A 109,621-nucleotide genomic window follows, 5' to 3' on the forward strand; every position below is an offset into this window, starting at 1 on the left:
GGCCGAGTCCTCCACCCCGTCGGCCTCCTGCACGCCGGGGATCGTCTTGAGCGCCTCGAAGTAGGCCTCACGCTGCGCCTGGGGCATGTAGGTCTCGTTGAGCAGTTCGGTGGCGCTCCCCCAGGCCAGATCGTCGGCCGAGACGCCCTTGTTCTTCGCGTCGACGTGCTGGTAGAAGCGGGCGCGCAGCTGCGCGGGGTCGGTGGGCAGGGTGCTGAGGTAGGCGTAGTCGCGCCGCTGGTCGCCCAAGCGCTGCGGGCAGGCCGCGAGGGTGCTCCACCAGGGCTTGTCGTCCTTGCCCTCCGCCAGCGCGTCCTTGGGCAGCTGCTCCCCCGGCCACGGCTTGGCGGGCAGCCCCTGGATCATGAGCAGGCCGTTCTTGCTGCCGTCCACCGACTGCCAGATCTTGCGGTGCGTCCGGTAGAGCCAGTGGCTGGAAGCCCCGTTCTTCCCCATCGACTCCGAGGTGTACATGGTGTCCGACTCGACCAGGATGTACTGGCCGGGCTGCGGATTCAGGTCACCGGGGAGGCCGGACGGCACCACCGAGGCCACGGCCGCCGGTGAGGCCACCCCGCCTTCCTGCCGGCCCGACAGTGCCACGGCCACGCCCCCGACCAGGGTGACGGTCACCCCGAAGGCGGCCGCCGCCTGCCAGCCCAGACGCGGAAAGCGGAAGGTTCGGCCGCGCCCCCCGCGCGCCTCCTCGAGCAGCCGGTCGCGCGCCCTGTCACGAGCCTGGCTCGGGTACGGCGGGGCCGCGGGACGGCCATGGGCGAAGATCTGGATCTCGTCATCCATGCTGGGGCTCCTCTGCTGCGAAGGGGTCGATGCCGCCGAGGGCCCTGCGCGCTTTGACGCGGAGCCGGTGCAGCCGGGACCGGACGGTGCCGACGGGGACGCCGAGGGCCACCGCCGCGTCCTCGTAGGTGAGGTCGGCCCAGGCGACCAGGAGCAGCAGGTCGCGCTCGGCCGCGCTGAGCCGGCCGAGTGCCTTGGCCAGCCGCGGCTGCAACTGCTCGGCCGTGACGCGGTCGGCGCTGCGGTCGTCGAACCCGCCCGGCCGCTCGGGGCTCACCTTCGCCATGGCCTGGGTGCGCCGGCGCTCGGCTCTGCGGTGCTGCGCGATGACCTTCGTGGCTATGCCGTACAGCCAGGGCCTGGCGTCGGGCCAGGCGCGGTCGTAGCGCGAGCGCGCGCGGAAGGCGACGAGGAACACCTCGCCCGTCACGTCGTCGGCGAGCTCGGGGCCGAGTCGCCTGGCGGCGTAACGGAAGATCTCATCGGCGTGCCGGTCGAACAGCGCGGCGAAGCTCTCGGGCTCGTCCAGCGACTGCCCGATGAGCACCGAGTCGTCCAGCGTCTCTGATAGCACCTGCCGGTCCTCTCTCATGCGGTCACCCTGTTCTTGACCGCACGCCGGAACCCGGTTCCCACCAATTAGAGCCGCGCGGACCCGAGCGGCCGCAGCCGGTCGCCGGTGGAGCTGTGCCAGGTCACCTCGTCGGGGAGCGTGAGCGTGGCCAGCGCGTTCTGGAACCAGGGCCCGTCGGTGAGCCGCCACCGGATGGGCGGCCTGGGCAGGCCGGCGGCCCTGGCCAGCAGGCCGCCGATGGCGGCGGCCAGAGCGACCTGACTGACCACGTTGACCAGGCGCAGCACGAGGCTGAGCGGGTTGCGGATCGGCGAGCAGACGGCCTGCCGGATGTTGCGCGATCTGGCCAGGTAGGAGAAGTGCACGTCGCCGGACAGGATCACCACCGGCCTGCCGGTCTTGATCAGCAGCCTGGCCAGGTCGTCGAACGAGCGGCGGAAGGCCGCCCAGTGCTCCAGGTCGATGGCCTGGCGGAACCTCTCCGACCAGCGCGCCACGAGCCTGCCCCAGGCCCCGTCGCACAGCGCCTCGTTCCAGTTCTGGAGGTGGTGCACGCCCTCCGGCAGCAGGAACGGGATCGACGAGCCGATCACCAGCCGCTCGGCGGGGGCGGTGACCTGCTCGCGCAGCCAGTCCCACTCCCCCGGGTCGAGCATGCGCCGGTCGCCGGGGGTGAGCTGCCTGGAGCACCGGGTGTCGATCATGATCAGCCGGGTGCCGCCGAGGTCGCGGGCGTAGCTCCACCGGGTGCTCGCGGGCTCGGCGTCGGCCCGGTCGGCGAACTCGTCGAGCGCGGCAGAGTCGCCCTCGCGGAGCCTGGCCAGCAGCGGGTCGGCCGCCCGCTCGGCCGGGGACAGGTTGCCCACGTGCTGGTAGATCCAGTACGCCCCGAGCCCCGACACCACCCGGCGGTGCCACCACGGGGTCGCGGCCATCTGCTCGCGCCAGGTCTTGGAGGTGTTCCAGTCGTCGCGCACGTCGTGGTCGTCGAAGATCATCGCGGTCGACACCGTGGACAGCAGCCACCGGATGTCGGGCTCGCTCCAGGCGCGCCGGTAGAGCTCGGCGTACTCCTCGAAGTCCGCGATCTCGCCGGTGGGCTCGGTGGAGCGGCGTGCCCGGATGAACTCCAGCATGTCGGCTGAGGGGTTGTCGGCGTAGACCTGGTCGCCGAGCATGATCAGCAGGTCGGGCCGCTCGTCCAGTTCCTTCAGCCGCCGGGCGAAGCTGCGCAGCACGTCCTCGCCGTGGGTGCGGACGTGGGAGGGGTCGTTCGGGACGCTGGTGCGGCAGGAGCCGAACATGATCCGCTCGGGCCCGCCGGGCGGCAGGAGCCGGATCCGGCTGGGCGGCGCGCCGTCCAGCGGCCAGACCTGCTCGCCGTCCAGCAGCACCCGGTAGGAGTCGACGTCACCGTCCAGCTCGGTGAGGTCGACGAGCGCGTAGTGGTGCCCGTGCACCGTGAAGGTCCGGTCGTCGTAGGCCCGGCCGCCCGCCTCCACGGTCACGGTGCCGGGCATGGCCGTCTCCACCCAGATGGACGCGCTGGTGGAGTCCACGTAGCGGAGCATCGGCCCGACCAAAAGCGCCTGCATCGCACCCCCGATGTGACAGATCGGCACACTACAGATCTCCAGCCTGCCAGAGTGGTGCGTTCCCAGCACGCCGATGAGCGGCTTGGATTTATGGACAACAGGATCTCCTCGGCAACGCTTTAGGATGATCCAGAAAAGAACGCCCAATTGGGTTAGGCAATGGCGCCTCTCCCGCCTTTTGGGCGTCCATAACAGGAGGAATCTCTCCCATGACCATCATGGTGCCGTCAACGGCGACGGCTCCTGGGCGGCAAGCCCTCGATTCCGCACTCCACCAACTCGGCCAGGCGGCGGAACACCTCGGCCTCGACGACGGCCTGCGCACGATGCTCGCCACGCCCCGCCGGTCGCTGACCGTGTCGGTGCCCGTCCGCCGCGAGGACGGGCGGATGGACGTCGTCCAGGGCTTCCGCGTCCAGCACAACGTCTCGCGCGGCCCTGCCAAGGGCGGCATCCGCTTTCATCCCAGCACCGACATCCACGAGGTCACCGCGCTGGCGATGTGGATGACCTGGAAGTGCGCGCTGGTCGGCATCCCCTACGGCGGCGCCAAGGGCGGCGTGTCCGTGGACCCGACCGAGCTCACCACCCGCGAGCTCGAGCGGCTCACCCGCCGCTATGTCAACGAGATCCTGCCGCTGATCGGCCCCGAGAAGGACATCCCCGCCCCCGACGTCGGCACCGACGAGCAGACCATGGCCTGGATCATGGACACCTACAGCGTCAACACCGGCTACTCGGTGCCCGGCGTGGTGACCGGCAAGCCGATGACGCTCGGTGGCTCGCTGGGCAGGGCGGGCTCCACCTCGCGCGGCGTGCAGATCGCGGCGCTGGCCGCGCTCGGCCGCTCGCCCGAGGGGGCGCGCGTGGCGGTCCAGGGCTTCGGCAAGGTGGGCGCGCTGGCCGCACAGTACCTGGCCGACGCCGGCTGCCGCGTGGTCGCCGTGTCCGACATCTCCGGCGCGATCTACTCCGCGTCGGGCCTGGACGTCTCCGACGTGCGCGCCTGGGTGGCCGAGTCCGGCGGCGTGTACGGCTACCGCCACGCCGACGCCCTCTCCCACGACGAGCTGTTCGAGCTGGACGTGGACGTGCTGGTCCCGGCGGCGCTCGAGGGCGTGATCACCGCGGAGAACGCGCCGCGGATCAAGGCCCGCCTCATCGTCGAGGGCGCCAACGGCCCCACCACCCCCGAGGCCGACGAGATCCTGGCCGCCAACGGCACCGTGATCGTGCCCGACATCCTGGCCAACGCCGGCGGGGTGATCGTGTCGTATCTGGAGTGGGTGCAGAACATGCAGGCCTACTCCTGGAGCGCCGCCGAGGTCGAGATGAAGCTGCGCGACCTGATGGAGGGCGCCTACGGCGAGGTCAGGTCGCTGGCGACCGACCGCGCCCTGACCCTGCGCCAGGCCGCCCACGTGATCGGCGTCGGCCGCGTCGCCGAGGCGCACCAGATGCGCGGCCTCTACCCCTGATCGCTACTTAAGTAGCCCCCCTGGCCCGTCCATGGTCCGATGCCGGACCGTGGGCGGGCCTGCGATCGTTGGGCGCATGAGACAGATCATCGGTGTGTTCGTCGCCATCCAGGGCCTGCTCGGCTTCGTCGGAGGCACGTTCTCCGACGGCCCGTGGGGGCTGCTCCACCGCTGGGTCGACATCCCCTCCTGGGCGTACCTCGGACTCGTCCTGGCGGGGGCCGTCCTGGTGATCTGGGGCGAGCACGCCAAGGACAACGCCTAGCGCCGGCGCGGCTTGAGCACGAAGTACAGCAGGCCGGCCAGCACCAGCGCCACGACGACGCCGATGTTGGCCTTGCCGAACGTCCCGTGCTTCATCGCGTCGCTCATCAGGAAACCGACCACCTTGGCGATGTTCGGGTCGGTCGAGGTGATCAGCCCGAGGCCCACGAACGAGGCCACGACCAGCGAGATCAGTCCCGCCCAGTTGACGGCGGGAGCCCCGGCCCGCAGCAGGCGCTCGTCGTAGAAGCGGCCGCCGTCGCGCTGGCGCCACATGTCGACCAGGAAGATCGCCACCCAGGCGGCCATCGCCACCCCGATGATCGCCAGGAAGGCCTGGAAGGTGCCGAAGAAGCTGTCGGAGACGAACAGCAGGTAGTACCCGCCGAGCACCATGAGCACCCCGTCGACCAGCACCGCGTAGTGCCGGCGGATCGGCACGCCGAGCGCCAGCATGGACAGCCCCGACGAGTAGATGTCCATGATCGCCCCGGCCAGGAACCCGCCGATCGCCGTCAGCAGGTACGGCAGCAGGAACCAGGTCGGCAACGCACCGGCCAGCGCGCCCACCGGGTCGATCGACGCCTCCCCCGCCAGCTTCGGATCGCCCCCGGCCAGCAACACGCCGAACACCAGCAGCACCATCGGCGGCAGCGCCCCGCCCAGCGTCGTCCACAGCGCCACGGAGCCCGGCTTGGAGTCGGCGGGCAGGTAGCGGGAGTAGTCCGCACCGCAGTTCACCCAGCCGAGCCCGAGCAGCGTCATCGCGAAGATGATCCCGCCCACCCAGGCCCCGGCGCCGCCCGTGCTCGACAGGCTGGTGCCCAGCTTCGGCGCCATCAGCACCATGTAGACGACGGTCAGCACCACGAACGCGTACGTCAGGTACCGCTGCACCACCATGATCATCGCGTGCCCGAACACCCCGACCGCGATCACGACCAGCGCCGCCACCGCGAAGCACGCCGCGGTCGCCACCGTCGGGTTCAGCCCCGGCGCCAGCCGCCCCAGGATCGCCGCCCCGCCCTGCGCCGACAGCGTGACCAGCACGGTCTCCCACCCGACGTTCGAGACATAGGACAGTACGGCCGGCAGCTTGTTGCCCTGGTAGCCGAACGCCGCCCTGCCCAGCGTCATCGTGGGCACGCCCGACCGGGTGCCTGCCACGGCCACCAGCCCGACCAGCCCGAACGACAGCAGGTAGCCCACCGCCCCGGTGATGATGGCGGGGAACACGCCCAGCCCGAGACCCACGATGTACACGCCGAAGGCGACCCCGAACAGCGACAGGTTGGAGCCCGCCCACGGCCAGAACAGGTCTCTCGGCCTGCCGTGCCGCTCCTCGAGGGTGACCGCGTTGATGCCGTTCTGCTCCACGGCCATGGTGTCCATGATCGGACGGTACACCCAGGGGGTTACCCGAATCATCACCGGATGGGCGATGTGTTCCCTTCGTCGCGAGCGGAAGGTGAGGGCATGAAACTCAGCCTGAACCTCACCGATTTCTCCTACCCTCCGGGCACCCTCGCCCAGCGGCTGACCAAGGTCGTCGAGGCGGCCGACGAGGCGGGGATCGACACCGTCTGGGTCGGCGACCACCTGATCATGGTGGCGCCCGGCGGCTCGATCGACGACCCGATGCTGGAGGCCTACACCACGCTCGGCTACCTGGCGGCCCGCACGCGGCAGGTCCGGCTGGGCTGGAGGTCCTCACCCGGCACTGCGAAGCCGTCGGCCGCCCCTACGACGCCGTCGAGAAGACGGTCAGCGCCCGCCTCGAGGATTCCGCCGACGCCCTCGCGCACAAGCTGGACGACTTCCACGACCTGGGCATCGACCACACGATCCTCATCACCGAGGGCCCCTGGACCCCCGACCGCATCGCCTCCCTCGCCCTGCTCACCAAGTCCTGACCTGCCGACGCTCGTCCTCGGCTCGCTGGGGTCGGTAACCCGCATGCCACGGCTGGATGGCGTCGTTACGGCGGGCCAGCGTCATCGACTCGCCGCGAGCGCCGCGCGCGGGCCCTCGGCCGGAGTACGGCGGGCGGACGGTGGGGCGGCTTGCCGTACGGAACAGATCACGCGTACGGGGCGGTGATGACCTCCATGTTGTGGCCGTTCGGGTCGTCGAAGTAGACGCCGCGGCCGCCGAAGAGGTGGTTGATCTCGCCGGGCTTGGTGTGGCCCGGGTCGGCCCAGTAGCGCAGGTCGCGCTCGCGGATGCGCTCGAAGATCTCGTCGAACTCCTGCTCGGTGACGATGAAGCAGTAGTGGATCGGCTGGAAGCCGTCCGACTCCATGTAGTCGAGCGTCACCCCGTTGCTGGTCTCGAGCGGGGTGAACGGCCCCCAGTCCTTGCCCACTTCGAGCCCGAGGATCTCGCCGAGGAACTCGGCCGAGGCGCGCTTGTCGCGGGACGGCACGATCGTGTGGTTCAGGTCGACAGCCATGTCTCCACGGTATGTCCGGCGGTGTAGACACGGTAGGTGGCCAGGACGTTGAGCCGGTGCAGGTCACGGCAGAGCGCGAGCATGCCCTGCTGGGCCCGCTCTCCGTAGCCGGACAGCGCGGCGGCCAGGCGGGGGTCGAGGCCCTGCTCCCACGGGTCGGTGGTGACGACCTCCTCGAGCGGCTTGCCCGCCTCGACGGCCGCCGCGACCTCCTCGTGCAGGCGCTCCAGGTAGCCGACGAGGGCGTCGATGGCGGCGTGGCCGTCGCCCATCGAGCCGTGGCCGGGAACGATCGTGTCCAGGTCGGGCAGCGTCCGCCGCATCGCGCGCAGCGAGTCCAGGTACGGCAGCGGGCCGCCCTGCAGCAGCATGTGCGCGGTGCCGGCGTGGCACACGAAGTTGCCCGTCCAGGCGGTACGCGTGTCGGGGACGTAGACGACCGTGTCGCCCGGGCCGTTGCCGGGACCGAAGTGCCACAGCTGGACCTGCCTGCCGCCCAGGTCAAGCTCGGCGTAGGAGTCGAAGACCAGGTCGGGCGTGCGCCAGGTGGTGATCCGGTCGAACATGGCCTCGTCGCCGTACATGTTGCCCGCCCTGACCTGCTTCTCGTAGGCGAGGTCGGCCATGTTCTCCTTGTTGGCGCGCGAGGTGACGATCACCACGTCGTCGGGGAACTGGGCGTTTCCGAAGGTGTGGTCGCCGTGGTAGGTCGTGTTGGCCAGGTAGCGCACGGGGCTGGTGGTCAGCTCGCCGGCCAGCTTCTGGAGCTCGCGGGAGACCTCCGGCGTGATGCCCGCGTCGACCACCAGCGCGGCGCGGCTGCCGGCGATGAGCCCGTTGTTGTCCTTGGGCGGGATGTTGGCCATCAGCGCGTAGACGCCGTCGGCGAAGGCGTGCGGCAGGTGGCGCAGGCCGGTGGGTGACAGGTTCGGACCGCCGTATCCGTCGGGACGCTCGGCGATCTCGCGGTCGGGAATGTGTGACATCGGCATGCCTGTAAAAATAATCGAACGATCGCTTATTTATCAGGCCCATGATTGAATGGCCTCGTGAGCACGACGATCGGGCGCCGGCCAGGCCGCCCGCCCAAGGCGGAGGCCGGGGACACCAAGACGGCCCTGGTGGACGCCGCACTGAGGCTGTTCGCCCAGCGCGGCTACGCGGGGACCTCCATCAGGGCCATCGCCCGCGAGGTCGGCCTGAGCGAGAGCGTCCTGTACGCCCACTTCGACGGCAAGCAGGCGATCTACGAGGCCGCCATGGAACTGGCCGGACCCCAGGTGGCGACGGTCGCGATCTCCTCGACGCCCGCGGATCCGGCGGAGTTCGTCGAGTCGTTCGCCGCCCAGGTGCTGGAAGCGTGGGACACGCCCCGGGCCCGCCAGGTCATGAGCCTGGTGGCCCGTGACGGCCTCATCCACGACCCCATGCTCGCCGCCGGCATCGAGCAGGCCCTCCGCCACCTCGCCGAGGTCTTCGCCTCCTGGGACCTCGACCCGTCGCTCGGCTCATCCGACGACCTGGCCTACGCCCTCCTGGCGCCGATCGCCCATGCCCGCCTCCTGTGGCTCCACGACAGCGCCACCCCCGAACAACGCGAAACCGCCCGCCACCGCATCACCCACCACGCCGCCCACTTCGCCCAAACCCTCATCCGCTGAGCGGTGTGGCGGGGGCTATCAGTAGCTCCAGGACGCCTCCGTGAACGACTTCAGCGCGGTCTCGTCCACGGTGATGCCCAGGCCGGGCCGGTCGGGCACGGTAATGCGGTCGACCGCGTACCATGACCCGGCATCGCCGATGTCGGCGGCGGTCAGCAGGGGGCCGCCCATCTCGGCGTTGCGGATGTTGGCGAGCGCGATGGCCAGGTGGAGCCCGGCGGCGGAGGCGATCGACGACTCGACCATCGTGCCGACCATGGCGCCGATCCCGGCCGCCTCGGCGATCGCGTTGAGCTTCACCCCGGGCAGCAGCCCGCCGCACTTCATGAGCTTGATGTTGACCATGTCCGCGGCTCGCAGCCCGGCGATCCGAAGCAGGTCCCTGGCGGTGTGGCAGCCCTCGTCCACCATGATCGTCGCCCCGGTGGCGTGCCGTACGTCTGCCAGACCCTCCAGGTCCCACGCGGCCACCGGCTGCTCGAAGTAGAGCGCGCGGTACGGCTCGCAGGCGCGGATCGCGGCGATGGCCCGACCCGCGCTCTGCCAGCCCTGGTTGACGTCGACCTTGATGCCCGTCTCCGGACCGACCGCTTCGCGCACGGCCGCGACCCGGCGGGCGTCGAGCAGCGGATCAGAGCCGACTTTGATCTTGACGGTGCGGAACCCTGCAGCCACGTGGGCGGCGGCGTCCTCGGCCATCTGCCCGGGCTCCCGCATGGACACCACCCGCGAGATGGCCAGATGGTCCTTGGTGCGGCCGCCGAGCAGCGCCCACACCGGCAGCCCGGCGATCCGGGCGGTGAGGTCGTGCAGCGCGATGTCGAAGGCGGCCTTGGCGGTGGGCACGCCGGTGACCCTGGCGTCCATCTCCCGGTGCGCGGACTCCAGATCCCTCGCGTCGTGGCCGATGAAGACCGGCGCAAGATCACGCACCGTGGCGGTCGTCGAGGCGTAGCTCTCGCCCGTGACGAAGGCATCCGGGGTCGCCTCCCCCCAGCCTTGCGCCCCTTCGGCCGTGCGCACCCGGACAAGCACCGTCGGGACGTCGGGAAACGTCCCGTAGGAGATGACAAACGGCTCCCGGAGCGGCAGGCGGACGGCGAAGACGTCGACGGCCGAAATGCGGTATGTCACGGCCTATGCCTCCAAATATCTCGTTATTGTTACATACAGTAATGTTTCATTCATTACATCTTGGCATGATCGGGCGAAAAATGTAACGTCTGCTCAACCTCTTCTGAAAGGTTCGTCCATGCTCGCCAAGAAGGCCCAGATAGTCACCTTCGCCGCCGTGGCGCTGCTGGCCGCGGCCTGCAGCACCGCCACCCCCGCGCCCGCGGCGGCCCCCAAGACGACGCAGATCGCCGGAACCGAGGTCAAGGCCGACCCCGCGCTCACCGCGTTACTGCCCGAGAAGATCAAGACCGCGGGCAAGGTCCGGGTGGCCGTCGACCCGCCGTACCCGCCGTTCATGATGTTCGTGACCGAGGGCGGTAGCGAGATGACCGGCCTCGACTACGACCTCGGCCAGGCCATCGCGGCGCGGCTCGGCACCACCTTCGAGTGGGGCAAGCAGGCATGGGACGGCATCATCCCCGCGGTCCAGGCCGGCAAGTTCGACATCATCTTGTCGACGATGACCGACAACAGGGAGCGCCAGAAGGTGCTCAGCTTCGTGGACTACTCCAAGTCGGGCACTGGCGTCCTGATCGCCAAGGGCAACCCGGAGGGCATCAAGACCTTCACCGACTTGTGCGGGAAGAAGATCTCGGTGGAGGCGGCCACCAACCAGGTCAAGGCCGTGGAGAAGCGGCAGCACCTGTGCACCGAGGCGGGCAAGCAGCCGGTCGTCCTGGAGAAGTACAAGAAGGACGCCGACGGGCAGCTCGCGCTCAAGTCCGGCAAGGTCAGCGGCCACCTGATGACCAAGCCCGCCGCGATCTACCTGGCCTCGACCGCCGACGGGGGCAACGCCTTCGAGGTCGTCGACGACGCGGCCGAGCTGGGCGGCTACGACGCCTCGCCGAACGGCATCGCCGTACTGAAGGACGACCAGACGCTCGTCACGGCCATCCAGAAGGCCCTGCAGTCCCTGATGGACGACGGCACCTACGCCAAGATCCTCGCAAAGTACGGCGCGGCCTCCATCGCCATCGACAAGGCCACGGTCAATGCCGCCATCGACTGACGTCAGGATCCGGCCGGTACGTCACCACGGCAGGCTGGTCGCGGCGGCGCTCGCCGCGTTCTTCCTGGCCGGCCTGCTGTGGTCGCTGGCCCGCAACCCCAACATCCACTGGGCCGTCGTCGGCAAGTACCTGCTCAAGGACCTCACCCTGCAGGGCGTCGGCGTCACCGTCTACCTGGCGGCCATCTCGATGGTCATCGGCCTGGCAGGGGGCGTCGTGGTGGCCGTCATGCGGCTGTCGCGCAACCCGGTGCTGTCCAGTCTGGCCTGGCTGTTCATCTGGATCTTCCGTGGCACCCCGGTGCTCGTGCAGATCATCTTCTGGGGGTTCCTCGGCGCCTTCTACAAGCAGATCTCGATCGGCATCCCGTTCACCGACCTCACCTTCTGGTCGGCCGACACCAACTCCCTGGTCACCCCCATGGTCGCGGCGCTGCTCGCGCTGGGGCTGAATGAGATGGCCTACTCGGCGGAGATCATCCGGGCCGGGATCCTCTCGGTCGACGAGGGCCAGTACGAGGCCGCGCACTCGCTCGGCATGACGCCGGGGCAGACGCTGCGCCGGATCATCCTGCCGCAGGCGATGCGGATGATCATCCCGCCGATGGGCAGCGAGACGATCATGATGCTGAAGACCACCGCGCTGGTCTCGGTCATCGCCGGCTCCGACCTGCTGACGAACCTCCAGCAGGTCTACGCCCAGAACTTCGAGGTCATCCCGCTGCTGATCGTCGCGAGCATCTGGTATCTCGCCATGACCTCGCTGTTGTCGATCCCGCAGTACTACCTGGAACGCCGTTACGGAAAGGGCAGGTCGCGGACGTGAACCACCCGCTCGTCATGGCCGAGGGCGTGCGCAAGAGCTTCGGCAAGCTGGAGGTGCTCAAGGGCATCAGCCTGACGGTCGAGCGCGGCCAGGTCATGTGCCTGCTCGGGCCCAGCGGTTCCGGCAAGAGCACGTTCCTGCGCTGCATCAACCACCTGGAGAAGATCGACGCCGGCCGGCTGGCCGTGGACGGCGAGTTCGTCGGCTACGCCACGCACCGCGACGGCCTGCGCGAGCTGCGGGAGCGCGAGATCGCCAGGAAACGCGCCGACATCGGCATGGTCTTCCAGCGTTTCAACCTGTTCCCGCACCTCACCGTCCTGGAGAACGTGATCGAGGCCCCTGTGCGCGTACGGCGTGAACCGAAGGACCAGGCCATCGCGGTCGCCCGCGAGCTCCTGGACCGCGTCGGCGTCGGCGACAAGGCGGCCGGCTATCCGGCCATGCTGTCCGGCGGACAGCAGCAGCGGGTGGCCATCGCCCGCGCCCTGGCCATGCGGCCCAAGCTGATGCTGTTCGACGAGCCGACCTCGGCGCTCGACCCCGAACTCGTCGGCGAGGTCCTCGACGTCATGCGCGACCTGGCGGCCGACGGCATGACGATGATCGTCGTCACGCACGAGATCGGGTTCGCGCGCGAGGTCGCCGACGTGGCCGTCTTCATGGACGGCGGCGTCGTGGTCGAGTCCGGCGACCCGCGCCAGGTCCTCACCGATCCGGCCCAGGAGCGCACCCGGGCGTTCCTGTCCAAGGTCCTGTGATGCTCGAACGCTTTCTGAGCGACCTGGAACACCTGGTCAACATCGACTCGGGCTCGTGGAACGCCGCCGGGGTCAACCGGGTCGGCGACTTCGCCGCCGCGCGGCTCGTCGAGCTCGGTTTCGCCGTGGAACGCGTTGCCGTGCCGCCTGTGGACGGGGTGCCGCTCGGCGACGTCGTGGTCGGCCGGCGGCCGGGGCAGGGGCCCCGGATTCTGCTGCTGGCTCACCTGGACACCGTTTTCGACGACGGTACGGCAGCGGCCAGGCCGTTCACCGTACGCGATGGCATCGCCCACGGGCCCGGGGTATGCGACGACAAGGCGGGGCTGGCCGCCGGGCTCGCCGCGGTCGACGCGCTGGACGCGGACGCCGACCTCGTCTTCTGCTGCACTCCGGACGAGGAACTCGGCGCGCCAGGCAGCCACCCCGTCCTCGCGGAACTGGCCGCCGAGGCCGACTACGCGCTCTGCCTGGAATGCGCACGTGAGGACGGGTCGCTGGTCAAGGCACGCAAGGGCGGCGCCGACGTCCGGGTGACCATCACCGGACGGGCCGCGCACGCGGGCATCGAACCCGAGCGCGGTGCCAACGCGGCACTCGCGGCCGCCCACCTCGTCATCGCCCTCCAGTCACTCAACGACCCGGCCGCGGGGACCACGGTCAACGTCGGCGTCGTACGGGCCGGGTCGCGGCCCAACGTCGTCTGCCCCGAGGCCGTCCTCGAGGTCGACGTGCGCGCGGTCACGACCGACCGGCTCACCCGCGTCCTGGACGACATCGACGCCCTCGTCGCGACCACCCACGTCGAGGGCACCAGCGCGACCGGACACCGGCACGGCGTTTGCCCGCCCATGGAACCCAGCGAGGACCTGGCCGCGGTGGCCGTCGGCCTGGCCGCCGCGCGGGGGCTCGACGTCGCCGCCGTCGCGACCGCGGGGATCGCCGACGCCAACCTCGTCTCCGCTCTCGGCGTGCCCACGCTCGACGGGCTCGGGCCGGTCGGGGGCGCCGACCACAGCCCCGCCGAATGGCTCGACCTGGCCAGCGTCACCCCCCGCGTCACCCTGCTCGCGGAACTCATCACCCATCTGGCGACAAAGGAACTCCCATGAAAAGAGCACTGGCGTTACTGGTCGGGGCCTTCGTGCTGCTGGCCGCCCCCGCTCCGGTGACCGCCGCTGTGGCGGCCCCCAAGCGGATCACCGCGACGCCCGGCACTCTCGTCCTCATCGGCGGGGCCAACAGCGACCCGGACATCTTCGCCGAGGTCGTACGGCTCGCCGGCGGCGCGAACGCGAAGATCGGCGTGCTGAGCACGTCGTCGGCCATACCGAACTCCTCGGCCAAGGACGCCATCAAGGACCTCAAGGCCGCGGGCGCGGCCGATGCCGTGTGGATCCCGGTCACCGAGAAGAAGACGGGCAGCGGCGACGACCCGGCCAACGTGGCACTGGCGCAGGGCATGACCGGGTTCTACTTCACCGGCGGCGACCAGATCCGCTACGTCAACGTCATGATCCACTCCGACGGCACAGACGGCGCGGTCCTGGCGGCCATCCGGGCCAAGTTCCAGGCCGGAGCCCCGCTCGCGGGCACCAGCGCCGGCATGCAGATCATGTCGGGCCCCGACATGATCACAGGTGGTGACAGCTACCGCGGCATCCGCGACGGCGCGGTGGTCGGCTGGTACCCGACCGACGAGCAGCTCGGCTACCTGCCCGCCGGCGGCTTCGGCTTCGTCACCTCCGGGCTGGTGGACACGCACTTCGGCGCGCGCTCCCGGCACGGACGCTCGATCAGGCTCGCCGCCGACACCGGCCACGACCGCGTCTACGGCGTCGACGAGAACACCGCGCTGGAGATCTCCGGCACCGGCCAGATGACGGTCATCGGCCAGAACGGCGTCAGCGTCCTGGACCTGGCGCCCGCGACCGTCGGCACCGTCGGCGGGCGCTGGTCGATCAGCGGTGTGCGCTGGGATTACCTGAAGGCCGGCGATGCCTACAACCCGGCGACCCGCACGGTCATCCCCGGTCACGCCCCGGTCGCGCCGGCCGACAAGGCCGCCGCCGCGCCCTCGGCCGACATCTTCGGCGCGGGCGCGCTCGTCGCCTCCGCCGTCGACCTGGCCGGATCCGGACGCAGCACGAGCACCACCGGCGACTCGGCGGAGACCGGCCCGCAGTTCACCGTCGAGTTGTCGAAGCTTTCCGGCTTCGTCAACTACGGCGGCTCGTTCACCGGACTGGCGTTCGCCGTCCACGTCAAGTAGGGATGATCTGGGTATCGCCCAGCCCGGGCGGTACCCACCTTGCGCAGGGGGAGCAAACAACCATGGCAGTCGCCGACCAGATCAGGGAACGGATGGGCGAATGCGGCCCCGCCGAGCGCCGGGTAGCCAGGGCCCTGCTCGCCCGCTACCCGGCGGCAGGGCTCGAAACCGTCGCCCAACTGGCCAAGGCCGCCGAGGTGTCGGCGCCCACGGTCATCAGGTTCGTCCAGCGGCTCGGCTTCCGCGGCCACCCCGAGTTCCAGAAGGTGCTGCTGGAGGAGATCGAAACCCCGGCCTCCTCGCCCCTTCCCCTCTACGACACCACGGGCCTGGCGGGAACCCAGCCCACCACCCACGCCCTGATCGACCGCAGCGCGGAGATCTTCGGCGCCGGGATCAGGGACAGCCTGGCCGCGCTGCCGCCGGACGACCTCCAGCGCGCCATCGACCTGGTCGCTGACCCGCGCCGCCGCGTCCTGCTGACCGGTGGCCGGATGTCGGGCATGCTCGCCCGCTACCTCGCCACCCATCTGGCGCAGTTCCGCGACGAGATCCTGCCCATCCCCGAACCGCTGCTGGAGCGCTCGGCCACGCTCGCCTCGCTGTCCAGACGCGACACCGTGGTCGTCTTCGACTTCCAGCGCTACGACCCGCCGCTGCTCGACCTGGGCCGCTACGCGCGCGGGCGCGGGGCCAAGCTCGTGCTGTTCACTGACGCCCGGCTCTCCCCCGTGGCGACCATGGCCGACAGCGTGCTGCCGAGCTCGCAGTACGAATCGCTCGTCCCCGCCCTGGCAATCGTCGAGACCATGATCGCCGGAGTCCTCGCGGCCCTCGGCGAGGCCGCGCGCCAGCATGTCCTCGACTGCGACACCGCTGCCCACGAGACGGGGCTGTACTGATCAGCCCTTGGGATCGATCCTCTAGTCGAGGGACTGGACGAGGGATTCCAGGGCGCGCATGAGTTGTTCGGTGCGCTCGGTGCCGAAGGCCTGTTCGATGTGGCGGTGGTGGTCGGCGATGGCGCCTTCGACGCGGGCCAGCAGGTCGTGCCCGCGGTCGGAGACGAAGACCGCCACCCGCCGACGGTCGCCGCCCGAGGGCCCGCGGTAGACCAGGGCCCGGTCGATCAACCGGTCGACCGCCTTGGTCAGCGTCGGGTGCGGCATCAGCACGGCCGCCGCCAGCTCACCCATCGAGTGCCCACGCCCGTCGGCCAGCGCGCGCAGGATCCGCCACTGCTCCACGGTCACGTCCTCGCCCGCCAGCGCCGCCGCCAGCCCCCTGTTGACGCTCCGCTCGGCCCGGCTGAGCAGGTACGCCAGCGAGGATCCGAGCCCGGTCACGGTCATGAGCCCTCCTTCGCCGGTCCCATGTCGATGACCTCGACAAGCTCGGTCATGTGAGGTCCTTTCGAGCGGGTCTGTCTCGGAGGATACTCGTCGCGTGGCGCCGATCGTCGATCCCCTCGAGGCGCGCCTCCTTCCGTCGGACGCGCTCAGGATCGGTCTCGTCGTGCCCGTCTCGGGGGTGCTCGGGCTGGTCGGGCCGTGCGCGATCAACTGCGCGGTGCTCGCGGCCGAGGAGATCAACGCGGCGGGCGGGATCCTCGGCAGGCCGGTCGAGCTGGTGCTCATCGACGGCGGTCGCGACAAGGCGGAGGTCGCCGCCGAAATATCGGGACTTATCGCGATCAAGGCGGTCGATGCCTTGGCCGGGACCCACGCCAGCGACACGCGCGTGGCCATCGTCGACGCGATGGGGGGCCGGGTGCCGTTCGTCTACGCCCCGCCGTACGAGGGTGGCGGCCGCGCGCCCGGCGTCTACTTCCTCGGCGAGACGCCCGCCAGGCAGCTGGAGCCCGGCATCGAGTGGCTGGTCACGCATCACCGCGCGCGCCGCTGGTTCCTGCTGGGCAACGACTACGTCTGGCCGCGCCTGGTCAACGCCGCCGCCCGCCGCCTGCTGCACGAGCGCGGCGCCGTCGTGGTGGGCGAGCGTTTCGTCAGGTACGGCCAGGCCGCCCGGTGGGTGGACCGCGTGGCCGAGGCGAGACCCGACGCGATCCTGCTCACGCTGATCGGCAGCGACCTGGTGGCCTTCAACCGCGCCTACGCCGCCGCCGGTCTGGGCGCGGCCAGGCTGTGCGGCGCGCTGGAGGAGCACGGGCTGCTCGGCATCGGCGGCGACGGTACCGGCGAGCTGTACGCGTCGATGGGGTACTTCCGCGACCTGGCCACCGATGCCAGCCTGGCCTTCGCCGAGCGGTACACCGCCCGCTTCGGCCCGCAGGCGCCCCTGCTCAACGCGCACGGCCACGGCTGCTACGAGGCGGTGACCATGCTGGCCGCGCTCGCGGGCAGGGCGGGGACGCTCGCCGTACCGGCCGTGGACGCAGTCGCGGACGGGACGACGATCACCAGCGCGCGCGGGCCGCTGACGCTGGTGGATCGGCAGGTCAGGCAGCGGGTGCACCTGGGCAGGGCGGACGGCATCGAATTCTTTCTAGAGAAACCTTTTCAGTAGAAAGCTTTAGCCTTAAGGTGCAGGCCATGACCTCCATCGAGCAGTTCGGCTACCGCCAGGAGCTCCAGCGATCGCTGAGCTTCGCCGATCTGATGATCTACGGCCTCATCTTCATGGTGCCGATCGCCCCCTTCGGCATCTTCGGCACCGTCTTCGCCGGCTCCGGCGGGATGGTGGCGCTCGCGTACATCATCGGCCTTGTCGCGATGGCGTTCTCCGGGCTGTCCTACGCGCAGATGGCTCGGGCGTTCCCGATGGCCGGATCCGTCTACACCTATGCCGGGCGCGGGATCGCGGCGCCCGTCGGGTTCCTGGCGGGGTGGATGATCCTGCTCGACTACGTGCTGGTGCCCTCGCTGCTGTACCTGGTGGCGGGCACCGCGATGCACTCCTTCATCGGGGCAGTCCCGGTGTGGGCGTGGATCGCGGCCTTCGTCGTGCTGAACACGGTGGTCAACTACCTGGGCATCGAGATGACGGCCAGGGTCAACCGCGTCATGCTGGTCGCCGAGTTAGTGGTGCTGGCCATCTTCCTGGTGATCGGGGCCATCGCGCTGGCGCAGGGCAAGGCTACGGCGGGCGGGCTCAGCCCGCTCTACGACTCCTCGACGTTCTCCTGGGGGCTGGTGCTGACGGCCGCCTCGGTCGCCGTGCTGTCGTTCCTGGGCTTCGACGGCATCTCGACGCTGGCCGAGGAGAACCGCGAGGACGCCAGGCGCCTGGGCAGGTCCATGGTCGCCGCGCTCTCGCTGGCCGCGGTGCTGTTCGTGGTGCAGACCTGGGTCGCGGCGCTGCTGGTGCCCAACAGGGCCGACCTGCTGGCGCCCAAACCCAAGTCCGGCGTGCTGGACAACGCGTTCTACGACCTGTCGTCCTACGCGGGCGGTCCCTGGCTTGCCATCCTGACCGCCGTTGCCACGGCCATCGCCTGGGGATTCGCCAACTCGCTCGTCGCCCAGGCCGCCACCTCCCGCTTGCTGTTCGCGATGGCCCGCGACCGGCAGCTGCCCTCGTTCCTGGCTCGCGTCCACCCCACTCGCAAGGTGCCGATCAACGCGACGTTCGCGGTGGCCGTCCTGTCACTGGCCATCGGCGTCGGGATGAGCCTCTACGATCAAGGCATCCCGTTCCTCAGCTCGATGGTCAACTTCGGTGCCATGACCGCCTTCCTGCTACTGCACGTCTCGGTGGTGGTCCACTACGTCGTACGGCAGCGCAGCCGCGATTGGGTGAACCACCTGCTCGTCCCCTTGATCGGATTCGCGGTGCTGATCCTCGTCGTGATCAACGCCCAGGTGAACGCGCAGACCCTCGGCTTCGTCTGGATGGGCCTGGGTATCGTCGCGATCGCCGTCCTGTACGCCATGGGCCGCCGGCCCGCCCTGCCTTCGGAGGTTTCGTGAACGTCGTGTCCTACCGCCCCTCGCCCGACGAGCTCAGCTACACCTTCGGCGGGCGCGCCCCGGTGGGCAAGGTACGGCCGGGCACGATCATCGAGCTGTACACCGAGGACTGCTTCGGCGGGCGCGTCCAGTCGGTCGACGACCTGCCCTCACAGGTCTGCGAGTTCCCCTACCTGAACCCGGTCACCGGCCCCTTCCACGTGGAGGGCGCCGAGCCGGGCGACACGCTGGCCCTGCACTTCGTCTCGATCACCCCGGCCCGCGACTGGGCGATGTCCAGCACGTTCCCGCTGTTCGGGGCGCTGACCGGCACCCACACCACCGCGACGCTGCAGCCGGCCCTGGAGGAGCGGGTCTGGCGCTACGACCTCGACCTGGCCCGCAACGTGGCGATCTACCAGGCGCGCAACAGCGACTTCAGCGTGGAGCTCCCCCTCGACCCGATGCACGGCACGGTCGGCGTGGCGCCCGCCGCCAACGAGGCGCGCATGACGATCACCCCGGACGCGCACGGCGGCAACATGGACACCCCAGAACTGCGCGCGGGCGTCACCCTCTACCTCGGCGTGAACGTCGAGGGCGGCCTGTTCGCCATCGGCGACGGGCACGGCCGCCAGGGCGAGGGCGAGGTCTGCGGCACCGCGATCGAGGCCGCGATGAACACGGTCGTCGCGGTCGAGCTGATCAAGGGCGTGGCGACGCCGTGGCCGCGCCTGGAGGACGACCGGCACCTCATGTCCACCGGATCGGCCAGGCCGCTCGAGGACGCCTACCGCATCAGCCAGCACGACCTGGTCACCTGGTCGGCCTCGCTGACCGGGCTGGACGAGCTGGACGCCTACCAGCTCATCAGCCAGGCGGGCCAGGCCCCGGTCGGCAATGTGTGCGACACGAACTACACCATGGTCGCGAAAGTAGCCAAGTCCTACCTGAACTCCGCGGAGGTGTACGAAGGCGCGCACGCCAGGCTGCGCGAGCTCGCCACCCAGTACCGCTCGACCCGCTGAGAGGGCCGGCCGCAGGGGCGCCGATCGTCCAGACTCGGGAAAATCTCTGGTGTCGCAGGTCAGGGCATTGATCATTTTCGTTCTAGGGTTGAGGCGTGCTCAGGCTGATGCTGTCCCTGGCCCTGACCTCCTCACCCGACCTTGCCGTGCCGCCGGTGCAATCGGTGCAATCGGTGCCGCACACGATGGTGCTGACGCCCGGCGGCGACCGGCTCGGCTACGTTCGCGTCCCGCATCCCTACACCGGCACCCGGCGGCTCACCGGCGTCCTGGTCGGCCGCGTGGCCGGCACCAGCCGGATCGACCAGTGCGTCGGCACCGTGCTGCACGGCGGCCTGGTCCTGACCGCGGCCCACTGCCTGTTCCAGGACGGGCGGATGCTCCGTGACCTGGAGTTCGTGCCCGGGTTCGAGAACGGCAGGGCCGCGCTGGGACGCTGGCCCGCCGTGCACGCGTGGGTCCCGCGGCAGTGGCAGCGCAGGACGTACACGCCGCGGCTGCTGCCGTACGACGTGGGCCTGGTCGCGGTCGGAAAGCCGGGGCGCACGCTGGAGTCGGTCACGGGGCCGGGACTGCGGCCGCTGCTCACCGGGCCGCGGGCCACGCCGCGCCGCCTCGAGCTGCTCGGCTACCCGGCCGGGCGCCGCTACCCGGGCACGGAGCAGTTCCGCTGCGTCGCCGACGCGAGCCAGGTGCGCCCGGGCGTGCTCGTCACCCGCAACTGCCAGGCGCCCGCAGGCAGCAGCGGCAGCCCCGCCCTGTACGGCGACGCGGTGGTCGGCGTGGTCTCCGCCTCGAGCCCGCTGAGCGACCCGGCCGGCTTCACGGTCCTGACCCGCCTCGGCCGGCCGTTCCGCCGCCTGCTCGCCCGCGCCAACCACCCGGCGGCCTGAACCCTCGCATCCCAGCCGCCCGATGGCCTGGCAAATCAGCTCAGCTGGTGGCGTCGGCGACCACGGCCTCGCAGATGGCGTGGGATTCCAGGGCGTCGGCGGCGGACAGGATGCGGCCCTGGCGTACCGCCGCCAGGAAGGCCAGGCTGATCTGCTCGATCCCGCGCTGGCGGGCCACCGGCACCCAGTCGGGCCGCCGGGTGAGGATCTCGCCGCCCGCATAGTCGACCACGTCGCCCAGGTTGACCACCCGGCGCTTGACGCCCGAGCCCATCACCTCGCACGACTCCTCGCTGGCCCCGCTCGCCCGGTTCATCACGCCGATCGCGGTGAACCCGTCGCCCGACAGCTCGAGCACCAGGTGCTCGACGAGGCCTGCCCGGGTGCGCGTGCGGATCGTGGTGTCGGTGACCGTGCCGGGGACGAGGAAGCGCAGCGTGTCGACCACGTGGATGAAGTCGTCGAAGATCGCCCGCCGCGGATCGTCGGGGAAGTTCTCACGGTTCTTCTCCATCAGCACGAGGCTGCGCGGCAGCTCGGCCAGCCCGGCGTAGCCGGGCGCGTGGCGCCGGTTGAAGCCCACCATCAGCGACAACCGGGCCGACTCCGCCTGCCGTACCAGCCGCTCGGCGTCGGCCAGGTTGTCGGCCAGCGGCTTGTCGACGTAGACGTGGACCCCCGCCTCGAGCAGCCGCCCGACGATCTCCGGATGCGCGCCCGTGGCCGCGTGCACGAACGCGGCCTCCACCCCGGCCTTGATCACGTCGTCCACAGCCGTGAACCGCCCGGAGACGCGGTAGGCGTCTCCCAGGCGGTCCAGGGTGTCGGGGTTACGGGTGCACAGGTGGAGGTCCAGGCCGGGCTGCGCGGACAGCACGGGAAGGTAGGCCTTCTCCGCGATGTCCCCCAGCCCGATCAGCGCAATCTTCATCCGGCAAGCGTAGCCTTCAGCGCCACGTCGATCGGGGTGGGCGACATGCCGAAGGTCTGCTGGAAGGCGGAGGAGTCGAGCTCGTAGGGCGCGACGAACTGGTAGCGCGTGTGCTTCAGCTCGCGGATCATCGGGCTGAACAGGCCCGCGACCTGAGCGAGCGGCCAGGGCAGCTGCACCATCTTCGGGGCGGGCCTGCCGAGGATGGCCGCCATCCGCTCTCCCACCTCGCGGAAGGTGAGCATCTCCGCCGTCGGCACGTGCCAGGGCCTGCCCCAGGCCCGCTCGTCCGTGGCGGCGATGATCAGGGCGTCGGCCACGTCGGGCAGGTACGTCCAGCTGTGCGGGATGTCGGCGGGCCAGATGAGCTGGATCGTCTTGCCGGCCTTCAGCGCCGGCACGAACCGCTCGCCCAGGTAGGACTGGTCGCTGGCGCCCGGGCCGAAGTAGTCCGAGCCGCGCACCTCGACCGTCCGCACCCGGCCCGCCTGGTGCGCCGCGAGCGCGTCCTGCCAGATCTTGGCCCGCACCTGGGCCTTGGGGCTGGTGGAGGCGAGCGGCAGGTCCTCGGTCATGGGTCCGGTGACCGGGCCGTACGGGTAGAGGTTGCCCAGGATGACCAGCACGGCCCCGGTGTCCTCCGCGGCCCCGAGGAAGGAGGCGGCCATCGGCGGCCAGTCGGTGAGCCAGCGGTGGTAGCGCGGGTTGACGCAGTTGTAGAGGGCGTCCGCGCCCTTGGCGATCTCGGTCAGCCGGGCCTGGTCGGCGACGTCGGCGGCGACCTTGGTGGCGCCGGCCGGGCCGCTGCCCGAGCGGGTGACGACGGTGACCTCGTGCCCCTGCTGGAGGAGCTTGGTGGCCAGGTGGGAGCCGACCTGGCCGGATCCGACGACGATGTGCTTTCCCATGATCAGACCTGCTTCCAGACGAGGCGAAGGACAGCGTTGACGGCGAAGACGGCCGCGAAGATCAGAGCCGGGGTGAGCGAGATGGAGGCGTAGAGCGCCAGCGCGCCGCTGCCGAACCAGGCGATCTCGAACAGCGCCCTGACGATCCCGGTGAGCGGGTAGGTGGCGTTCTCGCCGCCGCCGGCGGCGAACAGACCCCACAGCACCGCGAGCAGCGCGGGAGCGCCGATCCCGGCGACGATCTTGATCACCCAGTTGGAGCTGACGGTGAAGCCCCAGTAGCCCGCCGAGATGAGCACGCCCAGCTCGAGAAAGAACATCAGGATCGCGTTGGCGCCCTTGATCGTGGCAAGCATCCCGACCTCCGCGGTTTTGTGTCTGCCGTTCCCTTACGAGAGCAATGCTCTCTCAAGAGAGCGGCACTCGTCAAGAGCAGTGCTCTCGTTTTCTCGCAGTGCTCTGGTAGCGTGGTGTGTATGACTGCTAGCCGTACAGCACGTGAACGTGTCAGGGCGGAGCTGACGAAGGAGATCGCCGACATCGCGAGAAGGCAGCTGGCGACGGATGGTGCCGGAGGGCTGTCACTGCGGGCGGTGGCCAGGGAGATGGGCATGGTCTCCTCGGCAATCTACCGATACTTCCCGTCACGGGATGACCTGCTCACCGCGTTGATCATCGACGGGTACAACGCGCTCGGGGAGGCGGTCGAGCAGGCGGACGCGGCCTGCGCACGCGAGGACTACCTGGGCAGGTGGCTGGCGATCTGCCACGGGGCCCGCGACTGGGCGGTGGCGCACCCGCACGAGTACGCCCTGCTGTACGGCTCGCCGGTGCCCGGATACCAGGCGCCGCAGGACACGGTCCCCGCGGCCCTGCGCGACACGGTCGTCATGGGCGCCCTGGTGTCGCAGGCCTACGACGCGGGGGTGCTCCTGCCCGTGCCCGACTCGCCCTCCACGCCCGCGGCGCTGTCGGAGGATGCCGCCGCGGTCCGCGCGATCATCCCCGGCGTGCCGGACGAGGTGATCTTCCGCTCCATCGCGGCCTGGACGGGCATGTTCGGCTGGCTCAGCTTCGAGCTGTTCGGCCAGTTCAACAACACGATCAACGACCTGAGAGGGTCCTTCGACCACACCATGCGCCTCAACGCACGCCAGCTCGGCCTGCCCGCCTAGGGCGGAAAGCCTCCCCAGGCGGCCCACAGAGCGCGCGTAACGGCGGGTCGCCTCATCATCGGAGGAGCGTCTCCCTGGACGGGGCCCAGCCACCTGCGGCGGCTGGGCTCTCCCTGGCTTGCCGTAAAAGATCAGCTGTCAGATCGGGCGCGAGGCGCGGTTGACCGCGGAGATGATGGCCTTGAGCGAGGCGGTCGTGGTGTTGGCGTCCACGCCGACACCCCACAGGACCTGGCCGTTGACGTCGCACTCCACGTAGGAGGCGGCCTTGGCGTCGCTGCCCTGGCTGAGCGCGTGCTCCACGTAGTCGAGCACCCGCACCTGGACGCCCAGCACCGAGATCGCGTCGATGAACGCGGAGATCGGGCCGCTACCGGTGCCCGAGATCTCGCGGATCTCCCCGTCGAAGCGGATGTCGGCGTTGATCCGGTCCTTGTCGTCGACGGTCGAGTCGCTGCGGTGCGCCATGAGGCTCAGGCGGCCCCAGCGGTGGCCGGGCGTGGGCAGGTACTCGTCCTGGAAGATCTCCCACATCCGCGCGGGCGTGATCTCGCCGCCCTCGGCGTCGGTGTGCGCCTGCACCACCCTGGAGAACTCGATCTGCAGCCTGCGCGGCAGGTCGAGCTGGTGGTCGGCCTTCATGATGTAGGCCACGCCGCCCTTGCCGGACTGGCTGTTGACCCGGATGACGGCCTCGTAGCTGCGCCCGATGTCCTTGGGGTCGATCGGCAGGTACGGCACGGCCCAGCGGAACTCGTCGACCGGCACCCCCGCGGCGGCCGCGTCGGCCTCCAGGTGCTCGAAGCCCTTCTTGATGGCGTCCTGGTGGGAGCCGGAGAAGGCGGTGTAGACCAGCTCGCCGCCCCACGGGTGGCGCGGGTGCACGGGCAGCTGGTTGCAGTACTCGACGACGCGGCGGACCTCGTCGATGTCACTGAAGTCGATCTCGGGGTCGATGCCCTGCGAGAACAGGTTCATGCCCAGGGTCACCAGGCATACGTTGCCGGTGCGCTCGCCGTTGCCGAACAGGCAGCCCTCGATGCGGTCGGCGCCGGCCATGTAGCCCAGCTCGGCGGCGGCCACCGCGGTGCCGCGGTCGTTGTGCGGGTGCAGCGACAGCACGATCGAGTCGCGGTGCTTGAGGTGGCGGTGCATCCACTCGATCTGGTCGGCGTAGATGTTCGGGGTGGCCATCTCGACGGTGGCGGGCAGGTTGATGATGACCTTGCGGTCAGGGGTGGGCTGCCACACGTCGTTGACGGCGTCGCACACCTCGACGGCGTACTCCAGCTCGGTGCCGGTGAACGACTCGGGCGAGTACTGGAAGTAGACGTCCACGTCGGTGGCGTCGGCCAGCTTCTTGACCAGCTTGGCGCCCTCCACGGCGATCGCGGTGATGCCGTCCTTGTCCTGGCCGAACACGACGCGGCGCTGCAGCGTGGAGGTGGAGTTGTACAGGTGGACGATGGCCGTGGAGGCGCCCTCGATGGCCTCGAAGGTCCGCTCGATCAGCTCGGGCCTGGCCTGGGTCAGCACCTGGATGACGACGTCGCCGGGGATCCGGTCCTCTTCGATGATCTGCCGGACGAAGTCGAAGTCGGTCTGCGAGGCGGCGGGGAAGCCTACCTCGATCTCCTTGTAGCCCATCCGCACCAGCAGCTCGAACATCTTGAGCTTGCGGTGGGAGTCCATCGGGTCGATGAGCGCCTGGTTGCCGTCACGCAGGTCGACCGCGCACCACCGGGGCGCCTTGGTGATGACCTGGTCGGGCCAGGTGCGGTCGGCCAGCCGTACGGGCTCGAAGGGTTGATAGCGCTGGAAGGGCATATCGCTGGGCTGCTGGGCGGTCATGTCGGTGCTCCTGGGGTCGGCCTGAAGGGTGAATGGCCGACGCGCATGGCTCGCACCGCGGCGAGGGAGCCGGCCTCAGTGGCCCCCGCCGCGGCGGCTAAGAAGCAGCAGCCCGCGCAGCATGCCTTGCAGGTTACCAGACGTCTCGCGGCGGCCTGTCAAGCTCTCACATGCTGAGAAGCACCGACAGGCAGGTGACGCAGCCCTCCAGCTTCTCGAACTCCGAGATGTCCACGCTCGTCACGTGGTATCCGCGCTCTCCCAGCAGGGCGGCGGTGCGCGGCGCGGAGGCGGCCATCAGGAGCCGGTCGCCGCCCAGCAGCACCACGTGCGCGCCCGGCTCCTCCGGCGGCACCAGCATGCCGGGCAGGCTCACGTGCGCGTCCAGCCCGATGAGCGTGCCGTCGGGCAGCGCGGTCACGGCGGACTTCAGGTGCAGCACGCCGTCCAGGTCGACGGGCACGACCCGCCGCTCGGGCAGCAGCGCGGCCAGTTGGGCGATGCCCTTGTCGTTGGTCCTGGCCGAGCGCCCCACGTACACGGTCTGGCCGACCTGCAGCACGTCGCCGCCGTCGAGCGTGCCCGGCTGGGCGATCCTGACCGTCTTCAGCCCCAGCTCCCGGATGGCCGCCGCGACGGACTCCACCTCCGGCTGCCGCTCGGCCGCCCCAGGTCTGGCCAGTACGGCCAGCCGCCCCGAGACCACCACGGTGTCCTCCACGAACACGCCGTCGGGAAGGTCGTCGGCGGGATCGGCGTACACGACGTGCCAGCCGGTCTCCCGCAGGGCCTCCACGTAGGCGGCGTGCTGGTGTGCGGCGAGCTCGGCGTCGACCGGCTCGCGCGCGATATTGGTGACGATTCCCTCGGCGATCCGGGGGCCTGGCTTTCTTACCAGCGCGATACCAGACATAGGGCGCTTTCTATCACGTCGTCGGTAGAGTCTCGGGCATGCAGGACAACGAGATTCTCACCAGGATCAACGACCTGGTCTCCGAAGAGCACGAGCTGCGCGGAAAGCTGGCGTCGGGCGAGGTCACCACGGACGAGGAGAACGCCCGCGTCAAGGAGCTCGAGGTCGCCCTCGACCAGTGCTGGGATCTGCTCAGGCAGCGCCGCGCCCGCCGCAGCGTGGGCGAGGACCCTGACAGCGCCGCCGCCCGGCCGGTCAGCGAGGTCGAGAACTACCAGCAATAATTCGGTGGCACGGGGAACGGCCATGCGCTTGCCTGAAGGCATGCGGATCCACCCCATCGACTTCGACAGCCCGGCCGACCTCATGGCCGGGCTGTTCGACGCCTTCACCGAGGCACACGCCGAGATCCCCGGCCCGCCGGAGACCGAGCAGCACCTGACCTACGCGCTCAGGAACCCCGAGCCCGGCGCCCGCCTGGAGGGATACGCGTGGGTCGACGGAGGTCGCGTGGTGGCCGCCTACGCGCAGTCCTTCGTCCAGCGCGACAACCCACATTTGACCTGGCTTTACCCGTTCTTCGTGCGGCCCGACCGGCGGCGCGAGGGGCTGGGCACGCTGATGCTCGACCACGTCAAGGAACGGGCTCGCGCCGACGGGCGGACCATGGTGCTCACCGAGGCGCCCGTCACCGGCACCGGTTCGGCCTTCGGGCACGCCCGCGACTTCAAGGTCGCCGTCGTGGAGGCGCGCCGCGTGCTCGACCTGGGCAGGGCCGACTGGGAAGAGCTGCAGCGGCTGATGCCCGAGGCCGACAGCTACCGGATCGAGCTGTCGGAGGGGCCCGCCGGTCCCGAGCTGCTCGAGGACCTGGCCGCGCTGATGTACGGCATGAACGACGCCCCGCACGCCGAGGGTATCGAGGCCTCCACGTTCGACGCCGACCTGCTGCGCGAGCGGGAGGAGTCCATCGTGCCCCGCGGGAGCCACTGCTACACGGCCGTCGCCCGGCGGATCTCCGACGGCGCCCCGGCCGGCTACACGCGCATCCACGTCGACACCGACCGGAGCATCGGCTGGGGCAAGCAGGCCGACACCACCGTGCTGCGCGACCACCGCGGCCACCGGCTGGGCCTGATGCTCAAGCTGGCCAACCTGTTCCACTTCCGCGACCGGGAGCCCGCGGCCGAGCGCATCATCACCTGGAACGCCACCTCCAACGCACACATGCTGGCGATCAACGAGGCGATGGGCTTCGAGCTGCTGGACGAATGGAACGAATGGCAGCTGACGATCTAACCTGATCACCTATGACCCCCGAAGCGTTACGGGACACGGATCCGCGGCAGGTCGGCCCGTACACGCTGCTCGGGCGGCTCGGCCAGGGCGGCATGGGCATCGTCTACCTGGGCAGGGCGGCCGACGGCACCAAGGTGGCCGTGAAGCTGATCCACGCCCGGATGGACGCCGACCCGGGCTTCCGGCGCCGTTTCGCCAGGGAGGTGGCGGCCGCCCGGCGGGTGGCCCGCTTCTGCACCGCGCCCGTGCTCGACGCCGACGTGCGGGGCGACCCGCCCTACCTGGTGACCGAGTTCGTCGAGGGTCCAAGCCTGGACCAGGCCGTCTCGGCGTCGGGCCCGCTGCGCGGCTCGGCGCTCGACGGCCTGGCGGCGGCCACGGCCACCGCGCTGCGGGCCATCCACGGCGCGGGCGTGGTCCACCGCGACCTCAAGCCGTCCAACGTGCTGCTGTCGCAGGTGGGCCCGAAGGTCATCGACTTCGGCATCGCCCACGTGGAGGGCGGCGAGCTCAGCAGCGCGATCGTGGGCACGCCCGCCTACATGTCGCCCGAGCAGGTCAGCGGCGGCCCGATCGGCCCCGCCTCGGACATCTTCTCCTGGGGCTGCGTGCTGGCCTTCGCTGCCGGCGGCCACTCCCCCTTCGAGGGCGGCTCGGTGCCCGACATCCTCATGCGGATCGTCACCGCGGAGCCGGACCTGTCCGGCCTCGCCCCGCCGCTGCGCGACCTGGCCGCCGCCGCGCTGGCCAAGGACGCGGCCGCCCGGCCCACGGCCGACGACCTGCTCACCTCGCTGAGCGCCGCGGGCACACCGCTCCCCTACTCCGGAACGGCAAGCCCTCCCGAACCCCCGACCGCGACCAGCCCTCAGCAGGCCGCCGACGGGCCGCTCGAGCCCCCCGGCGGCCGCACCGTCCCACCACCCGCGAACAGGCGGCTCCTGATCGGAGCGGCGGCAGCCGTACTGGCTGTCGCGGCCGCCGCGACCGCCGTGGCCCTCACCAGGGACGGCGTCACGGCGGCGAAGGTGAAGAGCACAGCCACGACCACGACCGAGCCCGCCACGGCGCGGGCGGGCGGCAACCCGCTGCGGGCCGAGCAGGTGACGCTGTTCGCGCCGCCCGAGCCGGGCGCCAGCTGGCAGGCGGGCAGGTGGGACAAGGACCGCCCGCAGGACGCCGCGCTCATGCGGAAGGTGGCGGCCGTGCCGTACGGGATCTGGCTCACCGACCCGGACGTGCGGGCGAAGGTGGCCGCGACGATCGAGCAGGCCGCGGGCCGGGTCCCGGTGTTCGTGGCCGACCACCTGCCGGGCGCCGACTGCCTGCCGCGCGGCGCGAAGGACCGGGCCGGGTACGAGCAGTGGATCGAGGCCCTGGGCCGCCAGATCGGCGACGCCAAGGCCGTGGTGATCCTCGAGCCGGACAGCCTGGCCAAGGTTCCCGGCACCAAGGACTGCACGATGCCGGGCACCGAGCAGGAACGCCTCCAGACGCTCGCCAAGGCCGTCGACATGCTCAAGCGCCACCCCAACACGGCCGTCTACCTCGACGCCGCCGTCAAGGACTGGCCCGACGTGCCGACCATGACCAGGCGCCTGCTCGGCGCGGGCATCGCCAGGGCGGACGGCTTCTCCCTCAACGTCAACGGTTTCAACAGGACCGACGCGCTGGTCGCGCACGGCAGGCAGCTGGCCACCTGCCTCGCCCTGGCCAACCAGACCTGCACGGGTACCGTCGACCCCGGCAGGCTCCCGCACTTCGTCGTCGACACCTCCCGCAACGGCCAGGGCGGCTGGAAACCGCCGTCGACGTACACCGACCCGCAGACCTGGTGCAACCCGCCGGGCCGCGGCATCGGCGCGCCCCCCACCACGAAGACCGGCGACGAACTGGTCGACGCCTACCTGTGGATCAACCGGGCGGGCACCTCCAACGGCCACTGCAGGCGCGGCACCACCGGCGACAAGGACCCCGAACGCGGGGTCGTCGCGCCGCCCGCGGGCACCTGGTGGGGCGATCTCGCGCTGGAGCGGGCGAAGCTGGCGGACCCGCCGTTGCGCTGATGTTAAGCGCACGTTAGATCTGGGCTAACAACCCTTGTCGGAACAACCTTCTGCGGAGAGGCTCTGGCCACGTAATCCCCCCGCAGGAGGTATCCCGTGAGCAAACCCCGTACGCCGTGGAAGGCGGTGATCGGCGGCTCCATCGGCAACCTGGTCGAGTGGTACGACTGGTTCGTCTACACCAGCTTCGCCGTTTACTTCGCCGCCGCGTTCTTCCCGCAGGGCGACGCGACGGCGCAGCTGCTCAACACCGCGGCCATCTTCGCTGTGGGCTTCTTCATGCGCCCGGTGGGCGGCTGGCTGCTCGGCCGCTTCGCCGACAGGAAGGGCCGCAAGGCGGCGCTGACGCTGACGGTGACGCTGATGTCGGGCAGCGCGCTGCTCATCGCGATCGCGCCGACGTACAAGACGGCGGGCGCCTTCGGCGCGCTCGTCCTGGTGGTGGCCCGCCTGCTGCAGGGCCTGTCGGTCGGCGGCGAGTACGCGGCCAGCGCCACCTACCTCACCGAGGCCACGCCGCAGGGCAAGCGCGGCTTCGCCTCGAGCTTCCAGTACGTGTCGATGACCGCGGGCCAGCTCGTCGGCCTCGGCCTGCAGATCATCCTGCAGAACACGATGTCGAAGGAGGCGCTCAACTCCTACGGCTGGCGCATCCCGTTCATCGTCGGCGCGCTCGCCGCTGCGGTCGTGTTCTACCTGCGGCGCAGCCTGCTGGAGACCGAGGCGCACGACGAGGAGGCCAAGCACCACCAGGAGCGCGGCACGATCAAGCAGCTGTGGGCGCACAGGAAGGAGGCCCTGCTGGTCATCGCGCTGACGATGGGCGGCACGGTCGCCTACTACACCTACACCACCTACCTGACCAAGTACCTGGTGATCACGGCGCACCTGGAGAAGGAGACGGCAGCGCTGGTCAGCTTCTGCGCGCTGTTCATCTTCGCGCTGCTGCAGCCGGTGGCGGGCGCGCTGTCGGACCGGATCGGGCGCAGGCCACTGCTGATCACCTTCGGCATCGGGTCGATGCTCGGCACGGTGCCACTGATGACCGCGCTGGGCAGTGCCAGCTCATTCAGGGGCGCGCTGGTCCTGTCGCTGATCGCGCTGGTCATCGTCACCGGCTACACCTCGATCAACGCGGTGGTCAAGGCCGAGCTGTTCCCCACCCACGTGCGGGCGCTCGGGGTGGCGCTGCCGTACGCGATCGCCAACGCCCTGTTCGGCGGTACGGCCGAGTACGTGGCCCTGTGGTTCAAGAGCATGAAGATGGAGTCCGGCTTCTTCTGGTACGTCTCGGCGCTCGCCGCGATCTCGCTGGTGGTCTACCTGACCATGCGCGAGACCCGCGACGCCGCGCTGACCAGGTCCGAGCGGGAGGAATCGGTCCCGGTCTCCGCCTAACCTGAGCGACATGCGAGTACTCCTGGTCGAGGACGACGATCGGCTCGCCGCAGCGCTCACCACGGCCCTCGCGCGCCACGGCCACCAGGTCACGCGCGCGGGGCTGGCCGTCGACGCCCTCCGCCTGGCGGGGGGCGTCGACTTCGTCCTGCTGGACCTGGGGCTGCCCGACATGGACGGGCTGGACGTGCTGCGCAGGCTGCGCCGCAGCTCCGCCGTACCGCTGATCGTGGTGACGGCGCGCATCGACGAGCGCGACGTGCTGCGCGGGCTGCGCTCGGGGGCCGACGACTACCTGGTCAAGCCGTTCCGCACGGCCGAACTGATGGCCAGGATGGAGGCGGTGCTGCGGCGCGGCACGCGGCCGATGCCGGTGCGCGACCACGTGGTCAGCGTCGGCGACGTCCGCATCGACCTGGAGGGCAGGCAGGTCTCGGTCGCCGGCGAGGCGGTGACGCTGACCCGGCGCGAGTTCGACGTGCTGGCGATGCTGGCGCGCGAGCCCGGCGTGGTCCGCAGCCGCGAGGAGATCCTGGACGAGGTCTGGGGCGACCCGCTGCTGTCGGCCTCCCGCTCGCTGGACGTGCACGTGGCGGGCCTGCGCTCCAAGACAGGCCGGCCCGGGCTGGTGGAGACGCTGCGCGGCACCGGCTACCGGCTGGGGTCGACGGCGTGAACTCGCGCCTGGTGGTCACGTTCACCACGCTGATCGTCTTCCTGATCGCGGCGCTGGCGGTGCCGCTCGGCCTGGCCTACGCCTCCCACCGCACCAACCGGCTGCTGCTCGACCGCCGCGCCGACGCCACCCGCTTCGCCGAGCTGGCCGACCAGGCCGCCCGCGACGACGACCACACGGCCCTGATCGCCGAGCTCGACCGCTACGCCGACCTGTACGGCGCGGCGGTACGCATCCGTGACCGCGACGGGAAGCTCATCGCGACCGCCGGCCGCTTCGACGCCGACGAGCGGGAGTCCACCCGGCTGGCGCTGTCGGGCCAGACCACCGAGGACCTGCCCACGGTCAGCCCGTTCGGCCCGGCGACCGTGCTGCTCGCCGAGCCGGCGGGCCGCGACGCCCAACTGTCGGGCGTGGTGCTGATCCAGGCGCCCACCACGCAGGCCAGGCGCGACGTGTCGCTGATGTGGGGCGCGCTGGCGGTTGGCGCGCTGGTGGCGCTGGCCTACTCGGTGCTGGCCGCCCGCCGGCTGGCCCGCTGGATCATGCGGCCGGTCACCGAGCTCGACCGCACCACCCGCGCCATCGCCGAGGGCCATCTGGACGCCCGCGCCAGCCCGGGAGTCGGCCCGTCGGAGCTGCAGCGCCTGGAGGAGCGCTTCAACGCGATGGCCGACGCGGTCTCGGCCGCGATGGAACGCCAGCGGGCCTTCGTCGCCGACGCCTCCCACGAGCTGCGCACCCCGCTGACCGTGCTGTCACTGCGGCTGGAGAACCTGGAGCCGCATCTGAAGGCCGAGGGGACGGCCGAGTTCGAGGAGGCGATGGCCGAGCTGGACCGGCTCGCGCTGCTGGTGGAGGACCTGCTGGCGCTGGCCAGGGTGGAGGCGGGCACCGAGGACAAGCAGGTCGAGCTGGCCGCCAGGGTGGCGGTCTGGCGCGAGGTCTACGCCGCCAAGGGCATCACCCTGCGCACCGACATCCCCGAGGCGTCCCAGGCGCCCGACGCGGTGGCCAGGATCGCCGACATCGCCCTGGACAACGCCCAGAAGTTCGTCCCCGAGGGCGGCACCGTGACCGCCTCCTACGACGGCGCGGTGCTGCGGGTGGCCGACGACGGGCCCGGGCTGAGCGAGGAGGAGCGGGGCGAGGCGCTGAGCCGCTTCTGGCGTTCCGGCTCGCACGCCAACGTGCCGGGCAGCGGGCTGGGACTGGCCATCGCGGCCGAGCTGGCCCGCTCGTGCGGTGCCACGCTCTCGCTGCTGCCCGCCGTACCCCGGGGGCTGGTGGTGGAGGTACGGCCGGCCGCTCAGCCGTAGACCGAGCGGTAGTAGCGGGCGGCGCCCGGGTGGAGCGGCACGACGCCGGTGCCGATGGCGTAGCGCCTGTCCAGGCGGCCGCCGGGCGCGGTGGGGGCCTGGAGGCGGTCGCGGGCGCGGAAGAGGGTCTCGGTCACCGTGTAGGCCACGTCGTCGGGCAGCGAGCCGCGGCACATCAGGTAGCTGGGGGTGCCCACGGTGGGCACGGGCTTGGCCCCGCCGTACACGCCGGCGGGGAAGGTGGCGTGCTCGTAGACGGGGCCGTAGGCGCGGCGCAGCACGGGCACGAACTGCTCGAGCGGGACCAGGCGGATGTCGTCGAGCTTGGCGAGCGCGGGCGTGGGCACGCCGCCCGACCAGAAGAACGCGGCCAGGTCGCCCTCGCGCAGCGCCTTGATCGACTCGTCCAGCCCGAGCTTGGTGGTCGAGGCCGGCACCTTGAGCCCGGCGGCGGCCAGGATCCGCGCGGCGGTCACCGCGGTGCCCGAGCCGTCGGCGCCGATCGAGACCTGCCTGGCCGCCAGGTCCTGCGGGGTCTTGACCAGGGAGTCCTCGGCCACGACCAGGTGGACGTAGTTCATGTACATCCTGGCCAGCGCCATGACCGGCTGGTGGCGCACGCGCACGGCGTCGTCGGCGCTGTCGGCCAGCGCGAACCCCAGGTCGGCCCGCCCGTCGGTGAGCATCGTCAGGTTCTGCACGCTGGCGGCGGTCTTGATCACGGTGACCTTGAACCCGTCACGCCGCAGCTCGGGCGCGAACCGGTCGCCCAGCATCTCGTACGGGCCGCCCGACGAGCCCGTGGCCAGCCGCAGCGGCGGCAGCTCCCCCGCCGACGCCGAGCAGCCGGCGACCGCCAGCGCGGCCCCGGCCAGGAACCCACGGCGCGTCAGGGACATGTCTTCACCGTATCCGCAGCAGCCGAAGTGGCATGCTGGACAACGTGGCCGAAACGGATGTGCTCCTGCGTATCGCTCCCGAGCTCATGATGTTCCTGCCCGGCGCCCGGCGTACCGAGTGGCAGCAGGTCGCCCCCGACGGCACCTCGACGCTCGGCCATCTGGTGGAGTCGCTCGGCATCCCGCTGACCGAGGTCGGCCCGATGACCGTCGACGGGGTCGGCGTGGGCCCTGGCCTCCACCCGCGGCCCGGCCAGGTCGTGGAGGTGCACGCGGTGCCGCGGCCGCAGCCGATGGGGCACCGCTTCCTGCTCGACGTGCACCTGGGGACGCTGGCGCGGCGGCTGCGGCTGCTCGGCATCGACGCCGCCTACCACAACGACATGGACGACCCTTCGCTGGTGGTGCAGGCCAACGCCGAGCGGCGGGTGCTGCTGACGCAGGACCGCGGGCTGCTGCGGCGCCGCGCGCTGTGGCTGGGCGCCTACGTGCGCGGCAGCCGGGCGCCCGACCAGCTGCGCGACCTGCTCGAGCGCTTCGCGCCGTCGCTGCGCCCGTGGACGCGGTGCACGTCATGCAACGGCGAGCTCGACACGGTGGCCAAGCGCGAGATCGAGCCGATGCTGGAGGCGGGCACGCGGCGCAGCTACGACGTCTACGGCCAGTGCCGCGACTGCGGCAAGGTGTACTGGCACGGCGCGCACAGCGGCCACCTGGAGGAGATCGTCACCCAGGCGAAGAACTGGGTGAGCACAGGTTGAATCATCGGCAGGTGATTCTGACATTCTGCACTCAGCGATCTTTTCCCCCTTTGTGAGGTTGTCTTCGTGGAGTTCCGCATCATGGGCCCGCTCCAGGTGCGCGACGGCGAGCAGGACCGCACGCCGACCGCGCCCAAGCACCGGGACCTGCTGGCCGTGTTCGTGCTGAACGCGCGGCGGCCACTCACCCCGGGCAGGCTGCGGCAGCTGCTGTGGCCCAGGGAAGGCGGCGACCGCTCCGACTCGCTGGTCCGCGGCTACGTGGGCCAGCTGCGCCAGCTGCTCGGCAAGGACGTCATCACGACCGTCTCCGGCAGCTACACGTTGGCCATCGAGGACGACCAGCTCGACGTCAACCGCTTCCGCTCCCTGGTCGAGCGTGGCGCCCACGACGAGGCGCTGGCCCTGTGGCGCGGGCCGGCGCTGGAGGACCTGGACCCCGAGGGCGAGCGGTGGACCGAGACCCCGCGGCTGCGCGCCGAACTGGAGGAGCTGCGCGTGCTGGCGCTCGAGCGCCGGGTGCAGCGCGACCTGGACGCCGGTCGCCACCGCGAGCTGCTGGCCGAGCTGCGGCGCCTGATCGAGCAGCACCCGTTCTGGCAGCGCTTCCGCGGCCAGTACATGCTCGCCCTCTACCGGAGCGGCAGGCGGGTGGAGGCGCTGGACGCCTACCAGGCGCTGCGCGACCAGCTCGACGACGGGCACGCCATCGAACCCGACCCCGAGCTGCAGCTGCTCTACCACCGGATGCTGCACGACGACGTCTCGCTGCACGTCTCGGCGGGCCCGCCGATCCTGCTGCCCCGCGACGTGGCCGACTTCTCCGGCCGGGACGACCTGCTCGAGCGGGTGATCGGCGACGAGGTCGTGGTGCACGGCGCGGCCGGGGTCGGCAAGTCGGCGCTGGCCGTGCACGCCGCCTGGCTGCACCGCGAGCGCTTCCCCGACGGCATCCTCTACGCCGACCTGCGCGAGACCAGCGGGCCCGCGGCCGTGCTCGAGGACTTCCTGCGCTGGCTCGGCTGCCCCGCCCAGGCCATCCCCGTGGGGCTGGAGCAGCGCGAGCGCCTCTTCCGTACCTACGCGGCCAACCGGCGGCTGCTGGTGCTGCTGGACAACGCCTCCAACGAGGCGCAGGTGCGGCCGCTGCTGACCGCGTGCCCGACGGTCGTCACCAGCCGTTCTCCGCTCGGCGGGCTGGCCGGGGCGAGCCGGGTGCCGGTCGGGGTCCTCGACTCCTCGGCGGCCGCCGAACTCCTCGGCAAGATCATCGGCCCCAATCAAGGCGACTTTTCCCCACTTATCAGGATCTGCGGGAGTTTACCGATCGCGCTGCGGATCGCCGGGTCGCGGCTGGCGGCCCGTCCAGGATGGACCGTCGACTACCTGGTCGACCTGCTGGAGGACGAGCACGGGCGGCTCGCGGCGCTGCACGCCGGCGACCAGACCGTGCACAGCGTGTTCGCCGTGGGCTACGAGGGCCTGTCGGAGCAGGCCCGGCAGACGCTGCGCCGCCTGGGCGCCGTCTCCGCGCCCGACCTCGGCAAGTGGGTGGCCACCGCCTTCGGCGGCGGCGCCGAGGAGCTGGTCGAGGCGGGCCTGCTGGAGACCCACATGATCGACGTGGCCGGGCAGGTGCGCTACCGCCTGCACGTGCTCACCCGCCTCTACGCCCGCGAGCTGCTCGGCGAGCAGGCCGTGCCCGCGACCCTGACCATGCTGGCCACGGTGGCCAGGTCGGGGGTGGCGGCGGCGCGGCTCATGCCCAAGCCCGGCCCCGGCGGCACCGTGGTGGAGACCAGGGAGATCCGGCAGTCGGTCGAGTGGCTGCTGGCCGAGCGGGCGTTCCTGGTCGGGCTCGTCTGCGACCTGGGCAGGGCAGGGCTGGACGAGGAGTGCGCCCTGCTGTCCCACATGCTGGTGCCCTTCCTCGAGCGCTACCGCTTCCTCGACGACTGGCGGCAGATCTGCGGCCCCGCGCTCGAGGCCGCCGCCCGGGTGGGCGACAACCAGGTCCGGGCGCTCGCGCTGCGCGACGAGGGCGACCTCTACCGGGCTCAGCGCCGCTGGGAATTGGCCCACGACCGGCTCAGGCAGTCGCTGGCCATGTCACTGGCCGACGGGCGTCCCCGTGCCGCCGCCCAGACCCGGCGCCGCCTCGGCCAGGTGCAACTGGAGCAGGGACGGCTGGAGGAGGCCGAGCGCACGCTGGCCACCTGCCTGGCCGACGACGCCGCGGAGGGCCACGAGGACGCAGGGACGCTGCACGCGCTCGGCCTGCTGCTGCACCGCGCCGGCCGCCTCGGCGAGGCCGTCGAGCGGCTCACCACCGCCGCCAAGCACCTCGCCGACGCCGGCGACCGCCACCGCCACGCCGACGTCCTGCTCGACCTGGCCGCGGTACGGCTGGCCCAGGGTGAGCCCGCCGACTCACGCCAGGCCGCCCAGACGGCCCGCGGCATCGCGATCCGCCTCGGCGACCGCCTCATCGGCGCCCGCGCCCTCATGGCCCTCGCAGCGGTGAACCTCGCGGAAGGCGACCCCCGCACCGCCCGCGACCTGGCGGCCGAAGCGGTCAAATCCTTCGCCGACCTCGGCGACGAGGACGGCGTAGCCCGCGCCAGAACCCTGATGTCCCGAACCTGAAGCTCCGAAACGCGGGCGACATCGGGGGGCAACACCAGGGAAACCGAGGATGCTTATCGTCCGGCCATGCGGCTAACCCCACACGAGCAGGAGCGGCTGCTCATCCACGTCGCCGCCGGGGTGGCGCGCGACCGGCGGGCCAGGGGGCTGCGGCTCAACCATCCCGAGGCCACGGCCATCATCGCCTCGTTCCTGATGGAGGGGGCCAGGGACGGGCACACCGTGGCCGAGCTGATGGAGGCCGGGCGGTCCGTGCTCGGCCGGGACGACGTCATGGAAGGCGTGCCGGAGATGCTGGACACCGTCCAGGTCGAGGCCACGTTCCCGGACGGCACGAAGCTGGTGACCGTACACAGGCCCATCCCGTGATCCCCGGGGAGTACGTGTTCGCCCCTGATCCCGTCGAGCTGAACCCGGGCAGGCCCAGGGTCGTGCTGCGGGTCGTGAACACGGCCGACCGGCCCGTGCAGGTCGGGTCGCACTACCACTTCGCCGCCGTGAACCCCGGGCTGAGGTTCGACAGGGAGGCCGCCTGGGGGATGCGGCTCGACGTGCCCGCGGGCACCGCGGTCAGGTTCGAGCCCGGCGTCGAGCGCGAGGTGAGTCTGGTGCCGCTGGCGGGCGACCGCGTCGTGCCCGGCCTGCGCCCCGAATGGGCGGGGCCGCTGGATGGCTGAGCTCTCCCGCGCCCGCTACGCCGCCCTCTACGGGCCCACCACCGGCGACCGGATCAGGCTCGCCGACACCGACCTGTTCATCGAGATCACCGAGGACAGGGCGATGGGACCGGCCGGCGCGGGCGACGAGGCCGTCTTCGGCGGCGGCAAGGTCATCCGCGAGTCCATGGGCCAGAGCCTGGCCACCCGCGCCCAGGGTGCGCCCGACCTGGTCATCACCGGGGTGGTGATCCTCGACCACTGGGGCGTGATCAAGGCCGACGTGGCCGTCACCGGCGGCCGGATCACCGGCATCGGCAAGGCCGGCAACCCGGACACGATGTCCCACGTCGACATCGTCATCGGCCCGTCGACCGAGATCCTCGCGGGCAACGGCAAGATCCTCACCGCCGGCGCGGTGGACTCCCACGTGCACCTCATCTGCCCGCAACTGCTCGATGAGGCCATCGGCGCGGGCGTCACCACGATCGTCGGCGGCGGCACGGGCCCCGTGGAGGGCACCAAGGCCACCACGGTGACCGGCACCTGGTATCTCGGCCGGATGCTGGAGTCGCTGGACTCCTACCCGCTCAACTTCGCGCTGCTCGGCAAGGGCAACACGGTCAGCGCGGAAGCCCTGCTCGAACAGCTCGGCGCCGGCGCGTCCGGATTCAAGCTGCACGAGGACTGGGGATCCACCCCGTCGGCCATCGACGCCTGCCTGAGCGTCGCCGACGCCACCGGGGTGCAGGTCACGCTCCACACCGACACGCTCAACGAGGCCGGTTTCGTCGAGTCGACCCTGGAGGCGATCGGCGGCCGGGCCGTCCACGCCTACCACACCGAGGGCGCGGGCGGCGGGCACGCGCCCGACATCATCAAAGTCGCCGGGTTCGGCAACGTGCTGCCCTCCTCCACCAACCCGACCAGGCCGCACACCGTCAACACGCTCGACGAGCACCTCGACATGCTGATGGTCTGCCACCACCTCAACCCCGCGGTCCCCGAGGACCTGGCCTTCGCCGAGTCCCGCATCCGGCCTGCCACGATGGCGGCGGAGGACGTCCTGCACGACCTGGGGGCGATCTCCATCATCGGATCGGACTCCCAGGCGATGGGGCGCATCGGCGAGACCGTCATCAGGACCTGGCAGACGGCCCACGTCATGAAACGCACCCGCGGCGCCCTTCCCGGCGAGCAAGGCACGTCCGGTACGGCGGGCACCGCGCATCCCGCGGACAACCTCCGCGCCCGCCGCTACGTCGCGAAATACACAATATGTCCGGCTATCGCCCATGGGCTGGAGGCCGAGGTGGGCTCGGTCGAGGTGGGCAAGCTGGCCGACCTCGTCCTGTGGGACCCGGCCTTCTTCGGCGTGAAGCCGACCCTGGTGCTCAAGGGCGGCGTGGTGGCCTGGGCGCAGATGGGCGACGCCAACGCCTCGATCCCCACACCGCAGCCGGTCCTGCCGCGCCCGATGTTCGGCGCCGCCCCCGCCACGGCCGCCGCCACCTCGCTGCACTTCGTCTCGCCACTGGCCATGGAATCCGGCCTCCGGGACCGCCTGGCCGTACACCGGCGCCTCGTGCCCGTCGCGGACGTGCGGCGGCGCGGCAAGCGGTCCATGCCGCTCAACGACGCCCTCCCCAGGATCGACGTCGCCCCCGACACCTTCGAGGTCCGCGTGGACGGCACCCTCATCGAGCCCGCGCCCGCCCAGACGCTGCCCATGACGCAGCGCTACTTCCTCTTCTGACGTGCACCCGGCCCTGCTGCTCCTGGCGGACTCCCGCCTCCCCGCGGGCTCCCACGCCCACTCGGGCGGCGCCGAGGAGGCGATCCGCTCCGGCGCCTTCCACGACCTGCCGTCCCTGCGCTCCTTCCTGGTGGGGCGGCTCCACACGGCGGGCCTCGTCTCCGCGACGTTCACCGCCGCCGCCCACACCCTGGCCGCCTGCACCGGCGAGTGGGTCATGCTCGACGCCGAGGTGGATGCCAGGACCGCGGCACCGGCCCAGCGTGCGGCATCCCGGCTCCAGGGCAGGCTGTTGCTCCGGGTCGCCCGGCGGCTGTGGACAGGGCGGGCGCTCGACGAGCTGGCGGAAGCCGTACCGAGCCCGCACCATCCCCTCGCGCTCGGCGCAGCCGCGCACGCGGCCGGGACCACCCGCGGGGAGGCCGCCCTGGCGGCCGCCTACCACTCGATCACCGGCGCCGCCACCGCCGCCGTACGCCTGCTCGGCCTGGACCCGGTCGAGGTCCACGCCCTGCTCGCCGCCTTGGCCCCCGACCTGACCACCGTCTCCGCCCAGGCCGACGCCGGATCCGCCCAGGGGGGATGGGCCGAGCTCGTGGCGGTTTCCGCGCCGGGGCTGGATCTGCTGGCCGAGGGGCACGAGGCCGCCGAAGGCACGCTGTTCGTCTCCTGAGGAAAGGACCCCGACATGGGCGCCACGCACGACGACCACCACCACGCTCCCGACCAGAACGGGCGGGCGCTGCGGCTGGGCGTGGGAGGACCGGTGGGCAGCGGCAAGACGGCCCTGGTGGCGGCGCTGTGCCGTACCTTGGGGCCGTCGACCAGGCTGGGCGTGGTGACCAACGACATCTACACCACCGAGGACGCCGACTTCCTGCGCCGGTCCGGGGTGCTCGACCCGGAGCGCATCGTGGCCGTGCGGACCGGCTGCTGCCCGCACACCGCGATCCGCGACGACATCGCCGCCAACCTGGACGCCGTGGAGACCCTGGAGGACACCTTCGGGCCGCTCGACCTGGTGATCGTCGAGAGCGGGGGCGACAACCTGACGGCCACGTTCAGCCGCGGGCTGGCGGATCGGCAGATCTTCGTCCTGGACGTGTCGGGCGGCGACAAGGTGCCCCGCAAGGGCGGGCCGGGGGTCACCTCCGCCGACCTCCTGGTCGTCAACAAGACGGACCTGGCCGACCACGTGGGCGCCGACCTCGGCGTGATGGCCCGCGACGCCGCCCGCGTCCGCGGCGACCGCCCGGTCCTGTTCACCTCCCTGCGCCGCGAACCCACCGCCACGCAGGTGGCCGGCTGGGTCACCGCACAACTGGCCGCATGCGGGCGGTAGCCGGGGTGGGGACCACGCTGGCCGGCGGGCGGACCGTGCTCTCGACCCTGCGCTCGGCGCCTCCGCTGACGTTGCGCCAGACCGGCGACACCGCCGTCCGGCTGGTCTCCACCGCCGCGGGGCCCCTCGGCGGCGACCGGCTCGAGCTGCGCATCGACGTCGCCCCCGGGACCACGCTGGACTTCGGCTCCGTGGCGGCCACGCTCGTCCTGCCGGGCGACGGCACCTCGGAGCTGCTGATCATCGCGACCGTCGGCCAGGGCGCGTGCCTGCGCTTCGCCCCCGAGCCCGCCATCCTGGCCGCGGGGTGCGCGCACCGCCAGGCCGTACACCTGGACCTGCGCGGCGACGCGCGGGTCCTGTGGCGCGAGGAGCTCGTCCTCGGCAGGTACGGCGAGCGCCCAGGACGTTGCCGCACCCGCTTCGACGCGCTCCACGACGGCCGCCCGCTGCTGCGCCAGGAGCTGGCCATCGGCACGGACGTGGACTCCTCCCCTGCCGTCTACGGCACGGCCCGCTGCCTCGGCACCACCCTCGTCACCGGCCCGCGCGCTGAAGCTCCCGTGGTCGGCGAAGGCGTCGCCGTGCTCCCCCTGGCGGGGCCGGGGACCCTGGTCTCCGCGCTCGCCGACGACGCCGTGGAGCTGCGCCGCCGCCTGCTGTGGGGCGAAGCGGCCGTCACCTTTCAACCGCTGGTGGCGGGGCGCCTGCCGTCCTAGTGTGATCGTGTGACCGACTCACTGGCGCCGAAGTCCCGCACACGCACCGGCTACGTGCTCGCCGTCGCGGCCACCGGTGTGCTGCTCGTGATCAGCACGCTCCTGCCCTGGGCCGGGGTCGAGGCGCGCAGCGACCTCATCGGCGGCGGCCTCACCGACGACATGCGCGGCATCGACGGCTCGTACGGCATCTACACGCTGGTCGCCGGGCTGGCCGTGGTGGCGTTCGGCGTGGCGGGGCTCATGGGGCGCCGCTGGCTCGCCGCCCTCGCCGTCCTGCCCGCCGGCCTGGCGGTGCTCGTCCTGGTCATGTTCCTGTCGGACTCGACGGGCGGGGCGTCGCTCGACCTCGGCCGCCTGCTGTCGGTCGAGCCGGTCATCCGCTTCGGCTGGTACGCCGCCCTGACCAGCGCCCTCGCCGCCACCCTCACCTCCCTCCTCACCCTCCTCCGCCGCACCCCCGCATAACTCCCACCCCTCCCCGCCGACCCGGCGCTCGTGTGCGGCGCGGAACGTGGGGCCCGGGTGCCTGGTTCAGGGCGGAGTCGTTGCGGTGGGCTACCGTCGCCGACTCGCCGGAAGCGCCGGGCGCGGGTCCTCAGCCGGAGTGCGGCAGGCGGCCGGTGGGGCGGCTTGCCGTACAGCGGAAAAGAGCCCGCAGGGAAGTAAACGAGATCGGGTCAGTCGAAGAAGCCGAGGCGGCGGAGTTGTTTGGGGTCGCGTTGCCAGTCCTTGGCGACGCTGATGCGGAGGTCGAGGTAGACGCGGGTGCCGAGGAGTGCCTCGATCTGCTTGCGGGCGCGGGTGCCCACGTCGCGCAGGCGCTCGCCCTTGTGGCCGATGACGATGGCCTTCTGCGAGGGGCGTTCGACGAACAGGTGGGCGTAGATGTCCAGCAGGTCGTCGCGGCCCTCGCGGGGCAGCATCTCGTCGACGACGACCGCGATCGAGTGGGGCAGCTCGTCGCGGACCCCTTCCAGGGACGCCTCCCTGATGAGCTCCCCGACCAGGACCTGCTCGGGCTCGTCGGTGAGCTGACCGTCCTCGTAGAGCGGCGGCGACTCCGGCAGGTGCTCGATCAGAACGCCCGCGAGCACGTCGAGCTGGTCGCCCGTCTCGGCGGAGACCGGGACGACCGCGGCGAACTCCGCCACCTGCGACACCGCGAGCAGCTGCTCGGCGATGCGTTCCTTGGTGGCCAGGTCGCACTTGGTGACCACCGCGACGACGGGCGTCTTCTTGACCGCGGCGAGCTTCTCGGCGATGAAGCGGTCGCCCTTGCCGATCGGCTCGTTGGCCGGGACGCAGAAGCCGATCACGTCCACCTCCGTGAGCGTCGACAGGACGAGGCTGTCGAGGCGTTCACCCAGCAGCGTGCGCGGGCGGTGCAGGCCGGGCGTGTCGACGATGATCAGCTGGGCGTCGGGGCGGTGGACGATGCCCCTGATGACGCGCCGGGTGGTCTGCGGCTTGGAGGAGGTGATGGCGACCTTCTGGCCGACCAGGGCGTTCATCAGCGTGGACTTGCCGACGTTCGGCCTCCCCACGAAGCAGGCGAAACCGGCGCGGAAACTGTCTGGCGAAGTCACGTACTCGATTGTCGCCCATCAAAGGCGCTGACCACGCCACCAGGTGAACGCTTCGGGCACCACGAGTGGCGACCACGCCGTCATATTAAGTCCGGAAATTTCGTCTTCTGTGACCCAGCGCCACGAGGTGATCTCCTCCCCGTCGGGCGTCGGGGTGCCACCGGCCACCACGCATCCGTAGGCCGCGATCACGTACCCGCACTGGTGCCCGTTGGGGTAGACGGTGCGGAACTCCGGCCCGCCGTACACCCCGATCAGCCCGCGCACCGCCACGTCCACCGAGAGCTCCTCGCGCAGCTCCCTGACCACGGCGTCCTCGGGCCGCTCGTCCGGATCGACGCCCCCGCCCGGCGCCGCCCACAGCTCGACGTCACCGTGCCGGGCCACCAGCAGCCGCCCCGCCGAGTCGAACACGAACCCGGCCACCGACGGCAGCATCAGCAGGTCCGTGCCCACCTTCTCGCGAATGTTGGCCAGGAACGGCGACATGGCCATCGCTCAGCGCACCGTCCCGTCGGGGCCCGCCACGATGAGCTCCTTGGCACCCAGCGACGCGACCAGCCGTCCGTCGTCCTCACTCGGATCTCCCGCCGTGACCAGCGCCGCGACCTCGAGCGACTGCGCCCCGCTGGAGACCGCCATCGCCACGGCCACCTGCACGGCCGTGAGCGTCAGCGCGGGAAGCGCCACGTTCGTCGCCGAGTAGGTGCGCCCGGTCTCGTCGCGTACGGCGGCGCCCTCGGCCGAGCCGTTGCGCGCCCTGGCCGCCCGAGCCAGGGTGACGAGCTTGCTGTCTTCTGCGTCGAGAGTCACCCGACCAGCCTAGTCAGGCCTCGCCATCCCCAGGACGGCACCCAGCAGCCGCCGGGTCATCTCCTGGTCGACGTCCGCGATGCCGGTGTGGACCACCGAGACCAGCGTGTCGCCCGTCCGCACGAGCATCACGTCCAGCGCGTAGGGGTAGCCGTTCAGCCGGCCGCGCAGCTCGCCGCCCACCGCCTCGTCGCCCACGCCCCTGATCGCGAGCGGCATCAGCCGCAGGTCGGTCCCGTCCTCGGCGCGCATGCCCCGGCACTCCCGCAGCGCCTTGCCCAGGTCGTCGAGGTGCCCCTCGGCCTCGGAACCCGCGTACCTGGCCAGCCCCACCGCGAGCACCTCGCCCAGCCCGTCGCCCTGGTAGCTGGCCGCCGCCTGCGCCGTCAGCGCGCGCCGCGGCGCGTGCCCGCCGGCGGGTCCGAGTACGGCACGGCACTCGCGGCTCCCCGGCGCGAACGGGACCCGCCAGGCCTGCTGGGCGCGCGCGGAGAATCCGTCGGGCAGCGCGGGGTCCTTGTTCAGGATCTCCCGGAGCTTGTCCTCCGCCTGCACGTCCGTGTGAGCGCTCGTGGTGGTGCTCCCGCATCCCGCCAGGCCGGCGAGGAGCAGCCCGAGCACCATGACCCGCAGTCCGCGTTCCATGATTCCCCCCGGACGCAGAATCCCCCATTCGCGAATGTGGCAATCCACCGGACTTCCCAACAAACGCTCAAAGGGTGCCCTCGCCGGAAATCTGGCGAGAGCACCCTTTTACGCCGAGCAACGCCACGACCGGCTAGCCGGCCGGACGTTGCCGTCCCCCCAGGGAGCCATCTTCTCGCCGCGAACCCCACCCGGCGATCGGCTGCTCCTCGGTGACGCCCGCCGCACCGGGCGTCTGACATCAGAGTGGGGCACAGTGCTTGCAGAAGACTTGTAGAACACTTGCGGCAAACCACGCACCACGGCACCCGCCCTCCGACCTGGCCCGCCGTACAGCATTCGCGGCCTGTACGGCAAAGCCCGCCGTGCCGGCCTGAGAGGTCGTGTACGGCGGGCCTTGGGAAGCGTCAGTCCTGCTCGGCCTGGGCGGCGACCTGGTCGTCCTTCGGTGGTCTGACCGGGCGCACCACCACGGTGCTGATCCGGTTGCGCCGCCCGGCCAGGCTCTCGGCCGTGAGCTGCAACCCGGCCACCTCCGCCTGCGACCCGGCGATCGGGACCCGCCCGAGCGCGTGCGCGAGCAGCCCGCCGACGGTCTCCACGTCGTCCACCTCGATCTCGGTGTCGAACAACTCGCCCAGCTCGTCCACCGGCATCCGAGCCGTCACCCTGACCGCCCCGTCGGACATGGTCTCGACCCGCGGCGCCTCCTGGTCGTACTCGTCGGTGATCTCGCCGACGATCTCCTCGAGCACGTCCTCGATCGTGACCAGGCCCGCCGTGCCGCCGTACTCGTCGATGACGATGGCCAGGTGGATCTGCCTGGCCTGCATCTCGCGCAGCAGCTGGTCGATGGGCTTGCTCTCGGGCACGTAGGTGGCCGGGCGCATGATCGAGTCGACCTTGTCCGTGCCCTCGCCGGTCTCGTGGACGCGCCGGATGATGTCCTTGAGGTAGGCGATGCCGATGACGTCGTCCTCGTTCTCGCCCACGACGGGGATGCGGGAGAAGCCGCTGCGCAGGTGGAGCGAGAGCGCCTGGTTGAGCGTCTTGCCGCGCTCGATGAACACCATGTCGGTGCGCGGCACCATCACCTCGCGCACCAGCGTGTCGCCCAGCTCGAACACCGAGTGGATCATCTCGCGCTCGTCCGGCTCGATGACGCGCCGCTCCTCGGCCAGGTCGACCAGGTCGCGCAGCTCCGCCTCCGAGGTGAACGGCCCCTCGCGGAACCCCTTGCCCGGTGTGAGCGCGTTGCCCAGCAGGATGAGCAGCTTGGGCAGCGGCCCGAAGATCCGCGTCAGCCCGGACACGATGGGCGCGCTGGCCAGGGCGATCGGCTCGGCGTGCTGGCGCCCGAGCGTGCGGGGCGAGACGCCGACGATCACGTAGCTGACCACGATCATCACCACGGCCGCCCACACGTAGGCCCAGCCCTGGTCGTGCAGCAGGTCGATGAAGAGCAGGGTCGCGATCACCGTGGCGATCAGCTCGCAACTGATCCGCAACAGCAGCAGCAGGTTCAGGTAGCGGGGCGGATCGGTGACGATCGCCTGCAGGGTGCGCGCGCCCCGCCGGTTCTCGCGGACGAACTCCTCGGCCCGCACGCGGGAGATGCGCGTCAGCGCCGTCTCGGCGCTGGCGATCAGGCCACCGCACACGACCAGTGCGATGGCCAGCAGCAACCAGGCGTTCACCGCGCCCGCCACGACTCCAGGAGCCGGGCCTGCAGGCCGAACATCTCTTTGTGCTCCTCCGGCTCGGCGTGGTCGTAGCCGAGCAGATGCAGGATGCCGTGCGTGGTCAGCAGCTCCAGCTCGTCCTGGGTGCTGTGGCCCGCCTCGGTGGCCTGCTTGGCGGCCACCTGCGGGCAGAGCACCACGTCGCCGAGCAGCGCCGGGTCGGCGGGGCTGTCGGCGTCGCCGCGCGCGCCCCCGCCGCCGCCCGGACGCAGCTCGTCCATCGGGAAGGCGAGCACGTCGGTCGGGCCTGGCTCGCCCATCCACTTCTCGTGGTGCTGGGTCATCGTCTCCTCGTCGACCGCGAGGATGGACAGCTCGGCCAGCGGGTTGACCTCCATGGCCGCCAGCACGTGCGCGGCCAGGGCGACCAGGTCCTCCTCGTCGACCTCGACGCCGGACTCGTTGTTGATCTCGATGCTCATCGGCGCTTGCCTCGCTGCTGCTGGATCTGCTTGGGCTCCTGGAGCGCGTCGTAACGGCCGTAGGCGTCGACGATCTCGCTCACCAGCTTGTGGCGGACCACGTCGCTGCTGGTCAACCTGGCGAAGTGGATGTCGTCGATGTCCGCCAGGATCTCCTGGACCACGCGCAGCCCGCTGGTCGTGCCCGTAGGCAGGTCGACCTGCGTGACGTCACCGGTCACCACGATCTTGGAGTTGAAGCCGAGACGCGTCAGGAACATCTTCATCTGCTCGGCCGAGGAGTTCTGTGCCTCGTCGAGGATGATGAACGCGTCATTGAGGGTACGTCCGCGCATGTACGCCAGGGGGGCGACCTCGATCGTGCCCGCTGCCATGAGCTTGGGGATCGAGTCGGGGTCGAGCATGTCGTGCAGCGCGTCGTAGAGCGGCCGCAGGTAGGGGTCGATCTTCTCGTAGAGCGTGCCCGGGAGGAAGCCGAGCCGCTCGCCCGCCTCCACCGCCGGCCTGGTCAGGATGATCCGGTTGACCCGCTTCTCCTGCAGCGCCCGCACGGCCTTGGCCATGGCGAGATAGGTCTTGCCCGTGCCCGCGGGCCCGATGCCGAACACGATCGTGTGCTTGTCGATCGCGTCGACGTACCGCTTCTGGTTGACCGTCTTGGGGCGGATCGTCCGGCCGCGGGAGGACAGGATGTCGAGGGACAGCACCTCGGCGGGGCGGTCGGAGGTCATCTTCAGCATCGCGATGCTGCGCTCGACCGCGTCGGGGGTCAGCTCGCCGCCGTTGCGGAGCACCTCCACCAGCTCCTCGAACAGGCGCACCACGGCGCCGCTCTCGTCGGGAGTGCCGGTGACGGTGATCTCGTTGCCGCGGACGTGAATGTCGGCCCGGAAAGCACCCTCGATGACGCGCAGCAGCTCGTCACGAGAGCCCAGGAGGCTGACCATCGGGTATTCGTCCGGAATCAGCACCTTAGCCTGAGTACGCGAGGGAGGTGCCGACCGTCGGGATTCATGTAGTTCGGACATGGGCAGGCCAGCGGCCTGAAGCCTCCGGGTGTCTAGGCTGTAGTTCACCACCCATCGTAGCCGGGACCAGCCCAATCGCTCGCGCCAATATCACCCGTCCCCGGCTGCTCTGTCCCCTGCCCGAAACTCCTTGATCCTTTACGGCGAGCCACTCCCACCGGCCGCCCCCCGCACTTCGGCCGAGGGCCCCCGACCGGCGCTTCTGGCGAGTCGGTTCTCCTTCCCCGCCGCCACGACTCCACCCTGAACCACCCGACCGAGTCCCGTGGCCCGCCGTGTGGGCGGTGCGCTAGCCCGGCGGCCAGAGGAGGGGGCGGCCGCCCAGGAGGTGGGCGTGGACGTGGAAGACGGTTTGGCCGGCGCCGGGGCCGGTGTTGAGGACCACGCGGTAGCCCGTCTCCGCGACGCCGTCCTGGACGGCCACGGCGTGGGCGGCCTTGAGAAGGTCGTCGGCGAGGCCGTCGTCGGCCTGGGCCAGCTCGAAGGCGTTGGCGTGATGCTGTTTCGGGATGACCAGGACGTGCGTGGGCGCCTGGGGGTTGATGTCGCGGAAGGCGAGAGTCCGGTCCGTCTCGTGGACGATGTCGGCCGGAATCTCCTTGGCCACGATCTTGCAGAAAAGACAGTCCGTCACGCGAGCAACCCTACCGACCAGGACAGTCTAGATCGGAAGTTCCGCTTGACCTGGAACGACCGGGAACCCCTTTGTCCGTTGCCAATCGGTAATCCGTCGTGTCGTGCGAAGGAAGATCCACGCGGTTAGGGTGTGTGTGCGACACTTCACCAGAAAACGACGATTCAGGCTCGGGCGAGGCCACCTGGCGAGGACACGACTGGGTTATGCCCTCTAAGGAACCGGAAGAGCGTAAACCCTCAGGGAAGGCCGCGCGTCCCACTGATGTGACCACCGAAACCCTTCTGGCCGACAGGTCGTTGGGGGCGGTGCCGGTCGGGTGGGACGCCGACATGGCCGTGACTGCGCTCTACAGTGCGCACTTTCGGTCGTTGGTGCGTCTCGCAGTGTTGCTGGTGCGCGACATAGCAACAGCGGAGGAAGTCGTGCAGGACGCGTTCGTCGCCATCCATGGCGCCTGGCGCAGACTGCGTGACCCCGACAAAGCACTCGCCTACTTACGGCAATCTGTCGTCAACAGATCCCGTTCCGTGCTGCGTCACCGCGCGGTCGTCGAGAAGTACGCTCCCAAGGGCCTGCCTGACGCTCCGAGCGCCGAGAACGGCGCCATCGGCGAGTTGGAACGCTCTGCCGTCATCGAGGCTTTACGCGCCCTGCCCACCCGTCAGAGAGAGGCACTTGTCCTTCGGTACTACGGTGATCTGTCCGAGGCTGAGATAGCCCACGCCATGGGCATCAGCAAGGGCGCGGTCAAGAGCCACACAGCCCGTGGCATGGCCGCTCTGCGATCCGTCCTGGAGAAAATGTCATGACCCAGCCGCCCGACGAGTACGGCGACGTCCTGCGCCGTGTGCTCCGCGCGGAGGCCGACGCGGTCGTGCCCTCTCCGGAAGGGCTGGAGATCATCCGCGCTCGGATCGAGCGACGCGGCGTCCGTAGCATGTTCTGGTGGCGGGCCGGCGCGGCCGCCGCCAGCGCGGTCCTGGTAGCGGGGACGATCATCATGGTCATCCCCGACCTCCGGGCCAAGGTGACCGAGACGATCCAGCCGCAGAACTACACGACCGCCCCCACGGAGTCCTCGACCAGCAGGCCCGCGCCGACCAAGCCGGTGCACAGCGACCCGCCGCCCGTGGTCGTGGTGCCGTCCACCTCGCCGACCAGCCGTCCCTCGCAGCGGGCCACGGAGAGGTCGACGAGCAAGCCCAGCCCCACGCCGACCCCGACGCCCACGCCCACGCCGTGCCCTAGCGACGAGGCGCAGGCCGAGCCGGAGACGACGGACTGTCCCACCACCCCCTCGGCGAGCCCCACGCCGTCCCCGACGGACACGCTCACGCCGATCACGACCTGCCCCGCCGAGGGGTGCGTGCCGGATGCCCCGGCCCCTTCCACCAGCCAGGCCGCCACACCGCTGAACGGCGCGCCGGCCACGAACACGCCCCAGTAGGGGTCACCAGCGCCCGGTCCGCGCGAGCAGCACCGCGGCCGCCGCCACCCCCGCCGTCGAGGTCCTCAGCACGGTGGACCCGAGCAGAACCGGTACGGCTTTCGCGGCCTCGAACCTGGCGAGCTCCTCCCCGGCGATCCCGCCCTCCGGCCCGACGACGATCACGATGTCGCCGCTCGCGGGCAGTTCCAGCGAGGACAGCGTCGCGGTGGCCTCCTCGTGCAGCACGATCCCCAGCGCGGCGTCGGCGAGCAGCGCGGCCACGCCGGCGGTGGAGGCCAGATCCGCCACCTCGGGCAGGTGGAACCTGCGGGCCTGCTTGCCCGCCTCCCGCGCCGTCGAGCGCCACCGCCCCAGCGCCTTGGCCACCTTGTCGCCCTTCCACTGGGTGATGCTGCGCGCGGCGGACCAGGGCACGACGACGTCGACGCCCACCTCGGTCATCATCTCCACGGCCAGTTCGCCCCTGTCGCCCTTGGGCAGCCCCTGGACGACCACCAGCCGCGGCTCGGGCGCCGGCACGTCGTATCGGTCGAGCACGTCGAGCCGCAGCGCGTCCTTGAGCACCTCCCGCACGACGCACTCGGCCACGGACCCCGCCCCGTCGGTCAGGTCGACCCGCTCCCCGGCGCGCAGCCGCCGCACGGTCGCCGCGTGCCGCCCCTCGGGTCCGTCCAGGATCACCTCGGACCCGCCCAGCTCATCCGCCAGGAAAACAGGCACACTCATCCGCGATCACTCCACGAGCACTCATCAACCGTCCGGCCCCGCCGCCACTCTACGATCCACTGCCGTGGACGCGGGTATACCGGGCACGCATGATGCCTCTGTGGGGGAACTCTGGGACTTATTGGCACGCTGGATCGACGGCCAGCAACTCACCGGCGCGCCCCTGTGGGGGCACCCGCTGTTCGTCTGGGGGCGATGGGGGAAGGCACTGCAGTTCCTCGCGGGCTTGACGGTCCTGCTCGACCTGGTGGGCCCTGAGTCGCTGCGAGCCTTCGGCGGGCGCCTGTCCGGGATCTCCTGGGCGAAGACGCACGGCAGGGGGCACTCGGTGCTGGCCGTGATCCTGTGGATTCTCGCCTGCTGTGTTCCCGTTTTCGGCCTGATCGCGGCCTCGCTGGCGATCATGGAGAGGACGGGCCAGCCGGTGCCCCGCCTTCCTCAGGTTTCGTCATACTGGTTGCTGGCGGGCATGGGCCTGTTTCTCCTGACGTGGGGAGCCGCCGCTCTGGTGTTCCACGTGACGGGAAGATCCACGGGATCCGACGCGGTCGCGGACGCCTTCGTCCATGTCCCTGACCTGTGGGCCCACGCACTGATCGCGGTGTTCTTCTGGGTGCCCTGGACCCTGGTGATCTACGGGCTGTGCCTGCCCGTGGCCTACGGGCTCGCTTTCCTGCTGGACCGGGCGCGACCTGCGCACCCGGCCCGCTGGTTCGCTCTGGGGCTGTTCCTCGTCGGGTTCCTCTTCGACTTCCTGGCGTCCTGAGCCGGCGGGTCAGCGGCCGTTGAAGGCGTCGCGGAGGCGGGAGAAGAAGCCCTGCTGGCCGGGGGCGAACTTGCCGGGCGGGCGCTCCTCGCCGCGCAGCTTGGCCAGCTCGCGCAGCAGCTCCTCCTGAGCGGGCTCGAGGCGCATGGGCGTCTCGACGTTCACGTGGATCAGCAGGTCGCCGCGGCCCGTCTCGTTGAGGCGCTGCACGCCGCGCCCGAACATGGTGATGACCTGGCCCGACTGCGTGCCCGGCCGGACGTCGACCTCCTCGGAGCCGTCGAGGGTCTCGACGGTGAGGATGGTGCCGAGGGCGGCGGCGGTCATCGGGATCTGGACCGTGCAGTGCAGGTCGTCGCCGCGCCGTTCGAAGATCTCGTGCGGCCGCTCGACGATCTCCAGGAACAGGTCGCCGGGGGGGCCGCCGCCGGGGCCGACCTCGCCCTCGCCGGCCAGCTGGATGTGGGTGCCGTCCTCGACGCCCGCAGGGATGCGGACCTTGATCGTGCGGCGGGTGCGGACGCGGCCGTCGCCGGAGCACTCCTGGCAGGGGTGGCGGATGATCGTGCCGAAGCCGCCGCACTGCGGGCAGGGGCGCGAAGTCATGACCTGGCCCAGGAACGAGCGCGTCACCTGGGAGATCTCGCCCCGGCCGTTGCACATGTCGCAGGTGTCGGGGTGGGTGCCCGGCGCGGTGCCGGCGCCCTGGCACACCTCGCACAGCACGGCGGTGTCGACGACCAGCTCGCGGGTGGTGCCGAACGCGGTCTCGCGCAGGTCGAGCTCGACCCGGATGGTGGCGTTGCGGCCCCGCCTGGCACGGGAGCGCGGGCCTCGCGAGCCGCCCGCCGTACCGAAGAAGGCGTCCATGATGTCGCTGAAGGGGAAGCCCGCGCCGAAGCCGCCGGCTCCGGCTCCCGCACCCGCGCTCTGGAAGGGGTCGGCGCCCAGGTCGTACATCTGGCGCTTGTTGGGGTCGGACAGCACCTCGTAGGCCTGCGTGATCTCCTTGAAACGCTCCTGCGTCTCGGGATCGGGATTCACGTCAGGGTGCAGCTCGCGGGCCAGGCGGCGATACGCCTTCTTGATCTCGTCCTGACTGGCGTCACGGCGCACCCCGAGGGTGGCGTAGTAGTCGCTGTTTGCCACTTATCGACCTCTTATGATGCAGCCAGGATCTGGCTGACGTAGCGTGCCACCGCGCGCACGGCGCCCATCGTCACGGGATAGTCCATCCTGGTCGGCCCGAGTACGCCGAGCCGGGCCAACTGGTTGTTGCCAGAACCGTATCCGGTCGCGACGACGGATGTGCCGCGCAGGTAGGGGTTCTCTGAGCCGATGCGCACGGTGAGCTCGGATGGGATGTCGGAGGAAGTCTCGCCGAGCAGCCGCATGAGCACGACCTGCTCTTCCAGCGCCTCGAGCACGTCACGCAGCCCGGTGGCGAAGTCGGCGCCCGCCAGGTTGGCCGCGCCGGCGAAGACGATCTTCTCGTCGTGCCGCTCCACCAGGGTCTCGAGCAGCACCGACAGGATCGTGGCCACCGCGGGTCTGTCCTCGACGGGCAGCCGCTCGGGCAGGTCGGCCACCAGGTCGGGGACGTTGCTCAGACCGCAGCCGTCGAGGCAGGCGTTCAGCACCGCCCGCAGGTGGGCGATGCGGGTGTCCTCGACGACCTCGGGCAGTTCGATGACGCGCTGCTCCACGCGGCCGGTGTTGGTGATGAGCACGAGCATCACCCGGCGTTCCGACAGCGGCACCAGCTCCACGTGGCGCACGGTCGAGCGGGTCAGCGTCGGGTACTGCACGACGGCGACCTGCCGGGTCAGCTGGGCCAGCAGGCGCACGGTGCGGGTGACCACGTCGTCCAGGTCGACGGCGCCCACCAGGAACGTCTCGATCGCCCGCCGCTCGGCGCCGGAAAGGGGCTTGACCTGCGAGAGCTTGTCGACGAACAGCCGGTAGCCCTTGTCGGTCGGCACCCTGCCCGCGCTGGTGTGCGGCTGGGCGATGTAGCCCTCCTCCTCGAGCGCGGCCATGTCGTTCCTGACCGTCGCCGGGGAGACCCTGAGGTTGTGGCGCTCCGCGAGCGCCTTGGAGCCCACCGGTTCGTTGGTGGACACGTAGTCCTCGACAATGGCGCGGAGCACCGCCAGCTTCCGATCGTCGAGCACGTGCTCACCTCCTGCCTCCGTCTATCAGGAAACGCCAGATCTAGCACTCTGTGTTCCCGAGTGCCAAGTGTACGGCTCCGGCCCTCACGGTGCGATAACAGAGCGCTGCTGGCGTACTGCAAGCCATGGGGCTCACACTGGCCGACATGACCGACGATTCACAGCCTCCGCAGTACGGTCCCCCGCCGGGTCCGGGTCCGTACTATGGCCAGCAACCTCCTCCTCCGCCGCCGCCCCAGTATGGCGGCCAGCCGTACCAGATGCCCCCTCCGTACGGTTATCAGCAGTTCGCCCGACCTGTCGATCCGAAGGCAGTCAGGCCGCGTTTGTGGTGGATTGCGGTGGGGTGGCTGGTCGCGGTGGTGTGTATCGCGGTCGGGGTGGGCGTGTTCGCCACGGGCATAGTCAGCACGGTGGCGAACGTGGCGCCGACCAAGGTCTTCGCCGCCGACGAGCAGGTGACGGTGACGGTCGATCCGGCCGAGAGCCCGGCCCTCTACGTGACCCGGGGTCAGCTGGTCCACTACCAGTGCCAGATCTCCGGTGGCGCGAAGCTGGCCAACACCCCGATCAACCAGACGGTCGAGCTGAACGGCAGGTCCTGGGAGGAGATCCTGGTGATCAACGCCCCGAGCAAGGGCCAGTACCAGATCACCTGCACCACCCAGGAGAAGAACCCCGACACGCGCTTCGGCGTGGGCAGGGAGCTGACCGGCGCGGCAAGCGGTCTGGTGGGCAGCGCGGTGGCGTTCGTCGTGATCCCGCTGATCGGCATCCTGGCGGCGATCGTGGTCACGATCGTCGTGCTGGTGCGGCGTGGGAGTCACCGCAAGCGGCTTGCGGCGGGCGGGTGATTTGCTACGGTCCCCGTGTGTACGAGGGTGATGTTCTCGCGGGGAACTGGCGGCGGCCGGGCAAGGGCAAGATCCCTCTGGTGCCCGCGGAGTACGACCTGGTCGTGGAGGACGCCGAGAGCGGCTTCTGCGGCGCGGTCGTGGCCTGCGACAAGGAGGCCGTCACCCTGGAGGACCGTTTCGGCAAGCGCCGGCTCTTCCCGCTCGCCCCGGCCGCGTTCCTGCTCGAGGGCAAGGCCGTGACCTTGGTACGGCCGGCCGCCACACCCGCGGGCCCCAGGCGCAGCGCCTCAGGCTCCACCGTGGTCGAGGGGCTGCGGGCACGGGTGGCCAGGCAGAGCCGCATCTACGTCGAGGGCGTCCACGACGCGGCGCTGGTCGAGAAGATCTGGGGCCACGACCTGCGGGTAGAGGGGGTCGTGGTGGAGTACCTGGAGGGCGTGGACGACCTGCCGTCCATCGTGGCCGAGTTCGAGCCCGAGCCTGGACGCAGGCTGGGCGTGCTGGTCGACCATCTGGTGCCCGGTTCGAAGGAGAGCCGGATCGCCGCCCAGGTCACCTCCGAGCACGTGCTGATCGTCGGACATCCGTACATCGACATCTGGCAGGCGGTCAAACCGTCCGTCCTGCGCATCCCGGGCTGGCCCGACGTGCCGCGCGGGGTGCCGTGGAAGGAGGGCGTGATCGCGGCACTCGGCTGGCGCATGGAGCCGGCCGAGGCGTGGCGGCGGATTCTCGGGGCCGTCTCCACCTATACCGACCTGGAGCCCGAATTGCTGGGCCGGGTCGAGGAACTGATCGACTTCGTCACCACGGAGGCATCATGAGTCAGGATTACCCCGAACAGCAGCCGGAGTCAGGACCCCAGCAGGGGTACGGCTACGGCCAGCCGCCGACCCCGCCGCCCGGCTACCAGCAGCCCGGCTACGGTTACTCGGCTCCTCAGCAGCGCCCGCCGCACGTGCCGGGACAGTACGGCCCGCGCCCGGGCAGCGACGACACCACGATGGCCATGCTGGCCCATCTGCTCGGCCTGCTCGTGTCATGGATCGGTCCACTGATCATCTACCTGATGAAGAAGGACGAGTCCCCCTACGTCAGGGACCAGTCGGCCGAGGCGTTGAACTTCCAGATCACGATGTTCATCGGCTACATCGTGGCGTTCGTCCTGTCGTTCATCCTCATCGGGCTCCTGCTGTTCCCGGTGATCTGGGTGATCTCGCTGATCTTCCACATCCAGGCGGCGCTGGCCGCCAACCGGGGCGAGAACTACCGTTACCCGATCAGCATCCGGATGATCAGCTGACGATTCTGAAAGCGCGGTTGCCGCTGCTGGCGGTGGCAGTACGACTCGTGGCACAGGTACGAGCCGCCCCCGATCACCCGGCGTTCCCCGGCCTCCGGGCCGCCGGGTGAGTCAGGGTCAGGTCAGCAGGTCTCGAATGAGCGCGTCGGCCAGCAGGCGGCCCTTCCGGGTGAGCACGGCGGTGCCCGTCTTGAACGCCTCGACCTCCAGCAGGCCCCTGGCCAGCGCGTCGGCCACCACCGTGTTCGCCTGAAGGGCGGCGAGCGGGTAGCCGGTGGCCAGCCGTACCTCCAGCATGAGGCGCTCGGCCGCGCGGTCGTCCGCCGTCAGCACCTCGCGCGCCTGCGCCGGGGACACCCCCTCGGACAGGCGGCGGGCGTAGGCGGCGGGGTGCTTGACGTTCCACCAGCGGGTGCCGCCGACGTGACTGTGCGCGCCCGGGCCCGCCGCCCACCAGTCGCCGCCGGTCCAGTACAGCAGGTTGTGGCGGCAGCGCGCGGCGTCGGAGGTCGCCCAGTTGGACACCTCGTACCAGCGGAAACCGGCGGCCTCGAGCAGCTCGTCGGCGACCACGTAGCGGTCGGCGGCCACGTCGTCGTCGGGCATCGGCAGCTCGCCGCGCCTGATGCGGGCCGCGAGCCTGGTGCCCTCCTCGACGATCAGCGAGTACGCCGACACGTGGTCGGGCTCGGCGGCGATGGCGGCCTCGAGCGAGGCCCGCCAGTCGTCGTCGGTCTCGCCCGGTGTGGAGTAGATGAGGTCGAGGTTGACGTGCTCGAACCCCGCCTTCCTTGCCTCCCGCACGGCCTGCTGCGGCCTGCCAGGGGTGTGGGTCCTGTCCAGGACCTTCAGTACGTGCTCGCGGGCGCTCTGCATGCCGAAGCTGATCCGGGTGAAGCCCTGGCCTCTCAGCTCGTCCAGGGATCGCTGGTCGACGGACTCGGGGTTGGCCTCCGTGGTCACCTCGGCGCCCTGCCGCAGGCCGAACTCCTCGTCGATCGCCCGCAGGATCCTGCCCAGGTCGGCGGCCGGGAGCAGCGTGGGAGTGCCGCCGCCGAAGAACACGGTCTCCACGGGGACGTCCTTGTTCAGTACCTTCCGGGAGAGCCGGATCTCCTCGATGACAGTGTCGGCGTAGTCGCGCTGCGACGCGCCCGGGCCGAGCTCGGTCGCGGTGTAGGTGTTGAAGTCGCAGTATCCACACCGCGTGACGCAGAACGGCACGTGCACGTAGAAGCCGAACGGCCGCTCGCCCAGGGTCTCCAGGGCGCTCGCGGGCAGCTCGCCCGAGGCGGGCGCTGTCTCGCCGTCAGGAAGTGTGGAAGGCACATCTACCAGTGTGCCCGCCCCGTGGGCGTGGGTCGGACCAGCGCATTGCAAACGAGCCCCAACTGGCGCGACCGTCGCCGACATCGTGGGGCGTTGACGGGCGTGGATGAGGGTTCTACGATCGCGACAACTTATAGGAAAGTTTCCTATAAGTGAGCGTCCGGGAGCCGCCTCGTGAAGAAGATCCTGATCGCCGTGGTTTCGCTCTTACTCGGTCTCGCGGCCGTCTCGGCACCTGCAGAGGCGCGCGTCGGGTTCAAGCGGGTCGCCTACTTCATCCAGTGGGGGATCTACGGGCGCGACTTCCACGTCAAGGACATGGAGACCAGCGGCGCGGCCGGCAAGCTGACCCACGTCAACTACGCGTTCGGGTTCGTCAACGCCGAGGGCTCGTGCTACTCGGCCGACCCGTGGGCCGACTGGCAGCGGCCGGTCTCGGCCGAGGAGAGCGTCGACGGCGTCGCCGACGAGCCGGGGCAGGCGCTCAACGGCAACCTCAACCAGCTGCGCAAGCTGAAGGCCAAGCATCCGGGGCTGAAGGTGCTGATCTCGCTCGGCGGGTGGACGGGCTCGAAGTACTTCTCGGACGCGGTGCTGACGCCCGAATCGCGCGCCAGGCTCGCGCAGTCGTGCGTCGACCTGTGGCTGCGCGGGAACCTGCCCGGGCTGGAGGCGGGCGCGGGCGCCGGGGTGTTCGACGGGATCGACCTCGACTGGGAGTGGCCGGGCTCGGCGGGCAACGACGGGAACGTCATCAGGCCCGAGGACAAGCAGAACTTCACGGCCTTCCTGGTCGAGCTCAGGCGGCAGCTGCGGGAGTTCTCGCCTGACACGCAGCTGACCGCGTTCCTGCCCGCGGCGGCGGCGAAGATCGACGCCGGGTTCGAGGTGGCCAGCATCTTCCGCCAGCTCGACTTCGCCACCGTCCAGGGGTACGACCTGCACGGCACCTGGGAGCCGCGGACCGGGCACAACGGCAACCTCTTCACCGACCGCCGCGACCCCAACCCGATCAGGTACAGCGTGGACCAGACCGTGCGCGACTACCTGTCGCGCGGCGCCCCCGCCCGCAAGATCGTGGTCGGCGTCCCCGCCTACGGCCAGGGGTGGACCGGCGTCAAGGGCGGCGACGGCCTCTACCAGCCCGCCACCGGACCCGCGCCCGGCAAGTGGGGCCCGGGCACCGAGGACTACAAGGAGCTGGTGAACAAGCCCGGCAAGCGGTACAGGGACCTGCGGACCGGCACGCAGTGGCTCTACGACGGCAACGAGTTCTGGTCCTACGACGACCCGGCGGTGCTGGTCGAGAAGGCGGCCTACATCCGCTTCAAGGGGCTGGGCGGGTCGATGATGTGGTCGATCGACCAGGACGACTCGCGCGCCTCCCTCACCGGCGCCCTGTACTCGGTGCTCAGTTGACTTCCTCCCCCGCCTGAAGGCGGGGGATTCCAACCCATCTCACGCTGAGAGGAGGACAGGTCGAGGTTCGCGGTGCACCGGCCCGGCAACCCGTGGCCCTTCCCGCGCAGACACGGCATGCCCTGCCGCGTGTTCGATGTTTCTGGCCGCGTTCACGTCGGCGTTGCAGGCGTATCCGCAGGACCGGCAGGCGAAGTCGGCTTGGCTCTCGCGCGACTTAGCATCCACGATCCCGCACGCCGAGCAACGCTGACTCGTGTACGCGGGGCTGACCTTGACGACCCGGCCTGGAGCCTTATGCTCCAGCCGCTGAACCAGCCGGCCCCATCCGGCGGCCAGGATGCCGCGGTTGAGTCCGGCCTTGGCACCGACGTTGCTGCCCGGCCGCTCGGTGGCGCCTTTCGCGGACCGGGTCATGGTGCCGATCTTCAAGTCTTCGACCGCGATCACGTCGAAACGCCGCGCCAGGTCGGTGGAGACCTTCTCCGCCCAGTCCTTGCGCCGATCGACCTCACGCGCCTTCAGCTTCGCGATCGCGGCCTTGACCATGGCGCGCCGACAGGAACCGCGTCTGGCCCGGGCCAGCTTGCGCAACAGCCGCAGCAGCCGCGCCTTCTCCGCCTGGCGCAGCCCGGCAGCCGACAGCATCTCGCCCGTGGACAGCGCCGCCGACACGACCACGCCCCGATCCACGCCCACCATCTGGCCTGCGCCCGGTGCAGGGATCGACTCCGGGATGGCGGCGAACGCGACATGCCAGCGCCCTGCACGGTCGCGGGTGACCCGGAAGGACTTCACTGCGTCCGGTACGGCACGCGACCAGCGAAACCGCACCCACCCCACCTTCGGGATCTTCACCTCGCCCACGTGGCGGGACAGACGGCGCACGTCACCCGCCTTGACCGCGACGATCCGGAACCCCTCGCCGGGCAGACGCCGTCGAGCGAGTGCCGGTCGGGCTGGACGGGGCGGTCCCAGGTGTTGCTGTTCCAGCGCCCGCCGAACAGCCACGCGCCCGGCGGCAGCCGTACGGCGTGCTCCGCGATCCGCGCCAGCGCCTCCTCGAGCGACCGGGCGCCGCGCAGGTCCACCTCGCTCAGCCCGCGCGCGAAGCTCGCGGTGTGGATGTGCGCGTCATACAGGCCCGGCAGTACGGCGACGCCGTCGAGGTCGACCAGTTCCGCCTGACCGCCCACCGCGGCGCGGACCTCCGCCTCGCCGCCCACCGCCACCAGGGTCCCGCCGTCGACGGCGAGGGCACTGGCCAGGGGTTTGGTGTCGTCTCCCGTGTGGATCACGGCGTTGCGGAATACCCGGATCGTCATGGGCCATCACTGTAAGTGTCCGCCATGAGCGTGCGAAAGGTCACAAAGGCGAACCTCCAGTGCCGAAGCCCGAGCATCCGCGCACCCTGCGCGAGGTGATCCAGCGCGGCTCCTTCCCCGCCGCGGCCGACCGGCTCGGCTATACCGCTCCGCCGTGTCGCAGCAGATGGCGGCGCTGGAACGGGAGGTCGGCGTGCGGCTGTTCACCGCTCGGCGCACAGCGTGCTGCCCACCGGGGCGGCCGGGATGATGGCCAGGCACGCCACGACCGTACTCGACGACATCGACCGGCTCGCGGCCGCCACGCTCGACTCCCTCCCCCTCTGACAGAGATGATGTAGGTGAGCACCTCCCGCCGGGTCTGACTCCACCCGTGGGTGGAGATCTCCGGCTCAACCCCCGGGCCGATCCGCCGCCCCCGGGCCGATCCCTACCGTCGAGGGCATGGACACGCCTCTGCTCACCGTGATCGTCCCGCTGGCCGCGCTCATCATCGTCTACCGGCAGATGATGACCCGGCCCACCGAACGGCCGGGCATCCTCTACCTCGCCATCGCCCTGGCTGTCCTCGGCCTGGCCAGCGGGGGCATCGTCGACTCCGGCCACCTCGGGGTCAGCATCGCGCTGGTCGCCGTGGAGGTCGTGTGCGCCGTCGTGTTCGGCGTGGTCAGGGCCGCGACCGTGCGCGTGTGGCACGACGCGGCCGGCGTCACCTGGTCCAAGGCCACCGGCTGGACGCTGCTCGCGTGGGTGGTCTCGATCGCCTCCCGCGTCGGGCTGTACTTCGCGGGCGCCGCCCTCGGGCTGGCCGTGTCGACCGGGGGCCTGCTGCTGTTCATCGGCCTCACCATCGGCGTCCAGTCGCTGCTCGTCACCCGTCGCGGGCGCATGCTGGCCGGCGCGCCGCGGGCCGCCACCCTCGTCTGACCTGGCTCGTCCAGGTTCCCGCGGCGATGAGAAGCTGACTCCATGACCTTCGGCAAGGGCAGGATCGCCACCAGCGCGCTGCGCGTGGTGGCGATCGTGCTGTTCGTGGTCTCGCAGGCCAGGTCCGAGCCCGGGTTCGGGGTATCGGGCGTGGGGCTCACGGTCGCGCTGCTCACCGGCGGCCTCATCCTCGCCCTCTCCCTGGCGATCTTCCCTCCCGACTGGGACCACCCCCGCCTCGCCGACCTCCTCCCCTGGCCAACCCTCCCCCCACCCCCTGAACCACAACACGCCACCCCTCCACCCGCCTCAGACACACGGCGCCCCACCCCCGAAGTAGGGCATGCCACCCCGCCACCCGCCTCTGACGCACGGCGCGCCGCCCCCGAGGTAGGGCATGCCACCCCTGCACCCACCTCAGACCCACGGCCTGGCGCCCCTGCACCCACCCCCGAAGCGGGGCGCACCACTCCTCCGCCCGCGTCTGACGCATGGCGTGTCGCTCCCGAAGTAAGGCGTGCCACGCCTCCACTCGCCCCCGAAGTACGGCACACCACTCCTGCACCTACCTCCGAAGCGCGGCATACCTCCCTTCCGCCCGCCTCCGGAGTAGGGCGTGCTGCCTCTTCGACCGTGGGTGGCCACGGTGCGGCTTCTGCTCGGGGTGTGGGTGGTCGGGCGGGCTCGCCGTACCCGCTGGACCTGGAGCCGTGGTGGACGGTGGCGGTGCGGGCGGTCGGGGAGCTGCCGGCGAAGGCGGTGCTGCTGGCCGTGGCGGTGGTGCTCGCGCTGGCGCTCGACTCGGTGGCGCAGGGCGGACCTGCCCTGGCCGCGATGTTCGTGACTGTCGGTACGGCTGCCGCCCGCCTGCCCCTGACCGCGTCCGTGCCCGTCGGGGTCGTGGCCGTCGTGGGGCTGCTCGTCAGCGGCGCGTGGGCCGGGCAGGTGAACCGCGACCTCAGCATGATCCTGGCCGTGGGCATCGTCTTCCTGGTGGCGTACTCGGCCAGGGAGCGCAGGGCCCTACGGGTGGCCGAGGGGCGCGAGGCGGTGCTGGCCGAGCGCGCCCGCATCGCCAGGGAGATCCACGACGTGCTGGCACATTCGCTGTCGGCCCAGATCGTGCACCTGGAGGGCGCCAAGCTGCTGCTCCGCGCCGACCGTGCCGACGAGGCCCTCGACCGGGTGATCCGGGCACGCGACCTGGCCAAGTCAGGACTGGAGGAAGCTCGCAGAGCGGTGTCGGCCCTGCGCGAGGACCTGCCCGGCCTCCCGGTGGCGCTCAAGAGCCTCGCCACCGACTTCGAGGACGCCACCGGCCTGCCCTGCCACCTCAAGATCACCGGCCACGAACGCCGCATCACCCCGCAGACCGAGCTCGCGATGACCCGCACCGCCCAAGAGGCCCTGACCAACATCCGCCGCCACGCCCCCGGCGCCCCCGCCACCGTCCACCTCACCTTCACCCCCACCACCTGCACCCTCGACATCACCAACCCCCTCCCCCAACCGTCGCCCCCCACCGAGCCGAACCCCAAACCCCGAACGACAACCCACTTGGACCAGGAACCGCCCAGCACCGCCGCGGAGCACGAAACCCCAACGACCGTTCGCCTGCAGCAGGAGCCGCCCAACACCGCCGCGGAGCACGAAACCCCAACGACCGTTCGCCTGGAGCCGGGGCCGCCGAGCCCCACCGCCCCCGCCGCCATGGGGCGTGGGGGAGGATATGGGCTTGTGGGTATGCGTGAGCGGGCCGAGTTGCTCGGTGGGAGGCTGACGGCCGGCGAGTCGGACGGCGTCTTCCGTGTCCACCTCCAGGTGCCGGCATGACGGTGCGGGTGCTGGTCGTGGACGACCAGGCGGTGGTGCGCGAGGGGCTGGTGCTCGTCCTGGAACTGCTGCCGGGCATCGACGTGGTCGGCTCGGCGGGCGACGGCGAGGCGGCGCTCGCCCTGGTGGCCACCGAGCAGCCGGACGTTGTGCTCATGGACCTGCGGATGCCACGCATGGACGGCGTCGAGGCGACCCGACGCATCCGCACGGACCATCCCGCCACCCAGGTCGTGGTGCTCACGACGTACGCGGACGACGACTCGGTCTTCGCCGCCCTGCGTGCGGGAGCCCGCGGCTTCCTCACCAAAAGCGCCGACTCCGACGAGATCGCCAAGGCCATCACCACGGTCATGCGCGGCGACGCCCAACTCGACCCCGCCGTCCAACGCCGCCTCCTCGAAACAATGACCCACCCAGCCACGACAACCACCCCCCACCCCACCAGCACAACCCCAGCCGCATACACCCAACACACGGACCCAGGCGCCACAGAGACCGATCACGGCCCTCGACGAGAAGCGCGCGCGGGCGACCCACAAGAGCTACGAGGCGGCGCATCCGCCCACCCGGACTCCCGGCGTATCGACAGACCCGGGCACCCGGACTCCCGGCACGTCGACAGACCCGCGTACCCGGACTCCCGGCGTGCCGACAGACCGGCGCACCCGGGTACGGCGGGGGTCGGGTTGCCTGACGGGTTGACGCCGCGGGAGGCCGAGGTGTTGAGCCTGATCGCCGAGGGGCTGTCCAACAGCGAGATCGCCGGTCGCCTGTTCATCAGCGAGGCCACCGTAAAAACGCACATCAACAACCTGTTCACCAAGGCGCACCTGCGCGACCGCGCCCAGGCCGTGCGGTACGCCTACCGCCACGGCTTCGCCTAGTCGGCTTGGGCGAGCGCTAACAGCTTCTCCAGCGCGGCCTGCCGGGTCTCCTCCACCGACTCGCCCCGCTCGCCGAAGCAGTCGGCCGCCACGTCGAGTACGGCGAGCAGCACGGCCGCGTCCGGATACGGCACGTCCACCACGACCGTGCCGTCGGCGGCCACCTCGGTGGGACCGAGGTGGAGCCGCAGCAGCCGCCGGGTCTCCTCGGCCATCGCCACGCCCAGAACCGCAGCGTGCTCGAAACGATCGGCAGCACTCACGTTTACCTCCAGCCGCACAAGTGTTCGGGTTAGAGGAATCTAGACGGCGCCACCGACAGAATAGGCTCGGACCGTGACCGCAGAGATCATCAGAATCCGAGGGCTCTCGGTGACCCTGGGCGGCAACCCGGTGCTGCGCGAGATGGACCTCCAGGTCTCCCAGGGCGAGATCGTCGCCGTCGTCGGCCCGAACGGTTCGGGCAAGTCCACCCTCCTGCGCTGCCTGGCCGGACTCCTGCCCCCGACCAGCGGCGAGGTCACCGTCTTCGACGCCCCGCCGAAGGACGAGGCCGCCTTCTGGCGCGAGGTGGCGCTGGCGGCCGACGAGCCCGCCTGGTACCCGGGCCTGACCGCCGCCGAGCACCTGGAGCTCATGCGCACCGTCCACGGCGAGACCAGGATGTCGGCTGACGACGCGCTCGACCTCTTCGACCTGACGGACAGGAAGGACTCCGCCCCGCTCAACCTGTCCACCGGCCAGCGCCAGCGCCTGTCGCTGGCCACGGCACTGCTCAGACCGAGCACCGTGCTGCTGCTCGACGAGCCGGAGCGTGGCCTCGACTCCGCCTTCCGCAAGCGGCTCGCCGTACTGCTGCAGGAGTACGCCGAGGCAGGCGGCACCGTGGTGATGGCCACCCACGACCCAAGCCTGGCCGCACACGGCCGCCTCGTAACGGCAGACACCTGGCAGGCGGCGGCATGACCGCATTACCGGGAAGTGACAACGGACGCGTGGCGAGCGGCGCCATAACCACACGACCTGGTCGCAACGGCGGACGCCGCACAGACCGCCGCATCACCGCACAACCGGACCGCGACGGCACAGGCCTCGCAGGCTGCATGACCGCGCTGCCGGGTCGTGACCGCGGACGCGTGGCAGGCGGCGGCATGACCGCACGACCAAGTCGCGACTGCGGACGCGTGGCGGGCGGCGGCAGGGCCGCACGACCGAGTCGCGACGGCGGACGCCTCGTGGGCTGCCGCAGGACAGCACGGTTAGGGCGTTACGGCAGAGGCCTCGCAGGTTGCGGCGCACGGCTGGGTTGTGATGGTGGGCGTGTGGCGGGTGACGCATGAGCGCTGAGGTCAGGGCGTTCCTCGCGGCGCGGCGCCGTGCACGTGCGAGTGTGCTCGACCGCTATGTCGCCGGGTTCGCCCTGGTCGTGGGCGCGATGGTGCTGGGGCCGCCGATCACCTCACTGCTCTCGGGTCTGGTACGGCAGGCCGACCCGGCCCAGGCGGGTCCGGGCGTGGCGCTCGTCCTGCTGGCCGTGGCGGGGTTCGCGGCCGCGGCTCGCGCGGCAGGGCCCGTGGCGGTGCCCGGCGCGGACGCCTCCTGGCTGCTGCTGACCCCGCTGGACAGGCGGGCCGTCCTGGGCCGTACGGCACGCGTCCTGCTCGCCGTGTCGGTGGTGGCCGGGCTGGCGCTCGGCCTCGCCCTCCTAGCCGCGCTCGGCGCCCCGGGCCCGGTGCTCGCGTACGTGATCCAGGCCCTGGTCCTCGGTGTCGCGATGACCGTGGGTGCGATGGCGCTGGCCGTACTTTCTCAGTCCTCTCAAACCTGGCACACCTGGCTCACGATCACGCTGGTCGTACTCGTAGCAGCCGCCACCCTGGCCGCCACCGGCCTCTGGCACGCCCTCCCGGACCTCTTCGAAAGTCCGGCACGATCCGCAACCCTCCTCCACGACTCGTCCACAGACCTCCTCCACGGCTCTCCGCAATCCGCGGATCTCTTGCAGAGCTCGCCACTCTCTACTTCTGCAGGTCAGGCACGGGCGCTGCCCGTGGGCACGGCTGATGGTCAAGGGCTGCCCAGTGGGTTCGCCTGGGTGGTGGTCGTGGTGGGGGCGGTCGCGGTGCTGGTACGGCGGGCATGGGTGGCCCTGGGCCGGATCCCTGCCGCCGCGCTACTGCGGGCCTCGACCCGGGCGGGGCATGCGGCGTCGGCCGCGTTCGCGCTGGATCCGGGGGCGTTGACCTGGATCGTCGAGGACAACCACTGGCGGGCACGGACCTTCCGCTCGCGCCCATGGCCCGCGCTTCCCGCGCCGCTCGCCCTGGCCTGGCACGACTGGCGCCGCGTGGCCCGGCGTCCCGGGCGGCTGGCCGTACTGTTCGCGACCGCGACACTGCCGTGGCTGCTCGCCAGGGCCGGCGCGGCGGAGGCGCTTCTCGGGGTGAGCGTCATCGCGGGCGCACTGCTGGTGGCATCCACCGCCACGGCAGGCGCGCGCAGGGATGCCGACAACCCGGCCATGGCCCGCCTGCTCGGCGTCGACAGGCGCCGCACACTGGCCGCCCGCGCGATCCTCCCCGCCCTCCTGGCCGCGACCTGGTCCACCATCGCCCTCACCACCACACCCACCGCGCCCGCCGCTCTCACCACCCCGCACCAGCTCGAGAGAGCAAGTACGGCCCCGCACTGGCGAGACACGGCAAGTACGGCCCCGCACCGGCAGGACACGACAAGCACGGCCCCGCACCGGCAGGACACGGCAGGCGTGGACCAACGCTGGCCGTACGCGGCAAGCATCGCTTCGCGTTCGCCGGAGGCTGCGGTGGGAGGGGTGTGGGGCGTGGGGTGGTTGTTCGGGGTTGCTGTTGCGCCGGCGGTTGCCGCGGGGGCGCTCAGGATGGCGCGGCGTAAGCCCGTCGACCACTCGATGCCCGTGATCGACACCCCGGGCGGCGCGATCCCGACCGGGCCGCTGATGTGGGCCGCGACCGGGCCCGACGTCGCGGTGCTCGGCTCGCTGCCCGCCCTGGCCGCCCTGGCGACGGGTACGCAGGGACCCGGGCTGCTGGCCGCGCAAGCCGTACTGGGGCTGGCGACGCTTGCCGTCTATGTGATGAGAGCGCGATAATCGGTAAGCAATCGCTACCGATCGATAGGCAATGGCATGGACGTGGCACGGATCCAGTCGGCGCTCCGCCTGCTGGCCAAGGGCCTGGAAGAGCTGGCGGCCGGGCTCGGCGACGCCGAGCCCGGCGAGGACGAGCGGACGGCCGCCCTGATCGAGGAGTGGGGCGAGCGCGGCTTGACCCAGGGCGAGGCGTCGACGATGTTCAGGAAGCACGGCTTCGCCCCGCAGACGGCCGGCGGCTGGGCGCGCGGCGACTGGATCGCCATCGGCGAGGACGGGCTGCGCTACCTGACCCCCAAGTCGCACGAGTGGCTGAGGGAGCGGCGATGACGTTCTCGGTGCGGATCGGCGTGCGCGGCTACGAGCTGGACACGCAGGGGCATCTCAACAACGCGGTCTACCAGCAGTACGGTGACCACGCCCGCTGGGAGTGCCTGCGGGCGGCCGGGATCTCCGTCGACGACCTCCTGGCCACCGGCGTCGGACCGGTGACGCTGGAGAACACGATCCGGTTCCGCCAGGAGCTGCGCGGCGGGGACGAGGTCGACGTCACCTGCGAATTCATCTGGGGCGAGGGCAAGACCATGCGCGTCACCCAGAGATTCACCCGGCAGGACGGCGTCGTCGCGGCCGAGCTGACCAGTGTGGGCGGCCTCCTCGACCTCACCAGACGCCGCCTGGTCGACCACCCGGCCGACCACTGGCGATCACTGGCCGAGCACCCCGAAGTGCTCGGCCTGTGATCACTTCTTCTTGTCGGTGCCGGACTCCGTGGACAGCGCGGCGACGAAGGCCTCTTGAGGCACTTCTACGCGGCCGCAAACCAACACTGCATCCGCTTCTTGCTGCAACGCCTACTTCTTCTTGTCGGTGCTGGACTCCGTGGACAGCGCGGCGACGAAGGCCTCTTGAGGCACTTCTACGCGGCCGACCATCTTCATCCGCTTCTTGCCTTCCTTCTGCTTCTCCAGCAGCTTGCGCTTACGACTGATGTCACCGCCGTAGCACTTGGCGAGCACGTCCTTGCGGATCGCGCGGATGTTCTCACGGGCGATCACCCGGGCGCCGATGGCCGCCTGGATCGGCACCTCGAACTGCTGCCGCGGGATGAGCTCGCGCAGCTTCTTGGCCATGTCGACGCCGTAGGTGTACGCCTTGTCCTTGTGCACGATCGCGCTGAAGGCGTCGACCGCCTCGCCCTGCAGCAGGATGTCGACCTTGACCAGGTCGGCCTCCTGCTCGCCGGCGGGCTCGTAGTCGAGTGAGGCGTAGCCGCGGGTGCGCGACTTGAGCTGGTCGAAGAAGTCGAAGATGATCTCGCCGAGCGGCAGCGTGTAGCGGATCTCGACCCGGTCCTCCGACAGGTAGTCCATGCCGAGCAGCTGCCCGCGCCGCCCCTGGCAGATCTCCATGATCGCGCCGATGAACTCGGCTGGCGCCAGGATGGTGGACTTGGTGACCGGCTCGAAGACCTGAGCGATCTTGCCGCCGGCCGGGAACTCGGACGGGTTGGTGACGGTGTGCTCGTTGCCGTCCTCCATCACCACGCGGTAGACCACGTTGGGCGCGGTCGAGATCAGCGACAGGCCGAACTCGCGCTCGAGCCGCTCGCGCACGATCTCCATGTGCAGCAGCCCGAGGAACCCGACGCGGAAGCCGAACCCGAGCGCGGCGGAGGTCTCCGGCTCGTAGACCAGCGCGGCGTCGTTGAGCTGCAGCTTGTCCAGTGCCTCGCGCAGCTCCGGGTACTCGTCGCCGTCGATCGGGTACAGGCCGGAGAACACCATGGGCTTGGGGTGCTCGTATCCGGCGAGCATCTCGGAGGCCCCGGCCACGGCCGAGGTGACGGTGTCACCGACGCGCGACTGGCGGACGTCCTTCACGCCGGTGATGAGGTAGCCCACCTCGCCGACGCCCAGGCCCCGCTCCGACACCGTCGGCTCGGGCGAGATGACGCCGATCTCCAGCGTCTCGTGCGTGGCGTCGGTCGACATCATCCGGATGCGCTCGCGCTTGCCCAGGTGCCCGTCGACCACCCTGACGTAGGTGACCACGCCGCGGTAGGTGTCGTAGACGGAGTCGAAGATCAGCGCACGGGCCGGAGAGTCGGCCACCCCGACGGGGGCGGGCACCTCGGCCACCACGTGCTCGAGCAGCTCGCGGACGCCCTCGCCGGTCTTGCCCGAGACCTTCAGCACGTCGGAGGGGTCGCAGCCGATCAGCCCCGCCAGCTCCTCGGCGAACTTCTCCGGCTGCGCGGCCGGCAGGTCGATCTTGTTGAGCACCGGGATGATGTGCAGGTCGGCGTTCATCGCCAGGTAGAGGTTGGCCAGCGTCTGCGCCTCGATGCCCTGCGCCGCGTCGACCAGCAGGACCGCGCCCTCGCACGCCTGCAGCGACCTGGAGACCTCGTAGGTGAAGTCGACGTGGCCGGGCGTGTCGATCATGTTGAGCACGTGACCGTTCCACGGCAGCCGCACGGCCTGCGACTTGATGGTGATGCCGCGCTCGCGCTCGATGTCCATCCTGTCGAGGTACTGGGCGCGCATGGACCGCTCGTCGACCACGCCGGTGATCTGCAGCATCCGGTCGGCGAGGGTCGACTTGCCATGGTCGATGTGCGCGATGATGCAGAAGTTGCGGATCAACGCGGGGTCGGTGTGGCCAGGCTGAGTGCGCACCTAAGTCCGTTTCAACAGGGTTGATGGTCGAGCGTCTTTCATGGTGACATGCCCGGGTGATTGCCCGGACCGTCATCCGCCGCGGCCTGCGCGGGCTCCTGCTCGTCTCGGCCGTCGCGGTCGCGCTGCTCGGCCTGCTCGCCGCCGCGCTCCGCCTCCAGTTTACCGGTGCCCCAGCGGCCTGGGCGAAGAGCACGGGCAACGATGCCCTGTGGCTCGGCCACGCCTGGGTGGACGGCCGCAAGACCGAGCGCGACGTGCGTGAGCTCGCCTTACGGCTGCGCGGCACGGGCATCAAGGACCTCTACGTCCACTCCGGCCCCTTCGACTGGGACGGCCGACTAAATCCCAGCAAATACCCCAGCGCCCGAAATTTCGTCCAATGGGCTCACAAGGCGCTGCCCGGCGTCCGCGTCCAGGCCTGGCTCGGCCAGTCCGTCAAGCACGGCCTCGACCTCGACGACCCAAAATCCAGGCAGAACATCCTGGCCGGCGTCGCCGACATCATGAAGCAGGGCTACGACGGCATCCACTACGACTTCGAGCCCATCGGCGACGGCGACACGAGCTTCCTCGACCTGCTGGACAAGACCCGCCGGCACACGCGCCTGCTGTCGGTCTCCACCCCGCAGATCGAGCCGTATCCCCTGATGCGCCCGATCGCCCGCCTGGCCATCGGCCACGACAAGTACTGGTCGAGCGACTACTTCAAGACGGTCGTCGACCGAGTCGACCAGGTCGCCATCATGACCTACGACTCGTTCGCCCCTCTCCAGTCGCTCTACGGCGGCTATGTCGTACGGCAGGCCGCCCTGGCCCTCGACCTCGTCCCTGCCACCAAGGCGCTCTACATAGGCGCCCCCGCCTATCATGACCACGGAGTCGCGTGGGGCGACTACGCCGAGAGCGTCGCCATCGCGGCGGAGGGCGCCAAGCTCGCCCTGTCCGACCACGGCCCGCGAGAGCGCTACGGCCTGGCCCTCTACGTGGACTTCGCCGCCACAGAGCAGGATTGGCAAGAATACGAGAAAGGCTGGCTCGGTTGATTTGAGCCGCATCCAGGGTCGTTGGTAAGCTGGGCAACTGCGTGTGGCGCGCCCTCTCTCGTGAGCCCGCGCGCCCCATCCATCTCCAGACTCTCACCGAGGCTTCTTCGTGGCGAACATCAAGTCCCAGATCAAGCGCAACAAGCAGAACGAGAAGGCTCGTCTGCGCAACAAGGCGGTCAAGTCGTCGCTGAAGACGGCCGTCCGCAAGTTCCGCGAGGCCGCGGAGCAGGGCGATGTCGAGCAGACCGTGGCCCTGCAGCGGGCCGCCGCCCGTCAGCTGGACAAGGCCGTCAGCAAGGGCGTCATCCACAAGAACCAGGCTGCCAACCGCAAGTCGGCCATCGCCAAGCAGGCCGCCGCGCTGGCCAAGTAGGCCTGACACCCGAACGCCGCACTCCCGCAGGGGTGCGGCGTTTCGCTGTGCCCGGGGACGCCTCTCCCATACTTCGTCTGAGAGAGTAACGCCACCCTTTTCTTGTCACAGTTTCAATATCACGCAGGCATCGCCGCAGCGTATCGGCTGTGTCACCGCCCCTTGCCCGGATCTGGACTTATCCACAAAGGTTCACTTAATCGGGTCAAGGGGGTCAGATGCGGGGGCCGTTGGTCGTCAAACGGGCGTTCAGCGAGCCGCTGCTGTTACTGGCCGCGTTCGGCTCCATCCTGCTGGCCACCACCACCCTGGTCGCGCTGACCATGTACGCCTCCTCCATCGCCGACATCGGTGTGCGCCGCACGATGGAGACCGCGACGTCGGCGCAGAAGGCCGCCACCGTGAGCACCTCGGTGTCCGCGGAGACCTTCTCCCGCTTCGACCAGACGGTCCGTGCCGAGGTCACGAGGGCCTACGGCGGCGCGCCCGCGCAGATCACCACCAGCTTCCGCTCCGACTCCTACACGCTGCCGGGCCAGGAGGGCCGCAAGACCCCCGAGCTGCTGCGCTTCGGCAGCTACGACGGCCTCGACCAGCAGGCGGAGCTGATCTCCGGCAGCTGGCCCAAGGCGGGCGGCGACATGGTGGAGGCGGCCGTCTCGCTGCCCGCCGCCTCGGCCACCGGATTCAAGGCCGGCCAGGTCATCACCACCGAGGGGCGGCTCGACCACGCCAAGGTCCGCGTGCGCATCACCGGCGTCTTCCAGCTGCACGACCCCTTCGGCGACCGCTGGAGCGCCGAGCAGCTGCTCGTCCGCGGCGTGGAGCAGGGCGGCTTCACCACCTACGGACCGCTCATGGTGGCGCGGGAGACGTTCCTGAGCCACTTCGCCACCAACGTCGCCGTCACCTGGAGCGCGGTCCCCGACCTGCGCTCCATCACCCCCGAGCAGCTGCGGCCCCTGGCCGGCCGGGTGGCGGGGCTGCCCGACCGGCTGACTGCCGCCGGGTGCGCCAACTGCACCGCGACCAGCCGCCTGCCCGAGTTGCTCACCCAGCTCGACACCGCCTCCCTGGTGGCACGCTCCACCATGCTGATCCCGGTGCTGCAGCTGCTCCTGCTGGCCGCCTACGCGCTCATGCTCACCGCCCGCCTGCTGGCCGACCACCGCCGCATGGAGGTGGCGCTGCTGCGCTCGCGCGGCGCGGGAACGCTCAGGCTGGCGTTCCTGGCCGGCGGCGAGGCCCTGCTGGTGGCCGTCCCGTGCGCGGTCGTCGCGCCGTTCCTCAGCCCGCCGCTGCTCGGCCTGGTCAACGCGCTGCCCTGGATCAAGGCCTCGGGCGTACGGCTGGCGCTGTCGCCTGACGCGGGCGCGTTCCTCGTGTCGGCGGCCGTGGCTCTCGCCTCGGCGATCCTGCTCGTGCTCCCGGCTCTGGCCGGGGCCCGCCGTACATATGTCGAGGAGCAGGCGGCGCGCGGGCGCGGCGGCGGGCGGGGGCTGATCGAGCGGGCGGGCGCCGACCTGGCGCTGCTGGTGGTCGCGGGGCTGGCCATCTGGCAGCTGCAGCACTACGGCGCGCCGGTCACCGCGACGGCGGGCGGCGACCTGGGCATCGACCCGCTGATCATTTCCGGGCCCGCGCTGGCGCTGCTGACCGGCGGCATGCTGGGGTTGCGGCTGGTGCCGCGCATCTCGCGGCTGGCCGAGAAGGTCACTGCCAGGCGGCCTGGCCTGGCGCCCGCGCTGGGCGCCTGGCAGGTGAGCAGGCGTCCGCTGAAGTACGCGGGTCCCGCGCTGTTGCTGACCATGGCGGTGGCCATCGGGATCGTCTCGCTGGCCACGGCCTCCACCTGGCGCGCCTCGCAGGCCGACCAGGCCCGCCACCGGGCCGGCGCCGACCTGCGGCTGACGGGGCCGCCCGACGGTCCCGAGCTGGGCACGTTCGGCCGCGGCACGGCCTTCGCCGCGCTGCCCGGCGTCACGGCCCTGTCCCCCGCCTATCGCGGGCAGGTCGACCTCGGCTCGCAGACCGCCACGCTCATCGGGCTGGACGCGGCCAAGCTCGACCGGCTGCTGCAGCTGCGTCCCGACCTGTCCGCGCGCAGCGTGGGCGAGATGTCGAAGGCGCTGGCGGCCGCCCGCGCCGCGGGCGACGCGCTGGAGATCCCCGGCACGCCGTCGCGGCTGCAGGTGCAGGCGCACGCCACGGGCCGGGTGCCGCTGCGGATGATGATCTCCGACGCGCTCGGCGTGTGGCGTGAGGTCTCGCTCGGCGTCCTGCAGGAGGGCGACAACCGGGTCGACGTCGACCTGGGCGCGCTCGCCGGATCCAGCGGGAAGATCACCTACCCGCTGTCGATCCGGGGCCTGGTCGCCAACCCGCCCGAGTCGGGGACCGTGCGGATCACGGCGTCCGTGCTCGGCCGGCCGTACGACCTGGAGGTGACGGAAGCCCAGCCCGTCTCCACCGCGCGGCGGGACGCGCGGCCGCTGCCGATCGTGCTGAGCGCCGACCTGGCCGCGTCGCTCAAGCTGGCCGACGGGGCGACCGGGCGCGTCAGCATGGACGGGCGCGTCATCGACGTGACCGTGGCGGGGATCGTCGCGCAGATGCCGACCACCTCCGCAGGGCAGCCGGCCATGCTGGCCGACTGGGCCACGCTGCACGATCGCGACCTGGCCGCGGGGCTGATCCCGCGGCCGGCGACGGAGTGGTGGCTGGCCGCGCGCGACGGCGACGCCTCGCAGGCCAGGGCGGTGCTGCAGACCAGGCCGCAGTGGGACGTGACCGCGGTCGACCAGCGGGAGCTGGCCGCGCAGCTGCGTGACGACCCGCTGGCCAGCGGGCTGCAGGGGGCGCTCATCCTCGGCTTCCTGGCGGCGCTGGTGTTCGCGGCGCTCGGGTTCCTGGTCAACGCGACGGTCGCGGCGCGCGAGCGGATGGCGGAGTTCACCATCCTGCGGGCGCTGGGGGTGAGCTTCCGGCAGATGTTCGGGCTGCTGGCCATCGAGCAGACCTTCGTCATCGGGCTGTCGCTGGTCGCGGGGACCGCGCTGGCGGTCGTGGTGGGCGCGCTGGTCGTGCCGCACATCGTGCTCACCGGGCAGGCCGCCGCGGTCACCCCGGGCGTGCTGCTCGAGATCCCGTGGCCCGCCACGCTCGCCATGCTCGCGGTGGTGGCCGCGGTGCTGTTCGCCATCGTCGCCGGTCTGGCCAGGCAGCTGCGGCGGCAGGGCTTCACCAGGGAGGAACTGTGAGACCGCTGCAGCTGGCCCGGGTACACCTCGGCGCCGTGGCCGTGCTGTGCCTGCTCACGCTCAGCGCCTGCTTCCTGGTCGCGGGCCTGCCGCGGACGCTGCAGGCCTCCTTCGACGCCGCGATGCGCGACACGCTCGGGCGGGCGCCGGCCGAACAGCTCGACCTCGCCGTGCGCTCGGTGTCGAACACGCGCGCCGACGACCTGACCGAGCTCGGGCAGTTCCAGGACAGGGAGAACCGCTTCCGCAAGGTGCTGCCCGCCCCGCTCAGGCCGATGGTCCAGCCGCAGGGCAGCGGGACCAGCCACTTCAGCGCCAAGACCTTCCAGACGCCGGTGCACGGCTCGAACGGCAAGACGTTCGTCAACCTGGGCTGGCTGTCCGACGCCGACAAGCGCGTGGACTGGGTCCAGGGCAGGCCGCCCGGCCCGCCGTCCAAGACCACGTTCGAGGGCCACCCGATCACGCTCTTCGAGGTGGGCGTGGTCGAGGAGTCCCTCACCCAGATGGGGCTCGCGCTCGGCCAGCAGAAGATCATCGGCGAGAGCGACTACGCCGCCGTCAAGGTCGTCGGCGTCTTCCGCGCCAAGAACCCCGCCGACCGCTACTGGAGCCACAACTTCGACGTCCTGCACGTCCAGCTCGTGCAGCAGCCCAACGAGCTGGAGCCGGAGAAGCACACCACCACGCTCATCTCCACCGCCGCGCTGACCGCGCTCAGCGGCGCCGACCGCAACCTGGAGTACTCCTGGGTGCTCCCGGTCGACCCGCGCGCCGCCAGTTCGCTGGACGTGCCCGGGCTGCGGGCCGCCGTGAACGACTTCGGGCGGGTGGCCATGCTGCAGGCGGTGGGATCGACCTCGCAGTACCGGCTCGATTCCGGGCTGGCCAAGCTGGTCGGCGACTTCCTGGTCGCCATGGCCACCGCGCAGACCGTGATGTACCTGGTGCTCGGCGGGCTCCTCGTGGTCGCGATCGGGGTGATCGTGCTCGCCGTACAGCTGCTGGCCAGCCGGCTGGACACCACGCTGGCCCTCATGCGGGCCCGCGGCGGATCGCTGCGGACCGTCGCGGGCACCGGGGCGGGGGTGGTCGCGCTCGCCGCGACACCCTCGGCTCTCGCGGGATACGCGGCCTCCTACGCCGTTCCCGGGCCCGTCCTGCCGATCGTGCACGTGGCCCCCGCGCTGGTGCTGCTCACCGCCGTGGGCTTCGCCGCGGTCGGGCTCGCCCTCGCGCACCGCGCGCCCCTGCACGAGAAGCGGTCCGACGTCGTCACGGCCCGGCCATCGGCCAGGCGGATCACGCTGGAGGTGCTGGTCATCGGCCTGGCGCTGGTGGGCGCCTACCTGCTGCGCACCCGCGGGCTCACCACGAACGTCGCCGAGCAGGGCCAGGACGCCTTCCTGCTGCTGGTCCCGATCGCGCTGACCGTCGCCGCCGCGCTGATCACCCTGCGCTGCTACCCCTACCCGCTCAAGCTGGTCGTACGGCTGGCCGCGAGCCGCCGGCCCGCCGTACCGTTCCTGGGCCTGACCCGGGCGGCCAGGGCGGGGTTCGGCAGTGTGCTGCCGGTCCTCATCCTGCTGCCCGCGCTGGCGGTGTCGGTGTTCGCGGCCGTGGTGTCGGACGGGATCGGCCGCACCCAGGTGGTCGCCTCCTGGCAGCGGATCGGCGCGCCGGTCAAGGCGAGCCTGTCGCGGGAGATCCCCGCCGACGCGATCGAGCGGATCCGCCGGGTGCCGGGGGTGACGACCGTGGTGCCCGCGCAGACGGGCTCCGTCCAGATCGGGTTCGGCGGGCAGCGGGCCGAGGCCCTGGCCGTCGACCTCGGCAAGTGGCGGCGGCTGATCGGGGACGCGCCCATCTCGCTGCCCGCCACTGGAGGCGCGTCCGGGATTCCCGTCCTGGTCTCGCCGGAACTGCGCGGTCGCGGAACCTTCGAGATCGGCTGGCAGAGCAGGATCAAGGTGACGACCGCGGGAGTCGTCACCGCTGTGCCCGGGTTCTTCACCGAGGGCAAGTTCATGGTCGTGCCCTTCGAGACCAACCGGCGCCCCGCGACCAACACGCTGCTGATCGGCGGGGACGTGGATCCCGCCGCGATCATGGCCGCCGCCCGGATCCCCGAGCTGTCGGTGGAGTCGCGGGCTCGGGCTCTGGACGCGATCCAGAACGATCCGCTGACGGCGACCGTACGGCAGATCCTGCTCATCACGATGGTCGCGCTGACGTGTTACGCGCTCGTCGCGGTGATCGTCACGCTCGTGGTGGGCGCGGCCGACCGCGCCAGGGCGCTGTCGTTCCTGCGCACGCTCGGGCTGTCCGCGCGCCAGGCGCAGCTGCTCACCGTGCTGGAGGTCTCCCCCATGATCGTGACGACCGCGCTGGCCGGGCTCGCGCTCGGGCTCGGCCTGCCCGCCGCGCTCGGGCCCGGCGTCGACCTCTCCGTGTACGCCGGGGGGCTGACGGTGGACGGGTTCGGCCCCTCCCCCGTGATGCCCGTCGCACTCGCGGCCGGCGTCACCGCGGTCGCCGTCCTCGGCGCTTACGCGCACACCGCCATCAGCCGGCGGCGCAGCCTCGGCTCCGTCCTACGAGTGGGTGATCTCGTATGAACCCGACACTGTCCGAGCTCGAGGAGCAGGCCACCCAGGAGAAGGCCGCCTTCGGCGGCGACGCGCACATCGTCTGCGACAACCTGGTGCGCATCTACAAGACCGAGGGCGTCGAGGTGGTCGCCCTGCAGGGCCTCGACCTGCTCATCCAGAAGGGCGAGCTGGTCGCCATCGTCGGAGCCTCGGGCTCGGGCAAGTCGACGCTGCTGAACGTGCTGTCGGGGCTCGACGTGCCGACCGCGGGCGTGGCCAGAGTGGCGGGGATGGACCTGCTGGCGATGACCGCCAAGGACCGGCTGCACTACCGGCGCTCGGTGGTCGGGTTCATCTGGCAGCAGACCGCGCGCAACCTGCTGCCCTACCTGACCGCGCGGGAGAACGTCGAACTGCCGATGCGGCTGGCCGGCCGCGCCCGCCGTGGCCGGGCCCTGGAGCTGCTCGAACTGCTCGGGGTCGACTACTGCGCCGACAGGAAGCCACCGGAGATGTCCGGCGGCGAGCAGCAGCGGGTGGCCATCGGCGTCGCCCTGGCCAACTCGCCGCAGCTGATCCTGGCCGACGAACCCACCGGTGAGCTCGACAGCGAGACCTCCGGCGACGTCTTCGACGCCCTGCGCACCGCCAACCGCGAGCTCGGCGTGACCGTCGTCATCGTCACCCACGACCCGCTGGTCTCCTCGCAGGTCGACAGGACCATCGGCATCCGCGACGGGCGCACCAGCAGCGAGACGCTGCGCCGCGAGGACGCCGAGGGGCAGATCGTCGCCGAGGAGTACGCGGTGCTCGACCGGGTGGGGCGCCTGCAGCTTCCCCGCGACTTCATGAACGCCCTGCAGATGGAGCGCAGGGTGCGCCTCGAGCTCGAGTCCGACCACATCGGCGTGTGGCCCGCCCGAGAGGAGCCGTCCAGTGAGTGAGCCTCTGGTTGTCGTCGAGGGGCTGCGCAAGGTCTACCGGACCGGGCCCAAGGAGGTCGTGGCGCTGCGGGAGGTGTCCTTCCAGGCCTTCCCCGGCGAGCTCATCGCCATCCGCGGGCGCTCGGGGTCGGGCAAGACCACGCTGCTCAACCAGATCGGCGGGCTCGACAAGCCCGACGCAGGGCGGGTGGTCGTGGCCGGGCAGGAGGTCACCTCCCTGTCCGAGGACGCGCTGCTGGGGATGCGGCGGGACGTCATCGGCTTCGTCTTCCAGTCCTTCGGGCTGATCCCGGTGCTGTCCGCGGCCGAGAACATCGGGGTGCCGATGCGGCTGGCCCGGATGCCGGTGCCCGACCGCGAGCGGCGCATCAGCATGCTGCTCGCGCTGGTGGGGCTGGAGCAGCACGCCAACCAGCGGCCCTACGAGCTGTCGGGCGGGCAGCGGCAGCGGGTGGCCATCGCGCGGTCGATGGCCAACAAGCCGCGGCTGCTGGTGGCCGACGAGCCCACCGGGCAGCTCGACTCCCAGACGGGGCGGCAGATCATGCAGCTGCTGCGGGCGCTGGTGCGCAGCGAAGGCGTGACCGCGCTGGTCGCCACCCACGATCCCAGCCTGATCACGCTCGCCGACCGGGTCCTGGAGATCAGCGACGGCGTGCTTCACGAGCAGGTGCTTCAGGAGTCGTGACCGCCCGGGTCGCCGCCGGGATGCCCAGGATCGAGGCCAGGTTCGCCACGACCACCAGGACGCCGCCCACGACCATCGTCGTGGTGACCCCTGCCACGCCCGCCAGCGGAGCGGCCACCGCCAGGCCGAACGGCCTGGAGGCGAACGAGATCAACTGGTCGAACGACCGCACCCGGCCCAGGGCGTGCTCGGGGATCTCGTTCGACACCACGGTCTCCCACAGCGGGCTCAGCAGGCCCAGCCCGAACATCGCCCCCGCGTAGGCCACCGCGATCCCCCACGCGGGCAGCGGCACGGCCAGCGCGGCCATCGGCAGCACGTACAGTGCCGCGCAGACCTGCACGACCACCAACGCCCGCCGCGTCCCCGCGTTCTTCCCGCGGAGGATCGGGAGGCGGGGGGCCGCGAGGACGCCCGCCACGAGGCCGACCGTGCCGGACTGGACGATCAGCACCCAGCTGGACTCGCCGCCGAGGCTGGTGACGGCCGTCAGCGGGCCGAGCGTGAGGAACAGGCCGGCCATGAAGTGCCACACTCCGTGACCGAGCACGCTGGTCAGGAACCACGGCCTCTGCCGTACCTCGCGCCATCCCGCCACCAGCTCGCGGCCGAAGGACTTGGCCTCGGCGGGGCGCGGCCGTGCCGTACGGACTCCTCCGAGAGTCGTGGCCGAGCAGGCGAACAGCACCGCCGTGAGCAGCGCCGCCCATCCGGGCCCGGCGACCAGTACCAGGCCGCCGGAGATCGCCGGGGCGACCACGCCGGACAGGCTGGTGGCCACGCCGATGCGGGCGTTCACCCGCAGGCGGTCGGGGCCCTCCACAACCGCCACCACCAGCCTGGGTACGGCCGGCGAACCGAAGGCCACCGCCACCCCCGCCATACCCGACAGCACCGCCAGATCCGGGATCCGCGTCACGCCGAGCAGCAGTTCGACGCCGATCGCGGCCTGCGTCAGGCCTCGCACGAGGTCGGCCGCCAGCGCCACCCGCTCGGGCCTGAACCTGTCGGCCAGCACCCCGCCCACCGGCAGCAGGACCAGCATCGGCAGCAGCTCGCACGCCAGCACCAGCCCCAGCGCCTGGGCCGACCCTGTGGCACGCAGGACGGCGAGCGTCAGCGTCGTCGGGATCAAGGCGGTGGCGAGTGCGGAGACGGAGCGCCCGATCAGCAGTCGTGTGGTCATGAACGCGAAGGTATTTCGTTGGCATATATTTCGTCAACTAAATACTTGTTGGCGTATCGTTGCTCGGGTGGAGGACTCGGTCGATCGTCATCTGGCGCGCTGGCGCGGCAAGGCGCCCTACGACGAGCAGGTGGAGGCGATCGTGACGCGCATGCAGATGCTGGTGAAGCACCTGCGCGCCACGAAGGAGGCCTCGGTGGCGGGAGCGGGCCTGCAGTACTTCGAGTACGACACGCTCCACCGCCTCGTCGCCCACGGCGGCTCGGCCACGCCCACGGAGCTGGCGGAGGAGCTCATGCTCTCGCCCGCCGGGATGACCGGGCGCCTGGACACCCTCGAGGGCTCGGGCCTGATCCGCCGGGTCCGCAGCACCACGGACCGCCGCCGCGTGGACATCGAGATCACGGACAAGGGCCACGACCTCTGGATGGAGGCCATGTCCGTCCAGGGCGACGTCGAAACCGCCCTGATCTCCACCCTCTCCCCCACCGACCGCACCACCCTCAACACCCTCCTCAAACACCTCCTGACCCAAGCCGAATCCCACCCCCCAACCCCCCACTAACCACAACCTCCCGCGCACCTCGCGGGGTCACCCTGGCCGCCACGCCGCACACGGAAACGCCCGACCAAGCCCTGGCCACCCCGCTCCATCACACGGCCCGCGCCTGACCGCCACACCGCACACGGCAACGCCCAACCAAGCCCTGGCCACCCCGCTCCCCAGCGGCGGTATGCGCGGCCAGGCGGCAGCCGCACAACCCGCACCTCACAGACCGACTAGCGCGCGTGGCCAGACCAACAGCCGGACCGCCTCCCCCAACGTGGTCAGCAGCATGCGACCGGACTACAGCCGCACCTCCCAGAGCGGTTAGCACCATGCCAGACAGCAGCCGGACCGCCTCCCCCAACGTGGTCAGCAGCATGCGACCGGGCGCAACTGTACAAGCCGCTCTCAGCGGATTGCCGGGCTGTCTCCCGTGGAGTGGTCAGCGGCCGGTGCGGTTGGCGACGATGAGTTGGACCGTGTGTTCGAGGGCGTAGGCGGGGTCGGCGCCGCCGCCCTTGACCTGCTCGTCGGCGGCCGCCACCGCCTGGATGGCACGCGAAAGCCCCTCCGGGCCCCAGCCGTTGAGCTGCCGTTTCACGCGGTCGATCTTCCAGGGCGGCATCCCGAGGTGGCTCGCCAACTGCCCACCCCTGAGGTTGCGCGGCGCCCCGCCGACCTTGGCCAGCGAACGCAGCCCCCCGGCCAGCGCGCTCACCAGCAGCACAGGCGCGACCCCGGTGCCCAGCGCCCAGCGCAACTGCTCGAGCGCCTCGGCCAGCCGTCCCTCGACGGCCGAGTCGGCCACGTTGAAGCCGGTGACCTCCGCCCGCCCCTTGTGATAGCGGGCGACGGCCGCCATGGTGATCGTCTTGTCCTCGGTGTCGTACGCCAACTGGCTGCAGGCCGCCGCCAGCTCCCGCAGGTCGTTGCCCACCGCGTCGAGCAGCGCCTGCGCCGCGTCGGCCGCGATGCCCCGACCGGCCCGCTTGATCTCACCCTTGATGAAGTCGAGCCGCTCCCCCGGCTTGGTGATCTTGCTTACGGTGACCACCTGCGCCCCGGCCTTCTTCACCCCGTCGACCAGCGCCTTGCCCTTTACACCCCCCGGATGCGCCAGCACCAGCACGGTGTCGTCCGACGGCGCCTTGGCGTACGCCACGACCTCGGCGATGACGTCCTTGCCCAGGTCCTGCGCGGACCTGATCACCACAATCGACCGGTCGCCGAACAGCGACGGCGAGGTCAGCTGGGTCAGCTCCCCTGCGCCCACCTTGGACCCGACCATGTCGTGCACGTCGGCGTCGGCATCAGCCGCCCGCGCCGCCGCCACGACCGCGCTCACGGCCCGCTCGGCCAGCAACTCCTCATCGCCGACGACCAGGGTCACGGGTGCCGGATCGGTACGCGCCATGCCGAGCAGCATGCCACGCCCCACCGACAACCCGAAACTCATCCCCAAACCCGCCAGCCCCCTCCCAGCCCAAGCCCCGCCTCACCCCTCACCCGCCCCGCTCCCTTCCCCCACGCCCCACCCACTCTGCGCCCACATCACACGCCCACCACCTACGCGCACCCCCACTCAACGCCCACGCCACGCGCCGCATATCCCGCACATAACGCCCCACAGCACGCCCATCACTCCACACAGCCCCGCACACACCGCACGACCACCACTGCACACGACCCACGCTCTGGCCGGTTCGCCCTCGGCCGCGTTCACCAGCACGACGCGCTCGCGCGAGCCGGAAGCCTCGACGACGCGCCGCGCAACCTGCGGGCGAACAGGAACGAACGCCCCACGCCCCACGCACCACCTCCGCACGCTCAACGCCCCGCACCACGCCCGCCACCCCGGACAACGCCCAACGCCACGGTGTCGGAGGGTCTGTCATGGGCCGCGGGGGACGATGGCGAGAGTGTTGTTGTGGGCGGTGATGGCGAGGTCGCCGGATTGGTCTGTGCGGTAGACACGGGCTCCGAGGTGGTTGAGAAGCGCGAGCGTTGACGGGGCCGGGTGACCGTAGTCGTTGTCGGCGCCCACGCTGATCAGGGCCGCCCGCGCCCCGACCGCGGCGAGGAACTCGGGGTCCTGGCGCGCCGAGCCGTGGTGCTGTAGCTTCTTTCTAACACATCAAGGAGACTTGCGCTATGGCTCTGCACCCGGCGATCTATACGCGAACCGCCGCAGGCTCCGCGGACGTCTGCGCGCGGCAGGAGGAAGTGTGCCGCGACCTGATCAGACAGCTCGGCTGGCCCTCACCCGCCGTCTACACAGACACCGGCCACCCAGGAGGCTCGAGCTACCAGCGGCTGATCGCTGACATCACGGCCGGGCACATCGACGCGGTCGTGACCTTCGACCTCGCGCGGTTCCACAGGGATCACGCCGCCCTCGAGGCGTTCCTGAGCACTGCCCGGGCGCACGAGGTGACCGTGCACACTGTTACCGGCGACATCGAGTCCAACGTCTCGCCCCAGCCTTTGGCGTCCATCCGGCAGGTCTCCGGCTCGGTGACCAAACGCCGGCAGGTCAAGGCCGCACGGAGGCGGGCGCTGCGCGGACAGCCGGAGTAGTGACCACATGCTCCTGAAAGCGGCTGAGACGATCCGCGCGGCGATCTACGTCCGCATTTCCGACGACCGCGAAGGCCGCGGGCTGGGTGTGCAGCGTCAAGAAGAAGACTGTCGAGAACTCGCCGTGCGGCTGGACTGGCCCGTGATCGACATCTATCCCGACAATGACCTCTCGGCCTACTCCGGCAAGCCGCGCCCACAGTATGAACGCATGATGGCCGACATCGCGGCAGGCCGCATCAACGCGATCATCTCCTGGCATAACGACCGCCTACACCGCTCCCCGCTGGAGCTAGAGCACTTCATCGCCCTCATCGAGAAGCACAGTGTGAAGGTCCAGACAGTGCGCGCTGGCGAGATCGATATGAACACCGCCAGCGGGCGCATGGTCGCCCGCCAGCACGGCGTGTATGCGCGCTATGAGAGCGAGCACAAGTCCGAGAGAATCAGACGCAAGATCCAGCAGCTCGTGGAAGATGGCGATGTGAGCAACGGCGGGCCGCGCCCTTTCGGATACACACGTATTTACGCTGGCGATGGGCCTAGGAGGAAGATCCTCCGCGATGAGATCAATGAGGCGGAAGCGGCAATCGTGCGCGAGTGCGCGGAGCGCGTGCTGAGTGGGGAGAGCGTGCGTTCGGTGGTCGCCGATCTCAACGAGCGAGGCATCAGGACGTCGATGGATAACCCGTGGAGCCTGCAGGCCCTGCGCTGGCTGCTGCGGTCCGGCCGGATCGCCGGCCTGCGAGAGTTTCACCGCGAGGTTGTCGGTAAAGCGAACTGGCCGGCAATCATCGACGAGGACACCCACCGCCGCCTCCGGGCGCTGCTCCAGTCCAAGGGACGCCATCCAGGACAGGGGCCGCGCAAGTACTACTTGACCGGCTTGGTCTTCTGCTCATGTGACGAGCGCAAACCCAAGGCCATGCGAGTGTCCATCGGCCATGGCAAGCCGAAGTACTCCTGCCAGCCGAAGGTCGAAGGTGGATGCGGCGGCAGGGTGATCGACCTCACTGACCTGGAGACGTTCATCCGCAAATGGATCATCAAGCGAGCCGGAGACACGCAGACGCTTCGAGAACTCGCCGAACGCGAAGCGGCATCCCAGGACGACACCGAAGGCGTCCTCACCGCCATCCAAAAGGATGAGGCCAGGCTCCAGGTACTGGAGGCCCAGCTTGCCAGCGACGGCGACGAGGACGAAGACGAGCTCATCGAGGTGGTCGCCGCAGTCCGCAAGGTTCGTGCCCGCCTGAGACGTCATCGGGACAACCTCGCCCGTCTCGCCGGCGCGACCCCACTGATCGGCGTGGATATCGCAGACCTGACCCGCCGTTGGGACTCACCTGATGGCATCGGATTGGACCGCAAGCGCGCCTTGGCCCGGCTCTTCATCGAGCGGGTCATCATCCATCCGACGAACATCCGCGGACGGTTCGATTACAAGCGCGTGGAGATCATTCCAGTCCTTTAATGTCCAAAGAAGGCCATTCCGAACGAGACTCAAATGCGTGAGATTGCTTGTTTCTTTCTCGCCTCTTCGCATCCGCCAGTACTCGAACAAATTGTTGAGCTTGCTCGCTCAACATATTCACTACGGACACAAAGTCCGCGTTATCGAGCCCTTCTAGGGTACTCCTGTCCACCATGATGGGGATCATGACTTGATCCACTCGTCCCGTAATCTTCTCGGTCTTCTGCACCGCATCATCGAGGATTGTCACTGAATGAGCTTCAGGAGCGCGAATCTCTGACTCGGATTCCGTTTTCTGCAATTGGCCGATGGACTGAAATGTGGGGTCGACAGAGGCGAATCTCTCCCATCCTCTTGCGCTGATGACCTTCTTGAATCCTCTCATCAATTCAAGCCGCTCCGAGGGACTCGTCGACCTTGCAAGAAGGCTAAGGTAGTGATGAGTCCTCTTCGCGAAACCGCCGTGAGAGATGTCCGCACCATGCGAGAGAGCATCCATGGTTGACCTATGCAGGTCAAGTAGGGTGTGACCCTTAGCTTCAAAAGAAGCCTGGCGTGCATGGACCTCTGATAGTCCTGCCCTGGCAGCACTCAGCTGCTCCTCCGCGCGCGCCGCGGCCTCCACCAATTTCTTGTCGTCTGGCGTTTCGCTAAGTTTTGCCCTAAGGGCGGCTAGATCTGCAGAGGAAGCGTGCGCTTGATGCGTCAGCCGGTCAATGGCATCACGCAGTTCGTAGCGTCTTTCCAGCGCCTTAAGGATGACTCCGTTAATAATCCGTAGTGCAGATACGTCCAGAATCGGTTGCGGAGTCTGCCCCTCATGGATCGCCTCAGGACTTCCCGGCATCCATCCGAGAGCCTGTTCTATCTGACTCCAAGTGCGCGCTTCCCCGACCCGGTCGGCCTCGATGTTGCGGATCGTTGAGGCCGCCACGTTGGAGATGTCAGCCAGCGCCTGTTGTGACAGTCCTAGCTCTTCTCGGCGAGCACGAACGGCCTTGCCAAGACTCTCACGCATCCCGTTGCTCCCTCGTGTTCGCCTCATGTGTGTCAAACGGTAGCGGCTACACACCCGCCGTCACCTGCGTACACGGTGCTCAGAACTTGACAGTACGAGACAGCAGACCGGAACACAACCCAGGACTTAGCAGCGTTCGACCGTCAATCTAGTGATCCATGAGTGGCAAGTTGCGGTTGAGATGTGGGATGCTACTGGCGTGAGCCAAGTCGCCTCCCGATTCAGGGTGAACAGTCACGCGCTTCGCGCGCTGCGGCGCCTGTCCGGCAAGACGCAGGCGGATCTCGCCCTAGAGGGGCAAGTCACACACTCGTATATCTCGAGGCTGGAGCGCGGCCAGCGCCTCGGCTGCACGTCAGACGTTCTCCAAAGGCTCGCAGTCGCGCTGGGAGTCCCCGTGAGCGCGCTGGTGGCCGCCGACAAAGCGTCATCGACAACATGAAGGCGTCAAGTATCAACTCGGGCGCTAACTGCCCCGTCAGGTCTCACACAAGAGAAGCCGAGATGGACGCCTGGATCGACAACATGATCGCCAGTCTCCCGCCCATCACCGACGAGCAGCGCCGCCTCGCGGTTGCCCTACTCGCTCTCCCCCGCTCCTCCACCCGCCGCTCCCGCGCGGCCTGACAGCGCAAGGCCGGGTCACCATGTACACCGCTTTCACGGTTTACGGCACCCCTGCCGGCCAGGGGTCCATGAAGCACGTCGGGAAGGGCAGGCTCGTCCCGTCCTCTCCTCGCCTCCGCCCGTGGCGTGAGGCCGTCAAGCAGGCGGCCCTCGACGCGATGGAAGCCCACAACCTCCGCAGCCACGGAGGTGCCGGCGACTTCCTGACCACGCTGAGCGGACCGCTCAGCGTCGAGGTCGAGTTCACCTTCCTCAAGCCGAAGAGCGCCCCCAAGAAGCGCCGCACCTGGCCCATCACCAGGTCGAGCGGCGACATCGACAAGCTCTGCCGCGCCGTCCTCGACGGCCTCGTGGACGCCGGGCTCATGCGCGACGACTCCCAGGTGGTCGAGCTGGCCGCCTGGAAGGTCTACGTCGGCGACGACGGGGCCATGGAGATGCCCGGTGCCGCGATCAGGGTGCAGGCGGTGGGCGCGTGACCGTCGACCACACCCCTGAGATGGGGCTGCAGCTGTTCGACGTGGACGGCAAGGACATCCGCTTCGGCATCACGGAGGACGGCCGGGGCTACGCGGTCGCGTCCGACTTCGCCAAGGCCATGGGGCACCGGGATGCCGAGCGCGCGACTCGCCTGCTGGAGGAGGACGAGAAGGGTACCCAGATTGTGCGTACCCCTGGCGGACCTCAGCAGATGAACGTGATCTACGAGGACGGGCTCTGGGAGCTCATCTTCCGCAGCAGCCTCCCCGGCGCCAAGGCCATCAAAAAACGCGTGAAGGAGATCCTTCGCCAGATTCGTGAGACCGGCCGGTACGAGGCCGCGCCCACAGACGAGCTCGACGTCATCCAGACCATGCTGGACAACGTCCGGGCCCAGCGTCGGCGGATCGCCGCGCTGGAGCAGCAGCAGGCCATCACCTCGGCGAAGATCGAGGCGATCGAGGGGCGGTACGACTGGTTCACCGCGCTCGGCTACGCCAAGCTGCACGACCTGCCCACCGACCGCCCCTTCCTGGCGCGCGTCGGGAAGAAGGCGGCGGCCCTGCTGCGCGCGCAGGGCGATGAGCCGCACCCGCGGCAGGACGCCACGTTCGGGACCGTCAACACCTACCCGGCCGCCGTCCTGGAGCGGGCGTTCGTGGCGGTGAAGTCATGAACCTGGACCCGTTCGACTCGCCCGGGAATCCGGGCGGCAGCACCGAGGTGGAGCGGGACCGGTGGGGGCGCCCCCTGGTGGTCCCGCCCACCGGCGGCGGCCCCATCCCCTACACGCGCACCACCACCTACGTGGGCTGCCTGGAGGACACCTACAACCTGTCTCGGTGGCAGCAGCGGATGGTCGCGGTCGGCCTCGCCGACCGGCCCGACCTGGTGCTGGCGGTGGGCGCGCACCGCGACGACAGGGACAAGCTCAACCAGCTCGTCGATGACGCGATGGAGGCGGCCAAGGCGCACGCGGCGGCCGAGATCGGCACCGCACTGCACAAACTCACCGAGCCGCTCGACCTCGGCCAGACGCTCGGCGTCGTGCCCGAGGCGTACCGCGCCGACCTTGAGGCGTACCGGCGGGCGACCGCCCGGCTGGAGGTCGTCGGGATCGAACGGTTCACGGTCCTGGATGACCTGAGGGTGGCGGGTACTCACGACCGGACCGTCCGTTTCCAGGGCCGCGAATTCATCGCCGATATCAAGACGGGCAGCATCGAGTACGGCGCGCTCAAGATCGCCATGCAGTTGAGCGTCTACGCGCACTCCGTGCTGTACGACCCGGCCACCCGCGAGCGGGCGCCGCTCGAGGTGGACCAGGAGCGGGCGATCGTCATCCACCTGCCTGCCGGGCAGGGCCGGTGCGAACTCCACTGGGTGGACATCGCCGCCGGCTGGGAGGCGGTTCAGGTCGCCACGATGGTGCGCGCCTGGCGGTCACGCAAGGGCCTGTTCACCGCCTTCGACCTGCCCGACCCGGCGGAGGAGATCGCCGCGGCGGCGACGGTCGAGGAGCTAGGAGCGATCTGGCAGCGGGCGAACGCGCTCGGCCGCTGGACCGACGACCTCACCCAGCGGGCCGCCACCCGCAAGGCGGAACTGGTCGGGGGCTCCGCATGACCGCCAAGTCCTCCACCTGCAAGAGCTGCAGAGCGCCGGTCCTGATCGTGCGCGAGGTCAACTGCAAGCTCCCGATCGGGCCCATGAAGATCGACCCCGCGCCGATCTCGGCGCTGATCCCGCTGGAGCGGGCGCCGCCCCCGCTGTGGGAGAACCACCCGCGCCTCGGCTGGCGGTGCCTCGACCTGCTCCGCCGCCACGGATACCCCATCCACGCAGCTCACCGCTGCTCGTAGGCCGCGACGTTAACCGCGGCCGTCCCGTACACCTCAAGTCGCAAGTTCAAGCGCAAGATCAACGAAAGGCAAGATCATGACTGACGCGTTCGACGCCCCCGCCTCCGCCTCCGGCGTGAAGATCACCGACTACGAGGGTCAGCTGCTGCTGCTCACCCCCCAGGTCGTCGAGAAGGACATCCCGACCGCCTACGGCCCCGCCGAGGCCACCACGGTCAAGCTCGCGGTGCTCGACGGCAACGACGCTGGGCTGGAGTTCGAGGGCGTCAAGATCTTCCAGAAGGCGCTGCAGGGGCAGCTGCGCGCCAAGGTCGGCACCGGCCGGATGGTGCTGGGTCGTCTCGGCCGCGGCACTGCCAAGGCCGGCCAGAGCGCCCCCTGGCTGCTCGCCGACCCCACTGAGGGCGACAAGCAGACCGCCCGCACCTTCCTGGCCAAGGCGGGCACCCCGCCGTTCTAGCCCTTCTGGACCGGCCGGGAGGCGCCCCCACCACCTCCCGGCCCCCGGCTGCTCCACCCCCTTGCTCCACCTCGACATCGCCAAACCCCAGAGGGGGAACCATGAACGAGACCACCACACCCGAGCAGCTGCTGGCCCTGTGCCAGAAGGTGTGCGCCAAAGGCGACGAGACGGAAATTGCCGAGTTCTTCGCCCAGGCCGAGGCGTGGGAGACCGCCCGCGAAGCGCGACTCAACGCGTCTGCCGCCCGCCGCGACGCCGCACTGTGGTACGCGGGGAACGGCATCGCCGTCTTCCCGATCATCCCGCGTGGCAAGCGGCCACTGTTCAAATCCGTGCACCCCGAAGGCGACCCGGCCCGCGACACGTGCAAGGGCACGTGCGGGCGGGACGGGCACGGCCTGTACGACGCCACCACCGACCTGGCGAAGATCAGCAAGTGGTGGGCCGACAACCCGCACGCCAACATCGGGCTGCGCACCGGGCTGCTGTTCGACGTGATCGACATCGACGGCCCGCCCGGCTACGCGTCCCTGCTTGACCTCCGCGCCGAAGGCGTCATCCCCGACGTGCTCGGCGTCGCGGGCACGCCGCGCGGCGGGCAGCACCTGTTCATCCGCCCGACCGGGGACGGCAACAGCACCGGCATCTGGCCCGGGATCGACTACCGCGGCGACGGCGGGTACGTGGTCGCCGCCCCGTCGGTGTGGGAGAACGGGCGCCGCTACGGCTGGATCGACCCCATCCGCGTCGCCGAGCTCGCGCTGCAGGCCGCCGCCTGACATGAGCTTCCTGCACGACGCCCGCAAGGTCCGGGAGGAGCGCGAGCGCAAGCTGCGCGCCGTCCCGGACCCCGAGCCGGACGACCCGTTCGACTCGCCCGGCCCCGTCGACGCCGACGAGGACCCGTTCGACGCCCCCGGCTCGGCATCGGAGGGGGCCGGGAACACCAGCAGCAGCTACGCGCAGAAGGCGCTGCAGCAGGAGGCCGACGCCGTCCGCTCAGCCGCCGAGGGCACCCGCAACCACGCGCTCAACAAGGCGGCGTTCAGCCTCGGGCAGCTCGTCGCCGGCGGCGAACTCACCCACGACGAGGTCGTCGCAGCCCTCACCGACGCCGCCCGCCAGGCCGGTCTGGACGAGCGCGAGATCGGCCCCACCATCCGGTCGGGGCTGTCGAAGGGCATGCTCAACCCGCGGACCGCGCCCCGCACGCAAATCCTGGGAGGCATCTACGACACGGCCGAGGAGGCCGCCGCGTCCTGGGAGGAGCCAGAGCCGCTCGAAGGCGAAGAACCGGCGAAGGAGGAGTTCCCGATCGGGGCGCTGCCCAAGCGGGTCGCCCTGTACGTCGAGGCCGTGGCCGCGAACACGCAGACGCCGACCTCGATGGCCGGGATGCTGGCGCTGGCCACCCTGTCGGCCGCCGCGGTGGGCCGGGTGTGGGTGCACGGCGGGAGCGGCTGGGTGGAACCGGCCACCGTGTGGACCATCACGGCGCTGCCGCCCGCGAGCCGCAAGAGCGCCGTCGTCAAGGCCATCGCCGGTGAGCTGTACGCGATCGAGCGGGAGATGCAGGAGGCCCACCGCAACGCCCACGTGGGCAAGGCGGAGCGGCTGGAGATCGCCAAGAAGACCCGCGAGTCGCTGATCAGCAAGGCGGCCAAAGCCGACAACAAGAACGAGCGCGACGACCTGGCCGCGCAGATGGACGCGGTCGCCAAGGAGATCGCGGAGTGCACGGTTCCGGAGCCGCCGTTCCTGCTGCTGGACGACTTCACGCCCGAGTCGCTCGGGCAGGTCCTGCAGCGCAACGGCGGACACGCCGCCGCCCTGTCGGCCGAGGGTGGCGTGTTCTCGTCGATCAGCGGGCGCTACCAGCAGGGCACACCCCAACTCGATCTGATCTTGAAGTCGTATGACGGCGACTCGTTCCGCGCCCACCGCGTCACCCGCGACCCGGTCATCATCGACCGGCCCGGCCTGTCCCTCGGCCTCGTCGTCCAGCCGCACATTCTCGCCGAAACCACCAAGACCCCGGCGCTGCGCGAGCGCGGACTGATGGGCCGCTTCGCCTACGCCCTGCCCGAGGACACCGTCGGCACCCGAGACGTGTACAGCCCCGAGGTCCCCAGCGAACTGAGCGACGGGTGGGCGCGGGCGCTGCGCGCGATCACGAACCTGCCGCCGTGCGGCGACGACCAGCCGCTCCGGATCGTCCAGTTGCACCCGGACGCGCTCGAGCTGCACCGCGGGTTCCGGCGGGTCCTCGAACCACGCCTCCACCCCATCACCGGGGACCTTGCCTTCATGGCCGACTGGGCGGGCAAGCACGCCGGCCGCGTGCTCCGCATCGCCCTCCTGCTGCACCTCGCGGCCAGCCATGGGACGGGGTCGTGGATCAGCTTCGACACGATGTGCTCGGCCGTCGAGATCGGTGAGTGGATGGTCGGCCAGGCTGTCGCGGTGTACGGCGGCTGGCGGGCGCCCAAAGTGAACATCCCTGCGGTCCGCGTACTCGACTGGATCCGACGCACGCAGCCCCCGCAGTTCGTGACACGGGACGCGTGGCAGGCGTTGCGCGGCCAGGCGTGGTGCGTGAGCGCCGACGCGGTCAAGGACGCGCTCGTCATCCTCGCCCAGGCTGGGTGGGTGACGACCGTTCAACGCTTGATGGCGGACGGCAAGAGGCGCTGCAAGGAGGGCTGGTTCATCCCCCATCCCGATCTCCTGGGAGGCCAGCCATGAGGATTTTGGGGATATCGAGGAGGTTCTGGGGATGCCCCAGGCCGACCCATAGGGGGACCTGCGAGAACAGGGCTTCTGGGGATGTTCTGGGAATGTGCTCTCCATCCCAACATCCCCAGAACCCTGCAGTCCTGACCTGCAGTCATGAGGTTTTGGGGATGTTGGGGATGTCTCCCCTTAAGTATCCCCTTGAGAGACATCTATCTACTCTCTGTGATTGCTCGATGACGTTTCGCCTAGGACGCGGGCCTCCAGAGACACAGATGCACGGATACGGATACCCCCCACATCCCCAGCATCCCCAACATCCCCAAAACCTCCGGAGCCCCGCGTGACCACCACCCCCAAACCTCGGCGGCCGACTCTCCTCGAACGCGCCACCGACATCGCAGGGCCCTGCCGAGCCTGTACGCGACTCAAGAAGTCCGACGACGACGGCTGGGAGATCTGCGATTGGTGCGACACCAACCCCACAACCCTGAAAGGAGCATCACGATGACCGGCATCGACACGATCCGCCGCCATGCTGCGGAACGCCACTGGAAGATCGTCAACTGCGACGGGCGGGAACTCCTCGTCAACGACGCCAACCACCACGACGGCGAGCACGTCATCGCCGAGATCGTCGGCCCCTACAGCGAGCAGCTGCAGGCCCTCATCAACGAGGACGTGCCCGCCCTACTCGCCGAGATCGACTGGCTCAACGAGGTCGTCCGCAGCGCCGAAAAGATCATCTCCCGCTGGCCAGCATCTCGATGACCAACAACAAGACCGCCCTCGGACCTAGCGAGGGCGGTCACCCACAGAATCCCACACCCACAAGAAAGGCCCACCCTGTGGACAACCGGCAACTGCTCGACCTCGCCGAGCGCATCACCGCCAACCTCGCCCTCGACCCCATCCTCATCAAGACCCGCGCCGAGTGCGAGCGCGACGATCTCGAATTCTTCCCGCTCGACACCATGGAGCTGCTGTCCCTCTACCGCGACCTCACCACGGTCGCCCGCAAGACCAGCCGGGACGTGATCCTCTCCCGCGCCTACCCCTACATCCAGGAAGACGGCCGCAACGCCTACACCGAGGTCGAGCCCGAGCTGGCCGTCAACTGCATGCTGACCGCCGCCGCGCAAATCCTCGCCCTGCGTGAAGCCGCCGACTTCATCGTCGAGGAGTTCATCGCCATCTACCGCATCGCCAACGCCGACACCGAGGAGGCCGCCAAGTGACCGCCACCACCCCCGACCAGCACTACCGGCTCGACGACTTCGGCAAGACATGGCTGTCGGAGCAGGCCGACGGCTGGCGGGCCGCCCTGCAATGGTTGGCCACCTCCCCCTACCAGCACGAGGTCACCGAGGTCGCCAAGATCCACCGCGACCTGAAGGACGGCGGCTTCACCGGCTGCGACATCGCCTCTTACGACGCCACCCGTTACCCCGCGTTCCTAGAGTTCCTGAAGGGCTCCCCGTACGAGCGGAAGATCATCGACGGCGTCGCCGAAATGTCCGACATCAACTCTCGGCAAGGCACCTCCTACCCGGCCTGGCCCAAGGAGTGCTTCTTTGTCGGGTTCGATGAGGCCTACATCCTCGGCTTCGCCGCGGCCTGCTGGACGGCGGTGAAAATGCGATGAGCCAGCGGCACATCAACAACCCCGCCGAGGTCGCCATCCTGCGGTTCTGCGTCGACATGCTGCACGCCCGCAACGACGAGGACGAGGTCCAGCGCATCATCGACAAGAAGCTGGCCACCTACGACGCCGGAGAGCACGTGTCGCTGCTCAAGGTGGCGCTCAGGGTCGTCGTCGCGCAGTTCTTCGCCCCGCCCGCCCGCCGCCTCGACCGTGAGCTCGGCTACGACTTCGTCGACGCCGGGCTGCGACTGCAGGCCCTCGACAACGACGGCCTGTTCACGCGCGAAGAGGACGACTGACCGTTTCGTCCGGGTTCCCGGCGCCGGGAACCCGGGCCGACCTGCAGATCCTTCAGGGATACGCAGGCTACAAGCACCACTCGCAACCAGCACAACCTTGGGGGGACACGATGAGGAGCGACCTCACCTACATGCACCTCGCCGCGGTACGCGACTATCTGCCCGAACTCGACCGCGCGCTCGTCCCCAGCCATGTCCGACGCCGCTGGAACCAGCGTGAGCTCTCGCCCGAGCAGCGCATCCACATGGACGCCCAGGCCGCCCTCGACCGCAAGGCCAAGGAGATCAACCTCGCCCTCGGGATCAAGGCGCTCGGCAGTGCCCCCGCGCCCCTCAACATCGCCGCGCTCGACGCCCGCGACCACATCACCGCGGCCGTCGCCGAACTCGAGGCAGCCGTCTGTGACCGGTTGGCAATCATTCAGCTCGAGTACCCCACCACCGCGGAACGCATCTCCCGGATCATCAACCTGCTCGACCGCATCGCGGCATGGGAAGACCTTGCCGAACATGTCCAGCAGGAAGCCCTCGACCTTCGCCGGCGAGCCCGCCTCCCCCTGGGCGACATCGAGCCCGTGGTGAGGCTCACCGCCAGATGCCTGTACTGCGGCAGTGTCTCCCTGCGCGCGTTCCTCGAACGGGGCACGGTCGTCTGCGCCAACATTGCATGCCGCTGCGACGACCAGGACTGCCCCTGCTCCTGGGAGCAGCCCCAACGCCATATCTGGCCCTTCGACCGGTGGCCATGGCTGGCCGCCAACCTGACCGAGCAGATCGGAGTAGCAGCCGAATGAACCCGCCGCCGCGCTACACCTGCGACTTCCCGTGCGATGCCGACTGCGACGCCGGATGCCACCAGGAACACCTTCCCGCCCGCCGGCGCCACCCCGACATGTGCCGGTGCGCCCTCCGCCGCCAGTACGCCGCCGCCATCCGCGAAGCCGCCGACTACTCGATCGTCGGAGAGTGGATCTGCTGCGACCCGGTCAACCCCGACCACGAACTCTGTTTCAAGGCCGACATCGCCCGGCAGATGCTGGCCGCAGTCCTCGCGGACGACCCCGACCGGCTCTTCGTGCCCTCCCGCCTGGCCGACGCCGTCATGGCCATCAACGACCAGTACCTTCAAGCAGCCCACCAGGCGATCGACCAGCTGAACCGGCTGCGCGCCGACGAGTACTTCGCCACGCGCGAGAGAGGAATCAAGCCCTGGCGGGAGTACTCCGCACACTGGCGCGAGCGCGCCAGGAAAGCCGAAGCGGGCAACGACCGCGTCCGGAAGCTGGCCGACAAGCGGGGAGTACTCAACCCTGGACTGCGCAACGAGATGCTTGACGCCCTGGAGGGAGCATGAGCGACGACCAGCTGTTCACCGCCGAGGAGGCCGCGGCCGAGGTAGGTGTCGAAGTCCAAACGATCTACACCTGGACCGGCAGAGGCGCGCTGACGCCCGCGGGCAAGCGTGGCCGCAACAATCTGTACCGCCTCTCCGACGTGTTCGCCTGCGAAAGAACCCGCCAGCACAAACATAGGAAAAGGTCATCCGGATGCTAATCTAGATCTGGAAGATCAAACCGCTGGTGGAACCAGTGTGCCCAAAGCCCGGCCAGCGCCGGGCTTTTCGTATTTTTGGACTCGCGCGGCCCCACGATCCCCGACGAGCCGGGCCGCGCGTCATCTTGGGCCGGGCGTCCGCGAAACGTCGCCGGCGTCCACCGCCCCGGGGCAGGATTCCGCACCCAGATTCCGCACTGAACCGTCGAGGCCCGCGGCCTCCACCCACGAGGAGGCCGCGATGGCGCTGTCCAACGCCGGTAAGAATGTCTGCCTGGACGCCCTCGGCGGCGTCGCAGGGTTCGTGTCTCTACACACCGCAGACCCGGGCACCACCGGCGCCAGCGAGGTCACCGGCGGCACGTACGCCCGCAAGTCCCACACCTGGAACGCCGCCTCGAGCGGCAACCTGGACAACTCGAACCAGCCCGTCTTTGATGTCCCGGCCTCCACCACCGTGACGCACTTCGGGCTTTGGTCGGCGTCCACCAGCGGCACCTTCTACGGCGGCGGCTCCCTGTCGGCGAGCGAGTCGTTCACCGCCGCCGGCCAGTACACGCTCACCGACTGCGACGTCACCCTGACCTGATCGGGGAGGCTTCGTGTCGATCTCCCGCCGCGGCACCCCCACGACCGCGGCCCTGACCGTCGGCGCCACCACCCTCAGCATCAACGTGCCGTCCGGCGTACAGAACGGCGACACACTGATCTTCTGGGCGGTGTTCGGCGACGCCATCAGCAGCTTCACCCTGACCGGCTGGACGCAGCTGCAGCTCCCGGTCGGCTCGAACTGCCGAGGCTTCCTGTACATCCGGGTGGCCTCCAGCGAGCCCTCCTCGTACGCGCCCACATGGACCACCTCGGCCAAGGCCGTATTCGCGATGCTGGCCTACCAGGGCACGCACTCGACCACGCCTGTCGCCTCGGGCGAGCACGCCAGCGCCGGTGAGACGGTCTCCCGCACCACGCACACCACACCGTCGGTCACGCCGGCGGCTGCGGACAGGTGGGCGGTTGCGTTCTTCGGTGACCGGTCCACGAACTCGGGCGCCAAGAACGCGGACTGGACGGCAGACGCCTCGCTCGTCGAGCAGGCCGACGTCAACAACAACAGCGCCGCAGGAAGCCCCTGGCTTTCATCCGAGGTAGCCGACTCCAACGGCACCGTCACCGCTGCAGCCCACACCTACACCGGCACCAGCCAGGTGGCCATGTCCAACGCCGTGATGGCGCTGCTCATGCTCAGCCCAGGCTCCGTGTCAGGGACAGGCGCCACCTCCGCCGCGGCGAGCCTCACCTCGACTGGGACGAAGAAGGCCTCCGGCACCAGCTCGACGAGCGCCACCGCGGCCACGTCCAGCACCGGCCGGAAGAACGCCTCAGGTACAGCCGCCACCAGCGCAGCAGGCGCCGTCACCAGCACGGGGCGCAAGAACGCAGCAGGCACCGCCAGCGTCTCGGCCGCCGCCTCGACCACGAGCACCGGCCTCGCTCGGCGGGCGGGCGTCGCAGCCCTGTCAGCTACCGCCACAGCCTCCTCGGCAGGCGGCAAGACCACGACCGGCGCCGGCCTGCTCTCTGCCGATCCGGGGCTACTCGGTACGGGCACGACCAGCCGGACCGGTACGGGACTACTCGCCGCAGCCGCTGACCTCACCACGCAGGCCATCGCGCACCGTGCAGGCGTCGGGCTCGTCAGCGTGACCGCGACACTCAGCAGCCGCGGCTTCTCCGGCAACGCCCCGCAGGAACTCCCGCCGCACCTCGGTGGAACGACGTCCGGGCCCACGCTCGGCGGCACACCGACAGGCAGCAAGCTCGGAGGCCGAGCCATCGGGCCCACACTCGGCGGTCACCTCACCTGAACGGAGGGCTGCCGTGCCGTCCAACGTCAACGTTGAACTCTCCCAAGGTGACGACACAGCTCGCACCTGGCAGATCACCGCCGACAGCACGCCCCTCAACGTCAGTGCCGGCACCGTCACCGCCGTCATCAAGCGCACCCAGCTCGTGGACGACGACGACCCGACAGCCATCCACCGCAGCGCAGGCGACGGGCTCACCGTGGTCGACGCCGCGCAAGGCAAGGTGGAGATCCGCATCCCCACTACGGTCGCCGCATCGCCTGGAGCCTGGTGGTACAAGATCGGCCTCACCATCAACGGGAAGACCGAGGTCGTCATCGACGGCTGGCTCACCGTGCTCGACACCTGAGGCAGGAGCGATGGTGCCCAGGGTCACGGTGTGCAGCGCCCCCGAATGCCACCGCCTGTGCGAGGGCGGACGATGCGACAAGTGCAGAGCAGAGGCAGAGCAGAAGCGGGGCACAGCAGCACAGCGCGGGTATGGCAGCAGGCACCGCTCCAGGTTCAGGCGTGCGGTACTCCGACGCGACCCTGTCTGCGTGGTGTGCCGTACAGCCGAAGCCACAGTGGCAGACCACCACCCGCTGTCACGCAGGCAGCTGATAGCCCAAGGCCTCGACCCCAACGACCCACAGCATGGACGCGGACTATGCGCCTCATGCCATGGTCGCGAGACCCAGGCCAACCCTGCACAGCGTGGAGGGTGGAACCAACGATGATCCACACCAAATCGGACACAGCGGACACGCACGTTTCCGCAGGTCAGAGACCCGGGGAGATGTCCCCTAATGTCCGATTCTGGAAGACCGTGGGAGGGGCCGACTTTCCCCCGTACGCATCCCCCGACTCTGCGTGACCCGATCTAACCCTCTGTGGCGACCCGCAACGGGCGTCACCCCGCAACGGGACGAGGTATCGCCATGGCACCCACTCCGAAGCCTGCCAGCATGCGCCAGCGGCGGAACAAGACCTCCACAAGCGCGCGTCTGCATGCCGATCCCGATCTGAAGGCGCCGACGCTGCCTGATCGTGCGTGGCACGAGATGACGCTCGCATGGTGGAAGGACATCTGGTCCTCCCCGATGGCGCCCGAGTACGACGACTCCGACCGGCACGGCCTATTCGTTCTCGCGGTGCTGATCGATGAGTTCTGGCTGTCGCCGACCAAGGACCTGGCGGCGGAGATCCGGCTGCAGCGGCAGTCGTTCGGCTTGTCTCCGATCGACCGGCGTCGGTTGCAGTGGGAGATCGAGCGTGGCGACGAGGCGAGCGAGCGGACACGGAAGCGCCGGGCGAAGCCTGCCGCGAAGGGTGCGGATCCGGGTGCTGACCCGAGGTCGATCCTGCACGCGGTGTGAGTCGTGGGGCTGCTGATCGTTCCCGGCCGCGATGAGGAATCCTGGCCGACGTTAGGCCCTCAGGTGTGCGACCTGCTGGAAGAGCGGGCCGTGCACGGCCCGGGTGACCTTCGCGGCAAGCCGTACCGGCTGGACGCGGAGAAGCGGGCGCTGATCTACCGCTGGTACGAGGTGTACCCGAAGGGACATCCTCGTGCTGGGAAGCGCCGGTTCAAGCGGGTCGGGCTGAGCGTCCGGAAGGGCACCGCGAAGACGGAGCTTGCGGCGGGCGTGGCATACGCCGAGCTGCACCCCGAGGGCCCGGTTCGCTGCGACGGGTTCGACGCCCACGGCGAGCCGGTCGGCGTGCCGGTGACCGACCCATACATCCCGATGGTCGCCTACACCGAGGAGCAGACCGAAGATCTCGCCTATGCGGCGCTGTTGGTGATGGTTCTCGAGGGCGAGGACGTCGACCTGTTCGACCCCGGCCTGGAGCGCATCATGCGCGCAGGCGGCGATGGGAAGGCCGTGGCCCTGGCGGCAGCGCCTGACTCTCGCGACGGTGCTCGGACCACGTTCCAGCACTTCGACGAGACGCACCGATTCACGGTGCCACGGCTCAAGGGCGCGCACCAGACGATGCTGGCCAACATCCCCAAGCGGATGCTCGCCGACCCGTGGAGCCTGGAGACCACCACCACGTACACGCCTGGCGAAGGGTCGGTGGCCGAGGGCACCCACGAGTACGCCGAGATGGTGGATCAAGGCAAGGCGAAGGATCGGACGCTGTTCTTCTTCCACCGTGAGGCAACGCCGCGGCCGGATGAGGATCTGTCGGATCCGGAGCAGATCCACGCCGCGGTGGTGGAGGCGTCGGGGCCGTCGATAGCGTCATGGCCCGACTTCGAGGGCCAGGTCGAGGCGATCATCTCGCTGCGGAATCAGCCTGACACTGACAAGGCGTACTGGGAGCGGGTGTGGCTGAACCGGCGGGTGCAGTCGGGCCGGCAGGCGTTCGATGCCGCCCGCTGGGCTGAACTGTTCCGGCCCGAGGTGACGATCCCGGACGGGGAGCTGATCACGGTCGGGTTCGACGGCGCCCAGTTCCACGATGCGACCGCGCTCGTCGCCACCGACGTGGAGACGGGCTTCCAGTGGCCGCTGGGCATCTGGGAGTGCCCGCCGAACGTGGACGACTGGGAGTGCCCGGAGGACGAGGTCTCCGCGGCGCTGGAGGAGGCGTTCGACCGGTGGCAGGTGTGGCGCGTCTACGCCGACCCGCCGTACTGGGACGGAACGATCAACGCCTGGCGCGGCAAGTACGGCGCCAAGCGCGTCATCGAGTGGTGGACCAACCGGCCGCTCCAGATGGCGCACTCACTGCGCAGCTACGCGGGCGCGATGACCTCCGGGGCGATCACCAGCAACGGCGACGAGATCTTCGCCCGGCACGTCGGCAACTCCCGCAAGCATCCACTCCAGCAGCTCGACGATCGCGGGCAGCCGCTGTGGACGATCCGCAAGGAACGCCCGGACTCGCCAAAGAAGATCGACGCCGCGATGGCCGGCGACCTGTCATGGGAAGCCCGCTGCGACGCGGTCGCGGCTGGCGCGAAGAAGAGAAACCGCTCCAACAAGGTGATCGTGATGAGGTGACATGGCCAGGACCGAACTGCAGTGGCTCAAGCACCTGATCACCTGCCACGACAAAGAGCTGAATGAGCTGCGGCGCTGGGACGACTACTACGAGGGCGAGCAGCCCTTGTCGTACATGGCGCCGGAGCTGATCCAGGAGCTGGACGAGCGTGTCCGCCAGGTCGTCATCGAATGGCCGCGGCTGGTCGTCGACAGCGTCGAGGAGCGCCTGGACGTCGAGGGGTTCCGGTACGGCAAGCAGGCCGAGGCCGACGCCGATCTGTGGCGGATCTGGCAGTTCAATGACATGGACGAGCAGTCCCAGCAGGGCCATGTCGACGCTCTGGTGATGAAGCGGTCGTACGCGATCGTCGGCAGTAACGAGGACGACCCGCAGACGCCGATCATCACGGTGGAGTCGGCGTTGAACGTCTACGCCGAACGCGATCCGCGCACCCGCAAGGTACGGGCTGCGGTCAAGCGGTGGAGTGAGGAAAGCGGCGAGGGCCAGGTCGACCACGCTGCGCTGTACCTTCCCGACGCCAACGTGTGGTGGGTCAAGGTCAAGGGCGAGTGGATCGAGGACCCCGACTATCAGCGCGACGACCACGAGCTCGGCGAGGTCCTGGTCGAGCCGATCGTCAACCGTCCGCGGCTGAAGCGGCCGGACGGGGTCAGCGAGCTGAAGCCGATCGTGCCGATCTCGGACGCCGCCTGCAAGATGGCCACCGACATGATGGTGTCCGGCGAGTTCCACGCCGTCCCGCGCCGCTACGCGATCGGCGTCGGCGAGGAGGACTTCCAGGATCAGGAAGGCCGCCCCATCTCCGCGCTGAGGCGGATCATCGGCCGCATCTGGGCCATCCCCAAGCACAAGGCCGAGGACGGGGTCGAGGTCGGCCAGTTCCCCGAAGCGAACCTAACCAACTTCCACGAGACGCTCCGCCTCCTGGCCATGATGGTCGCCTCCCTGGCAGGCCTGCCTTCGAGGTTCCTTGGCCACGCCACGGACAACCCCGCGTCCGCGGACGCGATCCGGTCGGACGAGTCCCGGCTGGTCAAGCGGTCGGAGCGCAAGCAGCGGGCCTTCGGGGGCAGCTGGGAGCGGGTGATGCGGCTCGTGCTGCTCGTCCGCGACGGCGAGGTGCCCGGGGAGGCGATGAGCCTGGAGACGCTGTGGCGCGACGCCTCCACCCCCACGGTCGCGCAGAAGGCCGACGCCGCGGTGAAGCTGTACACCGGCAAGATCGTCCCTCTGCGGCAGACACGCGAGGACCTCGGATACACGCAGGTCCAGATCGACCGCATGGAAGAAGAAGACGAGCGCGCCGCCGAGAGCGCATTCCAGCGGGTGATGGCGGGTGACCTTGCCGCGCTGACCGGGCCGAAGCCGCCCCAGGAGCCAGCCGACGAACCGTCTGATCCGGTCCCGGTCGGGTAGCCGATGACGGTCGAGCAGGCAGCCCAAGCCCACTACGTGGCGCAGCAGACCGTCGCCCGCGGCACCGTCGAGCAGGCGCAGACGCTGTGGCAGGAGGTCGAGCCCGGTTCGGTCCTGGAATCGTGGCTTGCCGTACTGGGCACGCTGACCGGGGCGGTCACCGCCGGGCAGCTGGCCGCGGCCTCGCTCGCCCAGCCGTACCTGAACGCCGTCTCCTGGCAGCAAGGCTTCCGCCCCACGCCAGAAGGCGCGGTCAACCCTGCGGCGTTCGCCGGGATCGCCTCCAACGGCCTCCCGCTGACCAAGCTGCTCATCCAGCCCGCGCTACGCGTCCTGAGGCTGCTGGCGGGCGGAGCGGACGACCGGATGGCGCTGCTGTCCGGCTTGGCGGCACTGGTGCGGATCGTCGACACCGAGATCACCGACACCGCGCGTGCCGCCGACCAGGTCGGCATCACCGCCAACCGCCGTTGGGTGCGGTACGTGCGGGTGGTGAACCTGCCCGCGTGCGGTCGGTGCATCCTCCTGGCCGGGCAGAGCTACCCCTACTCGACCGGGTTCCTGCGGCATCCGCAGGACGACTGCACGATGGTCCCCCTGCGCGAAGGCGACAGCGAACCACAGTCGCCGAAGGACCTGTTCGAGCGGATGACGCCCGAGCAGCAGGCCAAGGCGTTCACCGTCGCCGGCGCGGAGGCGATCCGGCTGGGCGCAGACCCGGGCAAGGTTGTCCACGCCCGGCGCGGCATGCAGACCGCCGCCGGGCGGCTGGTCACCAGTGAGGGCGTCAGGCACCGCAAGGGTGGCCTGCGCCCGATGCCGGAACAGATCCTCGCCGACGCCGACGGCAACCGTGACAGAGCCATCGAGTTGCTCCGGCGCTTCGGCTACCTCACCTGACCTCCCCGTGCCGCAAGGGCCGGGGCGACCCCGCAACGGGAGACCCATGAACACCGATCGCTGCTGGCTGTTCGACCTGCGCCGCTTCGACGAGCCCGACGAGCCGGACCCTGGCAACCAGGATCCCGACCCAGAGCCCGACCCGGACGACAAGCCGGAACTGGGAGAGAAGGGCAAGCAGGCGCTCGACCGGATGAAGGCCGAACGTAACGCCGCACGCCGCGAACTGGCCGAGAAGACCCGCAAGCTGGCCGAGCTGGAAGACCGCGACAAGTCCGACGCCGAGAAGCTCGCCACCCGAGCTGAGAAGGCCGAGGCGCGGGAGAAGTCGGCGATCCAGCGCGCGGTGAAGGCGGAGGTGAGGGCGCTGGCCGCGGAGGAGTTCCGCGACACCGGCGACGCCGATCTGCTCGGCGACCTGACCAAGTACGTCAACGGCGACGGCGACATCGACCTTGAGGCCATCCAAGCTGACCTGGCCGACCTGCTGGAGCGCAAGCCCCACCTGCGCAAGTCGACCGAGCCGGCGAAGAAGACGCCCAAGCCGGACCCGTCGCAGGGCTCGCGCAAGGAGCCAGGCCCCGTCGACTACCGCACCGCCGACAAGGCCGACGTGGACGCCGAACTCGCGCGACTGGGCGTCCGGTCCTGGTGATCCGTATCCGCGCCCGCCTCGGGCCGGGCCACACCTCCATCGAGGTGGACGGACACGAGGGCCACGCCGAGCAGGGCCGCGTGTGCGCCGCGGTGTCGGCCATCGCGCAGACCGCGCTGCTCGGGCTGGAGGAGATCGCCCGGCAGCATCCGGACCTCGTGTCCATTCAGATCACTGAGGAGAAGTGATGATCAAGACCGCCCGTTGGGCGTTTCAGCTCGACCGCCACGACGTGCGGTCGACCGTCCCCGCTCCGATCCGCGCCATGCTGCAGAACGGCCTGCTCGACCGGGCCTTCCAGGAGGCGCTGCGGCCGGAGTTCCTGTTCCCGGCGATCGCCGACTCCTCGCCGTGGATGGGTGGGCTGGGCGACACCAAGACCTTCACCCGTAAGGGCTTGCTCGCGCCCGTCACCACGCCGATCACCGGTTCCGACCCGTCGGTCGCCACCTACTCGATCGAGCAGTGGTCTGTGACGATGGACCAGTACGCCAACTCGGTCGACACCAACATGCTGATCAGCGCGCACGCGCTGGCCAGCAAGTACGTGGCCGACGTGCAGACGCTCGGCATCAACGCCGGCCAGTCGCTCAACCAGATCGCGCGCAACAAGCTGTACGCCGCCTACGCGGGCGGCCGGACCTGGTGCACCACCGCGGGCGGCTCGGACACCTCGATCATCGTGCAGTCGGTGGCGGGGTTCACCCACGTTATGGTCAACGGCGTGCCCACCCCGGTGTCGGCGTCGAGCCCGCTGAACGTCACTGTCGAGGGCGTCGCCAACACGGTGACCGGCGTCAACACCGGCACGAACACGCTCACCCTCGGCACGGCCCGCGCGGATGTGGTCGGCGACTATCTGATCGCCTCCAACGCGCCTACCACCATCCGGCCGACCGGTGACACTGCCTACGACCTGACCACGTCCAACGTGGCCACCTTCGCCCACTTCCGGGCCGCGGTCACCCGGCTGCGCAAGATGAACGTGCCGACGGTCAACGGCTACTACGTGGCCCATATTGACCCCGACACCGAGGCGCAACTGTTCACCGATTCGGACTTCAAGCAGGCGCTGCAGGGCCGCGTCGACTCCCCGATCTACCGGGACCTCAGCATCGGCAGGTTCGGCGGCATCGACTGGGTCCGCAACAACGAGACGGCGACCCTGCTGGGCGGCACCGGCGGCAACGTCACTGTGCACCGGCCGATCGTGCTGGGCGCCGGCGCGCTCATCGCCTCGCCGTTCTCCGAGACGGGCACCCTGCTGTCCGGTACCGGGGTGGAGGATGTCCCCGACATCTCCATGATCAACGCGGCGCCCGGCGTGGACGTCGCTCTGATCGTCCGCCCGCCGCAGGACCGCCTGCAGCAGAACCTGGCCACCTCGTGGTCGTGGGTGGGCGACTACGGCGTCCCGTCCGACTCGCTGGCCAACAGCGACCCGGCGCTGTTCAAGCGCGGCGTCGTCATCGAGCACGGCTGACGGGGGCCGCGATGCGCATCCGGGCACGCGAACCCCTCAAGACGTACTGGAACTACCAGGTCCACGACCTCGTCGAGGGCCAGGTCGTCAAGGGCGGCCTGGCCGAGCATCTGGCCGGCGACCCACGCGTGGAAGTCCTCGACGAGGAGCCCACCCCGGCCGAGACGCCACGCCGCAAACCGGGCCGAGCCAAGAGCGACGACTGACGGGAGGCCACCGTGTCACTGCCTCCGCTCGCCACGGTGACCGACCTCGAAGACCACCTGCAGACGACTCTGCCGGCCGCTCAGGCCGCGCTCGCTATCAAGCGGGCGTCGGCCCGGGTGCGGGTCTACACCCGGCAGCAGATCACCTTCAGCGCGGGCGACACGATCGAGATTCCGGGCGGAGACCGTGTTCTGAGGGTGCCGCAACGGCCCCTCGTCGTGGACGGCTCCAACCCGCTCACTGTCGTCGAACTCGGCGACTTCGGCAGCACCGACTACACGCTGACCGAAGGCACCGACTTCGAACGGGTCGGCGACCAGCTGACCCGCGGCTACCCCTGGTGGGGGACGACACGGCTCATGGGCTGGCCGTGGAACCGGGTCCGGGGCGTATGGGCGCCTCGGATCCGCCTCACCTACAGCCACGGCTACCACGAGGTGCCCGACGACATCATGGACGTGGTGCTCGCACTGGCCACCACGAACGTGAGCAACCTCCTCGGCCTGCGGTCGGAGTCCATCGACGACTATTCGGTGACCTACGCCACCGAGACGGTCGGCAACGCTCAGCTCAACAAGGATCAGAAGGACGAGCTCCGCGGCTACCGCAAGGGTGCCTTCAGCGTGATGCAGTCGTGAGCGTCGAAGGCGTCCTGGCCGCTGGCCGTACCGCAGCGCTCGCCCTGATGCGAGACATCTGCGCTGTGCAGCGCAAGGACGGCGATCCGGTGCTCAATGAGGACACCGGCCAGCTTGAGCAGCCGTATATGACCGTCTACACCGGCAAGTGCCGGATCAAGCCCCGATCGTCCGGCGAGACCGAGTGGGGCGAGCGGGAAGTCACTCTCGGCCAGTACGTCGCCGTACTGCCGTGGGACGCGGCACCTGCCATCGCCCGGGAAGACCGGCTGACCGTCACCGCCTCCGACGATGCGTGGCTGGTCGGAAGACACCTCGAGGTGATCGCCGTCTCCCTGGCCGGTACAGCGACAGCCAGGAGGCTGCTCGTCGAGGACAAGGAGGGCTGATGGACGATCTCGACGCGTCCGAACTCCTCGCCCTCGCCGCCCAGCTCGACGTGGCCGCGAAGGACGTCGCCAAGCGGGTGTATCCGGTCGTCAAGGATCATGCGCAGGCGTTGCGGGATCAGTGGCGGGACAACGCCAAGGAGACTGTCGGTTCGCACGGTCCTCACTATGTGAAGGCGATCACCGCCGAGCAGGTCCCGGTCACCGAAGAGGTGCTGTGGGAGGTCGGACCTGAGTCCGGTCTGCCGCAGGGCGGGATGGGTCCGGGCTTCGAGTTCGGCTCCCGGAATCAGGCGCCTCACTGGGACGGCACCCGGGCGGCGATCGGCGAGGAGCCGAAGTTCGTCGCGGACATCGACAAGATCGTCCGGGAGCTGCTGTGACGCTTCCCTCTCTGGCACTCGTCAATGGGCTGCTGGCGATGATCCGCGCGAGCGTCCCCGTCACGCTGGCGATCTACTGGGCGCAGGCTCCGCCGGACGCGGCCATGCCGTACGTCGTCATCTACCCGGATGCGGGGATCAAGAGCCCGTTCGAGCGTGACCTACTCAATGGCGGTCCCACCGATCTGCGCTATCAGGTGACCGCGGTCGGGGGCTCACCTGATCAGACGGCCTGGGCGCACGACAAGGTGTCTGCCGTCCTGCTGTCCGGTGTTCCGACCGTGGCCGGACGCCGTGTCTGGCCGGCCATCCAGGAAGGGTCGCAGCCCGTCCGCCGGGACGACACTTCCACGCCGGTCTGGCTGGCCACCTCCCAGTGGCTCAGCCGCTCCGACTGACCTTCACCCTTTCTCGACCTAGCCCGGCACCTCAGCGTGTGCGGGCTCTTTGGCATGCCTGAGGAGAGTCCGCATGGCCACCTACACCGCAGAAGCGATCACGGTCGCGGGGACGGTTCCCACGCCCCGCACCGCCGCTGCTGGCGACAAGCTCACCCCCGACACCAACGCGTTCATCCGCGTCACCAACGGCGGTGGGTCGTCGATGACGATCACGTTCGCCTATCCCGGCGTGAACGCCGATGGCGAGGCGAACCCCGATCCTCAGCGCACGATCGCGGCCGGAGCGACGAAGGGGATCCTCGTCAGCAGCCGGTGGGCCGACCCGGCTGATGGGCTGATCGCTCTCACCTGGTCCTCGACCACGTCCGTGACCTTCACCTACGAGCGGGTGTAGCCGATGGCCCGCCTTCTGGTGCGCGACCGCACCCTGCGCGAGTTCGAGATCGACGAGAGCGCTCTGCCGTTCTGGCAGCACCTCGTCGAGGTTCTGAACCGCATCCCTGAGCCCGGCGATGACCCCGCCGAGCAGCCGGAGGAGTCCGGCGCACCCAAGCCCGTGCGAGCGGCCAAGCGGCCTGCGCAGGATGAAAAGGAGTAGGCCGTGAAGCGCCTTTCTGACGGAAACACCAAGGCCACGTTCGTGCCGAGCGTCGCGTCGCTGTCGGCTCCCACGGTGGCGGAGCTGACGGCGGTGGGCATCGTCGCCTGCGAGACGGTCATCACCGCGACCGGCCTGAAGATCAGCATTGATCAGGGCGAAGTCAAGGGCGACACCCTCGCCTCCACCCAGACGTTCAGCGGCCCTGGTAGGACTGCAGCCAAGATCGACCTGGAGTTCTTCCGCGACGACACCGCCCTGTACGACCGCATGTGGAGTGTCATGACGAACAACACTCCGGGCTTCTTCGTTGTCCGCCGCGGCCTGTCCTACCTGACGCCGTACGCGATCGGGCAGAAAGTCGCCATCTACACCGTCACCTGTGGCGAGCCCAGCGAGATCGCGCCCGAAGCCGAAACGTACGACCGCGCCCAGACCAAGCTGTACCCGTCCGGGCCGTACCTGCGAGAGGCGACCGTCGCGTGAGCAACTCGATCGCTGACCTGCGGGCGAAGGTGCGTCGCCCGGAGAAGAGCGTCGCACTGTGCCTGGCGGGCGACCTCCAGGCACAGTTCGAAGACCTCGAACGGGAGCTCGCGACCGCCCGGGACAGGTCGGCGGGCACCCTGGCGGGCGGCAGCGCGGAAGCGACCGAGATCGCCCAAAAGATCCGGGCACTGGAAGCCGAGATGCAGGAGCACACCGAGGTGTTCCGCTTCAAGGGGCTCACTCGGCGGGAGTACAAGGATCTGGTGGCCGAGCACCCGCCATCGTCGGAGGACGAGGAGAAGGGCAACGACGTCGACTGGGAGACCTTCGGCGTCGGCCTGATCGCGGCCTGCTGCGTCTCGCACCCGATGACGTACGCCGAGGCGGGCGAGCTGGTCGACATCCTGACGGCCGCCCAGTATGGGTCGCTGTTCCAGGCCGCGCAGGCGGTGAATGTGCACGGGTTGGATGTCCCAAAATCGTTCAGCGCCTACGCCGTTCTCCAGGGCTCCAAGAGGAACTCGAGGTAGCCGCGACCTGGGGTGTCCCCAGGTCGAAGCTGCTCGGGCGGCAGGCGCGGGCGGTCACCACCATCCGCCGCGACCCTGGCGGTCAGGTCGAGCAGATCGAAACCGTGTGGGACGCGGAGTGGACGGACGAGGACTACGCCGAAGCCGCTGCCTACCTTCGGTGGAAGAAGGGCAAATGCCCCGGGGGTTGCGACATGGACCTGGTCGACTCGACCGCGATGCGGGATGGCGAGCCGGTCCACCAGTACCGGGTGACGAAGCCGCGGCGGTGCTACGCGTGTGACGCCAAGATCGAGGCGCAGGAGAAGCACTTCGAGAAGGGCACGTATCGCGAGCAGGCCCTGCTGTGGCAGATCGAGCAGGCCACCTGACACGTCAGGGCTTGGGTGTGGGGCAGCCCTTCGCTTCGAACTTGAGCCGATCTTCCTCGGTCTTCGGCGGAGCGCACAGGTCCTTCGAAGTCATGGCGTCCATGTCGTCGATCTCCTTGGAGCGATCGGCGCACAGGTAGCGGACGTCGATCCGAAGGTACTGAAGCTGCCCGTGGTCCTTGAACTGAGCAGCAGTCAGCCCGAAAACGCGCTCGCTCTCAGCGCAGATATCGCGGGCTGAATTCAGATAGGCATTCCAGTCCGCTACGGGATGCCCGAGGGCTGACTCGACTGCGCGCCTATGGGCGGTCTCGTCATAGCTGCTGCCGCAGGCCGCGAGCGTGAGCGCCGCGGCAGCGAGAACAACTGCGTGACGTAACGGCATGAGGGACCTCCCCTGTCTGCGGACCCCCGAGTCGCCGCGAGCATGACACGTTCCAACGCCCCATCTGTTGCATTCGGCTCAACCGTGACCTGACGGACGGGGGTGAACACCCTTGGCCGATCGTTCAGTGAGTATTAGCCTCCGCGCGAAAGTCGCCGACTTCGTCGCGGGGATGGGTCAGGCCAAGCGTTCCACCGAGGACCTGTCCCGTCAGATGGTGCAGACCGGCGCCTACGCCGAGCAGTTCCGCCGACGGCTCGAGGCGGCCACGAAGGCACTGCCGAAGATCGAGATCGACGCCGACAGCACCCCAGCGGAGATCAAGTTCGCCGAGCTGCGGCGGCAGATGGAGACCCTGGCCGACAAGAAGATCGGGATCGACATCGACGCCGCGTCCGCGCAGGCGCAGATTCAGGAGATCGAGCGGGAGCTGGAGAAGCTCCAGCGGCAGTCCGCCACCGTCGATGTGAAGGCCGACATCGGGGCCGCGCTGACCGAGCTCCGGGCCGTCGACGCCGAGGTGTCCAAGCTCAACGGCAAGGACGCCAGAGTCGACGTCGACGCGAACGTGGCCGGAGCGCTGGGCAACATCGCCATGGTCGCGGCTGCCCTGGCGGCGCTGCCGGCGGTGACGACCATCGCGGTGGGCGTGGCCGCTCTCGGGTCGGCGTTCGCGGCTGCTGGCGCGGGCGCGGGTGCGTTCGCGGCGGTCGCCATTCCGTCGCTGACGAGGATCAACACGGCGCTCACCGCGCAGGAGACCGCGGCCCGCAACGCGGGAACCGCGACCGGCGGCGCTGGAAGGTCTGCGGCTCAGGCAGCCCAGCAGGCCATGCAGCTTG

At 70.1% G+C, this 109,621-nt stretch carries 124 protein-coding genes (2 of these 124 running past the window's edge); 90 read left to right on the forward strand and 34 right to left on the reverse strand.

From position 1 onward, the window contains the following. The 3 genes in view from KIK09_RS26140 to KIK09_RS26150 are tightly spaced (at most 47 nt apart) and all read right to left on the reverse strand, a layout consistent with a single transcriptional unit that may run on beyond the window. A protein-coding gene (locus tag KIK09_RS26140; RefSeq protein ID WP_214321979.1) for a CU044_5270 family protein crosses the window boundary here: on the reverse strand, positions 1 to 801 show its 5' portion. It extends 444 nt beyond the left edge of the window; the window shows 801 of its 1,245 coding nt (coding positions 1-801); its start codon is at positions 799 to 801; the stop codon falls past the left edge of the window. Then, the gene (locus KIK09_RS26145) at positions 794 to 1,393 is read right to left on the reverse strand and encodes an RNA polymerase sigma factor (RefSeq protein ID WP_214321980.1); all 600 of its coding nucleotides are present in this window, start codon (positions 1,391 to 1,393) and stop codon (positions 794 to 796) included. The genes KIK09_RS26140 and KIK09_RS26145 overlap by 8 nt, the downstream gene beginning before the upstream one ends. Positions 1,394 to 1,440: 47 nt before the next feature. Then, on the reverse strand, positions 1,441 to 2,970 hold the full coding sequence (locus KIK09_RS26150) for an alkaline phosphatase D family protein (RefSeq protein ID WP_214321981.1): 1,530 nt from the start codon (positions 2,968 to 2,970) through the stop codon (positions 1,441 to 1,443). A 209-nt stretch (positions 2,971 to 3,179) separates the two neighbouring features. Here KIK09_RS26150 and KIK09_RS26155 point away from each other — a divergent pair, with 209 nt between their 5' ends. Both KIK09_RS26155 and KIK09_RS26160 read left to right on the forward strand, forming a co-directional pair. Then, positions 3,180 to 4,448: a Glu/Leu/Phe/Val family dehydrogenase gene (locus KIK09_RS26155; protein ID WP_214321982.1), complete on the forward strand. Its 1,269-nt coding sequence runs from the start codon at positions 3,180 to 3,182 to the stop codon at positions 4,446 to 4,448. Between the two features lie 76 nt (positions 4,449 to 4,524). Next, on the forward strand, positions 4,525 to 4,713 hold the full coding sequence (locus KIK09_RS26160; protein ID WP_214321983.1) for a hypothetical protein: 189 nt from the start codon (positions 4,525 to 4,527) through the stop codon (positions 4,711 to 4,713). On the opposite strand, the gene KIK09_RS26165 is transcribed toward KIK09_RS26160, so the two are convergent. Continuing rightward, positions 4,710 to 6,104 (reverse strand): purine-cytosine permease family protein, encoded by a 1,395-nt coding sequence (locus KIK09_RS26165; protein WP_214321984.1) that lies wholly within the window; start codon positions 6,102 to 6,104, stop codon positions 4,710 to 4,712. The two genes, KIK09_RS26160 and KIK09_RS26165, sit on opposite strands and share 4 nt — an antisense overlap. An 84-nt stretch (positions 6,105 to 6,188) precedes the next feature. On the opposite strand from KIK09_RS26165, the gene KIK09_RS26170 reads away from it, so the two are divergent. After that, positions 6,189 to 6,812, forward strand: coding sequence for an LLM class flavin-dependent oxidoreductase (locus KIK09_RS26170; RefSeq protein WP_214321985.1), 624 nt, complete (start codon positions 6,189 to 6,191; stop codon positions 6,810 to 6,812). Here KIK09_RS26170 and KIK09_RS26175 read toward each other — a convergent pair. Further along, complete coding sequence (locus KIK09_RS26175; RefSeq protein WP_214321986.1) at positions 6,793 to 7,164, reverse strand: VOC family protein; 372 nt, start codon at positions 7,162 to 7,164, stop codon at positions 6,793 to 6,795. The genes KIK09_RS26170 and KIK09_RS26175 overlap by 20 nt on opposite strands. Then, complete coding sequence (locus KIK09_RS26180) at positions 7,149 to 8,156, reverse strand: MBL fold metallo-hydrolase (protein WP_214321987.1); 1,008 nt, start codon at positions 8,154 to 8,156, stop codon at positions 7,149 to 7,151. The genes KIK09_RS26175 and KIK09_RS26180 overlap by 16 nt, the downstream gene beginning before the upstream one ends. A 57-nt stretch (positions 8,157 to 8,213) precedes the next feature. On the opposite strand from KIK09_RS26180, the gene KIK09_RS26185 reads away from it, so the two are divergent. Further along, a complete protein-coding gene (locus tag KIK09_RS26185; RefSeq protein ID WP_214321988.1) occupies positions 8,214 to 8,825 on the forward strand; it encodes a TetR/AcrR family transcriptional regulator in 612 nt (203 codons plus the stop codon). An 18-nt stretch (positions 8,826 to 8,843) separates the two neighbouring features. Here the strand turns inward: KIK09_RS26185 and KIK09_RS60135 are convergent, their stop codons facing one another. Continuing rightward, positions 8,844 to 9,959, reverse strand: a complete 1,116-nt coding sequence (locus KIK09_RS60135) for a mandelate racemase/muconate lactonizing enzyme family protein (RefSeq protein ID WP_214321989.1) — start codon at positions 9,957 to 9,959, stop codon at positions 8,844 to 8,846. Between the two features lie 118 nt (positions 9,960 to 10,077). On the opposite strand from KIK09_RS60135, the gene KIK09_RS26195 reads away from it, so the two are divergent. The 6 genes from KIK09_RS26195 to KIK09_RS26220 all read left to right on the forward strand — a co-directional run bounded on the left by KIK09_RS26195 (position 10,078) and on the right by KIK09_RS26220 (position 15,774). After that, a complete protein-coding gene (locus KIK09_RS26195) occupies positions 10,078 to 11,013 on the forward strand; it encodes an ABC transporter substrate-binding protein (protein WP_214321990.1) in 936 nt (311 codons plus the stop codon). After that, on the forward strand, positions 10,997 to 11,839 hold the full coding sequence (locus KIK09_RS26200; protein ID WP_214321991.1) for an amino acid ABC transporter permease: 843 nt from the start codon (positions 10,997 to 10,999) through the stop codon (positions 11,837 to 11,839). Before KIK09_RS26195 ends, KIK09_RS26200 begins: the two co-directional genes overlap by 17 nt. A 14-nt stretch (positions 11,840 to 11,853) precedes the next feature. Next, positions 11,854 to 12,600 carry an amino acid ABC transporter ATP-binding protein gene (locus KIK09_RS26205; RefSeq protein WP_214322170.1) on the forward strand — a complete coding sequence of 249 codons (747 nt, stop codon included), beginning with the start codon at positions 11,854 to 11,856 and terminating at the stop codon, positions 12,598 to 12,600. After that, positions 12,600 to 13,712, forward strand: a complete 1,113-nt coding sequence (locus tag KIK09_RS26210; protein ID WP_214321992.1) for a M20/M25/M40 family metallo-hydrolase — start codon at positions 12,600 to 12,602, stop codon at positions 13,710 to 13,712. Before KIK09_RS26205 ends, KIK09_RS26210 begins: the two co-directional genes overlap by 1 nt. Beyond that, on the forward strand, positions 13,709 to 14,872 hold the full coding sequence (locus KIK09_RS26215; protein ID WP_214321993.1) for a cyanophycinase: 1,164 nt from the start codon (positions 13,709 to 13,711) through the stop codon (positions 14,870 to 14,872). Before KIK09_RS26210 ends, KIK09_RS26215 begins: the two co-directional genes overlap by 4 nt. A gap of 62 nt (positions 14,873 to 14,934) precedes the next feature. Further along, complete coding sequence (locus KIK09_RS26220) at positions 14,935 to 15,774, forward strand: MurR/RpiR family transcriptional regulator (RefSeq protein WP_214321994.1); 840 nt, start codon at positions 14,935 to 14,937, stop codon at positions 15,772 to 15,774. A 21-nt stretch (positions 15,775 to 15,795) separates the two neighbouring features. Here KIK09_RS26220 and KIK09_RS26225 read toward each other — a convergent pair whose 3' ends face one another. Further along, positions 15,796 to 16,224 (reverse strand): MarR family winged helix-turn-helix transcriptional regulator, encoded by a 429-nt coding sequence (locus KIK09_RS26225; protein ID WP_214321995.1) that lies wholly within the window; start codon positions 16,222 to 16,224, stop codon positions 15,796 to 15,798. A 94-nt stretch (positions 16,225 to 16,318) separates the two neighbouring features. Here KIK09_RS26225 and KIK09_RS26230 point away from each other — a divergent pair, with 94 nt between their 5' ends. The 4 genes from KIK09_RS26230 (at position 16,319) to KIK09_RS26245 (ending at position 20,701) form a co-directional block, all read left to right on the forward strand. Next, on the forward strand, positions 16,319 to 17,398 hold the full coding sequence (locus tag KIK09_RS26230; RefSeq protein ID WP_214321996.1) for a substrate-binding domain-containing protein: 1,080 nt from the start codon (positions 16,319 to 16,321) through the stop codon (positions 17,396 to 17,398). 26 nt (positions 17,399 to 17,424) lie between these two features. Next, positions 17,425 to 18,801: an APC family permease gene (locus KIK09_RS26235; RefSeq protein ID WP_214321997.1), complete on the forward strand. Its 1,377-nt coding sequence runs from the start codon at positions 17,425 to 17,427 to the stop codon at positions 18,799 to 18,801. Further along, complete coding sequence (locus KIK09_RS26240) at positions 18,798 to 19,808, forward strand: acetamidase/formamidase family protein (protein WP_214321998.1); 1,011 nt, start codon at positions 18,798 to 18,800, stop codon at positions 19,806 to 19,808. The genes KIK09_RS26235 and KIK09_RS26240 overlap by 4 nt, the downstream gene beginning before the upstream one ends. A 95-nt stretch (positions 19,809 to 19,903) precedes the next feature. Then, positions 19,904 to 20,701 (forward strand): trypsin-like serine peptidase, encoded by a 798-nt coding sequence (locus KIK09_RS26245; protein WP_214321999.1) that lies wholly within the window; start codon positions 19,904 to 19,906, stop codon positions 20,699 to 20,701. Positions 20,702 to 20,741: 40 nt separating this feature from the next. Here KIK09_RS26245 and KIK09_RS26250 read toward each other — a convergent pair whose 3' ends face one another. From KIK09_RS26250 to KIK09_RS26260, 3 genes are read right to left on the reverse strand one after another with little or no spacing between them, the layout of a single operon-like run. Continuing rightward, a complete protein-coding gene (locus KIK09_RS26250; RefSeq protein ID WP_214322000.1) occupies positions 20,742 to 21,632 on the reverse strand; it encodes a Gfo/Idh/MocA family protein in 891 nt (296 codons plus the stop codon). After that, positions 21,629 to 22,540, reverse strand: a complete 912-nt coding sequence (locus tag KIK09_RS26255; protein ID WP_214322001.1) for an NAD-dependent epimerase/dehydratase family protein — start codon at positions 22,538 to 22,540, stop codon at positions 21,629 to 21,631. Before KIK09_RS26255 ends, KIK09_RS26250 begins: the two co-directional genes overlap by 4 nt. 2 nt (positions 22,541 to 22,542) lie before the next feature. Further along, positions 22,543 to 22,896: a YrdB family protein gene (locus KIK09_RS26260; protein WP_214322002.1), complete on the reverse strand. Its 354-nt coding sequence runs from the start codon at positions 22,894 to 22,896 to the stop codon at positions 22,543 to 22,545. 120 nt (positions 22,897 to 23,016) lie between these two features. Here KIK09_RS26260 and KIK09_RS26265 point away from each other — a divergent pair, with 120 nt between their 5' ends. Next, positions 23,017 to 23,715, forward strand: coding sequence for a TetR/AcrR family transcriptional regulator (locus KIK09_RS26265; protein WP_214322003.1), 699 nt, complete (start codon positions 23,017 to 23,019; stop codon positions 23,713 to 23,715). 138 nt (positions 23,716 to 23,853) lie between these two features. Here KIK09_RS26265 and leuA read toward each other — a convergent pair whose 3' ends face one another. Both leuA and ddaH read right to left on the reverse strand, forming a co-directional pair. Further along, the gene (gene leuA / locus KIK09_RS26270; protein ID WP_214322004.1) at positions 23,854 to 25,566 is read right to left on the reverse strand and encodes a 2-isopropylmalate synthase; all 1,713 of its coding nucleotides are present in this window, start codon (positions 25,564 to 25,566) and stop codon (positions 23,854 to 23,856) included. Between the two features lie 166 nt (positions 25,567 to 25,732). Then, complete coding sequence (gene ddaH, locus KIK09_RS26275) at positions 25,733 to 26,479, reverse strand: dimethylargininase (protein ID WP_214322005.1); 747 nt, start codon at positions 26,477 to 26,479, stop codon at positions 25,733 to 25,735. Positions 26,480 to 26,517: 38 nt separating this feature from the next. Between ddaH and KIK09_RS26280 the strand changes: the two genes are divergently transcribed. The 6 genes from KIK09_RS26280 to KIK09_RS26305 all read left to right on the forward strand — a co-directional run bounded on the left by KIK09_RS26280 (position 26,518) and on the right by KIK09_RS26305 (position 33,237). Next, positions 26,518 to 26,763, forward strand: coding sequence for a DUF2630 family protein (locus KIK09_RS26280; RefSeq protein WP_214322006.1), 246 nt, complete (start codon positions 26,518 to 26,520; stop codon positions 26,761 to 26,763). Positions 26,764 to 26,785: 22 nt separating this feature from the next. Continuing rightward, positions 26,786 to 27,778, forward strand: a complete 993-nt coding sequence (locus KIK09_RS26285) for a GNAT family N-acetyltransferase (protein WP_214322007.1) — start codon at positions 26,786 to 26,788, stop codon at positions 27,776 to 27,778. A gap of 11 nt (positions 27,779 to 27,789) precedes the next feature. Then, the gene (locus KIK09_RS26290) at positions 27,790 to 29,844 is read left to right on the forward strand and encodes a glycoside hydrolase family 6 protein (RefSeq protein ID WP_214322008.1); all 2,055 of its coding nucleotides are present in this window, start codon (positions 27,790 to 27,792) and stop codon (positions 29,842 to 29,844) included. 96 nt (positions 29,845 to 29,940) lie between these two features. Beyond that, a complete protein-coding gene (locus KIK09_RS26295; protein ID WP_214322009.1) occupies positions 29,941 to 31,242 on the forward strand; it encodes an MFS transporter in 1,302 nt (433 codons plus the stop codon). Positions 31,243 to 31,252: 10 nt separating this feature from the next. Continuing rightward, positions 31,253 to 31,918: a response regulator transcription factor gene (locus KIK09_RS26300; RefSeq protein WP_214322010.1), complete on the forward strand. Its 666-nt coding sequence runs from the start codon at positions 31,253 to 31,255 to the stop codon at positions 31,916 to 31,918. Next, positions 31,915 to 33,237 (forward strand): sensor histidine kinase, encoded by a 1,323-nt coding sequence (locus KIK09_RS26305; RefSeq protein ID WP_214322011.1) that lies wholly within the window; start codon positions 31,915 to 31,917, stop codon positions 33,235 to 33,237. The genes KIK09_RS26300 and KIK09_RS26305 overlap by 4 nt, the downstream gene beginning before the upstream one ends. Here KIK09_RS26305 and KIK09_RS26310 read toward each other — a convergent pair. Then, positions 33,228 to 34,136 carry a TAXI family TRAP transporter solute-binding subunit gene (locus tag KIK09_RS26310; protein ID WP_250573773.1) on the reverse strand — a complete coding sequence of 303 codons (909 nt, stop codon included), beginning with the start codon at positions 34,134 to 34,136 and terminating at the stop codon, positions 33,228 to 33,230. The two genes, KIK09_RS26305 and KIK09_RS26310, sit on opposite strands and share 10 nt — an antisense overlap. A 32-nt stretch (positions 34,137 to 34,168) precedes the next feature. Between KIK09_RS26310 and KIK09_RS26315 the strand changes: the two genes are divergently transcribed. The 9 genes from KIK09_RS26315 (at position 34,169) to KIK09_RS26355 (ending at position 42,484) form a co-directional block, all read left to right on the forward strand. Further along, entirely contained in the window at positions 34,169 to 34,897 is a 729-nt protein-coding gene (locus KIK09_RS26315; protein WP_214322012.1) for a Mut7-C RNAse domain-containing protein, read from the forward strand. A 66-nt stretch (positions 34,898 to 34,963) separates the two neighbouring features. Then, positions 34,964 to 37,543 carry an AfsR/SARP family transcriptional regulator gene (locus KIK09_RS26320; protein WP_214322013.1) on the forward strand — a complete coding sequence of 860 codons (2,580 nt, stop codon included), beginning with the start codon at positions 34,964 to 34,966 and terminating at the stop codon, positions 37,541 to 37,543. A 66-nt stretch (positions 37,544 to 37,609) separates the two neighbouring features. Then, positions 37,610 to 37,912, forward strand: a complete 303-nt coding sequence (locus tag KIK09_RS26325; protein WP_214322014.1) for an urease subunit gamma — start codon at positions 37,610 to 37,612, stop codon at positions 37,910 to 37,912. Further along, a complete protein-coding gene (locus KIK09_RS26330; protein WP_214322015.1) occupies positions 37,909 to 38,220 on the forward strand; it encodes an urease subunit beta in 312 nt (103 codons plus the stop codon). The genes KIK09_RS26325 and KIK09_RS26330 overlap by 4 nt, the downstream gene beginning before the upstream one ends. Continuing rightward, entirely contained in the window at positions 38,213 to 39,955 is a 1,743-nt protein-coding gene (locus KIK09_RS26335) for an urease subunit alpha (RefSeq protein WP_214322016.1), read from the forward strand. Before KIK09_RS26330 ends, KIK09_RS26335 begins: the two co-directional genes overlap by 8 nt. Position 39,956: 1 nt before the next feature. After that, positions 39,957 to 40,628 (forward strand): urease accessory protein UreF, encoded by a 672-nt coding sequence (locus tag KIK09_RS26340; RefSeq protein ID WP_214322017.1) that lies wholly within the window; start codon positions 39,957 to 39,959, stop codon positions 40,626 to 40,628. Positions 40,629 to 40,643: 15 nt separating this feature from the next. Further along, a complete protein-coding gene (ureG, locus tag KIK09_RS26345; RefSeq protein ID WP_214322018.1) occupies positions 40,644 to 41,297 on the forward strand; it encodes an urease accessory protein UreG in 654 nt (217 codons plus the stop codon). After that, complete coding sequence (locus tag KIK09_RS26350; protein WP_214322019.1) at positions 41,285 to 42,016, forward strand: urease accessory protein UreD; 732 nt, start codon at positions 41,285 to 41,287, stop codon at positions 42,014 to 42,016. The genes ureG and KIK09_RS26350 overlap by 13 nt, the downstream gene beginning before the upstream one ends. 9 nt (positions 42,017 to 42,025) lie before the next feature. Continuing rightward, a complete protein-coding gene (locus tag KIK09_RS26355; RefSeq protein WP_214322020.1) occupies positions 42,026 to 42,484 on the forward strand; it encodes a hypothetical protein in 459 nt (152 codons plus the stop codon). Between the two features lie 212 nt (positions 42,485 to 42,696). Here KIK09_RS26355 and era read toward each other — a convergent pair whose 3' ends face one another. From era to KIK09_RS26395, 8 genes are all read right to left on the reverse strand, one after another. Next, on the reverse strand, positions 42,697 to 43,614 hold the full coding sequence (gene era, locus KIK09_RS26360; protein WP_214322172.1) for a GTPase Era: 918 nt from the start codon (positions 43,612 to 43,614) through the stop codon (positions 42,697 to 42,699). A gap of 9 nt (positions 43,615 to 43,623) precedes the next feature. Next, the gene (locus KIK09_RS26365) at positions 43,624 to 44,100 is read right to left on the reverse strand and encodes an NUDIX domain-containing protein (protein WP_214322021.1); all 477 of its coding nucleotides are present in this window, start codon (positions 44,098 to 44,100) and stop codon (positions 43,624 to 43,626) included. A gap of 3 nt (positions 44,101 to 44,103) precedes the next feature. Beyond that, a complete protein-coding gene (locus KIK09_RS26370) occupies positions 44,104 to 44,418 on the reverse strand; it encodes a cytidine deaminase-like protein (RefSeq protein ID WP_214322022.1) in 315 nt (104 codons plus the stop codon). Between the two features lie 9 nt (positions 44,419 to 44,427). Continuing rightward, positions 44,428 to 45,063 carry a hypothetical protein gene (locus KIK09_RS26375; protein ID WP_214322023.1) on the reverse strand — a complete coding sequence of 212 codons (636 nt, stop codon included), beginning with the start codon at positions 45,061 to 45,063 and terminating at the stop codon, positions 44,428 to 44,430. Positions 45,064 to 45,470: 407 nt separating this feature from the next. Then, positions 45,471 to 46,772 carry a hemolysin family protein gene (locus tag KIK09_RS26380; protein WP_308164294.1) on the reverse strand — a complete coding sequence of 434 codons (1,302 nt, stop codon included), beginning with the start codon at positions 46,770 to 46,772 and terminating at the stop codon, positions 45,471 to 45,473. Further along, positions 46,757 to 47,227, reverse strand: coding sequence for an rRNA maturation RNase YbeY (gene ybeY / locus KIK09_RS26385; protein WP_214322024.1), 471 nt, complete (start codon positions 47,225 to 47,227; stop codon positions 46,757 to 46,759). The genes KIK09_RS26380 and ybeY overlap by 16 nt, the downstream gene beginning before the upstream one ends. Continuing rightward, entirely contained in the window at positions 47,224 to 48,255 is a 1,032-nt protein-coding gene (locus KIK09_RS26390) for a PhoH family protein (RefSeq protein WP_214322025.1), read from the reverse strand. The genes ybeY and KIK09_RS26390 overlap by 4 nt, the downstream gene beginning before the upstream one ends. Before the next feature lie 289 nt (positions 48,256 to 48,544). Continuing rightward, positions 48,545 to 48,889 carry a histidine triad nucleotide-binding protein gene (locus KIK09_RS26395; RefSeq protein WP_214322026.1) on the reverse strand — a complete coding sequence of 115 codons (345 nt, stop codon included), beginning with the start codon at positions 48,887 to 48,889 and terminating at the stop codon, positions 48,545 to 48,547. A 332-nt stretch (positions 48,890 to 49,221) separates the two neighbouring features. On the opposite strand from KIK09_RS26395, the gene KIK09_RS26400 reads away from it, so the two are divergent. Both KIK09_RS26400 and KIK09_RS26405 read left to right on the forward strand, forming a co-directional pair. Next, positions 49,222 to 49,701 (forward strand): SigE family RNA polymerase sigma factor, encoded by a 480-nt coding sequence (locus KIK09_RS26400; RefSeq protein WP_101783532.1) that lies wholly within the window; start codon positions 49,222 to 49,224, stop codon positions 49,699 to 49,701. Beyond that, positions 49,698 to 50,339, forward strand: coding sequence for a hypothetical protein (locus KIK09_RS26405; RefSeq protein WP_214322027.1), 642 nt, complete (start codon positions 49,698 to 49,700; stop codon positions 50,337 to 50,339). Before KIK09_RS26400 ends, KIK09_RS26405 begins: the two co-directional genes overlap by 4 nt. A 3-nt stretch (positions 50,340 to 50,342) precedes the next feature. Here the strand turns inward: KIK09_RS26405 and KIK09_RS26410 are convergent, their stop codons facing one another. Continuing rightward, positions 50,343 to 51,068, reverse strand: coding sequence for a 16S rRNA (uracil(1498)-N(3))-methyltransferase (locus KIK09_RS26410; RefSeq protein ID WP_214322028.1), 726 nt, complete (start codon positions 51,066 to 51,068; stop codon positions 50,343 to 50,345). Between the two features lie 100 nt (positions 51,069 to 51,168). Between KIK09_RS26410 and KIK09_RS26415 the strand changes: the two genes are divergently transcribed. Continuing rightward, positions 51,169 to 51,834, forward strand: coding sequence for a hypothetical protein (locus KIK09_RS26415; RefSeq protein WP_214322029.1), 666 nt, complete (start codon positions 51,169 to 51,171; stop codon positions 51,832 to 51,834). 9 nt (positions 51,835 to 51,843) lie between these two features. Here KIK09_RS26415 and dnaJ read toward each other — a convergent pair whose 3' ends face one another. Both dnaJ and hrcA read right to left on the reverse strand, forming a co-directional pair. After that, positions 51,844 to 52,983, reverse strand: a complete 1,140-nt coding sequence (gene dnaJ / locus KIK09_RS26420; RefSeq protein WP_214322030.1) for a molecular chaperone DnaJ — start codon at positions 52,981 to 52,983, stop codon at positions 51,844 to 51,846. An 11-nt stretch (positions 52,984 to 52,994) separates the two neighbouring features. Beyond that, positions 52,995 to 54,008: a heat-inducible transcriptional repressor HrcA gene (hrcA, locus tag KIK09_RS26425; RefSeq protein ID WP_214322031.1), complete on the reverse strand. Its 1,014-nt coding sequence runs from the start codon at positions 54,006 to 54,008 to the stop codon at positions 52,995 to 52,997. A gap of 341 nt (positions 54,009 to 54,349) precedes the next feature. On the opposite strand from hrcA, the gene KIK09_RS26430 reads away from it, so the two are divergent. The 3 genes from KIK09_RS26430 to KIK09_RS26440 are packed head-to-tail and all read left to right on the forward strand — an operon-like array spanning position 54,350 to position 56,168. Continuing rightward, complete coding sequence (locus KIK09_RS26430; protein WP_308164296.1) at positions 54,350 to 54,862, forward strand: hypothetical protein; 513 nt, start codon at positions 54,350 to 54,352, stop codon at positions 54,860 to 54,862. A gap of 17 nt (positions 54,863 to 54,879) precedes the next feature. After that, positions 54,880 to 55,689 carry a DUF3097 domain-containing protein gene (locus tag KIK09_RS26435; RefSeq protein WP_214322033.1) on the forward strand — a complete coding sequence of 270 codons (810 nt, stop codon included), beginning with the start codon at positions 54,880 to 54,882 and terminating at the stop codon, positions 55,687 to 55,689. After that, complete coding sequence (locus KIK09_RS26440) at positions 55,686 to 56,168, forward strand: magnetosome magnetite crystal formation protein family (protein ID WP_214322034.1); 483 nt, start codon at positions 55,686 to 55,688, stop codon at positions 56,166 to 56,168. Before KIK09_RS26435 ends, KIK09_RS26440 begins: the two co-directional genes overlap by 4 nt. A 117-nt stretch (positions 56,169 to 56,285) precedes the next feature. Here the strand turns inward: KIK09_RS26440 and hemW are convergent, their stop codons facing one another. After that, positions 56,286 to 57,497, reverse strand: a complete 1,212-nt coding sequence (gene hemW / locus KIK09_RS26445; protein ID WP_214322035.1) for a radical SAM family heme chaperone HemW — start codon at positions 57,495 to 57,497, stop codon at positions 56,286 to 56,288. A 174-nt stretch (positions 57,498 to 57,671) separates the two neighbouring features. Between hemW and KIK09_RS26450 the strand changes: the two genes are divergently transcribed. Further along, positions 57,672 to 58,916, forward strand: coding sequence for a glycoside hydrolase family 18 protein (locus KIK09_RS26450; RefSeq protein ID WP_214322036.1), 1,245 nt, complete (start codon positions 57,672 to 57,674; stop codon positions 58,914 to 58,916). Positions 58,917 to 58,955: 39 nt separating this feature from the next. On the opposite strand, the gene KIK09_RS26455 is transcribed toward KIK09_RS26450, so the two are convergent. Then, positions 58,956 to 59,774 carry an RNA-guided endonuclease InsQ/TnpB family protein gene (locus KIK09_RS26455; RefSeq protein ID WP_214322037.1) on the reverse strand — a complete coding sequence of 273 codons (819 nt, stop codon included), beginning with the start codon at positions 59,772 to 59,774 and terminating at the stop codon, positions 58,956 to 58,958. Next, complete coding sequence (locus tag KIK09_RS26460; protein WP_214322038.1) at positions 59,771 to 60,241, reverse strand: amidohydrolase family protein; 471 nt, start codon at positions 60,239 to 60,241, stop codon at positions 59,771 to 59,773. Before KIK09_RS26460 ends, KIK09_RS26455 begins: the two co-directional genes overlap by 4 nt. Positions 60,242 to 60,685: 444 nt before the next feature. On the opposite strand from KIK09_RS26460, the gene KIK09_RS26470 reads away from it, so the two are divergent. The 3 genes from KIK09_RS26470 (at position 60,686) to KIK09_RS58005 (ending at position 63,888) form a co-directional block, all read left to right on the forward strand. Next, positions 60,686 to 61,168, forward strand: a complete 483-nt coding sequence (locus KIK09_RS26470; RefSeq protein ID WP_214322039.1) for a hypothetical protein — start codon at positions 60,686 to 60,688, stop codon at positions 61,166 to 61,168. 666 nt (positions 61,169 to 61,834) lie between these two features. Then, positions 61,835 to 63,001, forward strand: a complete 1,167-nt coding sequence (locus KIK09_RS26475; RefSeq protein ID WP_214322040.1) for a histidine kinase — start codon at positions 61,835 to 61,837, stop codon at positions 62,999 to 63,001. Further along, positions 62,998 to 63,888: a response regulator transcription factor gene (locus KIK09_RS58005; RefSeq protein ID WP_250573774.1), complete on the forward strand. Its 891-nt coding sequence runs from the start codon at positions 62,998 to 63,000 to the stop codon at positions 63,886 to 63,888. The genes KIK09_RS26475 and KIK09_RS58005 overlap by 4 nt, the downstream gene beginning before the upstream one ends. On the opposite strand, the gene KIK09_RS26490 is transcribed toward KIK09_RS58005, so the two are convergent. Continuing rightward, positions 63,885 to 64,151 carry a hypothetical protein gene (locus KIK09_RS26490; RefSeq protein WP_214322041.1) on the reverse strand — a complete coding sequence of 89 codons (267 nt, stop codon included), beginning with the start codon at positions 64,149 to 64,151 and terminating at the stop codon, positions 63,885 to 63,887. The genes KIK09_RS58005 and KIK09_RS26490 overlap by 4 nt on opposite strands. Before the next feature lie 73 nt (positions 64,152 to 64,224). Here KIK09_RS26490 and ccmA point away from each other — a divergent pair, with 73 nt between their 5' ends. The 4 genes from ccmA (at position 64,225) to KIK09_RS26510 (ending at position 67,761) form a co-directional block, all read left to right on the forward strand. Further along, positions 64,225 to 64,854: a heme ABC exporter ATP-binding protein CcmA gene (gene ccmA / locus KIK09_RS26495; RefSeq protein WP_214322042.1), complete on the forward strand. Its 630-nt coding sequence runs from the start codon at positions 64,225 to 64,227 to the stop codon at positions 64,852 to 64,854. 370 nt (positions 64,855 to 65,224) lie between these two features. Beyond that, the gene (locus KIK09_RS26500) at positions 65,225 to 67,018 is read left to right on the forward strand and encodes a DUF6297 family protein (RefSeq protein ID WP_214322043.1); all 1,794 of its coding nucleotides are present in this window, start codon (positions 65,225 to 65,227) and stop codon (positions 67,016 to 67,018) included. A gap of 36 nt (positions 67,019 to 67,054) precedes the next feature. Beyond that, positions 67,055 to 67,348, forward strand: coding sequence for a hypothetical protein (locus KIK09_RS26505; RefSeq protein WP_214322044.1), 294 nt, complete (start codon positions 67,055 to 67,057; stop codon positions 67,346 to 67,348). Beyond that, positions 67,345 to 67,761 carry an acyl-CoA thioesterase gene (locus KIK09_RS26510; protein ID WP_214322045.1) on the forward strand — a complete coding sequence of 139 codons (417 nt, stop codon included), beginning with the start codon at positions 67,345 to 67,347 and terminating at the stop codon, positions 67,759 to 67,761. Before KIK09_RS26505 ends, KIK09_RS26510 begins: the two co-directional genes overlap by 4 nt. 111 nt (positions 67,762 to 67,872) lie before the next feature. Here KIK09_RS26510 and lepA read toward each other — a convergent pair whose 3' ends face one another. Next, complete coding sequence (gene lepA, locus KIK09_RS26515) at positions 67,873 to 69,699, reverse strand: translation elongation factor 4 (protein ID WP_214322046.1); 1,827 nt, start codon at positions 69,697 to 69,699, stop codon at positions 67,873 to 67,875. Between the two features lie 56 nt (positions 69,700 to 69,755). Between lepA and KIK09_RS26520 the strand changes: the two genes are divergently transcribed. From KIK09_RS26520 to KIK09_RS26545, 6 genes are all read left to right on the forward strand, one after another. Further along, positions 69,756 to 70,745, forward strand: coding sequence for a glycoside hydrolase family 18 protein (locus KIK09_RS26520; protein WP_214322047.1), 990 nt, complete (start codon positions 69,756 to 69,758; stop codon positions 70,743 to 70,745). A gap of 109 nt (positions 70,746 to 70,854) precedes the next feature. Then, the gene (gene rpsT / locus KIK09_RS26525) at positions 70,855 to 71,121 is read left to right on the forward strand and encodes a 30S ribosomal protein S20 (protein WP_214322048.1); all 267 of its coding nucleotides are present in this window, start codon (positions 70,855 to 70,857) and stop codon (positions 71,119 to 71,121) included. Between the two features lie 218 nt (positions 71,122 to 71,339). Further along, entirely contained in the window at positions 71,340 to 74,381 is a 3,042-nt protein-coding gene (locus tag KIK09_RS26530) for an FtsX-like permease family protein (RefSeq protein WP_214322049.1), read from the forward strand. Continuing rightward, a complete protein-coding gene (locus KIK09_RS26535; protein WP_214322050.1) occupies positions 74,378 to 76,999 on the forward strand; it encodes an ABC transporter permease family protein in 2,622 nt (873 codons plus the stop codon). The genes KIK09_RS26530 and KIK09_RS26535 overlap by 4 nt, the downstream gene beginning before the upstream one ends. Beyond that, a complete protein-coding gene (locus KIK09_RS26540) occupies positions 76,996 to 77,916 on the forward strand; it encodes an ABC transporter ATP-binding protein (RefSeq protein ID WP_214322051.1) in 921 nt (306 codons plus the stop codon). Before KIK09_RS26535 ends, KIK09_RS26540 begins: the two co-directional genes overlap by 4 nt. After that, positions 77,909 to 78,604 (forward strand): ABC transporter ATP-binding protein, encoded by a 696-nt coding sequence (locus KIK09_RS26545; protein WP_308164298.1) that lies wholly within the window; start codon positions 77,909 to 77,911, stop codon positions 78,602 to 78,604. Before KIK09_RS26540 ends, KIK09_RS26545 begins: the two co-directional genes overlap by 8 nt. Here the strand turns inward: KIK09_RS26545 and KIK09_RS26550 are convergent. Beyond that, positions 78,561 to 79,790: an MFS transporter gene (locus KIK09_RS26550; protein ID WP_214322052.1), complete on the reverse strand. Its 1,230-nt coding sequence runs from the start codon at positions 79,788 to 79,790 to the stop codon at positions 78,561 to 78,563. The genes KIK09_RS26545 and KIK09_RS26550 overlap by 44 nt on opposite strands. Positions 79,791 to 79,857: 67 nt before the next feature. Here KIK09_RS26550 and KIK09_RS26555 point away from each other — a divergent pair, with 67 nt between their 5' ends. After that, entirely contained in the window at positions 79,858 to 80,355 is a 498-nt protein-coding gene (locus KIK09_RS26555; RefSeq protein ID WP_214322053.1) for a MarR family winged helix-turn-helix transcriptional regulator, read from the forward strand. Between the two features lie 424 nt (positions 80,356 to 80,779). Here KIK09_RS26555 and holA read toward each other — a convergent pair whose 3' ends face one another. Next, complete coding sequence (holA, locus tag KIK09_RS26560; RefSeq protein WP_214322175.1) at positions 80,780 to 81,763, reverse strand: DNA polymerase III subunit delta; 984 nt, start codon at positions 81,761 to 81,763, stop codon at positions 80,780 to 80,782. 725 nt (positions 81,764 to 82,488) lie between these two features. Here holA and KIK09_RS26565 point away from each other — a divergent pair. Next, positions 82,489 to 82,914 carry a recombinase family protein gene (locus tag KIK09_RS26565; protein WP_214322054.1) on the forward strand — a complete coding sequence of 142 codons (426 nt, stop codon included), beginning with the start codon at positions 82,489 to 82,491 and terminating at the stop codon, positions 82,912 to 82,914. A 7-nt stretch (positions 82,915 to 82,921) separates the two neighbouring features. Continuing rightward, entirely contained in the window at positions 82,922 to 84,388 is a 1,467-nt protein-coding gene (locus KIK09_RS26570) for a recombinase family protein (RefSeq protein WP_214322055.1), read from the forward strand. On the opposite strand, the gene KIK09_RS26575 is transcribed toward KIK09_RS26570, so the two are convergent. Beyond that, a complete protein-coding gene (locus KIK09_RS26575; RefSeq protein ID WP_214322056.1) occupies positions 84,372 to 85,406 on the reverse strand; it encodes a helix-turn-helix transcriptional regulator in 1,035 nt (344 codons plus the stop codon). The genes KIK09_RS26570 and KIK09_RS26575 overlap by 17 nt on opposite strands. A gap of 181 nt (positions 85,407 to 85,587) precedes the next feature. Here KIK09_RS26575 and KIK09_RS60645 point away from each other — a divergent pair, with 181 nt between their 5' ends. The 36 genes from KIK09_RS60645 (at position 85,588) to KIK09_RS26750 (ending at position 108,394) form a co-directional block, all read left to right on the forward strand. Then, positions 85,588 to 85,848, forward strand: coding sequence for a helix-turn-helix domain-containing protein (locus KIK09_RS60645; RefSeq protein WP_372455683.1), 261 nt, complete (start codon positions 85,588 to 85,590; stop codon positions 85,846 to 85,848). Between the two features lie 62 nt (positions 85,849 to 85,910). Further along, positions 85,911 to 86,033: a hypothetical protein gene (locus KIK09_RS59395; protein ID WP_275956276.1), complete on the forward strand. Its 123-nt coding sequence runs from the start codon at positions 85,911 to 85,913 to the stop codon at positions 86,031 to 86,033. Positions 86,034 to 86,053: 20 nt separating this feature from the next. Further along, positions 86,054 to 86,512 (forward strand): RusA family crossover junction endodeoxyribonuclease, encoded by a 459-nt coding sequence (locus KIK09_RS26585; RefSeq protein WP_275956277.1) that lies wholly within the window; start codon positions 86,054 to 86,056, stop codon positions 86,510 to 86,512. Continuing rightward, on the forward strand, positions 86,509 to 87,189 hold the full coding sequence (locus tag KIK09_RS26590) for a BRO-N domain-containing protein (RefSeq protein ID WP_214322059.1): 681 nt from the start codon (positions 86,509 to 86,511) through the stop codon (positions 87,187 to 87,189). Before KIK09_RS26585 ends, KIK09_RS26590 begins: the two co-directional genes overlap by 4 nt. Beyond that, a complete protein-coding gene (locus KIK09_RS26595; RefSeq protein WP_214322060.1) occupies positions 87,186 to 88,139 on the forward strand; it encodes a PD-(D/E)XK nuclease family protein in 954 nt (317 codons plus the stop codon). The genes KIK09_RS26590 and KIK09_RS26595 overlap by 4 nt, the downstream gene beginning before the upstream one ends. After that, positions 88,136 to 88,375, forward strand: a complete 240-nt coding sequence (locus tag KIK09_RS26600; protein ID WP_214322061.1) for a hypothetical protein — start codon at positions 88,136 to 88,138, stop codon at positions 88,373 to 88,375. The genes KIK09_RS26595 and KIK09_RS26600 overlap by 4 nt, the downstream gene beginning before the upstream one ends. A 76-nt stretch (positions 88,376 to 88,451) precedes the next feature. After that, positions 88,452 to 88,835, forward strand: coding sequence for a hypothetical protein (locus KIK09_RS26605; protein WP_214322062.1), 384 nt, complete (start codon positions 88,452 to 88,454; stop codon positions 88,833 to 88,835). Positions 88,836 to 88,936: 101 nt separating this feature from the next. Next, positions 88,937 to 89,617, forward strand: coding sequence for a bifunctional DNA primase/polymerase (locus tag KIK09_RS26610; protein ID WP_214322063.1), 681 nt, complete (start codon positions 88,937 to 88,939; stop codon positions 89,615 to 89,617). 1 nt (position 89,618) lies between these two features. Further along, positions 89,619 to 91,583, forward strand: a complete 1,965-nt coding sequence (locus tag KIK09_RS26615; protein WP_214322064.1) for a YfjI family protein — start codon at positions 89,619 to 89,621, stop codon at positions 91,581 to 91,583. Between the two features lie 495 nt (positions 91,584 to 92,078). Continuing rightward, on the forward strand, positions 92,079 to 92,342 hold the full coding sequence (locus KIK09_RS26620; RefSeq protein WP_214322065.1) for a hypothetical protein: 264 nt from the start codon (positions 92,079 to 92,081) through the stop codon (positions 92,340 to 92,342). A 77-nt stretch (positions 92,343 to 92,419) separates the two neighbouring features. After that, on the forward strand, positions 92,420 to 92,809 hold the full coding sequence (locus KIK09_RS26625) for a hypothetical protein (protein WP_214322066.1): 390 nt from the start codon (positions 92,420 to 92,422) through the stop codon (positions 92,807 to 92,809). Beyond that, positions 92,806 to 93,216: a hypothetical protein gene (locus KIK09_RS26630; RefSeq protein ID WP_214322067.1), complete on the forward strand. Its 411-nt coding sequence runs from the start codon at positions 92,806 to 92,808 to the stop codon at positions 93,214 to 93,216. Before KIK09_RS26625 ends, KIK09_RS26630 begins: the two co-directional genes overlap by 4 nt. Further along, entirely contained in the window at positions 93,213 to 93,515 is a 303-nt protein-coding gene (locus tag KIK09_RS26635; RefSeq protein ID WP_214322068.1) for a hypothetical protein, read from the forward strand. Before KIK09_RS26630 ends, KIK09_RS26635 begins: the two co-directional genes overlap by 4 nt. Positions 93,516 to 93,625: 110 nt before the next feature. Next, a complete protein-coding gene (locus tag KIK09_RS26640; RefSeq protein WP_214322069.1) occupies positions 93,626 to 94,309 on the forward strand; it encodes a hypothetical protein in 684 nt (227 codons plus the stop codon). Then, positions 94,306 to 94,869 (forward strand): hypothetical protein, encoded by a 564-nt coding sequence (locus KIK09_RS26645; protein WP_214322070.1) that lies wholly within the window; start codon positions 94,306 to 94,308, stop codon positions 94,867 to 94,869. Before KIK09_RS26640 ends, KIK09_RS26645 begins: the two co-directional genes overlap by 4 nt. After that, complete coding sequence (locus KIK09_RS26650; RefSeq protein WP_214322071.1) at positions 94,866 to 95,069, forward strand: helix-turn-helix domain-containing protein; 204 nt, start codon at positions 94,866 to 94,868, stop codon at positions 95,067 to 95,069. The genes KIK09_RS26645 and KIK09_RS26650 overlap by 4 nt, the downstream gene beginning before the upstream one ends. 241 nt (positions 95,070 to 95,310) lie before the next feature. Further along, positions 95,311 to 95,658, forward strand: coding sequence for a phage tail fiber protein (locus KIK09_RS26655; RefSeq protein WP_214322072.1), 348 nt, complete (start codon positions 95,311 to 95,313; stop codon positions 95,656 to 95,658). 13 nt (positions 95,659 to 95,671) lie between these two features. Then, positions 95,672 to 96,934, forward strand: coding sequence for a hypothetical protein (locus tag KIK09_RS26660; RefSeq protein ID WP_214322073.1), 1,263 nt, complete (start codon positions 95,672 to 95,674; stop codon positions 96,932 to 96,934). 13 nt (positions 96,935 to 96,947) lie between these two features. Next, entirely contained in the window at positions 96,948 to 97,283 is a 336-nt protein-coding gene (locus KIK09_RS26665; RefSeq protein ID WP_214322074.1) for a hypothetical protein, read from the forward strand. Positions 97,284 to 97,854: 571 nt separating this feature from the next. After that, the gene (locus KIK09_RS26670; protein ID WP_443678880.1) at positions 97,855 to 98,292 is read left to right on the forward strand and encodes a phage terminase small subunit; all 438 of its coding nucleotides are present in this window, start codon (positions 97,855 to 97,857) and stop codon (positions 98,290 to 98,292) included. 3 nt (positions 98,293 to 98,295) lie between these two features. Next, a complete protein-coding gene (locus tag KIK09_RS26675) occupies positions 98,296 to 99,930 on the forward strand; it encodes a terminase large subunit domain-containing protein (protein WP_214322076.1) in 1,635 nt (544 codons plus the stop codon). 1 nt (position 99,931) lies between these two features. After that, entirely contained in the window at positions 99,932 to 101,350 is a 1,419-nt protein-coding gene (locus tag KIK09_RS26680; protein ID WP_214322077.1) for a phage portal protein, read from the forward strand. 3 nt (positions 101,351 to 101,353) lie between these two features. Then, on the forward strand, positions 101,354 to 102,250 hold the full coding sequence (locus KIK09_RS26685; protein ID WP_214322078.1) for a VG15 protein: 897 nt from the start codon (positions 101,354 to 101,356) through the stop codon (positions 102,248 to 102,250). A gap of 46 nt (positions 102,251 to 102,296) precedes the next feature. Beyond that, a complete protein-coding gene (locus tag KIK09_RS26690) occupies positions 102,297 to 102,905 on the forward strand; it encodes a hypothetical protein (RefSeq protein WP_214322079.1) in 609 nt (202 codons plus the stop codon). Next, positions 102,902 to 103,093, forward strand: coding sequence for a ribosomal-processing cysteine protease Prp (locus KIK09_RS26695; protein ID WP_214322080.1), 192 nt, complete (start codon positions 102,902 to 102,904; stop codon positions 103,091 to 103,093). Before KIK09_RS26690 ends, KIK09_RS26695 begins: the two co-directional genes overlap by 4 nt. Beyond that, on the forward strand, positions 103,093 to 104,388 hold the full coding sequence (locus tag KIK09_RS26700; RefSeq protein WP_214322081.1) for a major capsid protein: 1,296 nt from the start codon (positions 103,093 to 103,095) through the stop codon (positions 104,386 to 104,388). The genes KIK09_RS26695 and KIK09_RS26700 overlap by 1 nt, the downstream gene beginning before the upstream one ends. An 11-nt stretch (positions 104,389 to 104,399) precedes the next feature. Then, positions 104,400 to 104,594 (forward strand): hypothetical protein, encoded by a 195-nt coding sequence (locus KIK09_RS26705; RefSeq protein WP_214322082.1) that lies wholly within the window; start codon positions 104,400 to 104,402, stop codon positions 104,592 to 104,594. Positions 104,595 to 104,606: 12 nt separating this feature from the next. Beyond that, the gene (locus KIK09_RS26710; protein WP_214322083.1) at positions 104,607 to 105,233 is read left to right on the forward strand and encodes a head-tail connector protein; all 627 of its coding nucleotides are present in this window, start codon (positions 104,607 to 104,609) and stop codon (positions 105,231 to 105,233) included. Beyond that, positions 105,230 to 105,622, forward strand: coding sequence for a DUF6093 family protein (locus tag KIK09_RS26715; RefSeq protein ID WP_214322084.1), 393 nt, complete (start codon positions 105,230 to 105,232; stop codon positions 105,620 to 105,622). The genes KIK09_RS26710 and KIK09_RS26715 overlap by 4 nt, the downstream gene beginning before the upstream one ends. After that, the gene (locus KIK09_RS26720; protein ID WP_214322085.1) at positions 105,622 to 106,005 is read left to right on the forward strand and encodes a hypothetical protein; all 384 of its coding nucleotides are present in this window, start codon (positions 105,622 to 105,624) and stop codon (positions 106,003 to 106,005) included. The genes KIK09_RS26715 and KIK09_RS26720 overlap by 1 nt, the downstream gene beginning before the upstream one ends. Next, entirely contained in the window at positions 106,002 to 106,403 is a 402-nt protein-coding gene (locus KIK09_RS26725) for a hypothetical protein (protein ID WP_214322086.1), read from the forward strand. Before KIK09_RS26720 ends, KIK09_RS26725 begins: the two co-directional genes overlap by 4 nt. Positions 106,404 to 106,476: 73 nt before the next feature. Further along, entirely contained in the window at positions 106,477 to 106,800 is a 324-nt protein-coding gene (locus KIK09_RS26730; RefSeq protein WP_214322087.1) for a hypothetical protein, read from the forward strand. 3 nt (positions 106,801 to 106,803) lie between these two features. Further along, the gene (locus KIK09_RS26735) at positions 106,804 to 107,004 is read left to right on the forward strand and encodes a hypothetical protein (RefSeq protein WP_214322088.1); all 201 of its coding nucleotides are present in this window, start codon (positions 106,804 to 106,806) and stop codon (positions 107,002 to 107,004) included. Positions 107,005 to 107,007: 3 nt separating this feature from the next. Continuing rightward, complete coding sequence (locus KIK09_RS26740) at positions 107,008 to 107,490, forward strand: phage tail tube protein (RefSeq protein ID WP_214322089.1); 483 nt, start codon at positions 107,008 to 107,010, stop codon at positions 107,488 to 107,490. Beyond that, complete coding sequence (locus KIK09_RS26745) at positions 107,487 to 108,023, forward strand: hypothetical protein (RefSeq protein WP_214322090.1); 537 nt, start codon at positions 107,487 to 107,489, stop codon at positions 108,021 to 108,023. Before KIK09_RS26740 ends, KIK09_RS26745 begins: the two co-directional genes overlap by 4 nt. A gap of 194 nt (positions 108,024 to 108,217) precedes the next feature. Next, a complete protein-coding gene (locus tag KIK09_RS26750) occupies positions 108,218 to 108,394 on the forward strand; it encodes a hypothetical protein (protein ID WP_214322091.1) in 177 nt (58 codons plus the stop codon). Between the two features lie 4 nt (positions 108,395 to 108,398). Here KIK09_RS26750 and KIK09_RS26755 read toward each other — a convergent pair whose 3' ends face one another. Beyond that, positions 108,399 to 108,779, reverse strand: coding sequence for a hypothetical protein (locus KIK09_RS26755; protein ID WP_214322092.1), 381 nt, complete (start codon positions 108,777 to 108,779; stop codon positions 108,399 to 108,401). Between the two features lie 127 nt (positions 108,780 to 108,906). On the opposite strand from KIK09_RS26755, the gene KIK09_RS26760 reads away from it, so the two are divergent. Continuing rightward, a protein-coding gene (locus tag KIK09_RS26760) for a hypothetical protein (protein WP_214322093.1) crosses the window boundary here: on the forward strand, positions 108,907 to 109,621 show its start. 3,008 nt of this gene lie beyond the right edge of the window; 715 of the gene's 3,723 nt are visible here — the first part of the coding sequence; its start codon is at positions 108,907 to 108,909; its stop codon lies beyond the right edge, outside the window.

It is taken from the genome of Nonomuraea sediminis, from assembly GCF_018531495.1.
GTDB lineage: Bacteria > Actinomycetota > Actinomycetes > Streptosporangiales > Streptosporangiaceae > Nonomuraea > Nonomuraea sediminis.

What these genes read in the sequence shown, in the direction of transcription:
- ddaH (WP_214322005.1), bottom strand. Translation starts at nt 26,479, where the DNA reads ATGTCTGGTATCGCGCTGGTAAGAAAGCCAGGCCCCCGGATCGCCGAG.
- KIK09_RS26755 (WP_214322092.1), bottom strand. Translation starts at nt 108,779, where the DNA reads ATGCCGTTACGTCACGCAGTTGTTCTCGCTGCCGCGGCGCTCACGCTC.
- KIK09_RS26585 (WP_275956277.1), top strand. Translation starts at nt 86,054, where the DNA reads ATGTACACCGCTTTCACGGTTTACGGCACCCCTGCCGGCCAGGGGTCC.
- KIK09_RS26510 (WP_214322045.1), top strand. Translation starts at nt 67,345, where the DNA reads ATGACGTTCTCGGTGCGGATCGGCGTGCGCGGCTACGAGCTGGACACG.
- KIK09_RS26540 (WP_214322051.1), top strand. Translation starts at nt 76,996, where the DNA reads ATGAACCCGACACTGTCCGAGCTCGAGGAGCAGGCCACCCAGGAGAAG.
- KIK09_RS60645 (WP_372455683.1), top strand. Translation starts at nt 85,588, where the DNA reads ATGTGGGATGCTACTGGCGTGAGCCAAGTCGCCTCCCGATTCAGGGTG.
- KIK09_RS26735 (WP_214322088.1), top strand. Translation starts at nt 106,804, where the DNA reads ATGGCCCGCCTTCTGGTGCGCGACCGCACCCTGCGCGAGTTCGAGATC.
- KIK09_RS26690 (WP_214322079.1), top strand. Translation starts at nt 102,297, where the DNA reads ATGAACACCGATCGCTGCTGGCTGTTCGACCTGCGCCGCTTCGACGAG.
- ureG (WP_214322018.1), top strand. Translation starts at nt 40,644, where the DNA reads ATGGGCGCCACGCACGACGACCACCACCACGCTCCCGACCAGAACGGG.
- KIK09_RS26260 (WP_214322002.1), bottom strand. Translation starts at nt 22,896, where the DNA reads ATGCTTGCCACGATCAAGGGCGCCAACGCGATCCTGATGTTCTTTCTC.
- KIK09_RS26750 (WP_214322091.1), top strand. Translation starts at nt 108,218, where the DNA reads ATGGACCTGGTCGACTCGACCGCGATGCGGGATGGCGAGCCGGTCCAC.
- KIK09_RS26215 (WP_214321993.1), top strand. Translation starts at nt 13,709, where the DNA reads ATGAAAAGAGCACTGGCGTTACTGGTCGGGGCCTTCGTGCTGCTGGCC.
- KIK09_RS26145 (WP_214321980.1), bottom strand. Translation starts at nt 1,393, where the DNA reads ATGAGAGAGGACCGGCAGGTGCTATCAGAGACGCTGGACGACTCGGTG.
- leuA (WP_214322004.1), bottom strand. Translation starts at nt 25,566, where the DNA reads ATGACCGCCCAGCAGCCCAGCGATATGCCCTTCCAGCGCTATCAACCC.
- KIK09_RS26220 (WP_214321994.1), top strand. Translation starts at nt 14,935, where the DNA reads ATGGCAGTCGCCGACCAGATCAGGGAACGGATGGGCGAATGCGGCCCC.
- KIK09_RS26570 (WP_214322055.1), top strand. Translation starts at nt 82,922, where the DNA reads ATGCTCCTGAAAGCGGCTGAGACGATCCGCGCGGCGATCTACGTCCGC.
- KIK09_RS26635 (WP_214322068.1), top strand. Translation starts at nt 93,213, where the DNA reads ATGAGCCAGCGGCACATCAACAACCCCGCCGAGGTCGCCATCCTGCGG.
- KIK09_RS26730 (WP_214322087.1), top strand. Translation starts at nt 106,477, where the DNA reads ATGGCCACCTACACCGCAGAAGCGATCACGGTCGCGGGGACGGTTCCC.
- KIK09_RS26575 (WP_214322056.1), bottom strand. Translation starts at nt 85,406, where the DNA reads ATGCGTGAGAGTCTTGGCAAGGCCGTTCGTGCTCGCCGAGAAGAGCTA.
- KIK09_RS26250 (WP_214322000.1), bottom strand. Translation starts at nt 21,632, where the DNA reads ATGAAGATTGCGCTGATCGGGCTGGGGGACATCGCGGAGAAGGCCTAC.
- KIK09_RS26620 (WP_214322065.1), top strand. Translation starts at nt 92,079, where the DNA reads ATGACCGGCATCGACACGATCCGCCGCCATGCTGCGGAACGCCACTGG.
- KIK09_RS26165 (WP_214321984.1), bottom strand. Translation starts at nt 6,104, where the DNA reads ATGGACACCATGGCCGTGGAGCAGAACGGCATCAACGCGGTCACCCTC.
- KIK09_RS26440 (WP_214322034.1), top strand. Translation starts at nt 55,686, where the DNA reads ATGAGTCAGGATTACCCCGAACAGCAGCCGGAGTCAGGACCCCAGCAG.
- KIK09_RS26680 (WP_214322077.1), top strand. Translation starts at nt 99,932, where the DNA reads ATGGCCAGGACCGAACTGCAGTGGCTCAAGCACCTGATCACCTGCCAC.
- KIK09_RS26500 (WP_214322043.1), top strand. Translation starts at nt 65,225, where the DNA reads ATGAGCGCTGAGGTCAGGGCGTTCCTCGCGGCGCGGCGCCGTGCACGT.
- KIK09_RS26150 (WP_214321981.1), bottom strand. Translation starts at nt 2,970, where the DNA reads ATGCAGGCGCTTTTGGTCGGGCCGATGCTCCGCTACGTGGACTCCACC.
- KIK09_RS26265 (WP_214322003.1), top strand. Translation starts at nt 23,017, where the DNA reads ATGACTGCTAGCCGTACAGCACGTGAACGTGTCAGGGCGGAGCTGACG.
- KIK09_RS26405 (WP_214322027.1), top strand. Translation starts at nt 49,698, where the DNA reads ATGACCCAGCCGCCCGACGAGTACGGCGACGTCCTGCGCCGTGTGCTC.
- KIK09_RS26650 (WP_214322071.1), top strand. Translation starts at nt 94,866, where the DNA reads ATGAGCGACGACCAGCTGTTCACCGCCGAGGAGGCCGCGGCCGAGGTA.
- KIK09_RS26210 (WP_214321992.1), top strand. Translation starts at nt 12,600, where the DNA reads ATGCTCGAACGCTTTCTGAGCGACCTGGAACACCTGGTCAACATCGAC.
- KIK09_RS26705 (WP_214322082.1), top strand. Translation starts at nt 104,400, where the DNA reads ATGCGCATCCGGGCACGCGAACCCCTCAAGACGTACTGGAACTACCAG.
- KIK09_RS26290 (WP_214322008.1), top strand. Translation starts at nt 27,790, where the DNA reads ATGACCCCCGAAGCGTTACGGGACACGGATCCGCGGCAGGTCGGCCCG.
- holA (WP_214322175.1), bottom strand. Translation starts at nt 81,763, where the DNA reads ATGCTGCTCGGCATGGCGCGTACCGATCCGGCACCCGTGACCCTGGTC.
- KIK09_RS26200 (WP_214321991.1), top strand. Translation starts at nt 10,997, where the DNA reads ATGCCGCCATCGACTGACGTCAGGATCCGGCCGGTACGTCACCACGGC.
- KIK09_RS26335 (WP_214322016.1), top strand. Translation starts at nt 38,213, where the DNA reads ATGGCTGAGCTCTCCCGCGCCCGCTACGCCGCCCTCTACGGGCCCACC.
- KIK09_RS58005 (WP_250573774.1), top strand. Translation starts at nt 62,998, where the DNA reads ATGACGGTGCGGGTGCTGGTCGTGGACGACCAGGCGGTGGTGCGCGAG.
- KIK09_RS26605 (WP_214322062.1), top strand. Translation starts at nt 88,452, where the DNA reads ATGACTGACGCGTTCGACGCCCCCGCCTCCGCCTCCGGCGTGAAGATC.
- KIK09_RS26235 (WP_214321997.1), top strand. Translation starts at nt 17,425, where the DNA reads ATGACCTCCATCGAGCAGTTCGGCTACCGCCAGGAGCTCCAGCGATCG.
- KIK09_RS26670 (WP_443678880.1), top strand. Translation starts at nt 97,855, where the DNA reads ATGGCACCCACTCCGAAGCCTGCCAGCATGCGCCAGCGGCGGAACAAG.
- KIK09_RS26550 (WP_214322052.1), bottom strand. Translation starts at nt 79,790, where the DNA reads ATGACCACACGACTGCTGATCGGGCGCTCCGTCTCCGCACTCGCCACC.
- KIK09_RS26365 (WP_214322021.1), bottom strand. Translation starts at nt 44,100, where the DNA reads ATGGCCATGTCGCCGTTCCTGGCCAACATTCGCGAGAAGGTGGGCACG.
- KIK09_RS26645 (WP_214322070.1), top strand. Translation starts at nt 94,306, where the DNA reads ATGAACCCGCCGCCGCGCTACACCTGCGACTTCCCGTGCGATGCCGAC.
- KIK09_RS26255 (WP_214322001.1), bottom strand. Translation starts at nt 22,540, where the DNA reads ATGGGAAAGCACATCGTCGTCGGATCCGGCCAGGTCGGCTCCCACCTG.
- KIK09_RS26530 (WP_214322049.1), top strand. Translation starts at nt 71,340, where the DNA reads ATGCGGGGGCCGTTGGTCGTCAAACGGGCGTTCAGCGAGCCGCTGCTG.
- KIK09_RS26685 (WP_214322078.1), top strand. Translation starts at nt 101,354, where the DNA reads ATGACGGTCGAGCAGGCAGCCCAAGCCCACTACGTGGCGCAGCAGACC.
- KIK09_RS26565 (WP_214322054.1), top strand. Translation starts at nt 82,489, where the DNA reads ATGGCTCTGCACCCGGCGATCTATACGCGAACCGCCGCAGGCTCCGCG.
- KIK09_RS26170 (WP_214321985.1), top strand. Translation starts at nt 6,189, where the DNA reads ATGAAACTCAGCCTGAACCTCACCGATTTCTCCTACCCTCCGGGCACC.
- KIK09_RS26350 (WP_214322019.1), top strand. Translation starts at nt 41,285, where the DNA reads ATGCGGGCGGTAGCCGGGGTGGGGACCACGCTGGCCGGCGGGCGGACC.
- KIK09_RS26180 (WP_214321987.1), bottom strand. Translation starts at nt 8,156, where the DNA reads ATGCCGATGTCACACATTCCCGACCGCGAGATCGCCGAGCGTCCCGAC.
- KIK09_RS26195 (WP_214321990.1), top strand. Translation starts at nt 10,078, where the DNA reads ATGCTCGCCAAGAAGGCCCAGATAGTCACCTTCGCCGCCGTGGCGCTG.
- KIK09_RS26460 (WP_214322038.1), bottom strand. Translation starts at nt 60,241, where the DNA reads ATGACGATCCGGGTATTCCGCAACGCCGTGATCCACACGGGAGACGAC.
- KIK09_RS26285 (WP_214322007.1), top strand. Translation starts at nt 26,786, where the DNA reads ATGCGCTTGCCTGAAGGCATGCGGATCCACCCCATCGACTTCGACAGC.
- KIK09_RS59395 (WP_275956276.1), top strand. Translation starts at nt 85,911, where the DNA reads ATGGACGCCTGGATCGACAACATGATCGCCAGTCTCCCGCCCATCACC.
- KIK09_RS26720 (WP_214322085.1), top strand. Translation starts at nt 105,622, where the DNA reads ATGGACGATCTCGACGCGTCCGAACTCCTCGCCCTCGCCGCCCAGCTC.
- KIK09_RS26470 (WP_214322039.1), top strand. Translation starts at nt 60,686, where the DNA reads ATGGACACGCCTCTGCTCACCGTGATCGTCCCGCTGGCCGCGCTCATC.
- KIK09_RS26505 (WP_214322044.1), top strand. Translation starts at nt 67,055, where the DNA reads ATGGACGTGGCACGGATCCAGTCGGCGCTCCGCCTGCTGGCCAAGGGC.
- KIK09_RS26205 (WP_214322170.1), top strand. Translation starts at nt 11,854, where the DNA reads ATGGCCGAGGGCGTGCGCAAGAGCTTCGGCAAGCTGGAGGTGCTCAAG.
- KIK09_RS26615 (WP_214322064.1), top strand. Translation starts at nt 89,619, where the DNA reads ATGAGCTTCCTGCACGACGCCCGCAAGGTCCGGGAGGAGCGCGAGCGC.
- KIK09_RS26390 (WP_214322025.1), bottom strand. Translation starts at nt 48,255, where the DNA reads ATGTCCGAACTACATGAATCCCGACGGTCGGCACCTCCCTCGCGTACT.
- KIK09_RS26175 (WP_214321986.1), bottom strand. Translation starts at nt 7,164, where the DNA reads ATGGCTGTCGACCTGAACCACACGATCGTGCCGTCCCGCGACAAGCGC.
- KIK09_RS26155 (WP_214321982.1), top strand. Translation starts at nt 3,180, where the DNA reads ATGACCATCATGGTGCCGTCAACGGCGACGGCTCCTGGGCGGCAAGCC.
- KIK09_RS26160 (WP_214321983.1), top strand. Translation starts at nt 4,525, where the DNA reads ATGAGACAGATCATCGGTGTGTTCGTCGCCATCCAGGGCCTGCTCGGC.
- KIK09_RS26655 (WP_214322072.1), top strand. Translation starts at nt 95,311, where the DNA reads ATGGCGCTGTCCAACGCCGGTAAGAATGTCTGCCTGGACGCCCTCGGC.
- KIK09_RS26595 (WP_214322060.1), top strand. Translation starts at nt 87,186, where the DNA reads ATGAACCTGGACCCGTTCGACTCGCCCGGGAATCCGGGCGGCAGCACC.
- KIK09_RS26375 (WP_214322023.1), bottom strand. Translation starts at nt 45,063, where the DNA reads ATGGAACGCGGACTGCGGGTCATGGTGCTCGGGCTGCTCCTCGCCGGC.
- KIK09_RS26225 (WP_214321995.1), bottom strand. Translation starts at nt 16,224, where the DNA reads ATGACCGTGACCGGGCTCGGATCCTCGCTGGCGTACCTGCTCAGCCGG.
- KIK09_RS26325 (WP_214322014.1), top strand. Translation starts at nt 37,610, where the DNA reads ATGCGGCTAACCCCACACGAGCAGGAGCGGCTGCTCATCCACGTCGCC.
- KIK09_RS26310 (WP_250573773.1), bottom strand. Translation starts at nt 34,136, where the DNA reads ATGTCCCTGACGCGCCGTGGGTTCCTGGCCGGGGCCGCGCTGGCGGTC.
- KIK09_RS26600 (WP_214322061.1), top strand. Translation starts at nt 88,136, where the DNA reads ATGACCGCCAAGTCCTCCACCTGCAAGAGCTGCAGAGCGCCGGTCCTG.
- KIK09_RS26410 (WP_214322028.1), bottom strand. Translation starts at nt 51,068, where the DNA reads ATGAGTGTGCCTGTTTTCCTGGCGGATGAGCTGGGCGGGTCCGAGGTG.
- KIK09_RS26640 (WP_214322069.1), top strand. Translation starts at nt 93,626, where the DNA reads ATGAGGAGCGACCTCACCTACATGCACCTCGCCGCGGTACGCGACTAT.
- KIK09_RS26315 (WP_214322012.1), top strand. Translation starts at nt 34,169, where the DNA reads ATGCTGGACAACGTGGCCGAAACGGATGTGCTCCTGCGTATCGCTCCC.
- ybeY (WP_214322024.1), bottom strand. Translation starts at nt 47,227, where the DNA reads ATGAGCATCGAGATCAACAACGAGTCCGGCGTCGAGGTCGACGAGGAG.
- KIK09_RS26280 (WP_214322006.1), top strand. Translation starts at nt 26,518, where the DNA reads ATGCAGGACAACGAGATTCTCACCAGGATCAACGACCTGGTCTCCGAA.
- KIK09_RS26300 (WP_214322010.1), top strand. Translation starts at nt 31,253, where the DNA reads ATGCGAGTACTCCTGGTCGAGGACGACGATCGGCTCGCCGCAGCGCTC.
- KIK09_RS26400 (WP_101783532.1), top strand. Translation starts at nt 49,222, where the DNA reads ATGGCCGTGACTGCGCTCTACAGTGCGCACTTTCGGTCGTTGGTGCGT.
- KIK09_RS26610 (WP_214322063.1), top strand. Translation starts at nt 88,937, where the DNA reads ATGAACGAGACCACCACACCCGAGCAGCTGCTGGCCCTGTGCCAGAAG.
- KIK09_RS26700 (WP_214322081.1), top strand. Translation starts at nt 103,093, where the DNA reads ATGATCAAGACCGCCCGTTGGGCGTTTCAGCTCGACCGCCACGACGTG.